The 114,979-nt window shown below is 70.6% G+C and carries 100 protein-coding genes, 1 tRNA gene and 4 pseudogenes (2 of these 105 running past the window's edge); 73 read left to right on the plus strand and 32 right to left on the minus strand.

Annotated elements, in window-relative coordinates; genetic code table 11:
* The 9 genes from pyrF to C1A17_RS01325 all read left to right on the plus strand — a co-directional run.
* On the plus strand, positions 1-428 hold the 3' portion of the coding sequence (gene pyrF, locus C1A17_RS01280; RefSeq protein ID WP_101649973.1) for an orotidine-5'-phosphate decarboxylase. Its footprint begins 421 nt before the window's first position; 428 of the gene's 849 nt are visible here — the last part of the coding sequence; its start codon lies off the left edge, out of view; the stop codon is at positions 426-428.
* A gap of 41 nt (positions 429-469) precedes the next feature.
* The gene (gene mihF, locus C1A17_RS01285) at positions 470-787 is read left to right on the plus strand and encodes an integration host factor, actinobacterial type (RefSeq protein WP_101649975.1); all 318 of its coding nucleotides are present in this window, start codon (positions 470-472) and stop codon (positions 785-787) included.
* Positions 784-1,404, plus strand: a complete 621-nt coding sequence (gmk, locus tag C1A17_RS01290; RefSeq protein ID WP_101649977.1) for a guanylate kinase — start codon at positions 784-786, stop codon at positions 1,402-1,404. Before mihF ends, gmk begins: the two co-directional genes overlap by 4 nt.
* Positions 1,405-1,722 carry a DNA-directed RNA polymerase subunit omega gene (rpoZ, locus tag C1A17_RS01295; protein ID WP_101649980.1) on the plus strand — a complete coding sequence of 106 codons (318 nt, stop codon included), beginning with the start codon at positions 1,405-1,407 and terminating at the stop codon, positions 1,720-1,722.
* Positions 1,719-2,957: a bifunctional phosphopantothenoylcysteine decarboxylase/phosphopantothenate--cysteine ligase CoaBC gene (coaBC, locus tag C1A17_RS01300; RefSeq protein WP_101649983.1), complete on the plus strand. Its 1,239-nt coding sequence runs from the start codon at positions 1,719-1,721 to the stop codon at positions 2,955-2,957. Before rpoZ ends, coaBC begins: the two co-directional genes overlap by 4 nt.
* Before the next feature lie 9 nt (positions 2,958-2,966).
* Positions 2,967-4,169, plus strand: coding sequence for a methionine adenosyltransferase (gene metK / locus C1A17_RS01305; RefSeq protein ID WP_101649985.1), 1,203 nt, complete (start codon positions 2,967-2,969; stop codon positions 4,167-4,169).
* A 7-nt stretch (positions 4,170-4,176) separates the two neighbouring features.
* Entirely contained in the window at positions 4,177-6,630 is a 2,454-nt protein-coding gene (locus tag C1A17_RS14130; RefSeq protein ID WP_219618231.1) for a primosomal protein N' family DNA-binding protein, read from the plus strand.
* 953 nt (positions 6,631-7,583) lie between these two features.
* Positions 7,584-10,280, plus strand: a complete 2,697-nt coding sequence (locus C1A17_RS01320; protein ID WP_146000565.1) for an HNH endonuclease signature motif containing protein — start codon at positions 7,584-7,586, stop codon at positions 10,278-10,280.
* A 260-nt stretch (positions 10,281-10,540) separates the two neighbouring features.
* On the plus strand, positions 10,541-11,173 hold the full coding sequence (locus C1A17_RS01325) for a M23 family metallopeptidase (protein WP_101649995.1): 633 nt from the start codon (positions 10,541-10,543) through the stop codon (positions 11,171-11,173).
* 160 nt (positions 11,174-11,333) lie between these two features.
* Here the strand turns inward: C1A17_RS01325 and C1A17_RS01330 are convergent, their stop codons facing one another.
* Complete coding sequence (locus tag C1A17_RS01330; protein WP_101649997.1) at positions 11,334-11,936, minus strand: TetR/AcrR family transcriptional regulator; 603 nt, start codon at positions 11,934-11,936, stop codon at positions 11,334-11,336.
* Between the two features lie 76 nt (positions 11,937-12,012).
* Here C1A17_RS01330 and C1A17_RS01335 point away from each other — a divergent pair, with 76 nt between their 5' ends.
* From C1A17_RS01335 to pyk, 22 genes and pseudogenes are all read left to right on the plus strand, one after another.
* Positions 12,013-12,372 carry a DsrE family protein gene (locus C1A17_RS01335; protein WP_180953181.1) on the plus strand — a complete coding sequence of 120 codons (360 nt, stop codon included), beginning with the start codon at positions 12,013-12,015 and terminating at the stop codon, positions 12,370-12,372.
* Positions 12,373-12,467: 95 nt separating this feature from the next.
* Positions 12,468-13,520: a methionyl-tRNA formyltransferase gene (locus C1A17_RS01340; protein ID WP_180953182.1), complete on the plus strand. Its 1,053-nt coding sequence runs from the start codon at positions 12,468-12,470 to the stop codon at positions 13,518-13,520.
* Positions 13,517-15,103 carry an RsmB/NOP family class I SAM-dependent RNA methyltransferase gene (locus tag C1A17_RS01345; RefSeq protein ID WP_342750287.1) on the plus strand — a complete coding sequence of 529 codons (1,587 nt, stop codon included), beginning with the start codon at positions 13,517-13,519 and terminating at the stop codon, positions 15,101-15,103. The genes C1A17_RS01340 and C1A17_RS01345 overlap by 4 nt, the downstream gene beginning before the upstream one ends.
* Before the next feature lie 9 nt (positions 15,104-15,112).
* Complete coding sequence (gene rpe, locus C1A17_RS01350; RefSeq protein ID WP_101650003.1) at positions 15,113-15,775, plus strand: ribulose-phosphate 3-epimerase; 663 nt, start codon at positions 15,113-15,115, stop codon at positions 15,773-15,775.
* A 14-nt stretch (positions 15,776-15,789) separates the two neighbouring features.
* On the plus strand, positions 15,790-16,452 hold the full coding sequence (locus tag C1A17_RS01355) for a nicotinamide mononucleotide transporter family protein (protein WP_101650006.1): 663 nt from the start codon (positions 15,790-15,792) through the stop codon (positions 16,450-16,452).
* A 73-nt stretch (positions 16,453-16,525) separates the two neighbouring features.
* A complete protein-coding gene (locus C1A17_RS01360) occupies positions 16,526-16,789 on the plus strand; it encodes a phosphoribosyl-ATP diphosphatase (protein ID WP_101651471.1) in 264 nt (87 codons plus the stop codon).
* A gap of 80 nt (positions 16,790-16,869) precedes the next feature.
* Complete coding sequence (hisG, locus tag C1A17_RS01365; protein WP_101650008.1) at positions 16,870-17,712, plus strand: ATP phosphoribosyltransferase; 843 nt, start codon at positions 16,870-16,872, stop codon at positions 17,710-17,712.
* Between the two features lies 1 nt (position 17,713).
* Positions 17,714-18,154, plus strand: coding sequence for a PH domain-containing protein (locus tag C1A17_RS01370; RefSeq protein ID WP_245873370.1), 441 nt, complete (start codon positions 17,714-17,716; stop codon positions 18,152-18,154).
* Between the two features lie 35 nt (positions 18,155-18,189).
* Positions 18,190-19,395 (plus strand): CaiB/BaiF CoA transferase family protein, encoded by a 1,206-nt coding sequence (locus tag C1A17_RS01375; protein WP_101650012.1) that lies wholly within the window; start codon positions 18,190-18,192, stop codon positions 19,393-19,395.
* A gap of 5 nt (positions 19,396-19,400) precedes the next feature.
* A pseudogene (locus C1A17_RS01380) lies at positions 19,401-20,893 on the plus strand (carboxyl transferase domain-containing protein).
* 8 nt (positions 20,894-20,901) lie between these two features.
* The gene (gene hisF, locus C1A17_RS01385; RefSeq protein ID WP_101650014.1) at positions 20,902-21,675 is read left to right on the plus strand and encodes an imidazole glycerol phosphate synthase subunit HisF; all 774 of its coding nucleotides are present in this window, start codon (positions 20,902-20,904) and stop codon (positions 21,673-21,675) included.
* Entirely contained in the window at positions 21,672-22,058 is a 387-nt protein-coding gene (hisI, locus tag C1A17_RS01390; protein ID WP_101650016.1) for a phosphoribosyl-AMP cyclohydrolase, read from the plus strand. The genes hisF and hisI overlap by 4 nt, the downstream gene beginning before the upstream one ends.
* Positions 22,036-23,553 (plus strand): anthranilate synthase component I, encoded by a 1,518-nt coding sequence (locus C1A17_RS01395; protein WP_101650018.1) that lies wholly within the window; start codon positions 22,036-22,038, stop codon positions 23,551-23,553. The genes hisI and C1A17_RS01395 overlap by 23 nt, the downstream gene beginning before the upstream one ends.
* 8 nt (positions 23,554-23,561) lie before the next feature.
* Complete coding sequence (locus tag C1A17_RS01400) at positions 23,562-24,062, plus strand: Trp biosynthesis-associated membrane protein (RefSeq protein ID WP_180953183.1); 501 nt, start codon at positions 23,562-23,564, stop codon at positions 24,060-24,062.
* 102 nt (positions 24,063-24,164) lie between these two features.
* Positions 24,165-24,443, plus strand: a complete 279-nt coding sequence (locus tag C1A17_RS01405) for an HGxxPAAW family protein (protein WP_101650022.1) — start codon at positions 24,165-24,167, stop codon at positions 24,441-24,443.
* Positions 24,440-25,240, plus strand: coding sequence for an indole-3-glycerol phosphate synthase TrpC (trpC, locus tag C1A17_RS01410; protein ID WP_101650024.1), 801 nt, complete (start codon positions 24,440-24,442; stop codon positions 25,238-25,240). Before C1A17_RS01405 ends, trpC begins: the two co-directional genes overlap by 4 nt.
* 48 nt (positions 25,241-25,288) lie before the next feature.
* Positions 25,289-26,518 carry a tryptophan synthase subunit beta gene (gene trpB / locus C1A17_RS01415; RefSeq protein WP_101650026.1) on the plus strand — a complete coding sequence of 410 codons (1,230 nt, stop codon included), beginning with the start codon at positions 25,289-25,291 and terminating at the stop codon, positions 26,516-26,518.
* Entirely contained in the window at positions 26,518-27,300 is a 783-nt protein-coding gene (trpA, locus tag C1A17_RS01420; protein WP_101650028.1) for a tryptophan synthase subunit alpha, read from the plus strand. The genes trpB and trpA overlap by 1 nt, the downstream gene beginning before the upstream one ends.
* Positions 27,293-28,438, plus strand: coding sequence for a prolipoprotein diacylglyceryl transferase (lgt, locus tag C1A17_RS01425; RefSeq protein ID WP_101650029.1), 1,146 nt, complete (start codon positions 27,293-27,295; stop codon positions 28,436-28,438). The genes trpA and lgt overlap by 8 nt, the downstream gene beginning before the upstream one ends.
* A gap of 136 nt (positions 28,439-28,574) precedes the next feature.
* On the plus strand, positions 28,575-33,221 hold the full coding sequence (gltB, locus tag C1A17_RS01430; protein ID WP_101650031.1) for a glutamate synthase large subunit: 4,647 nt from the start codon (positions 28,575-28,577) through the stop codon (positions 33,219-33,221).
* On the plus strand, positions 33,214-34,662 hold the full coding sequence (locus C1A17_RS01435) for a glutamate synthase subunit beta (RefSeq protein ID WP_101650033.1): 1,449 nt from the start codon (positions 33,214-33,216) through the stop codon (positions 34,660-34,662). Before gltB ends, C1A17_RS01435 begins: the two co-directional genes overlap by 8 nt.
* Positions 34,663-34,776: 114 nt before the next feature.
* Positions 34,777-36,285: a pyruvate kinase gene (pyk, locus tag C1A17_RS01440; protein ID WP_101650035.1), complete on the plus strand. Its 1,509-nt coding sequence runs from the start codon at positions 34,777-34,779 to the stop codon at positions 36,283-36,285.
* Positions 36,286-36,310: 25 nt separating this feature from the next.
* Here pyk and C1A17_RS01445 read toward each other — a convergent pair.
* Positions 36,311-36,392, minus strand: a tRNA-Leu gene (locus C1A17_RS01445).
* Positions 36,393-36,486: 94 nt separating this feature from the next.
* On the opposite strand from C1A17_RS01445, the gene C1A17_RS01450 reads away from it, so the two are divergent.
* On the plus strand, positions 36,487-37,098 hold the full coding sequence (locus C1A17_RS01450; protein ID WP_101650037.1) for an ANTAR domain-containing response regulator: 612 nt from the start codon (positions 36,487-36,489) through the stop codon (positions 37,096-37,098).
* A gap of 6 nt (positions 37,099-37,104) precedes the next feature.
* Here C1A17_RS01450 and C1A17_RS01455 read toward each other — a convergent pair whose 3' ends face one another.
* The gene (locus C1A17_RS01455; RefSeq protein ID WP_101650039.1) at positions 37,105-37,566 is read right to left on the minus strand and encodes a PaaI family thioesterase; all 462 of its coding nucleotides are present in this window, start codon (positions 37,564-37,566) and stop codon (positions 37,105-37,107) included.
* Between the two features lie 71 nt (positions 37,567-37,637).
* On the opposite strand from C1A17_RS01455, the gene polA reads away from it, so the two are divergent.
* Positions 37,638-40,319 (plus strand): DNA polymerase I, encoded by a 2,682-nt coding sequence (gene polA / locus C1A17_RS01460; protein WP_101650041.1) that lies wholly within the window; start codon positions 37,638-37,640, stop codon positions 40,317-40,319.
* A gap of 18 nt (positions 40,320-40,337) precedes the next feature.
* On the opposite strand, the gene C1A17_RS01465 is transcribed toward polA, so the two are convergent.
* The gene (locus C1A17_RS01465) at positions 40,338-41,186 is read right to left on the minus strand and encodes a class I SAM-dependent methyltransferase (protein WP_101650043.1); all 849 of its coding nucleotides are present in this window, start codon (positions 41,184-41,186) and stop codon (positions 40,338-40,340) included.
* A gap of 282 nt (positions 41,187-41,468) precedes the next feature.
* On the opposite strand from C1A17_RS01465, the gene rpsA reads away from it, so the two are divergent.
* The 3 genes from rpsA (at position 41,469) to coaE (ending at position 45,768) form a co-directional block, all read left to right on the plus strand.
* Positions 41,469-42,941, plus strand: a complete 1,473-nt coding sequence (gene rpsA / locus C1A17_RS01470; RefSeq protein WP_101650045.1) for a 30S ribosomal protein S1 — start codon at positions 41,469-41,471, stop codon at positions 42,939-42,941.
* Between the two features lie 167 nt (positions 42,942-43,108).
* Positions 43,109-44,770, plus strand: coding sequence for a hypothetical protein (locus C1A17_RS01475; RefSeq protein ID WP_101650047.1), 1,662 nt, complete (start codon positions 43,109-43,111; stop codon positions 44,768-44,770).
* Positions 44,771-44,790: 20 nt separating this feature from the next.
* Complete coding sequence (gene coaE, locus C1A17_RS01480) at positions 44,791-45,768, plus strand: dephospho-CoA kinase (RefSeq protein WP_101650049.1); 978 nt, start codon at positions 44,791-44,793, stop codon at positions 45,766-45,768.
* Here coaE and C1A17_RS01485 read toward each other — a convergent pair.
* Positions 45,749-46,192 carry an OsmC family peroxiredoxin gene (locus tag C1A17_RS01485; protein WP_101650052.1) on the minus strand — a complete coding sequence of 148 codons (444 nt, stop codon included), beginning with the start codon at positions 46,190-46,192 and terminating at the stop codon, positions 45,749-45,751. The two genes, coaE and C1A17_RS01485, sit on opposite strands and share 20 nt — an antisense overlap.
* Before the next feature lie 195 nt (positions 46,193-46,387).
* On the opposite strand from C1A17_RS01485, the gene C1A17_RS01490 reads away from it, so the two are divergent.
* Positions 46,388-47,662: an ABC transporter substrate-binding protein gene (locus C1A17_RS01490; RefSeq protein ID WP_180953184.1), complete on the plus strand. Its 1,275-nt coding sequence runs from the start codon at positions 46,388-46,390 to the stop codon at positions 47,660-47,662.
* A 91-nt stretch (positions 47,663-47,753) separates the two neighbouring features.
* Here C1A17_RS01490 and C1A17_RS01495 read toward each other — a convergent pair whose 3' ends face one another.
* A complete protein-coding gene (locus C1A17_RS01495) occupies positions 47,754-48,539 on the minus strand; it encodes an ABC transporter ATP-binding protein (protein ID WP_101650055.1) in 786 nt (261 codons plus the stop codon).
* A 67-nt stretch (positions 48,540-48,606) separates the two neighbouring features.
* Here C1A17_RS01495 and C1A17_RS14020 point away from each other — a divergent pair, with 67 nt between their 5' ends.
* On the plus strand, positions 48,607-48,792 hold the full coding sequence (locus tag C1A17_RS14020; protein ID WP_146000566.1) for a hypothetical protein: 186 nt from the start codon (positions 48,607-48,609) through the stop codon (positions 48,790-48,792).
* Here C1A17_RS14020 and C1A17_RS01505 read toward each other — a convergent pair.
* Positions 48,773-49,216 (minus strand): OsmC family peroxiredoxin, encoded by a 444-nt coding sequence (locus tag C1A17_RS01505; protein ID WP_101650052.1) that lies wholly within the window; start codon positions 49,214-49,216, stop codon positions 48,773-48,775. The genes C1A17_RS14020 and C1A17_RS01505 overlap by 20 nt on opposite strands.
* 195 nt (positions 49,217-49,411) lie before the next feature.
* On the opposite strand from C1A17_RS01505, the gene C1A17_RS01510 reads away from it, so the two are divergent.
* Complete coding sequence (locus C1A17_RS01510) at positions 49,412-50,686, plus strand: ABC transporter substrate-binding protein (protein WP_180953184.1); 1,275 nt, start codon at positions 49,412-49,414, stop codon at positions 50,684-50,686.
* Between the two features lie 91 nt (positions 50,687-50,777).
* Here the strand turns inward: C1A17_RS01510 and C1A17_RS01515 are convergent, their stop codons facing one another.
* From C1A17_RS01515 to C1A17_RS01530, 4 genes and pseudogenes are all read right to left on the minus strand, one after another.
* Entirely contained in the window at positions 50,778-51,563 is a 786-nt protein-coding gene (locus C1A17_RS01515; RefSeq protein WP_101650055.1) for an ABC transporter ATP-binding protein, read from the minus strand.
* Positions 51,560-52,552 carry an ABC transporter ATP-binding protein gene (locus C1A17_RS01520; protein ID WP_101651473.1) on the minus strand — a complete coding sequence of 331 codons (993 nt, stop codon included), beginning with the start codon at positions 52,550-52,552 and terminating at the stop codon, positions 51,560-51,562. The genes C1A17_RS01515 and C1A17_RS01520 overlap by 4 nt, the downstream gene beginning before the upstream one ends.
* Before the next feature lie 92 nt (positions 52,553-52,644).
* Positions 52,645-53,625 (minus strand): branched-chain amino acid ABC transporter permease, encoded by a 981-nt coding sequence (locus C1A17_RS01525; RefSeq protein WP_101650059.1) that lies wholly within the window; start codon positions 53,623-53,625, stop codon positions 52,645-52,647.
* A gap of 21 nt (positions 53,626-53,646) precedes the next feature.
* Positions 53,647-54,504: pseudogene (locus C1A17_RS01530) on the minus strand (branched-chain amino acid ABC transporter permease); the annotation flags it as partial.
* Between C1A17_RS01530 and C1A17_RS14405 the strand changes: the two are divergent.
* From C1A17_RS14405 to C1A17_RS01545, 4 genes and pseudogenes are all read left to right on the plus strand, one after another.
* Positions 54,499-55,356 (plus strand): annotated as a pseudogene (locus C1A17_RS14405) (branched-chain amino acid ABC transporter permease); the annotation flags it as partial. The pseudogenes C1A17_RS01530 and C1A17_RS14405 overlap by 6 nt on opposite strands.
* A 21-nt stretch (positions 55,357-55,377) precedes the next feature.
* Positions 55,378-56,358, plus strand: coding sequence for a branched-chain amino acid ABC transporter permease (locus tag C1A17_RS01535; RefSeq protein WP_101650059.1), 981 nt, complete (start codon positions 55,378-55,380; stop codon positions 56,356-56,358).
* A 92-nt stretch (positions 56,359-56,450) separates the two neighbouring features.
* Positions 56,451-57,443, plus strand: a complete 993-nt coding sequence (locus C1A17_RS01540; protein WP_101651473.1) for an ABC transporter ATP-binding protein — start codon at positions 56,451-56,453, stop codon at positions 57,441-57,443.
* A 61-nt stretch (positions 57,444-57,504) separates the two neighbouring features.
* Positions 57,505-58,761 carry a TerC family protein gene (locus C1A17_RS01545; RefSeq protein ID WP_101650061.1) on the plus strand — a complete coding sequence of 419 codons (1,257 nt, stop codon included), beginning with the start codon at positions 57,505-57,507 and terminating at the stop codon, positions 58,759-58,761.
* An 11-nt stretch (positions 58,762-58,772) separates the two neighbouring features.
* Here C1A17_RS01545 and C1A17_RS01550 read toward each other — a convergent pair whose 3' ends face one another.
* Positions 58,773-59,066 carry a YciI family protein gene (locus C1A17_RS01550; protein WP_101650063.1) on the minus strand — a complete coding sequence of 98 codons (294 nt, stop codon included), beginning with the start codon at positions 59,064-59,066 and terminating at the stop codon, positions 58,773-58,775.
* A 104-nt stretch (positions 59,067-59,170) separates the two neighbouring features.
* Here C1A17_RS01550 and C1A17_RS01555 point away from each other — a divergent pair, with 104 nt between their 5' ends.
* The 10 genes from C1A17_RS01555 (at position 59,171) to secG (ending at position 73,001) form a co-directional block, all read left to right on the plus strand.
* Positions 59,171-61,678 carry a DEAD/DEAH box helicase gene (locus C1A17_RS01555; protein WP_101650065.1) on the plus strand — a complete coding sequence of 836 codons (2,508 nt, stop codon included), beginning with the start codon at positions 59,171-59,173 and terminating at the stop codon, positions 61,676-61,678.
* A 77-nt stretch (positions 61,679-61,755) separates the two neighbouring features.
* On the plus strand, positions 61,756-64,656 hold the full coding sequence (gene uvrA / locus C1A17_RS01560) for an excinuclease ABC subunit UvrA (RefSeq protein WP_101650067.1): 2,901 nt from the start codon (positions 61,756-61,758) through the stop codon (positions 64,654-64,656).
* Positions 64,643-66,565: an excinuclease ABC subunit UvrC gene (uvrC, locus tag C1A17_RS01565; RefSeq protein WP_101650069.1), complete on the plus strand. Its 1,923-nt coding sequence runs from the start codon at positions 64,643-64,645 to the stop codon at positions 66,563-66,565. Before uvrA ends, uvrC begins: the two co-directional genes overlap by 14 nt.
* The gene (rapZ, locus tag C1A17_RS01570; RefSeq protein WP_101650071.1) at positions 66,562-67,458 is read left to right on the plus strand and encodes an RNase adapter RapZ; all 897 of its coding nucleotides are present in this window, start codon (positions 66,562-66,564) and stop codon (positions 67,456-67,458) included. Before uvrC ends, rapZ begins: the two co-directional genes overlap by 4 nt.
* A 1-nt stretch (position 67,459) precedes the next feature.
* A complete protein-coding gene (locus tag C1A17_RS01575; RefSeq protein ID WP_101650073.1) occupies positions 67,460-68,491 on the plus strand; it encodes a gluconeogenesis factor YvcK family protein in 1,032 nt (343 codons plus the stop codon).
* A gap of 13 nt (positions 68,492-68,504) precedes the next feature.
* Positions 68,505-69,488, plus strand: coding sequence for a DNA-binding protein WhiA (gene whiA, locus C1A17_RS01580; RefSeq protein WP_101650075.1), 984 nt, complete (start codon positions 68,505-68,507; stop codon positions 69,486-69,488).
* 151 nt (positions 69,489-69,639) lie between these two features.
* On the plus strand, positions 69,640-70,647 hold the full coding sequence (gene gap, locus C1A17_RS01585; RefSeq protein WP_101650077.1) for a type I glyceraldehyde-3-phosphate dehydrogenase: 1,008 nt from the start codon (positions 69,640-69,642) through the stop codon (positions 70,645-70,647).
* Between the two features lie 50 nt (positions 70,648-70,697).
* On the plus strand, positions 70,698-71,930 hold the full coding sequence (locus C1A17_RS01590) for a phosphoglycerate kinase (RefSeq protein WP_180953185.1): 1,233 nt from the start codon (positions 70,698-70,700) through the stop codon (positions 71,928-71,930).
* A gap of 1 nt (position 71,931) precedes the next feature.
* Positions 71,932-72,720: a triose-phosphate isomerase gene (gene tpiA / locus C1A17_RS01595; protein WP_101650079.1), complete on the plus strand. Its 789-nt coding sequence runs from the start codon at positions 71,932-71,934 to the stop codon at positions 72,718-72,720.
* 38 nt (positions 72,721-72,758) lie between these two features.
* A complete protein-coding gene (gene secG, locus C1A17_RS01600; protein ID WP_101650081.1) occupies positions 72,759-73,001 on the plus strand; it encodes a preprotein translocase subunit SecG in 243 nt (80 codons plus the stop codon).
* A 90-nt stretch (positions 73,002-73,091) separates the two neighbouring features.
* Here secG and C1A17_RS01605 read toward each other — a convergent pair whose 3' ends face one another.
* The 3 genes from C1A17_RS01605 to tkt are packed head-to-tail and all read right to left on the minus strand — an operon-like array spanning position 73,092 to position 77,898.
* Positions 73,092-74,711, minus strand: a complete 1,620-nt coding sequence (locus tag C1A17_RS01605) for a glucose-6-phosphate isomerase (RefSeq protein ID WP_101650084.1) — start codon at positions 74,709-74,711, stop codon at positions 73,092-73,094.
* A complete protein-coding gene (gene tal, locus C1A17_RS01610) occupies positions 74,708-75,817 on the minus strand; it encodes a transaldolase (protein WP_101650086.1) in 1,110 nt (369 codons plus the stop codon). The genes C1A17_RS01605 and tal overlap by 4 nt, the downstream gene beginning before the upstream one ends.
* A 2-nt stretch (positions 75,818-75,819) precedes the next feature.
* Positions 75,820-77,898, minus strand: a complete 2,079-nt coding sequence (gene tkt, locus C1A17_RS01615; protein ID WP_101650088.1) for a transketolase — start codon at positions 77,896-77,898, stop codon at positions 75,820-75,822.
* Between the two features lie 161 nt (positions 77,899-78,059).
* On the opposite strand from tkt, the gene C1A17_RS01620 reads away from it, so the two are divergent.
* Both C1A17_RS01620 and C1A17_RS01625 read left to right on the plus strand, forming a co-directional pair.
* On the plus strand, positions 78,060-79,040 hold the full coding sequence (locus tag C1A17_RS01620) for a heme o synthase (protein ID WP_101650090.1): 981 nt from the start codon (positions 78,060-78,062) through the stop codon (positions 79,038-79,040).
* A 41-nt stretch (positions 79,041-79,081) separates the two neighbouring features.
* Positions 79,082-79,879 (plus strand): class I SAM-dependent methyltransferase, encoded by a 798-nt coding sequence (locus tag C1A17_RS01625; protein ID WP_219618232.1) that lies wholly within the window; start codon positions 79,082-79,084, stop codon positions 79,877-79,879.
* On the opposite strand, the gene C1A17_RS01630 is transcribed toward C1A17_RS01625, so the two are convergent.
* From C1A17_RS01630 to C1A17_RS01650, 5 genes are all read right to left on the minus strand, one after another.
* Positions 79,876-81,789: an ABC transporter ATP-binding protein gene (locus C1A17_RS01630; protein ID WP_245873371.1), complete on the minus strand. Its 1,914-nt coding sequence runs from the start codon at positions 81,787-81,789 to the stop codon at positions 79,876-79,878. The two genes, C1A17_RS01625 and C1A17_RS01630, sit on opposite strands and share 4 nt — an antisense overlap.
* A gap of 1 nt (position 81,790) precedes the next feature.
* Positions 81,791-83,524, minus strand: a complete 1,734-nt coding sequence (locus tag C1A17_RS01635; RefSeq protein ID WP_101650104.1) for an ABC transporter ATP-binding protein — start codon at positions 83,522-83,524, stop codon at positions 81,791-81,793.
* Positions 83,525-83,591: 67 nt separating this feature from the next.
* Positions 83,592-84,569, minus strand: a complete 978-nt coding sequence (locus C1A17_RS01640; protein WP_101650106.1) for a COX15/CtaA family protein — start codon at positions 84,567-84,569, stop codon at positions 83,592-83,594.
* 13 nt (positions 84,570-84,582) lie between these two features.
* A complete protein-coding gene (locus tag C1A17_RS01645; protein WP_101650108.1) occupies positions 84,583-85,365 on the minus strand; it encodes an ABC transporter permease in 783 nt (260 codons plus the stop codon).
* Positions 85,362-86,291 carry an ABC transporter ATP-binding protein gene (locus tag C1A17_RS01650; protein ID WP_101650110.1) on the minus strand — a complete coding sequence of 310 codons (930 nt, stop codon included), beginning with the start codon at positions 86,289-86,291 and terminating at the stop codon, positions 85,362-85,364. Before C1A17_RS01650 ends, C1A17_RS01645 begins: the two co-directional genes overlap by 4 nt.
* A gap of 120 nt (positions 86,292-86,411) precedes the next feature.
* Between C1A17_RS01650 and C1A17_RS01655 the strand changes: the two genes are divergently transcribed.
* Genes C1A17_RS01655 through C1A17_RS01690 form a run of 8 tightly spaced genes read left to right on the plus strand, consistent with a single transcriptional unit; the run spans position 86,412 to position 92,936 of the window.
* Positions 86,412-87,137 (plus strand): helix-turn-helix transcriptional regulator, encoded by a 726-nt coding sequence (locus C1A17_RS01655; RefSeq protein ID WP_101650112.1) that lies wholly within the window; start codon positions 86,412-86,414, stop codon positions 87,135-87,137.
* Positions 87,134-88,570, plus strand: a complete 1,437-nt coding sequence (sufB, locus tag C1A17_RS01660) for a Fe-S cluster assembly protein SufB (RefSeq protein ID WP_281258654.1) — start codon at positions 87,134-87,136, stop codon at positions 88,568-88,570. Before C1A17_RS01655 ends, sufB begins: the two co-directional genes overlap by 4 nt.
* Before the next feature lie 49 nt (positions 88,571-88,619).
* The gene (gene sufD / locus C1A17_RS01665) at positions 88,620-89,771 is read left to right on the plus strand and encodes a Fe-S cluster assembly protein SufD (protein WP_101650114.1); all 1,152 of its coding nucleotides are present in this window, start codon (positions 88,620-88,622) and stop codon (positions 89,769-89,771) included.
* Complete coding sequence (locus C1A17_RS01670) at positions 89,768-90,091, plus strand: non-heme iron oxygenase ferredoxin subunit (protein WP_101650116.1); 324 nt, start codon at positions 89,768-89,770, stop codon at positions 90,089-90,091. The genes sufD and C1A17_RS01670 overlap by 4 nt, the downstream gene beginning before the upstream one ends.
* 8 nt (positions 90,092-90,099) lie before the next feature.
* Positions 90,100-90,858, plus strand: a complete 759-nt coding sequence (gene sufC / locus C1A17_RS01675; protein WP_101650117.1) for a Fe-S cluster assembly ATPase SufC — start codon at positions 90,100-90,102, stop codon at positions 90,856-90,858.
* Entirely contained in the window at positions 90,858-92,129 is a 1,272-nt protein-coding gene (locus tag C1A17_RS01680; protein ID WP_101650119.1) for a SufS family cysteine desulfurase, read from the plus strand. The genes sufC and C1A17_RS01680 overlap by 1 nt, the downstream gene beginning before the upstream one ends.
* Positions 92,126-92,608 (plus strand): Fe-S cluster assembly sulfur transfer protein SufU, encoded by a 483-nt coding sequence (sufU, locus tag C1A17_RS01685; RefSeq protein WP_101650121.1) that lies wholly within the window; start codon positions 92,126-92,128, stop codon positions 92,606-92,608. Before C1A17_RS01680 ends, sufU begins: the two co-directional genes overlap by 4 nt.
* On the plus strand, positions 92,601-92,936 hold the full coding sequence (locus tag C1A17_RS01690) for a metal-sulfur cluster assembly factor (protein ID WP_101650123.1): 336 nt from the start codon (positions 92,601-92,603) through the stop codon (positions 92,934-92,936). The genes sufU and C1A17_RS01690 overlap by 8 nt, the downstream gene beginning before the upstream one ends.
* 28 nt (positions 92,937-92,964) lie before the next feature.
* Here the strand turns inward: C1A17_RS01690 and ypfJ are convergent, their stop codons facing one another.
* Positions 92,965-93,885, minus strand: a complete 921-nt coding sequence (gene ypfJ / locus C1A17_RS01695; RefSeq protein WP_101651481.1) for a KPN_02809 family neutral zinc metallopeptidase — start codon at positions 93,883-93,885, stop codon at positions 92,965-92,967.
* A gap of 58 nt (positions 93,886-93,943) precedes the next feature.
* Between ypfJ and C1A17_RS01700 the strand changes: the two genes are divergently transcribed.
* Together C1A17_RS01700 and abc-f are read left to right on the plus strand one after the other, a co-directional pair.
* A complete protein-coding gene (locus C1A17_RS01700; RefSeq protein ID WP_101650125.1) occupies positions 93,944-94,588 on the plus strand; it encodes a ribonuclease H family protein in 645 nt (214 codons plus the stop codon).
* A complete protein-coding gene (gene abc-f / locus C1A17_RS01705; protein WP_101650126.1) occupies positions 94,585-96,183 on the plus strand; it encodes a ribosomal protection-like ABC-F family protein in 1,599 nt (532 codons plus the stop codon). The genes C1A17_RS01700 and abc-f overlap by 4 nt, the downstream gene beginning before the upstream one ends.
* Before the next feature lie 16 nt (positions 96,184-96,199).
* Here abc-f and C1A17_RS01710 read toward each other — a convergent pair whose 3' ends face one another.
* Genes C1A17_RS01710 through C1A17_RS01720 form a run of 3 tightly spaced genes read right to left on the minus strand, consistent with a single transcriptional unit; the run spans position 96,200 to position 97,841 of the window.
* A complete protein-coding gene (locus tag C1A17_RS01710) occupies positions 96,200-97,153 on the minus strand; it encodes an SURF1 family cytochrome oxidase biogenesis protein (RefSeq protein WP_101650128.1) in 954 nt (317 codons plus the stop codon).
* Positions 97,153-97,362, minus strand: coding sequence for a hypothetical protein (locus C1A17_RS01715; protein ID WP_101650130.1), 210 nt, complete (start codon positions 97,360-97,362; stop codon positions 97,153-97,155). Before C1A17_RS01715 ends, C1A17_RS01710 begins: the two co-directional genes overlap by 1 nt.
* Entirely contained in the window at positions 97,359-97,841 is a 483-nt protein-coding gene (locus tag C1A17_RS01720) for a DUF3099 domain-containing protein (RefSeq protein ID WP_245873372.1), read from the minus strand. The genes C1A17_RS01715 and C1A17_RS01720 overlap by 4 nt, the downstream gene beginning before the upstream one ends.
* A 133-nt stretch (positions 97,842-97,974) precedes the next feature.
* Here C1A17_RS01720 and fabG point away from each other — a divergent pair, with 133 nt between their 5' ends.
* The 3 genes from fabG to C1A17_RS01735 are packed head-to-tail and all read left to right on the plus strand — an operon-like array spanning position 97,975 to position 99,989.
* Complete coding sequence (gene fabG, locus C1A17_RS01725) at positions 97,975-98,685, plus strand: 3-oxoacyl-ACP reductase FabG (protein ID WP_101650132.1); 711 nt, start codon at positions 97,975-97,977, stop codon at positions 98,683-98,685.
* A 31-nt stretch (positions 98,686-98,716) separates the two neighbouring features.
* Complete coding sequence (fabI, locus tag C1A17_RS01730; protein ID WP_101650134.1) at positions 98,717-99,475, plus strand: enoyl-ACP reductase FabI; 759 nt, start codon at positions 98,717-98,719, stop codon at positions 99,473-99,475.
* 4 nt (positions 99,476-99,479) lie between these two features.
* Complete coding sequence (locus C1A17_RS01735) at positions 99,480-99,989, plus strand: SixA phosphatase family protein (RefSeq protein WP_101650136.1); 510 nt, start codon at positions 99,480-99,482, stop codon at positions 99,987-99,989.
* Here C1A17_RS01735 and serB read toward each other — a convergent pair whose 3' ends face one another.
* Together serB and C1A17_RS01745 are read right to left on the minus strand one after the other, a co-directional pair.
* Positions 99,990-100,781, minus strand: a complete 792-nt coding sequence (gene serB / locus C1A17_RS01740; RefSeq protein ID WP_101650139.1) for a phosphoserine phosphatase SerB — start codon at positions 100,779-100,781, stop codon at positions 99,990-99,992.
* A gap of 34 nt (positions 100,782-100,815) precedes the next feature.
* Positions 100,816-101,571, minus strand: a complete 756-nt coding sequence (locus C1A17_RS01745; RefSeq protein ID WP_101650141.1) for a hypothetical protein — start codon at positions 101,569-101,571, stop codon at positions 100,816-100,818.
* A gap of 109 nt (positions 101,572-101,680) precedes the next feature.
* On the opposite strand from C1A17_RS01745, the gene C1A17_RS01750 reads away from it, so the two are divergent.
* From C1A17_RS01750 to C1A17_RS01760, 3 genes are read left to right on the plus strand one after another with little or no spacing between them, the layout of a single operon-like run.
* Positions 101,681-102,466 (plus strand): ABC transporter ATP-binding protein, encoded by a 786-nt coding sequence (locus tag C1A17_RS01750; RefSeq protein WP_101650142.1) that lies wholly within the window; start codon positions 101,681-101,683, stop codon positions 102,464-102,466.
* Complete coding sequence (locus C1A17_RS01755) at positions 102,467-103,273, plus strand: sulfite exporter TauE/SafE family protein (protein ID WP_101650144.1); 807 nt, start codon at positions 102,467-102,469, stop codon at positions 103,271-103,273.
* Positions 103,274-103,280: 7 nt separating this feature from the next.
* Positions 103,281-104,252 (plus strand): TrmH family RNA methyltransferase, encoded by a 972-nt coding sequence (locus C1A17_RS01760; RefSeq protein ID WP_101650146.1) that lies wholly within the window; start codon positions 103,281-103,283, stop codon positions 104,250-104,252.
* A 70-nt stretch (positions 104,253-104,322) separates the two neighbouring features.
* Here C1A17_RS01760 and C1A17_RS01765 read toward each other — a convergent pair whose 3' ends face one another.
* The 6 genes from C1A17_RS01765 to C1A17_RS01790 all read right to left on the minus strand — a co-directional run bounded on the left by C1A17_RS01765 (position 104,323) and on the right by C1A17_RS01790 (position 113,822).
* Positions 104,323-105,960 carry an AAA family ATPase gene (locus tag C1A17_RS01765; RefSeq protein ID WP_180953186.1) on the minus strand — a complete coding sequence of 546 codons (1,638 nt, stop codon included), beginning with the start codon at positions 105,958-105,960 and terminating at the stop codon, positions 104,323-104,325.
* Between the two features lie 71 nt (positions 105,961-106,031).
* Positions 106,032-108,968: a type I restriction endonuclease subunit R gene (locus C1A17_RS01770; RefSeq protein ID WP_101650150.1), complete on the minus strand. Its 2,937-nt coding sequence runs from the start codon at positions 108,966-108,968 to the stop codon at positions 106,032-106,034.
* Positions 108,968-110,146, minus strand: coding sequence for a restriction endonuclease subunit S (locus C1A17_RS01775; protein ID WP_101650152.1), 1,179 nt, complete (start codon positions 110,144-110,146; stop codon positions 108,968-108,970). The genes C1A17_RS01770 and C1A17_RS01775 overlap by 1 nt, the downstream gene beginning before the upstream one ends.
* A complete protein-coding gene (locus tag C1A17_RS01780; RefSeq protein WP_101650154.1) occupies positions 110,143-111,636 on the minus strand; it encodes a type I restriction-modification system subunit M in 1,494 nt (497 codons plus the stop codon). Before C1A17_RS01780 ends, C1A17_RS01775 begins: the two co-directional genes overlap by 4 nt.
* Positions 111,633-113,183, minus strand: coding sequence for a type I restriction-modification system subunit M (locus C1A17_RS01785; RefSeq protein ID WP_101650156.1), 1,551 nt, complete (start codon positions 113,181-113,183; stop codon positions 111,633-111,635). Before C1A17_RS01785 ends, C1A17_RS01780 begins: the two co-directional genes overlap by 4 nt.
* Positions 113,184-113,234: 51 nt before the next feature.
* Positions 113,235-113,822, minus strand: a complete 588-nt coding sequence (locus tag C1A17_RS01790) for a recombinase family protein (RefSeq protein ID WP_101650158.1) — start codon at positions 113,820-113,822, stop codon at positions 113,235-113,237.
* 222 nt (positions 113,823-114,044) lie between these two features.
* On the opposite strand from C1A17_RS01790, the pseudogene C1A17_RS01795 reads away from it, so the two are divergent.
* Both C1A17_RS01795 and C1A17_RS01800 read left to right on the plus strand, forming a co-directional pair.
* Positions 114,045-114,527: pseudogene (locus C1A17_RS01795) on the plus strand (TrmH family RNA methyltransferase); the annotation flags it as partial.
* Positions 114,508-114,979 carry the 5' portion of a phosphatase gene (locus tag C1A17_RS01800; protein WP_101650161.1) on the plus strand. It continues 356 nt past the right edge of the window, so the window shows 472 of its 828 coding nt (coding positions 1-472); it begins with the start codon at positions 114,508-114,510; its stop codon lies off the right edge, out of view. The pseudogene C1A17_RS01795 and the gene C1A17_RS01800, both read left to right, overlap by 20 nt.

Here is a 114,979-nt window from a genome sequence, read left to right on the forward strand (position 1 = left end):
GCGCGTTCGGCACCGGGGTGTTCGTCCTCGCGCTCACATCGAACCCCGACGGCCCGCAGGTCCAGCACGCGATCACGGCGGCCGGGCGCCCGGTCGCCGCCGAGGTGCTCGACGGCATCGCGGAGTTCAACGCCGCGGTCGGCTCGCCGCGGGCCGGGGCGGTCATCGGCGCGACGATCGGCACCGCCCTCACCGACCTCGGGATCGATCCCGACGCCCTGCGCTGCCCGGTCCTCGCTCCGGGCTACGGCGCCCAGGGCGGCACCGCGGACGATCTCGTCGCGGTGTTCGGGGAGAGCTTCACCACGGGCCGGGTGCTCGTCAACGCCTCGCGCTCGGTGCTCGCCGCCGGGCCCGCGCACAGCGCCCTGGCCGGGGCGATGGACGAGATCACCCGTGTGCTCAGCGGCCGGATGCGTCTAGACTGAGGGGACTTCCCTCCTAGGAACAGTCTCGACGAGGAGTAGACGTGGCACTGGAACCATTGACGCCCGAACAGCGCGCGGCGGCCCTGGACAAGGCCTTCAAGGCACGGCAGGCCCGCGCGGAGGTCAAGGCCGATCTCAAGTCGGGCCGCACCTCGCTCGCGGCGGTGCTCGACCGCACCGGTGACGACGAGGCCCTGAGCAAGATGAAGGTCCACGATCTGCTCCGCTCGCTGCCCGGCGTCGGCGACCGCCGTGCGACCTCGCTCATGGAGGAGATCGGCATCGCCGCCTCGCGCCGCCTCAAGGGACTCGGCGTCCACCAGCGCGCTGCGCTGCTGGAGAAGTTCGGCACTCCGTGAACACACTCACCGTCCTCGCCGGGCCCACCGCGGTCGGCAAGGGAACCGTCAGCGCCTACATCCGCGAGCACTTCCCCCAGGTGTGGTTCTCGGTGTCCGCGACCACCCGTCCGGCCCGCCCCGGTGAGATCGACGGCGTGCACTACCTCTTCCGCACGGAGGAGGAGTTCGACGCGATGATCGACGCCGGCGAGCTGCTCGAGCACGCGACCGTCCACGGCCGCTACCGCTACGGCACCCCGGCCGGACCGGTCCGCGAGGCCCTCGACGCCGGGCACGCCCCGCTGCTCGAGATCGATCTCCAGGGCGCCCGCCAGGTCAAGGAGGCGCTGCCGGACGCGCGGTTCGTGTTCCTCGCCCCGCCGAGCTGGTCGGAGCTCGTCCGGCGGCTCATCGGCCGCGGCACGGAGAGCCCGGAGGAGCAGGCCCGCCGGCTCGAGACCGCGCAGGCGGAGCTCGCCGCGGAATCGGAGTTCGACCACACCGTGGTCAATCACGACGTTCGAACTGCCGCGCAAGACCTAGTAGGATTGATGGGGCTGTCGGTCGACGATCAGGTCGACCCCGCCGACGATCCCGTCGGCCAGGTCGGCAGCCCCGAGTCGAATGGAGTCTGAGTGTCCGGAGAACCCGAAGGTATCACCAACCCGCCGATCGACGAGCTGCTGGCGGTGACCGATTCGAAGTACGAGCTCGTCATCGAGGCCTCGCGCCGCGCCCGGCAGATCAACGCGTACTACGCGCAGCTCCAGGAGGGCCTGCTCGAGAACGTCGGTCCGCTGGTGACGCCCGAGCCCAATGAGAAGCCCCTCTCGATCGCCCTGCGCGAGATCAACGAGGGCAAGATCCTCATCCGCGAGCCCCGCGAGTCCGACTTCGCCCCGCCGGTCGTCGAGGACTTCGGCATGCCGGTCGAGGACCTCACCGAGCAGTGAGGATCGTCCTCGGCGTCGCCGGCGGCATCGCGGCCTACAAGGCCTGCCATGTCGTGCGCGAGCTCAGGGAGCGCGGTCATGCGGTGCGGGTCGTGCCCACCCGGGCGGCGCTCGAGTTCGTCGGCGCCGCGACCTGGGAGGCCCTGAGCGGTCAGCCCGTGGCGACCGGCGTCTTCACCCGCGTCGACGAGGTCGAGCACGTCCGCATCGGACAGGACGCCGACCTCGTCGTCATCGCACCGGCCACCGCCGACCTCCTCGCCCGGGTGCGCGCCGGGATCGCCGACGACCTCCTCACCGCCACCGTGCTCACCACCACTGCACCGGTCGTGGTCGCCCCGGCGATGCACACCGAGATGTGGTTCAACGCCGCCACCGTCGACAACGTCGCCGCTCTCCGGGCGCGCGGCGTCACCGTCATCGAGCCCGCGAGCGGCCGCCTCACCGGCGCCGACTCCGGACCCGGCCGACTGCCCGAGCCCGGCGACATCGTTGCCGCGGCGCTCGCGGTCCATGCGGAGCACGCGCGTGCCGGCGGCGACGCCTCCGGCGCGCTCGCCGGGCGCACCGTGCTCGTGTCCGCTGGGGGCACCCGCGAGCCCCTCGATCCCGTCCGCTTCCTCGGCAACCGCTCCTCGGGCAAGCAGGGCGTCGCGCTGGCCGCCGCGGCCGCTCAGGCCGGAGCGCAAGTCCGCCTCGTCGCCGCGAACGTCTCCGCGGACATCCTCGCCGGGCTGCCCGCGGGGGTCGACGTCGAGCACGTCGAGACCACCGCCGAGCTCGAGGCCGCCTGCCGCGCCGCCCAGCCGACGGCCGATGTCGTCATCATGTGCGCCGCGGTGTCGGACTACCGTCCGGCGGAGGTCGCCGCGCACAAGATGAAGAAGTCCCGTGATGCCGGGATGCGGCTCGAGCTCGTCCAGAACCCCGACATCCTCCGCGGACTCGTCGACTCGCGCACTCCCGGCCAGCTCATCGTCGGCTTCGCCGCCGAGACCGGCTCCCCGGACGCCGGGATCGAGGAGCTCGCCCGCGCCAAGCTGCTCCGCAAGGGGTGCGACCTCCTCGTCCTCAACGACGTGTCCGCGGGGCAGGCGTTCGGGACCGAGACGAACACCGTCGTGCTCTTCCACCGCGACGGGGACTCGGTCACCGAGGTCGCCCGCGCCTCGGGCACCAAGGCCGAGGTGTCACGGGACGTCATCGCGGGGCTCGTGTCCGTACTCTCTCGTTAGGATGGCACCGTGACTTCTTCGACCCTGCGCCAGTTCACCTCCGAATCCGTGACCGAGGGCCATCCCGACAAGATCTGCGACCAGATCAGCGATGCGGTCCTCGACTCCCTGCTGTCCCAGGACCCGCAGGCGCGCGTCGCGGTGGAGACCCTCGTCACCACCGGTCTCGTCCACGTCGCCGGCGAGGTGACGACGAGCGGCTACGCCGACGTCGCGAACATCGTCCGCCGGGTCATCACCGACATCGGCTACGACTCCTCGGACAAGGGGTTCGACGGCCACTCGTGCGGCGTCTCGGTGTCGATCGGCTCGCAGTCGGCGGACATCAGCTCCGGCGTGTCGACCTCGCTCGAGCACCGCTCGGGCACCCATAATCCCGCCGACGAGGGCTCGCTGCTCGGCGCGGGTGACCAGGGTCTGATGTTCGGCTACGCCGACAGCTCGACCGACGTCCTCATGCCGCTCCCGATCCACCTCGCCCACCGCCTGTCCGAGCGCCTCACCGAGGTCCGGAAGTCCGGCGAGCTCGACTACCTGCGGCCCGACGGCAAGACCCAGGTGACGATCGGCTACGACGGCGACACCCCGGTGAGCGTCAAGGCGATCGTCGTGTCCTCGCAGCATGACGCCGCGGTCGGTGCACGCCAGCTCGAGAGCGATCTGCGCGCGGCCGTCATCGACCCGGTGCTCGCCGAGCGCGGGCTCGACACGACCGGCACCGAATACTTCATCAATCCCGCCGGGCCGTTCGTCGTCGGCGGTCCGATGGGCGACGCCGGGCTCACCGGCCGCAAGATCATCGTCGACACCTACGGCGGCTTCTCCCGCCACGGCGGCGGCGCCTTCTCCGGCAAGGACCCCTCGAAGGTCGACCGCTCGGGCGCCTACGCGATGCGCTGGGTGGCGAAGAACGTCGTCGCCGCCGGCCTCGCCGAGCGCGCCGAGGTCCAGGTCGCCTACGCCATCGGCTCGAGCCGCCCGGTGGGCCTCTACGTCGAGACCTTCGGCACGGAGACCGTGGCCCCGGAGAAGATCGCCGCGGCCATCCGCACGGTGTTCGACCTCCGCCCGGCGAAGATCATCGAGGCGCTTGACCTGCGGCGCCCGATCTACTCCGCGACCGCGACCTACGGCCACTTCGGCCGCACCGAGGACACCTTCACCTGGGAGAGGACCGACCGGGCCGAGGCGCTGCGCCGCGAGGTGAGCTGATCTCCCGATGACCGGCGATCCGCACCCGCCCGGGCTGTTCGACGAGCTCCCCGCGACGAGCCCGGACGGCACCGGGGGAGTGCCGGGTGCCGGGGGAGCGGGCGGCGCCGCGGGAGAGCATGGTGCCGCGGGTGAATCCGGTGCCGGAGCGGGCCGCGGTGCCGGCCTCGAGCCGGAGCTCGGCGGCCCCCTGCGGGTGCGCGGCGGAATCACACCGGCGGAGCGCCTGCCCGTCGCCGCGGTGCTCGTCGAGACCCAGCTGCCGCACCTCGCGCGCCCCTTCGACTACGCCGTGCCCGCGCAGCTCGATGCCGCCGCGCAGCCCGGGGTGCGCGTGCGCGTGCGCTTCGCCGGCCGGCTGACCTCGGGCTTCGTCCTCGAGCGGCGCGAGGTCACCGAGCACGTCGGCGAACTCGCGGCACTCGAACGCGTGACCTCCCCGCTGCCCGTGCTCACCCCCGCGCTGCTCGCGCTGTGCCGCGCGATCGCGGACCGGTACGCCGGCACCCTGCCCGATGTGCTGCGCCTCGCGATCCCGCCGCGCCACGCCCGCGCCGAGAAGCGGGCCCTCGCGCGGCCCGCCCGGCTGCTCTCGGCACCCGCGCTGGTCCAGGTCGCCGGGGAGATCACCCCGCGCGCCGACGAGCCGCCCGCCTTCCACGCCTACCTCGCCGCGCTCGAGGCCTGGGTCGCGGATGCGAGTGCGGGTGCGGATGAGTCTGCTGATGGCGACGCGGGTGCGGGTGCGGATCTCAGTGCGGGTGCGGAGACGGGTGCGGATGAGCCTGTGGATTCAGGCACGAATGCGCATGGTGAGGTTGGCGGCGCTGGGGCGGATCCGGGTGTGGCCGCGGAGACGGGTGCCGGTGCGGACGAGGCAGCGCGCACGGGCGCGGTCACGGCCGCGGTTGCCGGTCCGGGAGAGGGCACGACTGCGGTTGCCCGTCCCGGCCAGGGTGCGGCTGCGGGTGCCGGCGCGGTGCGCGGCCCGCGCGCGGCGTGTGCGGTGCTGCCCGGCGAGGACCCCGGCACCGGCTGGATCCACCTCGGCCTGCGGGCCGCCGCCCCCGTCCTCGCTGCCGGGCGCAGCGTGCTGTGGCTCGTGCCCGACCACCGCGAGCTCGCCGCGCTCGAGGCGCGCCTCGGCGATCTCGCCCCGGTGACGGTCCGGCTCTCGGCGGACCAGGGTCAGGAGGAGCGCTGGGACGCGTGGGTGTCCGCGCTCACCGGGCGCGCGCGCCTCGTCATCGGCACCCGGGCCGCGGCCTTCGCGCCGCTGCCGGACCCGGGCCTCATCATCTGCTCCGACGACGCCGACGACTCCTACCTCGAGCAGCGCGCACCCTATCCGCACGCCCGCGAGGTGCTCCTCACCCGGGTGCAGCTCGAGGGTTCCGCGCTGCTCCTCCTCGACTACGGGCGGAGCACGGAGACCCAGCACCTCGTCGACTCCGGCTGGGTGGGGGACATCCTGGCCCCGCGCGAGCTCCGCCGGCAGGCCGCCCCGCTCGTGTTCGTCCCCGATCCCGACGGCGACCCGGGGTCCGCCGGCCGCCTCCCGCCGCGCGCCTTCGAGCTCGTCCGCGATGCGCTCGGCCGCTCGCGCCGGGCACCGGCCCCGCCGGGCGCGGTGCTCGTCCAGGTGCCGCGCGCGGGCTACCTGCCGGTCATCGCGTGCGCCCGCTGCCGGACGGTGACCCGCTGCCCGCAGTGCGAGTCGAAGCTCACCGCCGCCTCGATCCTCGGCCCCTTCGCCTGCCGGCAGTGCGGGTACCGGGCCGACTCGGTGACGTGCCGCGAATGCTCGGCGACCGCCGTGCGCTCGGTGGTGAGCGGGCTCGACAAGGTGTACGAGGAGCTTGGCCGGGCGTTCCCCGGGGCGCTCATCGTGCGCTCGGGCGGCGATCGGGTGCTCGCCCAGGTGGAGCCGGAGCCGAGCATCGTCGTCGCGACGACCGGCGCGGAGCCCTATGTCGAGGGCGGATACGCCTCGGTGCTGCTGCTCGACACCTTGTGGCCGGGGCCGGGCCTGCGCTCGACGGAGGAGGCGATCGCCCGGCGCCTGCGCGGTGCCTCGCTCGTGCGCTCGCGCGCGGCCGGCGGGCGGGTGCTGCTGCTCGACGAGGACGAGGCGGTGCAGCGCGTGGTGAGCCGGTTCGAGCCGATCCCGTGGGCGGCGGAGCAGTGCGCGGACCGGGCGGCGCTCGGACTGCCGCCGGCGGCGCGGACCGTGACGCTCACCGGCGGGCGCGAGGCCGTGGGCGAGGTCATCGCGGTCCTCCGCGAGACCGCCGAGGTGCGCGAGCTCATCGCCGAGGACGATCCCTGTGCGGTGGTGCTCGGCTTCGCGATCGCCGACGGCCGCGCGGTGACGACGCGCCTCGCCGCCGAGGTCGCCTCCCGCTCCATGCGCGGCGCCGAGATCGTCTCGGTCCGCGTCGACGACCCCGACGCGCTGTAGGCGATTCGCACCCGCGCTGGGTCCGAGACGTCGGCTTGTGGCGCCGGCTCGAGTTGCCATCTGGAGTCGCCAGCTCGAGGCGCGCGGCTCGAGTTGCCGGCAAAAGGATGCAGCTTGAGGCGTCTGGTCGAGGAGCCATCTCGAGGCGCCAGGTCCGGAGACTGACCGAATGCGCGCGCCGGTGCCGGTCGGCGGTGTCGGCCGGGTGACGCGTCGGGGAACCGTGAAGCCGAGGAACGATGCGCCGGGCCGGGGCGTCATCGGATCAGGGGAGTCGTCAGGGACTGTGTCCGGGGCGGCCGGAGCGTCGGCCGGCGGTCGGCCCGCGGTTTCGAGAAGCCGGGGAGCCGTGAGTCTTTTCTGGATGTCTCCGGTCATGGGGACTCGTGCGCAGGGTCGGGATGACGTGAAGCCGGGGGAGCCGTGAGCCGGGCGGGGGCGCCCTCGTAGCGGGGAGTCGTCCGGGGCTGTGTCCGGGGACCGATCCGGACAGTCGGATGCGGCAGGGGCCGACTGGGACTGTCGGAACGCACGGTCCGCAATCCGTATGGCGGATCTCTCCGCGGTTTCCACAATTGATGATGCAGACGAAAGAATATTCAAAGAAATATCGAACACCCTGTGGACAACACCGATTTCAGGCGTTTTCGAGTCATCCCGTGTCCGTGGGTCCCGATAGCCTGAAACCACTCGCACAGCACCCCCGAACCAGTCCCCAGCACACCAGAAACCAGGAACTCAGGACCCACGATCGGCGACCGAGGGAGGTGACCCCTGATGACCGCACCCACCATCCACCCCGACAGCAGCGACCCCCGCGACTCCGACCCCCGCGACTCCGACCCCCGCGACTCCACCGAGCACCCCTTCGGTGAGCGTCCCGCTCTCCTGCGGCTGCGGGACTCGGTGGCCTCCCATGATCGCGTCCCGCTCTCCTGCGGCTGCGGGACTCGGTGGCCTCCCATGATCGGGTGCTGCTCGCCCGGATGCAGCTCATCGCCGAGACCATCATCGAGGAATGCCTCGACCTCACCCCCGAACCCGACTGCACGACGTGGGCTGGATCGTCCGGGCCTTTCGCCTCCTCGACCCCGGAACCTCCCGTCGCGGACTCCGCAACCGGCAGCGCAGACTCCGCAGCCACCGGTCCTGCCGCGGGCTGTGCGGAGTGCGGGCGCGACCGCTACGGCCTGCCCGCCGACCGGTCACTCGCCCACTGGGTCCTCGAACGGATGACCGGGGAGCACCTCACCTGCCTCGCCGCGGTCCTCGACACCACCATCACGCGGGCCTACACCGCCGCCCGCGAAGCACTCATCGCGACCTTCAGCCTGCGTGCCTGCCACGACCGCGCCACCACCGGAATCCTGCGATACGAGCGCCTGCAGTACGCCGCGCGCCGCGCCCACCGACTCGGGGATGCGAAACTCGCCGCGCTCGATGCGGGGATCACCGCACTGCGCCCCGATCTGTCGTGGGAAGCCTATTGCCGGGCGGTCAACGAGCTCATCCGCATGCTCACCGATGACGAGGAGCAGGAGGAGCAGGTGCGGGAGAACCGGCGGGTCGATTTCTGGCGCAGCGATGCCCGGGAAGGCCGTCTCCTCCTCACCGGACCCCTCGAGCCCCTGCACGCCCTGCACCGCCGCCTCGAGGCCACCGCCCGCGCGATCCGGGCCGCCCATGCCTCGACGTTCGGTGAGCAGCTGCCGGCCGGGGCGCAGATCGCAGATGATCGCACCATCCCGCAGCTGATGTTCGACCTCCTCTCCGCCACCGCACCGAGCACCCACATCGCAATCACCACCCCGAACAATGACACCGGTGCCGACGACGACGGAGCTCAGGACACAGGCGCGTCCACCGCTGAGCGGAGTACCGCAGACCCGAATCCAGGACTCTTCCCCTTCCTCGGAGTCACCGGAGTCAGCCGCCCCGTCGACAGCTGTGATACCGGCAGCTCTGGTGCCGGCGCTGCAGGTGCAGGCACTCCTGCGGCCGGTGATCCATCCGTCGGCGACTCCGGGGCAGGTGGAGCGGATGCGGACGGTCGAGTGCGACGGCAGGTCAGGGTGACGTGTCCGTCGAACCAGGACTGGCTGCGCCGGCAGGCCACCGTCGTCATCACCGTCCCCTACCTCACCCTCACCGGACACGCCGAGCTGCCCGGCACCTGGTCCGACGGCACCCCGATCCCCGCCGACCTCGCCGCCAGACTCGCCGCCGGGTCGGAGAAATTCACCCGGATCCTCACCGACCCCACCACCGGCGCCGTCTGCCCCGAGATCGCGCAGTCCTACACGCTGCCGGTCGGGATGCGCACGACACTGAATCAGACCTGGGCGTGGTGCACCGCACCCGGATGCACACGGCGGGCCGAGACGAGCGAGGCCGACCACATCATCCCCTTCGACCACACCGCTCCTGCTCGGGGCGGGCGGACGGACTTCGACAACCTCCACCCCCTGTGCAAACAGCACCACCAGATGAAGACCGAACGGACCCTGCGTCTGCACCGCACCACCGACGGGCTCATCTGCTGGCAGTTCGCCCACGGCATCACCCACACCACCACACCGGCTGACCGGCCCATCGATCGCGAGGCCGCCCGCATCACCCGCCGCCTCCTCGGCCTGACCGACCCCGACGACCACGACCCACCACCGAGCGCACCCGACGAAGCGCCACCCGACGACCCAAGCGCCGGACCGCCGGACGACGCCGATGCCGACCGCCCAGATCGTCCTGACGATGGGCCACCGCATGACTCTGATGACAACCCACCGGGTTTTCCCGACGGCGGGCTGCCGCGTAGTCCTGAAAGCGACGACCTACCGGGTATTCCCGATGGCGAGCTACCGCCAGACCGCAATGACGACGAGCCGCCGGACCTTCCCGATGGCGGACTACCGCGTGCCCCGGGTGACGGCCCTCCGGGTAGTCCGAGTACCGGTCGACTGCTCGACCCTGACTGCACCCCGCCAGGCACTCCGAGTGCCAGACGTCCACGCGTTCCGGACAGCCCGCCGCCTCTCACGTCGAGCGCCAGCCGACCGGGTGTGCCGGGCAGCGACCCGACGACCGGTGCCATCGTCGGCCCATCGGGCGACCCGTTCGGGAGCCCACCCGGCAGCGGACCGGACGCCGATGACCCGGACGGGAATGCTCCAGGCAGCCCTCGCACCTCCGCTGTCATCGATCCCTGGGAGTGCTGGGAAAAGATCCCCAGGCCGGAGCCCGATGGCACCGAGGGGGACGACCCCCGACCGGATTCCACCCGGCAGCACCCCGCCGCGTCCGTCGACAGCACAACTGCGAACAGGAGCAAGAGCGATCGCCTCGGGCACGTCGACATCGCGGTGGACCGCCCGGACGACCGCAGGAGCACCGGCACTGTGAACGCTGACCTCGGCTCCGGAGCAGCTGTCCTGGGTGTGCCTGTCTCCGGAGAGGCAGCCGCCGGAGGAGCAGCCACTGGACGATCGGACACCGCAGATCGGGCCGCTGGGGGATCGGCGATCAGAACGCCTGCAGCCAGGCCACTCGCAGGCGATGCCGACAACGGGTGTGCGGCCGAGGCCTCGACCGCACCTCCTGCCGACAGCAGCGACCCCTGGTGGCACGCTGATGACGACCCGCCGCCCTTCTGAAGCCCGCCTCCCGCCCGAGGTGTATCGGGCGCCGGCCGTACTCAGTGCCTGACCCCCCCTGGAACCGGAGCGCCGACGATGAAAGAATCCGAGTGCGGGCCTGCCCAGTGCGACTCCCGAGGTCCCGCACACGATTGCCGCTGTCGAAGCATGGGGGACCCGCCGACGCACGTGGGCCTGACGAAGCACGTCGATCCGTCGACGAACGTGGATCTGTCAACGCACGTGGACCGGTCGCGGCGCACGGGGAGGAGCCCTGCATGTCATCCGGCATCGATCTCGACTATCCGTTCTCCGGCCGCTGGCTCGTGCAGAACAGCCCGGCCGACCGGATTCCCAGTCATGGCACCCCTCGGTTCGCCACATCGCATGCGATCGATTTCGTGCCCGTCGGAGATGATGCGCGCACCGCGCCGATCACTCTCGGCGGACTCCTCCGACCGGAACCCCCGGAGCGGTTCCCGGGGTTCGGGCGGCCGATCCTCGCTCCGGTGGACGGCGTCGTGGTCGCGGTGCACGATCCGATTCGCGATCATCCGGCTCACCGCGGCCTGCCGTCGATCGGCTATGCACTCACCCAGCCGCGGCGCGTCGCGGCAGGGTGGACAGCACTCGCGGGGAACCACGTCTTCATCGACCACGACGGCATCGTCATCGCGCTCTGCCATCTGCAGCGGGGGAGCGCGGCGGTCCGGACAGGGCAGCACGTGCGTGCGGGCGACGTCCTCGGCCGGTGCGGCAACTCGGGCAACAGCACCGAACCCCATCTGCACATCCAGGCGATCGACGGCAGAGAGGTCGAGGATGCTCGGGCGGTGCCGATGACCTTCCGCGGCTCACTGCCCCGCAACGGTGAAGTCGTCGTCGTATCGCCGATGAACAGCAGCACGTGACGCAGTGCTGCACGTGACGCAGTGCTGCAGGTGACCCAGTGCCGCACATGATGCAGTGCCGACCGGACTGACGCGTTCCGGAGCGTCGGGGTGCTCACGCGTCCGAGCGGCCGGCCCGTGCCCCCTGCGCGGCGGTTGCCGCACGTGGGCTCGAACCGGTTCAGCCCAGGCGACGGTGGAGGGTGGTGCGGGCGAGCGCGAGCACCTCGGGGTCGTCGGTGAGGGTGTAGGCCGCGCTCGCGGCGAGGAACTGGCCGGTGACCTCGAAGACGAGGCCGCGGGGATCCTCCCCGGCCAGCCGCCCCTCGGCCTGCGATTCCATGACGAGCCGGGCGAGCCGGGCGGAGAGCTCGCGCTGGAACCGGGACAGCCGGTCGCGCACGGGACCGGGCCGCGGTCCCATCTCCATCACGGCGGCGGAGAAGAAGCACCCGCCGGAGAACACCCGGTCGTCGAGGTGGTCGAGGTAGCGATCGCACAGCCCGAGCAGCTGCGCATGCGGACCCGGCAGCGCGAGGGCGGGCTCGATGACATGGGCGCGGAAGATCCTGTCGGCCTCGTCGATCGTCGCGAGCTGGAGCTCGAGCTTCGACCCGAAGTGGGCGTAGATCCCGCTCTTGCTCATCCCCGCCGCGGTCGCCAGGGCGCCGATCGACAGTCCGTCGAGTCCGACGACCGTCGACAGCTCGGTCGCCTGGCGCAGGACGGTCGAACGGGTGCGGGCTCCGTCGGCGCGGACACGGCGGGCGTTCTCGATGGTCATCTTGACATAATAGCACGACCGGTCGTACTATTAGGGTCCGGAGCCAGCAGGTCCCGGATCAGCAGGGAGGGCACTGATGCCCAAGGCAGCGATTTCACTCACCACCGGCCTCGAAGACGCGGAGAAGGTGACGGTGGCGTTCCTCGTCGCTGTCGGCGCCGCGGAGAGCGGCCGGGAGACCATGATGTTCCTCACCAAGGAGTCCGTCCGCCTCGCGACCGACGGATTCGTCCATGCCGTCGCGTGCGACGGCTGTCCACCGCTCACCACGCTTCTCGACCGCTACGCCGCCGCCGGAGGGACCTACCTCGTCTGCGGCATCTGCGTGCAGTCCAAGGTCCTCGACCCCGCCGGCTTCCTCGGCAACGCGAAGGTCGGCGGCACGGTCCAGCTCTGGGAATGGATCGACGAGGGGACGGCGACGTTCAGCTTCTGACGCGGCGGCGCGACGCGCACGACGACACCGGGCGGTGGGGCAGGAGGCCTCGCCGCCCGACACCTGCCGCACCCCGCGCCGTAGACTGGTCCCTCGTGAGACTGATCTTCGCCGGAACGCCCCAGGCCGCCGTCCCCTCGCTCGAGGCGTTGCTCGAATCCGAGCACGAGGTGGTCGCCGTTCTCACGCGCCCGGACGCCCCGGTGGGGCGCAAGCGGGTGCTCACCCCGAGCCCGGTCAAGGTCCGCGCTCAGGACGCCGGGATCCCGGTGCTCGAGGCGGATCGCCTGCGGGGTGAGATCCTCACCGAGATCGAGGCACTCGCGCCCGACGCCGTCGCCGTCGTCGCCTACGGGGCCGTCGCCGGTCCGCGCGCGCTCTCCGCCGCCCGCCACGGCTGGTTCAATCTCCACTTCTCGAGGCTTCCCGCCTGGCGCGGGGCAGCTCCCGTCCAGCGAGCGATCATGGCGGGTGAGACCGTCTCCGGGGTCACCGTGTTCCGCCTCGACACCGGGGTCGACACCGGGGACGTCGTCGCCGGTGCCGAGCTCCCGCTTCCCGAGATCGACGCCGGTGCTGTCCTCGAGGACTACGCCGTGCGCGGATCCGCCGTTCTCGTCGAGGCGCTCGACGCGGTCGCGGCCGGCACCGCGGAGTTCCGGGCCCAGTCGGGAGAGGCCTCGCACGCGGCGAAGATCACCCCGGACGAGGCGCAGCTCGACTTCACCCGGTCGGCGACCGCAGTGTCCGCGCTCGCCCGCGGAGTGACCCCGCAGCCCGGCGCGTGGGCGCTCCTCGACGGGGCGCGGACGAAGCTCTTCGGCATCCGCGCCTTCCGCAGTGCGGCTCCGAGCGCCCCCACGCGCCCGGAGGGCTCCGACGCCGCCGGGCACCCGCGGGACTCCGTGGCCCCGCTGGACGCGTCCGACGCACCTGAGCACCACGACGACTCCGACGCCGCACCGGCCGCGACCGCTGTCCCGCCGCCCGGCCGGCTCACCCGGATCGGCGACACCATCGTCGTCGGCACCGGCGACGGAGCGATCTCGATCACCGAGATCCAGCCCTTCGGCAAGCCACGGATGCCCGCCCTCGACTTCCATCGCGGGCGCGGCGACATCGACTTCGATCTCGAGGAGAACGCGTGACCCCCGACGACACGACTGCCGGCGGCCGCCCCGACGGCACGACCGCAGGCGGCCGCGACGGCCGCCCCGACGACCGGTCGACCGCCGCAGGCCGCCGCGACGACCGCTCCGGCCGACGACCCTTCTCCGACCGGCATGCGCGCCACGACCGGGCGCCACGACGTGACCGCGGCCAGCGCGGCGACCGCCGGGGACCGCGCCCGCCGCGCGCGAACATGCCCCGCACGCTCGCGTGGGAGGTGCTCCGCGACGTCGAACTCAACGACGCCTACGCCAACCTGCTCCTGCCCGGCAAGATCGCCCGCACCCGCCTCGAGGGCCCCGATGCCGCGCTCGCGACCGAGCTCACCTACGGCACGCTCCGCGGGATCGGCTTCTACGACGCCGTCATCACCGTCGCCGCCGGCCGCCCGGCCGCCGACATCGACCCGCCCGTGCGCGCCGCGATGCGGATGGGCGCCCACCAGCTGCTGAACATGCGGGTCGCCGACCACGCCGCGGTCTCGGAGACCGTCGGCGTCGTCAAGGCCCACCACGATCCGCGCGCCGGCGGCTTCGTCAACGCCGTGCTCCGCCGCGTCTCCGAGCGCACCCGCGAGGAGTGGATCGAGGCGGTCACCGAGGGCGTCGATCCCACCCGCGCCCTCGAGATCACCACCTCGCACCCCGGCTGGATCGTCCGGGCGCTGCGCCAGGCGCTCGTCGCCCACGGCCGCGACGCTGCCGATCTCGAAGCACTGCTCGCGGCGGACAACACGCCGGCCGCCGTGTGCCTGAGCGTGCTCCCCGGCCTCGCCGACCGGGATGCCGTGACCCGCGACTTCGGCACCCCGACGCCGCTGTCGCCACTCGGCGTCCACCTCGACCACGGTGCGCCGCTCGACGTTCCCGAGGTCCGGGCCGGCACCGCGCGCGTACAGGACGAGGGCTCCCAGCTCGTCGCCCTCGCACTCACCCGACCCGAGGCGCCCTCCGGGGCCTGGCTCGACCTGTGCGCCGGGCCCGGAGGCAAGACCGCGGTCCTCGGCGCGGTCGCCGCTGGCACGGGGGACCGGGTCATCGCGGTGGACACCTCCGATCATCGCGCCGACCTCGTCGAGGACTCGACCCGGGCGCTCGCCGACGTCGTCGAGGTGTTCGCCGCCGACGGCCGCGAGTTCGGCGTCGATCACGCCGAGCAGTTCACCCGGGTGCTCATCGACGCCCCGTGCTCCGGCCTCGGCGCCCTCCGCCGCCGCCCCGAGGCGCGCTGGCGCCGCACGCCGAAGGACGTCAACACCCTCGGCCCGATCCAGCGCGAGCTGCTCCGCGCGGCGATCAGCGCCGCGATGCCCGGCGGGATCATCGCCTACACCACGTGCTCGCCCCACCACGTCGAGACCGTGCTCGTCGTCGAGGAGATCGCGGGCGGGGCAAGCGCGCCGGTCGAGGTGCTCGACGCCGCCGCCGTCCTCGCCGAGGTCACCGGCCGGCCGGCCGCGGAGTTCGCCTCCGCCGCGGTCGCCGACGGTCGCTGCGCCCAGCTGTGGCCCGACGTCCACGGCACCGACGGCATGTTCCTCGCCCTGCTGCGGAAGAAGTAGGATTCCCCCGTGACCATCCACATCAATCCGAGCATCCTGTCCTGCGACTTCGCCGACCTCCGCGGCGAGCTCGCCGCGATCGCCGGTGCCGACATGGCCCATGTCGACGTCATGGACAACCACTTCGTCCCCAACCTCACCTTCGGCCCGCCCGTCGTCGAGCGCATCCGCGCGGTCTCCCCGGTGCCGATCGACGCGCACCTGATGATCGCCGACGCCGACCGCCACGCCCCGGTGTACGCCGAGATCGGCTGCGCCTCGGTGTCGTTCCACGCCGAGGCCTCCGCCGCCCCCGTCCGGCTGGCCCGCGAGATCCGCCGGCTCGGCGCGAAGGCGAGCCTCGCCCTCAAGCCCGCGACCCCGATCGAGCCCTACGTCGACCTGCTCGGCGAGTTCGACCAGATCCTCATCATGACCGTGGAGCCCGGATTCGGCGGTCAGTCGTTCCTCGACGTGTGCCTGCCGAAGATCCGCCGCACCCGCGAGGCGATCAGCGCGTCCGGGCTCGACATCCTGCTCCAGGTCGACGGGGGAGTGTCGACCTCGACGGTCGAGCGCGTCGTCGACGCCGGGGCGAACGTCCTCGTCGCCGGATCCGCGGTCTACGGTGCGGAGAACCCGGGTACTGCGATCGAGGACCTCCGGGCTCTCGCCGCGCAGCACGCCCACTGATCGACGGGATCGCGATGGACTTCCTCAGCTGGCTCAACGCACCGATCTTCGAGCTCTTCGGCAATCCCGTCCCATGGTCGGACTTCCTCGGCAACGTCTGCGCGCTCGCCACGGTGTTCCTCGCGCTGCGCCGGAACATCCTGTCCTGGCCGGTGCAGATCCTCGGCTCGATCCTCCTGTTCTCCGCGAGCGTCTCCGCCGGCCTCGGCGGAAACGCCTCCCGGCAGGTCGTCATCGTCGTCGCAGCGATCTGGGGCTGGAGCCAGTGGAAGCGGTCCCGCGAGCAGACCGGGGAGATCCGGATCCGCTGGGCGACGTGGAAGGAGCGGATCCTCCTCATCCTCGCGCTCCTCGTCGGCACCGTGGGCTTCGGCGCGATCCTGTCCGCCGGCGGCTGGTCGTGGAACCCGTACCCGGACGCCTACATCTTCATCGGGTCCCTCGTCGCGATGTACGCGCAGGGCCGTGCGATCGTCGAGTTCTGGTTCGTCTGGCTCGCCGTCGACCTCGTCGGCATCCCGCTCGCGATCATGGGCGGTCTCGCGTTCTCCGGCATCGTCTACTTCATCTTCCTCATCATGGTCGTCGTCGGCATCGTCGACTGGGCCAAGCGCTCGCGGCAGACGATCTCCTCGCCGATCGCCGGGACCCAGACGGTCACCGGCCGCACCGAGTGAGCGACCGAGGTCACGTTCCCGAGGTGCGGACGCCGCCCGGGATGCGCGCTCCCATGCACTACGCTTGGGCACCGTGAAGACCTTCGACGAGCTGTTCGCAGAACTCACCGACAAGGCCGCCTCACGGCCGACCGGATCCTCGACCGTCGCCGAGCTCGATGCCGGCGTCCACGCCATCGGGAAGAAGGTCGTCGAGGAGGCCGCCGAGGTGTGGATGGCGGCCGAGTACCAGTCCGACGAGGAGCTCGCCGAGGAGATCTCGCAGGCCCTCTACCACCTCCAGGTGATGATGATCGCGCGCGGGCTCACCCTCGACGACATCTACCGGAAGCTCTGAACCCGCTCCGCCGCCCGGGTCCGCCCCGCCCCTGAACCTGCCCCGCCGCCCGGAGGACCGCCGGGCACCGAAAGGACGCCATGCTCCGTGTCGCAGTGCCCAACAAGGGCGCACTGTCGGAATCGGCCACGACGATGCTCCGCGAGGCCGGCTACTCGCTGCGCCTCAACTCGAAGCGGCTCGTCCACCGCGACGTCGAGAACGACATCGAGTTCTTCTACCTCCGGCCGCGCGACATCGCGACGTACATCGGCCGCGGCATCCTCGACATCGGCATCACCGGCCGTGACCTGCTCCTCGAGTCCGAGTCCGAGGCCGAGGAGATCCTGCAGCTCGGGTTCGGCCGCTCGGCCTTCCACTACGCCGGCGAGGCCGGGGTCTACTCCGACCCCGCCGAGCTCGCCGGGAAGACCATCGCGACGAGCTATCCCGTGCTCGTCGAGCAGGACCTCGCCCGCCGCGGCATCGACGCGACCACCGTCAAGCTCGACGGCGCCGTCGAGGTGTCGATCGAGCTCGGCGTGGCCGACGCGATCGCCGACGTCGTCGAGACCGGCACCACCCTGCGGATGGCGGGCCTCGAGACCTTCGGCGACCCGATCCTCGTCTCCGAGGGCGTGCTCGTCGCCCGCAGCGGCTTCGACAAGCCGGGAGCCGACGTGTTCCTCCGCCGCGTGCAGAGCGTCATGGTCGCACGCTCCTACGTCCTCATCGACTACGACATCCACCGCGATCACCTCGCCGAGGCGATGGCCGTGACCCCGGGCTACGAGAGCCCGACCGTTTCCCAGCTCAACGACCCCGAGTGGTGCGCGGTGCGCTCCATGGTCGAGGCGAAGGACTCGCACCGCATCATGGACCGGCTGTACTCCGCAGGCGCCCGCGCGATCCTCGTCACCGCGATCGATGCCTGCCGCATGTGAGGTGTTCCGCCCCTCCGTGCTGCGGCCCCTGACGATGGTGGCCGCGGCGGCGGTCCTCGTGTCCTTCGCGGTCCTGTCCTACGCCCTCGGCGCGATCGGCTGGGACGCCTGGAAGCCGGTCGACGTCGTGTGGATGAACGGCATCGGCATCCTCTTCGCCGCCGTCCTGTGGCGGCTCGGCGCGGTCCGTGCCGTCGCCACCCCGCAGTCGCTCACCGTGCGCAACATCGTCCGCACCCGGACCTTCGCCTGGCCGGAGATCTTCGGGGTGAGCTACCGGGCCGCCAGCGGTCAGCCGTGGCCGGTGCTCGACCTCGCCGACGGCACCACCTACGCGGTCATGGCGATCCAGACGGCGGACGGTGCGCGCGGGGCCGCGGCCGCGGAGCGATTGCGTAGACTCGTGGACACCTACGGCACCCACGACGGCAGCGACAACTGAGGTCCGCCCGCGGACCCGTACCCAGGAAGGCAGACATGTCACGTCCCACGCCCAATCCCCGCTCGGTCGGAGCCCTCGCCGGGTACACCGTCGTCGACCTCTCGCGCGCGCTCGCCGGCCCCCACGCCGGCCAGCTCCTCGGCGACCTGGGCGCCCGCGTCATCAAGGTCGAGAACCCGGAGTCCGGCGACGACTCGCGCTCGTGGGGCCCGCCCTTCGTCGGGCCGGCCGACGACCCGCAGGCCACGTACTTCTTCTCGTGCAACCGGAACAAGGAGTCGATCGCGCTCGACCTCAAGAGCGAGGACGGCACCGACACCCTGCGTGCGCTCATCGCCCGCGCCGACGTCCTCATCGAGAACTTCCGCGGCGGCGTGCTCGCCCGCCTCGGCTTCCCGACCTCGACGTGCCTCGAGATCAACCCGCGCCTCGTCATCCTCTCGATCACCGGGTTCGGCCACGACGGGCCCGAGGCGCAGCGCGCCGGCTACGACCAGATCGCCCAGGGCGAGGCCGGGCTCATGTCCCTCACCGGCTCCGGACCCGATGACATGCAGAAGGTCGGCGTCCCGATCGCCGACCTTCTCGCCGGCATCCACGGCGCCTACGGCGTGCTCGCCGCGCTCCTCGAGCGTGAGCGGACCGGACGCGGTAAGGTCGTGCGCACCTCGCTGATCTCCGGCATGGTGGGCGTCCACGCCTTCCAGGGCACCCGGGCCACCGTCGCCGGCGAGGACCCCCGCCCCGGCGGGAACCACCACCCCTCGCTCTCGCCCTACGGGCTGTTCCGCTGCGCCGGCGGGGCGGTGCAGATCTCCGTGGGCAACGAGGGGCTGTGGCAGCGGTTCTGCGTCGCCTTCGGCCTCGATCCGGCGACCCCGGGGAGGGCGACGAACGCCGACCGCGTGGCCAACCGGCCTGCCGTCCCCGCCGCCATCGAGGACGTGTTCGCCGCCGACGATCCCGAGACCCTGCTCGAGAAGCTCGCCGCCGCGGGGATCCCCGCCGGCATCGTCCGCACCCTGCCCGAGGTGTACGAGTGGGAGCAGGCGCTCTCGCAGGGGCTCAAGATCACCGTCGACCATCCCGTCGTCGGGGAGATGGACCTGCCCGGTCCGCCCGTCCGGTTCTTCGACGCCGATGCCGCCGGGGAGACGGAGACCACCGTCACCGAGCACCTCGCCCCGCCGCTGCTCGGCGAGCACGGGGCGGCCATCCGCGCCTGGCTCGAGGAGGACTGATCAGCGTGGCAGCACGACTCGACGTCCGCGGGCTCATCGACCTCGTCGTCGACCCGGGCACCTTCACGAGCTGGGACACCACCCCGGTCACCCCGGCGGCGGGCATCGACGAGGACTACGCCGCCGAGCTCGGGCGCGCGGCGGAGAAGTCCGGGGTCGACGAGGCCGTCGTCACCGGCGAGGGACTCGTGCGCGGCCGCCGCGTCGCCGTCGTCGCCTGCGAGTTCCGGTTCCTCGCCGGGTCGATCGGCGTCGCCGCCGCCGAGCGCCTCGTGTCGGCGATCGAGCGCGCCACCGCCGAGGGCCTGCCGCTGCTCGCCGGACCCGCCTCCGGCGGCACCCGGATGCAGGAGGGCACGGTCGCCTTCCTCTCGATGGTCAAGATCACCGCCGCCGTCATGGACCACAAGCAGTCCGGGCTGCCCTTCCTCGTCTACCTCCGCCACCCCACCACCGGGGGCGTGTTCGCCTCGTGGGGATCGCTCGGCCACTTCACCGTCGCCGAACCCGGCGCGCTCATCGGCTTCCTCGGCCCGCGCGTCTTCGAGCAGCTCTACGGTCGGGAGTTCCCCGCGGGCGTGCAGACTGGGGAGAACCTCCATCGGCACGGCATCATCGACGCCGTCATCGGTCCCGAGCGGATCGCCGACACCGTGGCCAAGGTCCTCGACGTGCTCATGGGCAGCCGCGAGGTGCCCGCGCCCGTCCCGGACCCGCCCACCGCGCCGGGGGCACCCGCGCCTGGGACATCATCACCGCCTCCCGGAACCCCGCGCGCCCCGGTGTCCGCGAGCTCCTGCGCCACGGCGCCACGCACGTCCTGCCGCTCAACGGCACCGGACAGGGGGAGAAGGATCCCGGACTGCTGCTCGCCACCGCGAAGTTCGGCACCGCCCCGTGCATCGTGCTCGGGCAGGACCGCTACCGGCAGCGCTCCCACGAGCCGATGGGCCCGGCCGCCCTGCGGGAGGCCCGTCGCGGCATGGCGCTCGCCCGCGAGCTCGGCGTGCCGCTCGTCACCGTCATCGACACCCCCGGGGCTGCACTCTCGCAGTCGGCCGAGGAGGGCGGGCTCGCCGGCGAGATCGCCCGCTCGCTCGCCGACCTCATCACCCTCGAGGCGCCCACGGTGTCGCTCATCATGGGGGAGGGCACCGGCGGCGGCGCGCTCGCGCTCGTCCCGGCCGACCGGGTGCTCACCGCGCAGAACGGCTGGCTGTCCCCGCTCCCGCCCGAGGGCGCCTCGGCGATCGTCCACCGCGATGTCGACCATGCCCCCGAGATGGCGCAGGCCCAGGGCGTGCAGGCCGAACGGCTGCTCGCCGACGGCGTGGCGGACCGGATCATCGCGGAGACCCCCGACGCCGCGGTCGAGCCCGCGGCGTTCGTCGACCGGGTGTCGGCTACCCTCGAATACGAGATCATCGCGCTCATGCGGCAGCCGGCGGACCGCCGGTGGCACCGCCGCATCGAGCGCTACCGCAACCTCGGACTGTGAGGAGTTCCATGGCCGTGTCGGTACGGGTCATCCCCTGCCTCGACGTCGACGCCGGACGCGTCGTCAAGGGGGTGAACTTCACCGGCCTGCGCGATGCGGGGGACCCGGTCGAGCTCGCCCGCCGCTACGGCGCCGAGGGGGCCGACGAGCTGACGTTCCTCGACGTCACCGCCTCGAGCGGCGACCGCGAGACGACCTTCGAGATGGTCGGCCAGTGCGCCGAGCAGGTCTTCATCCCGCTCACCGTCGGCGGGGGAGTGCGCTCGGCCTCCGACGTCGACCGGCTGCTCCGAGCGGGAGCGGACAAGGTCGGGGTCAACACCGCCGCCGTCGCGCGCCCCGAACTCCTCGCCGAGATCGCCGACCGGTTCGGCAACCAGGTCCTCGTCCTCTCCCTCGACGCCCGCCGGGTGCCGGCCGGCGGCCGGCCCACCCCGTCGGGCTTCGAGGTCACCACCCACGGCGGGCGGCAGGGGACCGGGATCGACGCGATCGAGTGGACGGCCCGGGCCGCCGAGCTCGGCGCCGGGGAGATCCTCCTCAACAGCATGGACGCCGACGGCACGAAGGCCGGGTTCGACCTCGAGCTCATCTCGGCCGCGCGCGCCGTCGTCGATGTCCCGCTCATCGCCTCCGGCGGCGCCGGTGCCGTCGAGCACTTCGCGCCGGCCGTGCGGGCCGGGGCCGACGCCGTGCTCGCGGCGAGCGTGTTCCACTTCGGGGAGTTCACCGTCGGCGAGGTCAAGGGCGCCCTGCGCGCGGACGGGATCGAGGTCCGATGACCGCCCCCGGATCCTCCCCGTCCGCCCGTCCGACGATCGAGGACGTGCTCGCCTCCGGTATCGCCTTCAACGCCGACGGGCTCGTGCCGGTCGTCGTGCAGGAGCACACCACCCGCGCCGTCCTCATGCTCGCCTGGATGGACGCCGAGGCGCTGCGACGCACCGCGCGCACCGGGCGCGCGACCTACTGGTCCCGCTCCCGCGGCGAGTACTGGGTCAAGGGCGAGACGTCCGGTCACGTCCAGCACGTCCGCGTGCTGGCGCTCGACTGCGACGCCGACACGGTGCTCCTCGAGGTCGACCAGACCGGTCCGGCCTGCCACACGAACACCGCCACCTGCTTCACCGGGAGGGAGATCGATGTCCGTCACACCGAGCCGTGAGGAGTTCCGAGCGCTCGGCGCCGGCCGCCGTCTCGTCCCGCTGTACACCACCGTCCTCGCCGACTCCGAGACGCCGCTGAGCATCTACCGCCGACTCGCCGGCGGCCGGCCCGGCGGGTTCCTCCTCGAGTCCGCGACGAGCGGGGTGTGGAACCGCTACTCGTTCATCGGCCGGAACCCCGTCGCCACCCTCACCGAGGTCGACGGCGAGGTCGCCTGGCTCGGCACCCCGCCCGCGGGCGTCCCGACGACCGGCGACCCGCTCGCCGCTCTCCGCGCCACCCTCGCGCTCCTCTCCATCGACGTCCCGCACCCGGACCTGCCGCCGATGATCTCCTCCCTCGTCGGCTACCTCGGCTGGGACGTCGTGCGCCGCTTCGAGCGGCTCGGCCACGGCCCGCTGCCCGAGGACGCGGTGCCCGAGCTCAGCCTCTCGATCCCCGGCGACGTCGCGATCTTCGACCACTCGACCGCCCGGGTCACCCTCGTGGCGAACGTCGTCAACGTCGACGGGCGCGACTCCGGGATCGACGCCGCCTACGACTCCGGGTGCGCCCGGCTCGCGGCGATGATCGACGACCTGCTCGCCCCCGCCGCCTCGACCGTCGCCGTCCACACCCCGCTCGAACCCGAGGTCAAGCCGCGCACCCCGCGCGAGGAGTACCTCGAGTCGGTGCTCACCGCGAAGCAGGAGATCGTCGACGGGGAGATCTTCCAGGTCGTCCTCGGCCAGCGCTTCGACTCGCCCTGCGACGCGGACCCGCTCGACGTCTACCGGATGCTCCGGACGACGAACCCGAGCCCGTACATGTACCTCCTCGACATCCCGACCCCCGACGGGCGGCCGCTGAGCATCGTCGGCTCCTCGCCGGAGGCGCTCGTCACCGTCAAGTCCGGTCACGTCGTCACCCACCCGATCGCCGGCTCCCGCCCGCGCGGCGCTACGCCGGAGGAGGACCACGAGCACGCCCGGGACCTCCTCGCCGACGAGAAGGAGCGCGCCGAGCACCTCATGCTCGTCGACCTCGCCCGCAACGACCTCTCCAAGGTGTGCGTGCCGGGCACGGTCGACGTCGTCGAGTTCATGGAGATCGAGCGCTACAGCCACATCATGCACATCGTCTCGACGGTCACCGGCACGCTCGATGCGGACCGCGGCGGGGTGGACGTGCTCGCCGCGACGTTCCCCGCCGGCACCCTGTCCGGCGCGCCGAAGCCGCGCGCGCTCGAGATCATCGACCGGCTCGAGCCCACCGCCCGCGGCGTCTACGGCGGCGTCGTCGGCTACCTGTCGTTCACCGGGGACCTCGACGTCGCGATCGCGATCCGCACCGGCATCATCCGGCCGGGCACGATCAGCGTGTCCGCCGGCGCCGGGATCGTCGCCGACTCCGTGCCGGAGACCGAGTACATCGAGACGCAGAACAAGGCCGCCGCCGTGCTGCGCGCCGCGGCTGCCGCCCACACGCTGCGCACCCCCGGCGGCACAGGATGACGCACGGGATGACGAAGGCGCGCGGCGTCCTCCTCCTGCTCGCCGCGGCGGCGCTGCTGTGGATCGTCGCCTCGCAGACGTGGATCGCGGCCGCCCCCGAGGCGACGGGCACCGTCCCCGGGGTCGCGCAGGCGGCGGCGGAGTCCCCGGAGAACTCCCCGGTGCTCGTCGCGTGCGCCGCGATCGTCGCGGTCGCCGCCCTCCTGCTCGCGCTCCTCGAACGGATCGGCCGGCGGGTCGTCGGGATGCTCGCCGTCCTCGCGGCGCTCGGCTACGCCGCGACGGCCCTGGCGGTCGTGCTCGGCCCCGCCGCCCACACCGGCTGGGCCGCCGCCGGACTCGTGCTCGGCGGCGCGGTCGCAGCGGCCGCGGCATGGGTGACGTGGACGAGCGGGCGCTGGCAGGCATCGGCCCGCTACGACCGCAGCGCCGCCGGCGCCGACCCGGACGATCCCGGCGACGATCCGGCGCGCACATGGGATGCGCTGTCCCGCGGCGAGGACCTCTGAACCGCACCCGGCGCAGACCCCCCGTCCGCTCCGCGGGTCGGGGAGCGCAGTGTCCCGCGCCCATGAGACAATGACGGCACGCAGTCCCAGAGAAGGAGAACCATGACAGAGATCATCGCGCGCGACGGCACCGGAGACCTCGACCGGTCGACCATCGACTACACCGCGGTCCAGGATCCCGGACACGGCAACACCGTCGCCAGCTGGACCGGCGTCCTCATCATCTTCCTCGGTGCGGTCATCGCCACCTTCGGCAGCGTCACCGGGAACTCGATGATCTTCTGGGGCGGCCTCATCGTCTGCGCCATCGGCCCGATCGTCGGCCTCGTGCTGCGCGCCGCCGGCAAGGGCGGGAAGAACACGGCGGGCCACCACCGGTGACCGTGCTCGACGCGATCGTGGCCGGGGTCCGGGAGGACCTCGCGCCGCGGGAGTCCGCGGTGCCGCTGGCCGAGATCCGCGCCCGGGCGGCCGCCGCCGCCCCCGTGCGGCCGCTGCTGCCCCGGGCGCCCGGTGACTTCGGCATCATCGCCGAGGTCAAGCGGTCCTCGCCCTCGAAGGGCGCACTGTCGGACATCGCGGACCCCGCCGCCCTCGCCTCCGCGTACGCCGCCGGGGGCGCGGCCGCGATCAGCGTGCTCACCGAGGCCCGCCGGTTCGGCGGCAGCCTCGCCGACCTCGACGCGGTGCGCGCCGCCGTCGACGTCCCGCTGCTCCGCAAGGACTTCGTCGTCACCGAGTACCAGATCCAGGAGGCGCGGGCGCACGGCGCCGACATCGTCCTCCTCATCGTCGCGGCGCTGAGCGCCGGGGAGCTCGCGGAGTTCCACGGACTCGCCGCCGAACTCGGGATGGCCGTGCTCGTCGAGGCCCACACGCCGGACGAGGTCGCCGCGGCAGCCGCGATCGACGCCCCGCTCATCGGCGTCAACACCCGCAACCTCAAGGACCTGTCGGTCGATCTCGGCCGCTTCGCCCCGCTCGCCGCCGACTGCCCGCCCGGCGCAGTGCTCGTCGGCGAATCAGGCGTCGCGACGGCCGAGGACGTCGCCGCGTTCGCCGACGCCGGCGCCGACCTCGCCCTCGTCGGCGAGGCGCTCGTCACCGGGGGACGGCCCCGGGAGGCCGTCGCGGAATTCACCGCCGCCGGCCGCGCCGCCCGGACCCCACGCGCCTGAATCGGCACGGCCGTCCGCCGCCTGCTGCATCCCGATCCGAAGGACTCCATGGAACACGAGCTGTTCTCCGCACCCGACTCCACGCTCCCGCAGGGGCCGTACTTCGGCGCCTTCGGCGGACGCTTCATCCCCGAGGCGCTCATCCGGGCCCTCGACGAGATCACCGACGCCTTCGCCAAGGCGACCGTCGATCCCGCGTTCGTCGACGAGCTCCAGCGCCTCCATCGGGACTACTCCGGCCGGCCGAGCCTGCTCACCGAGGCCCCCCGCTTCGCCGAGCACGCGGGCGGGGCGCGGATCCTCCTCAAGCGCGAGGACCTCAACCACACCGGCAGCCACAAGATCAACAACGTCCTCGGCCAGGCGCTGCTCGCCCAGCGGATGGGCAAGACCCGGCTCATCGCGGAGACCGGTGCCGGCCAGCACGGCGTCGCGACCGCGACCGCCGCCGCCTTCCTCGGACTCGAGTGCCGGATCTACATGGGCGCGCAGGACACCGAGCGGCAGGCCCTCAACGTCGCCCGGATGCGGCTCCTCGGCGCCGAGGTCATCGCGGTCGAGGCCGGCTCCCGCACCCTCAAGGACGCGATCAACGCGACGTTCCGCGACTGGGTCGCGAGCGTCGACACCACCCACTACGTGTTCGGGACCGTCGCCGGACCCCACCCCTTCCCGATGCTCGTGCGCGAGTTCCAGCGGATCATCGGGATCGAGGCGCGGGCGCAGATCGAGGCGCTCGTCGGCCGGCTGCCCGATGCCGTCACCGCCTGCGTGGGCGGCGGATCGAACGCGATGGGGATGTTCCACGCCTTCATCCCCGACACCGGGGTCCGACTCATCGGCTGCGAGCCCGGCGGGGACGGGGGCGACCTCCACGCGGCCTCGCTCACCCGGGGCTCCGAGGGCGTCCTCCACGGCGCCCGCTCGATGATGCTCCAGGACGAGGACGGCCAGACGATCGAGAGCCACTCGATCTCCGCCGGACTTGACTATCCCGGGGTCGGGCCGGAGCACGCCTGGCTCCACGACTCCGGCCGCGGGGAGTACCGCGCGATCACCGACGCCGAGGCGATGGAGGCCTTCCGGCTGCTCGCCCGCACCGAGGGGATCATCCCCGCGATCGAGAGCGCCCACGCGCTCGCCGGTGCGCTCCAGGTCGGCCGCGAGCTCGGCCCGGGATCCGTCGTCGCCGTGTGCCTGTCGGGCCGCGGGGACAAGGACGTCGACACCGCGGGAAAGTACTTCGGGTACTTCGACGCGAACAACGAGGAGGACTGATGAGCACCGCGCCCGTGCTGGAGGCCTGCGCCCAGGAGAACCGCGCCGCCTTCATCGGCTACCTGCCGGTCGGCTACCCCGACGTACCCGGCTCGCTCGACGCGATGCGCGCCCTCGTCGCCGGCGGGGTCGACATCATCGAGGTCGGCATGCCCTACAGCGATCCCGGCATGGACGGCCCGGTCATCGAGGCCGCCGGCGTGCAGGCGCTCGCGAACGGGGTCCGCACACGCGACGTCTTCACCGCCATCGAGGCGGTGCGCGAGGCCGGCGCCGCCGCGGTGACGATGACCTACTGGAACATCGTCGAGCGCTACGGCGTCGAGGCCTTCGCACGGGATCTCGCCGCGGCCGGCGGCAGCGGCATCGTCACCCCGGACCTCGTCCCCGACGAGGCGGGGGAGTGGATCGCCGCCTCTGACGCCCACGACCTCGACCGGATCTTCCTCGTCGCCCCCTCATCGACGCCCGAGCGCCTCGCCTACGTGGCCGGCAGCTCGCGCGGCTTCGTCTACGCCGCCTCGACCATGGGCGTGACCGGCACCCGCGCCGAGGTGGGCTCCGCCGCCGCGCAGCTCGTCGCCGACACGCGGTCCGCCGGCGCGAAGCACGTGTGCGTCGGACTCGGGGTGTCGACCCGCGAGCAGGCCGCGCAGGTCGCGGCCTACGCCGACGGGGTCATCGTCGGATCCGCCCTCGTCAAGGCGCTCGACTCCGGTGGGACGGCCGGGCTCGAGCAGATCGCCGGCGAGTTCGCCGCCGGGGTGCGCGACCGTGGCTGAGCCGCTCACCGACATCCTCGCCGCGATCCCGTCGCCGAGCTGGAGCGGGTTCTCGCTCGGGCCTCTGACGATCCACGCCTACGCGCTGTGCATCCTGCTCGGGATCGTCCTCGCCCTGTGGGTGACGAACCGGCGCTGGCAGGCCCGCGGCGGCTCCGAGGACGACCTGTGGAACATCGCCGTGTGGGCGATCCCCGCCGGGATCATCGGCGGCCGGATCTACCACGTGATCTCCACCCCGGACCCGTACTTCGGTCCGGGAGGGAATCCGGTCGCTGCGCTCTACATCTGGAACGGCGGACTCGGGATCTGGGGCGCCGTGGCGCTCGGGGTGCTCACCGTGTACTTCGTGTGCCGCCACTACGGGATTCGATTTACCGCCTTTCTCGACGCCGCCGCGCCCGGGCTCATCCTCGCGCAAGCCGTGGGCCGCTGGGGCAACTGGTTCAACCAGGAGCTGTTCGGCGCCCCGACGACCGTGCCCTGGGGGCTCGAGATCGACCGCGAGATCAACGGCGCGCCCAACCCCAACTGGCCCGACGCCGCGCTGCCCGCCGACACCCTCTTCCACCCGACCTTCCTCTACGAGTCGATCTGGAACCTCGCGGGCTTCGTCCTCCTCCTGTGGGCGGGCCGCCGGTTCGCACTCGGCCACGGACAGGTCTTCTTCCTCTACATCTGCTACTACACCGCAGGCCGGGTGTGGATCGAGGCGCTCCGCATCGACACCGCGGAGCTCATCCTCGGCGTCCGCCTCAACGTCTGGGTCTCGATCCTCGTGTTCGCGCTCGGCGCGGTCCTCTTCGTCCTCTCCCGGCGGCGGCACCGCACGCCGGAGGAGAGCGTCTACACCCCGGAGCGCGCTCAGCGCGAGGCCGCACAGGCCGGCGACGACCACGACGACCGCGCCGACGACGGACCGACGGGCGGGACCTCCGCGGACGGCGACGGCGCCCGGCCCGCCGGGGAGACTGGGGAGCGCGGTCAGCAGACCGCCCGCGGTGCCGACGACGAGGGTACGGGATCGTCGATGTCGAAGCGGAGCTTCGGCTTCTTCGGCGCAGTGACCTCCGCGATCTCGATCGTCCCCCAGGTGGGCGGTCGGACACGATCCGAACGGCCGCCGCAGCCCGACTGAGCGATCATGTACACTGCAAACCCGCGCACGGTGACCGAGGTCACCGGCCGCGGTCGCTGCGCGATCATGCGTCGCAGCGCGATGCTGACAGCGCCGTCCGCAGAACCGTGTCCGCCGAGGTGAGAAGGACGGTGCCATGAGCCCCTCCCGCACGACAACGCCAGCACCGCGCTTCAGCGCGCTCCCGCCCGCCCAGGGGCTCTACGACCCCGAGGCCGAGCGGGACTCCTGCGGCCTGGCGATGATCGTGCGGTACCGCGGCGAGGCCGACCACGAGGTCGTCGTCCAGGCGCTCACCGCCCTGCGCAACATGGAGCACCGCGGCGCGGTCGGCGGCGACGAAGGGACCGGCGACGGCGCCGGCATCACCGTCCAGGTGCCGCACCGCTTCTTCGCCGACGTCCTCGACTTCACCCTGCCGGAGGCCGGCGAGTACGCCGTCGGCACCGCGTTCCTCGATCCGGCCGACCCCGGCGCCGGCCGTGCCGTCGTCGAGCGGTTCGCCGCCGAGGAGGGCCTGCGCGTCCTCGGCTGGCGCGAGGTCCCGATCATCGCCGACGTCGTCGGTCGCGCCTCGCGTGCGGTGATGCCGCAGTTCTCCCAGGTGTTCCTCGCTCTCGACCCGCAGATCCCGGTGAGCACCGACGCCACGGGCCGCCCGCTGCAGGAGGAGCTCGAGCGCCGCTGCTTCGCCACCCGCAAGCGGAGCGAGCACGAGGGCGTCTACTTCCCGTCGCTGTCCTCGAAGACCCTGACCTACAAGGGCATGCTCACCACCGCGCAGGTCGAGAAGTTCTACCCCGACCTCCAGGACGACCGCTTCACCTCGCGGATCGCGCTCGTCCACTCGCGCTTCTCGACGAACACCTTCCCGTCGTGGCCGCTCGCCCAGCCCTTCCGGATGATCGCCCACAACGGCGAGATCAACACCGTGCGCGGCAACCGCAACTGGATGCGCGCCCGCGAGAGCCAGCTCACCGCCGAGGTGCTCGCCTCGCCGTGGTCCGACGGCTCGACCCGCGATCTCAGCCGCTTCTTCCCCGTCGTCACCGAGGGCGCCTCGGACTCCGCCTCCTTCGACGAGGTGCTCGAGCTCCTCGTCATGGGCGGGCGCTCGCTGCCGCACGCGGTGATGATGATGATCCCCGAGGCGTGGCAGAACGACACCTTCATGGACGAGGAGCGCCGCGCCTTCTACGAGTACCACTCGCTCCTCATGGAGCCGTGGGACGGACCGGCGTGCGTGTCCTTCACCGACGGCACCCTTGCCGGCGCCGTGCTCGACCGCAACGGCCTGCGCCCGGCCCGCTACGTCGTCACCGACGACACCGTCGTGCTCGCGAGCGAGGTCGGGGTCATCGACCTGCCGAACGACCGGATCATCAAGCGCGGCCGCCTCAAGCCCGGCCGGATGTTCCTCGTCGACACCGCCGCCGGCCGGATCATCTCCGACTCGGAGATCAAGAGCGAGCTCGCCGCCGCGCACCCCTACGCGGAGTGGCTCGACGCGGAGAGCTCGCGGCTCGGCGACCTGCCCGACCGCGAGCACGTCGTCCACCCGCAGTCCTCGGTGGACCGCCGGCAGCGGACCTTCGGCTACAACGACGAGGACCTGATGTTCCTCATCGGGCCGATGGCCGAGACCGGCGCGGAGCCGATCGGCGCGATGGGCTCCGACACCGCGATCGCGGCGTTCGCGCAGCGCCCGCGGATGCTCTTCGACTACTTCGTCCAGAGCTTCGCGCAGGTGACGAACCCGCCGCTCGACGCGATCCGCGAGGAGCTCGTCACGAGCCTCGCGACCGGCCTCGGCCGGGAGCACAACCTGCTCGCCGCCGGACCCGAGCACGCCCGGCAGGTCCTCCTGCCGTACCCGGTGATCGACAACGACGCGCTCGCGAAGTTCCTCCACCTCACCCGGCGTCGGCGGCGCGGCACGGACGAGCACCCGTCCTCGCACGTGCTCAGCGGCCTCTACGCGCCGGCCGGCGGGGGAGTGAGCATGGCCCGCCGGATCGAGGAGCTGTGCACCGAGGCGAGCAGCGCGATCGCCCGCGGCGTGCGCTTCCTCATCGTGTCCGACCGGAACTCGAACGCCGAGCTCGCCCCGATCCCCTCGCTGCTCCTGACCTCGGCGATCCACCACCACCTCATCCGCGAGAAGACCCGCACCCGGGCCTCGCTGCTCGTCGAGGCCGGTGACGTGCGCGAGGTCCACCACGTCGCCACCCTCATGGCGTACGGCGCCTCCGCGGTCAACCCCTACCTCGCGATGGAGACCGCCGAGCTCCTCGTCCGGGAGGGACGGATCACCGGCGTCGACGAGAAGCAGGCGGTCGGGAACCTCCTCACCGCGCTCAACAAGGGTCTGCTCAAGATCATGTCGAAGATGGGGATCTCGACCGTCCAGTCGTACCAGGGCGCGCAGACCTTCGAGGCGATCGGGCTCGCGAAGTCGTTCGTCGACCGGTACTTCACCGGCACGGTGTCCCGGCTCGAGGGGATGAGCATCGACGGCGTCGCCGCCGAGGTCGACGCCCGCCACACCATGGCCTACCCCGCCCAGCACCCGCCGCTGCCGCACCGCCGCCTCGAGATCGGCGGCGAGTACCAGTGGCGCCGCGAGGGACCGACCCACCTCTTCAGCCCGGAGACGGTGTTCAAGCTCCAGCACTCCACCCGCACCCGGCGCTTCGACATCTTCCGCGAGTACACGAAGCTCATCGACGACCAGTCGGCCGAGCTCATGACGCTGCGCGGGCTGTTCGACCTCCGCCCCCTCGACTCGGGACCGATCCCGCTCGAGGAGGTCGAGCCGGTGAGCGCGATCGTCAAGCGGTTCTCCACCGGCGCGATGAGCTACGGCTCGCTGTCGCAGGAGGCGCACGAGACGCTCGCGATCGCGATGAACCGGATCGGCGGCAAGTCGAACACCGGTGAGGGCGGCGAGGACGTCGAGCGGCTCCTCGACCCCGAGCGGCGCTCGGCGATCAAGCAGGTGGCGAGCGGGCGCTTCGGCGTCACCAGCCTCTACCTCACCCACGCCGACGACATCCAGATCAAGATGGCGCAGGGCGCCAAGCCCGGCGAGGGCGGTCAGCTCCCGCCGTCGAAGGTGTACCCGTGGGTGGCGCGGACCCGCCACGCGACCCCGGGCGTCGGGCTGATCTCCCCGCCGCCGCACCACGACATCTACTCGATCGAGGATCTCGCCCAGCTCATCCACGACCTCAAGCGGGCCAATCCCGCGGCCCGGATCCACGTCAAGCTCGTGGCCGGGATGGGCATCGGGACTGTGGCCTCGGGCGTGGCGAAGGCGAGCGCGGACGTCGTGCTCGTGTCCGGCCACGACGGCGGCACCGGTGCGAGCCCCCTCAACTCGCTCAAGCACGCCGGCGCCCCGTGGGAGCTCGGCCTCGCAGAGGCGCAGCAGACGCTCCTGCTCAACGATCTCCGCGAGCGCATCAGCGTCCAGGTCGACGGCCAGCTCAAGACCGGCCGCGACGTCGTCATCGCCGCGCTGCTCGGTGCCGAGGAGTTCGGCTTCGCGACCGCGCCCCTCGTCGTCTCCGGCTGCGTGATGATGCGGGTGTGCCACAAGGACACGTGCCCCGTCGGCGTCGCCACCCAGAACCCGGTGCTGCGGAGCCGGTTCACCGGCAAGCCGGAGTTCGTCGTCAACTTCTTCGAGTTCATCGCCGAGGAGGTCCGCGAGTACCTCGCCGAGCTCGGCTTCCGCAGCCTCGACGAGGCGATCGGGCAGGTCGAGCGGATCGACATGCAGCGCGCGATCGGCCACTGGAAGGCACAGGGCCTCGATCTCTCGCCGATCCTCGCGGTGCCCACGCTCATCGACGGGTCGACGGCCACGGTGCGCAAGCAGACCACCGTCCAGAACCACCGCATCGAGGAGCACTTCGACCAGCGCCTCATCACCGCCGCCGCCCCCGCCCTGCGCGAGCGGGAGGCGGTCGAGATCGACGCCGAGGTGACGAACGTCGACCGCAGCGTCGGCACCCTGCTCGGCCACACGGTGACGCGGACCTTCGGCGTCGACGTGCTGCCCGACGACACGATCACCGTGCGCCTCACCGGCAACGCCGGCCAGTCGCTCGGCGCGTTCCTCCCGGCCGGGGTGAGCATCCACCTCACCGGGGACGCGAACGACTACGTCGGCAAGGGCCTGTCCGGCGGCCGGATCGCCGTGCGCACCGCCCCGGGCGTGTCCGGCCGGCCGGAGGACAACGTCATCGCCGGCAACGTCATCGGCTATGGCGCGACGAGCGGCGAGCTCTTCGTGTCCGGCCAGGTGGGCGAGCGGTTCCTCGTCCGCAACTCCGGTGCGCGGGCGGTCGTCGAGGGCATCGGCGACCACGGCCTCGAGTACATGACCGGCGGCACCGCGGTGGTGCTCGGCGCGATCGGGCGGAACTTCGGGGCCGGGATGTCCGGCGGCACCGCGTACATGCTCGATCTCGACGTCGACCGCATCAACCAGGCCGACATGGCCGCCGGCCGGTTCCGGCTCGAACCGGTCGCCGCCGAGCAGGCCGGGGAGCTCCTCGAGCTCCTCGCCTCGCACGTCCACCACACCGGCTCGCCGCTCGCCGCGGAGCTCCTCGCGGCGCACGACGCGGGGGAGGACATGCTCGGGCGCTTCACGCGCATCGTCCCCGCCGACTACGCGGCGGTGCTCGAGATCCAGGCGCTGTGCGCCGACTCCGGCCTCGACCCCGAGGGCGACGAGGCCTGGACCAAGATACTGGAGGCAACTTATGGCTGATCCGCGCGGATTCCTCAAGGTCACCGAGCGCGAGCTCCCGCCCAAGCGTCCGGTGCCGGTCCGGCTCATGGACTACCGGGAGATCAACACGACGATGGACAAGCAGGCGTTCATCGCGCAGGCCGGACGCTGCATGGACTGCGGCATCCCGTTCTGCCACCAGGGCTGCCCGCTCGGCAACTACATCCCCGAGTGGAACGACGCGATGTGGCGCGACGAGCTCGAGCGCGCCGTCGGGCTGCTCCACAGCACGAACAACTTCCCGGAGTTCACCGGTCGCGCCTGCCCCGCCCCGTGCGAGAACGCGTGCGTGCTCGGCATCAACCAGCCGGCGGTGACGATCAAGAACATCGAGGTCACCATCGTCGACCGGGGATTCGAGGAGGGGCTCATCACCCCGTTCGTGCCGGAGCGGATCTCCGGCCGGCGGGTCGCCGTCGTCGGCTCCGGCCCCGCCGGGCTCGCCGCCGCCCAGCAGCTCACGCGTGCCGGTCACACCGTCGTCGTGTACGAGCGCGACGACCGGATCGGCGGTCTGCTGCGCTACGGGATCCCCGACTTCAAGCTCGAGAAGCACCACATCGACCGACGTCTGACGCAGATGCGCGCCGAGGGCACCCGGTTCCGCACCGGCGTCGAGATCGGCGTCGACATCACCTGGGACGACCTCCACGACCGCTTCGACGCGATCGTCGTGTGCACCGGGGCGCTCGCTCCCCGCGACCTCCCGCTGCCCGGCCGCGAGGCCCCCGGCGTCGAGTTCGCGATGGACTACCTCGTGCCGGTGAACCGGCAGCAGGCCGGGGACGACGTCGAGATCATCGACGCGCACGGCAAGGACGTCGTCATCATCGGCGGCGGCGACACCGGTTCGGACTGCCTCGGAACCGCCCTGCGCCAGCAGGCCGCCTCGGTGACGACGCTCGCGATCGGCAAGCGCCCGCCGACCGACCGCCCCGCCGACGGCCCCTGGCCCACGACGCCGCGGATCTTCGAGGTCTCGACGAGCCACGAGGAGGGCGGCGAGCGCTCGTTCCTCGCCTCGACCGTCGAGTTCCTCCGCGACGAGGAGGGGCGCCTGCGCGCCCTCTCGGTCGCCGAGACCGGGTTCGTCGACGGCCGCCGGGAGCCCCTGCCGGGCACGGAGAAGGAGATCCCGGCCGACCTCGTCCTCATCGCGATGGGCTTCACCGGACCGGAGACCGAGGCGCTCGCCGACTGGGGACTCGCCGTCGAGCGCGGCCGGTTCGTCCGGGAGCGCGACTACTCGACCGCGGTGCCCGGCGTCTACGTCGCCGGCGACGCCGGTCGCGGCCAGTCGCTCATCGTGTGGGCGATCGCCGAGGGGCGCGCCGCCGCCGCCGAGGTCGACGCCTACCTCATGGGATCGACGCTGCTGCCCAAGCCGGTCGCCCCGACCGAGGCCGCGCTCGCCGTCTGAGGCGCGCCGCCGGGCGCGCCTCAGACGGCGCGCTGGGGTCGGGCGTGTGACGGATGGGAGAATTCCTCGTTGCGCGTGCGACGTCGCACGGTTCGGGTGACTAGGGTGGATGCCATGAGGCATGCAAAGATCGTCGCCACTCTCGGCCCCGCCCAATCGACCTACGAGGACATCCGCGCCCTGATCGAGGAGGGCGTCGACGTCGCCCGGTTCAACCTCAGCCACGGCACGCGCGAGGACCACGAGCAGCGGTACCGGTGGGTCCGCCAGGCCGCGACCGACACCGCGCGCACCGTCGGCGTCCTCATCGACCTCCAGGGACCCAAGATCCGGGTCGGCCGCTTCGCCGAGGGACAGCGCCCGGCGCTGTCGAAGGGCGACGTCTTCACCATCACCACCCGCGACGTCGACGGCTCCGACACCGAGGTCTCGACGAGCTACTCCGGTCTCCCCGGCGACGTCGAGGTCGGCGATCCGCTCCTCGTCGACGACGGCCGGATCCGGCTGCGGGCGATCGAGGTGGACGACACCGACGTCCGCTGCGAGGTCGAGGTCGGCGGCACGATCTCCGACCACAAGGGCATCAACCTGCCCGGGGTCGCGGTGTCCGTGCCGGCGATGTCGGAGAAGGACGTCGCGGACCTCCGCTGGGGCCTGCACCTCGGCGCCGACTGGGTCGCCCTGTCCTTCGTCCGCTCGCCCGCCGACGCCGAGCTCGTGCGCGACGTCATGCGGGAGGAGGACATCCTCATCCCCGTCATCGCGAAGCTCGAGAAGCCGCAGGCCGTCGAGGTGCTGCCGGACATCGTCCAGGCCTTCGACGGGATCATGGTCGCCCGCGGCGACCTCGGCGTCGAGCTGCCGCTCGAGCAGGTGCCGATCGTGCAGAAGCGCACCGTCGAGCTGTGCCGCCGCCAGGCGAAGCCGGTCATCGTCGCCACCCAGATGCTCGAGTCGATGATCGAGGAGCCGCGGCCCACCCGCGCGGAGGCGTCCGACTGCGCGAACGCGGTGCTCGACGGCGCCGACGCCCTCATGCTCTCCGGCGAGACCTCCGTCGGCACGCACTGGCTCGAGGCGGTGCGCACGATGGGCCGGATCATCACCTCGACGGAGGAGCACGGGCTCGATCGCATCCCCGCGCTCGGCACCGAGCCGCACACCCGCGGCGGCGCGATCACCGCTGCCGCGGTGCGGATCGCCGCGCAGCTCGACATCGATCTGCTCTGCACCTTCACCCAGTCCGGCGACTCCGTGCGGCGGATGTCCCGGCTGCGCTCGCCCCACCCCATCCTCGCCTTCACGCCCGACGTCCGGGTGCGGCACCAGCTCGCCCTGACCTGGGGCGCGCAGGTGTACCTCGTCAAGGAGGTCCGGCACACCGACCAGATGGCCCGTCAGGTCGACGCGGTGCTGCTCGGGAACGGGCGCGCGGAGGAGGGTGCGCTGTGCGTCATCGTCGCCGGCTCCCCACCCGGGATCGCCGGGTCGACGAATGCGCTGCGCGTCCACCGGATCGGCGACGCCTCGAAGGGGCTGGCCGCCGCCTACCGCGACGAGTCGGACAACGGGGAGAACCCGCTTGAGGGATACGGGGAGATCCGCGAGGGCACGGGGGCCTGAGGCCCGCCCGCGCCGGCGGTGGGAGTACCGGATGCGGGACTCGAACCCGCACGTCTTGCGACAGCGCATTTTGAGTGCGCCGCGTCTACCAATTCCGCCAATCCGGCATACCCGACCATCGTAGAGCACGCGGGCCGGCGGGCGCGTCCCCGGCCCGGGGCGGGTGGCAGTCCGCCCGGCCGGGGGACTAGGATTGGGCGCGTGCCTACTTCAGACAACGCTCCCGCCCCCGATCAGGGCCCGGTCCGCCGTATCGTCGTCGCTGAGGACGAGGCCGTCATCCGCCTCGACATCGTCGAGATGCTCCGCGAGATCGGGTACGACGTGGTCGGCGAGGCCGCCGACGGCGAGTCCGCGATCCGGCTCGCCGAGGAGCTGCGGCCGGATCTCGTGGTGATGGACATCAAGATGCCGATCCTCGACGGCATCTCCGCCGCCGAGCGCATCGCCCGGGCGCGCATCGCCCCTGTCGTGCTGCTCACCGCGTTCTCGCAGAAGGAGCTCGTCGAGCGTGCCCGCGACGCCGGCGCGATGGCCTACGTCGTCAAGCCGTTCACCACCGCCGACCTCGCTCCGGCGCTCGAGATCGCGCTGTCCCGGCACGCCGAGATCGGCGCTCTCGAATCGGAGATTGCCGATCTCACCGACCGGTTCGAGACCCGTAAGCTCGTCGACCGCGCGAAGAGCCTCCTCATGTCCTCGATGGGGCTGAGCGAGCCCGAGGCGTTCCGCTGGATCCAGAAGACCTCGATGGACCGCCGCCTCACCATGCGCGAGGTCGCCGAGACCGTCCTCAGCCAGATCGGCGGCTGAGCCGCCTCAGCTCCGCGAGCGCTGGGCGAGGACGAAGTTCGTGATCCGCACGATCGACAGCAGCCTGCCGTCCTCGTCGGTCATCTTCACCTCGTGGCTGATGAGCGTGCGCCCGTGGTGGAGGACCTCGGCCCGGCCGTGGACCCAGCCCTCGCGGATCGGCCGCAGATGGGTCGCGTTGAGATCGACGCCGACGACGTCGTGGCCGTTCGCGAGCAGGTACGAGTGCATCGAGCCGAGCGTCTCCGCGAGGACGACGTGGGCGCCGCCGTGGAACAGTCCGGCCGGCTGCCGGTTGCCGTCGACCGGCATCCGCGCCTCGAACCAGTCGTAGCCCATGTCGAGGAACTCGATGCCGCAGCGCTCGACGAGCGTCCCGGGGGTGCGCCCCCGGTTGTACTCCATGAGGCGGCGGTAGTCCTCGGGGGTGAGGCCCGGCTCCATGCGCGGTCGGTCCTGTGCGGTCATCGTGTCTCCTTCATGTGCGGATGTCGGCGCGGACCCGATGTCGGCGGCGCTCGAGACGCTAGGCTGGCAGGGTGACTACGGATACCCGGAGACTGCTGCTCATCGACGGCCATTCCCTGGCCTACCGCGCCTTCTACGCGCTCCCGGTGGAGAACTTCTCCACCACGACGGGTCAGTCCACGAACGCCGTCTACGGCTTCGTGTCCATGCTCATCAATGTACTCGCCTCCGAGGAGCCGACCCACATCGCGGTCGCCTTCGACCTCGGGCGCGGGACCTTCCGGCTCGCCGAGTACCCGGAGTACAAGGCCGGACGGGCGAAGACCCCGCCGGAGTTCCACGGCCAGGTCGAGCTCATCCAGGACCTGCTGCGGGCGCTCGCGATCCCGGTCGTGACGAAGGAGGGCTTCGAGGCCGACGACGTCCTCGCCACCCTCGCCGCGCAGGGGACGGCCGCCGGCATGGAGACCGGGATCGTCACCGGCGACAAGGACTCGTTCCAGCTCGCCTCGGACGCGGTGACGATCCTCTACCCCAAGCGCGGGGTGAGCGAGCTCGCGCGGATGACGCCCGCCGCGATCGAGGAGAAGTACGGCGTGACGCCGGAGAACTACCGCGGCCTCGCCGCGCTCGTCGGCGAGAAGGCCGACAACCTCCCGGGCGTGCCCGGGGTGGGTGACAAGACCGCCGCGAAGTGGCTGACGAAGCACGGCGACCTGCCCGGCGTCCTCGCCGCGGCCGAGGACATCGGCGGGAAGGCCGGGGAGAACCTCCGCGCGCACCGGGGCGATGTCGAGCGCAACCACCGTCTCAACCGCCTCGTCACCGATCTCGAGCTCGGGATCGAGGCGCCCGACGCCGTCCGCGGCGAGGCCGACCGGGAGGCCGTCGACGCGCTCCTCGACCAGCTCGAGTTCCAGGTGCTCGGCCGCAGGCTCGAACCGCTCCTCGGCACGGCGCCGGTCGCGCCGGTCGCCGACGACCTGCCCGCCGTCGAGCTCCTCGACGCCGCGGGATTCGCCGCGCTGCTCGCCGACCTCGATCCCGCCGACCCGGTGGGGATCGCGACCGACGCGCGGTTCGAGGTCGGGCTCGGCACCGTCGACGTCCTCGGCATCGCGCAGGGCGAGCGGGCGGCGGCGATCGACCTCTCGACGCTCGACGGGCCTGCGGGCGAGGCGCTCTCGACGCTCCTCGGATCCCACCCGGGCCTCGTCCTCCACGGCGCCAAGCCGCAGCTCAAGGCGCTCGTCCACGCCGGTCACCCGCTCGCCCGGCCCGCCGTCGACACCGAGATCGCCGCCTACCTCCTCGTCCCCGACCAGCGGTCCTACGACCTCGCCGATCTGTGCCTGCGCCACTGCGGGATCACGCTGGGCGAGGAGACGGAGGAGACCGAGCCCGGCACCCTCGACCTCGGCTCCGGGGACGCGGAGGCCGAGCGGCGCGGACTCGGACGGAGCGCGGCGGCGGTGCTCCGGCTCGCTGAGGCGCTGCGCCCGGCCGTCGAGGCCGCCGACATGACCCGGATCCTCGACGAGATCGAGATGCCGCTCGTGACGATCCTCGCCCGGATGGAGCTCGCCGGCATCGCCGTCGACCGGTCGCAGCTCGCGGCGCTCATCGACGAGTTCGGCCGGCAGGCGGAGACGAGCGCCGAGTCCGCGTACGCCGCGATCGGCCACGAGGTCAACCTCGGCTCGCCCAAGCAGCTCCAGGTCGTGCTCTTCGAGGAGCTCGGGATGCCGAAGACCAAGCGCACGAAGACCGGGTACACGACGGACGCCGACGCGCTCGCCGAGCTCTTCGTCAAGACGGGCCACCCGTTCCTCGAGCACCTGCTCGGCCACCGCGACACGACGAAGCTCAAGCAGACGGTCGTCGGCCTCGAGCGGATGGTCGCCGACGACGGCCGGATCCACACGACCTACCAGCAGACCGTCGCGGCCACCGGCCGCCTGTCCTCGATCGATCCCAACCTCCAGAACATCCCGGTCCGCACCGACGCCGGGCGCCGCATCCGCGAGGTGTTCGTGCCCGACACCGACGCCGGCTTCACCGACCTCGTCACCGCCGACTACTCGCAGATCGAGATGCGGATCATGGCCCACCTGTCCGGCGACGCCGGGCTCATCGACGCCTTCCGCGCCGGCGAGGACCTCCACTCCTTCGTCGGCGCCCGAGTGTTCGGCGTCGAGACCTCCGCGGTCACCCCGGCCATGCGCTCGAAGGTCAAGGCGATGTCCTACGGCCTCGTCTACGGGCTGTCCGCCTACGGGCTCTCGAAGCAGCTCCGGATCGGGGTCGACGAGGCGCGGGGGCTCATGGACGAGTACTTCGAGCGCTTCGGCGCGGTGCGCGACTACCTCGACTCCGTCGTCGAGGACGCGCGCGCGGTCGGGTACACCGAGACGATGTACGGCCGGCGGCGCTACCTCCCGCAGCTCGCGAGCGACCGGCGCCAGGTCCGCGAGATGGCCGAGCGCGCCGCGCTCAACGCCCCGATCCAGGGCTCGGCGGCCGACATCATGAAGATCGCGATGCTCCGGGTCGACGCCGCGCTGCGGGAGGCCGAGGTGCGCAGCCGGGTGCTCCTCCAGGTGCACGACGAGATCGTCGTCGAGCTCGCCGACGGCGAGTTCGACCGGGTGTCGGAGCTCATCGCCGCGACGATGGGCGCGGCCGCCGAGCTCGACGTGCCGCTCGAGGTCAACATCGGGCGCGGCGCGAGCTGGCAGCAGGCGGCCCACTGACCCGGCCGGCCCGCGGACTCACCCCTCCGGACGGTCGGCGAGCCGGGTGGAGAAGATCGCGGTGCCGGGCATGACCTCACCGCGCAGCGGCGACCAGCCGCCCCACGCGGTCGTGTTGTGGGCCGGCCATTCGGGCTCGGTGAGCCCGGTGAGGACGAACCCGGACTCGACGAGGAGCGAGATCCAGTCGCCCATCGTCCGGTGGTGCTCGGCATAGACCGGGCGGCCCTCGGCGTCGAGCTCGACGTAGGGCGTGCGGTCGAAGTACGAGTACTCGACGGTGAGCCCCGCCTCGCCGGGGACGTCGGGGAACATCCAGCGCACCGGATGGGTGACGGAGAACACCCAGGTGCCGCCGGGGCGGAGGACGCGGGCGACCTCGCCGAGGACGACCTCGGCGTCCTTGACGAAGGGCAGTGCGCCATACGAGGAGAAGGCGATGTCGAAGCTGCCCGAGGGGAACGGCAGGCTGCGGGCGTCGGCCTGAAGGAACGTCGGCGGGACGGCGTCCGGGGCGAGCGGCTGCTCGCGCTGGAGGCGGGAGGCCTGCTCGAGCATGCCGGAGGACAGGTCGACGCCGGTGGCGAGCGCGCCCTGCTCGGCGAGCCAGCGCGAGCACTGCCCGGCGCCGCACCCGACCTCGAGGATCTGCCGACGCGCGACGTCGCCGAGCAGGCCGACCTCGGACTCGTGGATGCCCTCGGGGCACCAGATGAACTCGCTCGCGCCGAGGAAGCTGCCGTGCTCGGCGAGGTAGTCGGCGGCGGAGCCGTCCCAGTAGGTGCGGTTGGCGCGGACCGAGGCCTCCTCGTCGATCGCGAGGTACCCGCCGCTGATGATCTCGGGGGAGTAGTCGCTGTCGGTCATGCCGTCTCCGTCTCCTTCGCCCGGCCGCCCGGCCGGATGCGGCCGCCCGGTTCACGGGAGCGCAGTCAGGTGCTACGATTAGTTGCTGTATGCGCTGTGTTCGTGCGCGGTGGTCGAAACCCTATCGTGTCACATCCGGTCGGCATCCGGCTCCGTCATCCGATGACGCATCCCGGCTCCCCGGTCGACGAGCACGTGCATGTGAGCATCATCAGTCCAGTCCACACCGAGACCGGCGGCCCCGGTCGCCGGGCATCAGTCCATTACGGAGTCCCTACCTTTATGACCACCACCACGCCGGGCACGGCGCAGAACGAGCAGATCGCAGTCAACGACATCGGGTCTGCAGAAGATTTCCTCGCGGCTGTCGACGAGACCATCAAGTACTTCAACGACGGCGACATCGTCGAGGGTACGGTCGTCAAGGTCGACCGCGACGAAGTCCTGGTCGACATCGGCTACAAGACGGAAGGCGTCATCCTTTCGCGCGAGCTGTCGATCAAGCACGACGTCGATCCCGCTGAGGTGGTCGAGGTCGGCGACGACATCGAAGCCCTGGTCCTCACCAAGGAGGACAAGGACGGGCGTCTGATGCTGTCGAAGAAGCGGGCGCAGTACGAGCGTGCGTGGGGCGACATCGAGAAGGTCAAGGACGAGGAGGGTGTCGTCACCGGCACCGTCATCGAGGTCGTCAAGGGCGGCCTCATCGTCGACATCGGACTCCGCGGATTCCTCCCGGCCTCCCTCGTCGAGATGCGCCGCGTGCGCGATCTCGCGCCGTACATCGGCCAGCAGGTCGAGGCCAAGATCATCGAACTCGACAAGAACCGCAACAACGTCGTCCTCTCGCGCCGCGCATGGCTCGAGGAGACCCAGTCGGCGGTCCGCCACGACTTCCTCCAGACCCTGCAGAGGGGCCAGGTCCGTCCGGGCGTCGTGTCCTCGATCGTCAACTTCGGCGCCTTCGTCGACCTCGGCGGGGTCGACGGACTCGTCCACGTCTCCGAGCTCTCGTGGAAGCACATCGACCACCCGAGCGAGGTCGTCACCGTGGGCGACGAGGTCACCGTCGAGGTCCTCGACGTCGACATGGACCGCGAGCGCGTCTCCCTGTCGCTCAAGGCGACCCAGGAGGATCCGTGGCAGCACTTCGCCCGGACCCACGTCATCGGCCAGATCGTGCCGGGCAAGGTCACCAAGCTCGTTCCGTTCGGCGCGTTCGTGCGCGTCGAGGACGGCATCGAGGGCCTCGTGCACATCTCCGAGCTCGCCGTCCGCCACATCGATCTGCCCGAGCAGGTCGTCAACGTCGACGAGACGATCTACGTCAAGGTCATCGACATCGATCTCGACCGCCGTCGCATCTCGCTCTCGCTCAAACAGGCCAACGAGGGCGTCGACCCGGAGGCCGAGGAGTTCCTCGATCCCGCGCTCTACGGCATGACCCAGGAGTACGACGAGGACGGCAACTACAAGTACCCCGAGGGCTTCGATCCGGAGACCCAGGAGTGGATGGAGGGCTTCGAGACCCAGCGCGAGGAGTGGGAGCAGCAGTACGCCGCCGCCCAGTCGCGCTGGGAGGAGCACAAGAAGCAGGTCGCGAAGGCCATCGCGGCCGACGCCGAGGCCGGCTCCGAGTCGACCCCCGAGTCCGCGCCCCAGGCCTCCTACAGCTCGGACGACCGCGCTGACGAGGGCACCCTGGCCAGCGACGAGGCGCTCGCGGCGCTCCGCGAGAAGCTCGCGGGCAACTGAGCTCGACCACCGCTGCGCCGAAGGGCTCCCGGACTCCGGTCCGGGGGCCCTTCGGCCGTCCCCGCCCGGCACGCGGTCCGCTGCGCTCCTGGTTTCTCTATCTCCTCCTCCTCGTCCTCACGAGCCTCACCGTCTACGGCGGCGTCATCGCCCACCCCGGCAGCACGGTGTTCGCCGACAACGACGACACCTCGCTCTTCATCTGGTGGTTCGCCCACGCCGCGGACGTCGTCGCCGGGTGGTTCGGCCAGGGCTCGGGGGAGCGGCACCTCCTCTACAGCACCTCGATGCACCATCCGGCCGGGGTCAACGGGGGATGGAACACCTCGGTCCTCGGCCTCTCGCTCCCGCTCGTCCCGGTGACCTGGATCGCCGGCCCGATCGTCGCATTCAACCTCGCGATCATCGCCGCCCCGGTCGCCTCCGCGCTCGCGGCCGCAGCGCTCGCCCACCGGTTCGTCCCCCGCCTCCCCGCCTTCGTCGGCGGCTTCGCCTACGGCTTCTCGACGTACCTCGTGTCGCAGTCCTCGGGCCATCTCAACCTCGCCTTCGCCGTCCTCCCGCCGCTCGTCGCGCTCGGCATCGTGGACCTCCTCCGGCCCGGCCCGCGCGCCCGGCCGCTCCTCACCGCGGGGTGGCTCGGATGCGCGATCGGCTGGCAGTTCTACCTCTCGACCGAGCTCCTCGCCGGCACGTTCCTCGCCGCGCTGTGCCTGCTGCTCGCGCTCGCGCTGTTCGCCCGTCCCGTCCTCGTGCGCGGCGGGCTGCGGCTCCTCGGCGGCGGGCTCCTCGCCTCCGGCATCGCCGTCCTGATCGGCACGCCGCTGCTCCTCGCGATGTTCACCCTGCCGGGCGCGCCCGGGCAGGCGATCCGCCCGCACGGGGTGTGGAACAACGATCTCCTCGATCCGGTCGTCCCCGGCCGCTACACGCTCCTCGGCGGGGGCGAGACGCCGATCCCCCGGCAGGTCCCGCTCGACCCGTCCGAGATCGGCGGCTACGTGGGGATCGTGTGGCTCGGCTTCGCGCTCGTCACCGTCATCGCGCTGTGGTCCTCGCCCCGGTGGGCCCGGGCCGTGCGGGTCACCGCCGTCGCGGGGCTCCTCGCCTGGCTCCTCTCGATGGGTGCGCCGTGGTACGCCGCCGGGCGGACCTTCTGGGAGGTCACGCCGTTCCGCGCCGTCGAGCTCCTGCCGGTGCTCGGGAACGTCCTGCCGATGCGGCTCGCCGTCCATTCGACGCTCGCCCTCGCGGTGCTCCTCGCCATCGGCCTCCATGCCGGGCTGCGGAGCCGACGGCGGCGGGTCCGCGTGCTCGCCCCGGTCGCTGTCCTCGCCTCCCTGCTGCTCATCGCACCCGGCGCGGTGCCGGCCCGTCCGGTCATCGTGCCCGCCTTCTACCAGGAGGCCTACGCCGCGGTGATCCCCGAGGGCTCGGTGGTCAAGACGCTGCCGCGGCCGCTCGCGATGGCCACGCCCCATGCGGACGAGGCGATGGTGTGGCAGGCCGTCACCGGCATGCACTACCGGGAGACCGGGGGCTACTTCATCGGCTCGACCCCCGAGCAGCCGATCATCTACTCCGCACCCCCGGACCCCCTCGACGCGATCCTCGAGGAGGAGAGCGGGGAACCGCTGCCCGACGGCGCCGAGGCGCGCGGGCGCGAGGCGATCGACGCGCTCCGGGCCGACGGGGTGGAGTTCGTCGTCGTCGCCGTCGACGGCCGCTTCCTGCCCCGCAGCGCCCTCGACATCGCCTCCTACACCTCGCGCGCGGCCGGCTCGCCGTACCTCGAGGTCGGCGGCGTCTACGTCATCGACCTGCGCTGACGGCGCGCTAGGGTGGAGCCATGCTGCTCATCGGACTCACCGGCGGGATCGGCGCCGGGGAATCGACGGTCGCCCGGGTGCTCGAGCGTGCCGGCGCCGCGATCGTCGACGCGGATGCGATCGCTCGCGAGGTCGTCGCCCCCGGGGCCCCGGCCCTCGCCCGCCTCGTCGAGGCGTTCGGCGCGGACATCCTCGATGCCGAGGGGCGACTCGACCGTCCCGCGCTCGCCGCCGTCGCCTTCGCCGACGCGGACTCGACCGCGCGGCTCAACGGGATCATGCACCCGGCGATCGCCGAGCGCGCCGCGGAGCTGTTCGCCCTCCACGCCGACCGCGACCTCGTCGTCCACGACGTGCCGCTCCTCGTCGAGAACGCGATGAGCCCCCGCTACCACCTCGCCCTCCTCGTCGACGTCCCCGCACCGGTGCGCCTGACGCGTCTCGTCGAATCCCGCGGGATGGACCGTGCCGACGCCGAGCGCCGGATCGCCGCTCAGGCCGGTGACCCCGAGCGCTATCGGGCGTGCGATGTCGTCGTCGACAACACCGGTGACCCGGCGGACACCGCCGCCCGGGTCGAACGGCTCGTCGCCGAGCGCCTGCTGCCGTTCTCCCGCAACCTCGCCGCGGAACGCCCCGCGGAGCGGAGACCCGCGGCCGCCGGTTCCGCTGCGCCGGCCCCGGAGCACCCGGGGGAGCGGGCGTGGGTCTCCGAGCGCGTCGTCGCGCGGCTGCGCCATGCGCTCGACGAGGCCGGCCTCGGCTCCGTGGAGCTCGCCGCCGTCGACGACCCCGCGGCCGATCTCGTCACAGTGACCCTCGACCTGGGCGCCGGGACGGACAGCGCGGCCCTCGCCGCGGCGCTCACCGCGGCCGGCTACCCGGCGGCGGAGGGCTCGGACCCGGATGCCACGGGACAGCAGAGCGCCCGGGGCCTGCATCGGAATGCGGACCCCGGGCGGCCGGTCGACGTGCGGATCAGCCCAGCGACGCGGTGAGGTGGATGTCGACGCCCTTGAGGGCCTTCGACACCGGGCAGTCCTTCTTCGCCTTCTGCGCGATCGTCTCGAAATCGGCGACGGACATCCCCGGCACCCGGCCGACGACGACGAGGTGGATGTCGGTGATCCCCTTCTCCGCGGTGAATGAGACGTCGGCACCGGTGGTGATCTCCTCGGGAGGCGTGCCGTTCTGGGTCAGGGCGTTCGACAGGGCCATCGAGTAGCACGCGGAGTGCGCCGCGCCGATGAGCTCCTCGGGGTTCGTCACCCCGGTGATCGCCGTCTCTGCGCGGCCGGCCCACGACAGGGTCATCGTCGTCGCCTGCGAGGTGTCGAGCGAGACCGTGCCGGTGCCCTCGGCGAGGGTGCCCTGCCAGGTGGTGTGGGCCTTCGAGACGATCGGGTGCGCTGCGGGTGCCATGGATTCCTCGTTCCTCGGATCGGGTGGGTGAGGGCCCTGCGGGCCCGCTTCCACTCTACTGCCCGCCCCGAATGTAACGGGTGGGAAAATTTCCTTCGCGCCGTCCGCCTTTCGGAGCGAATCTGTGGTGATATTCATCACATCCCCCCAGGGGCTGGCATGGGCACGGAGCCCATGATCGACAGGAGGCTGAACATGGCTGTGACACAGTGGGCGAGGCGCGGTTCGCGTCTCTCGGCATCGGTGGCGATGGGTGCGGCGATCGTGCTCGTCGCCTCGGCGTGCGCGACGGGCGGCGGCGAGGAGTCCGGCGGCGGCGAGACCGGCGGCGGCGAGGGCGGCGGCGGTGCGCTCTCGATCGGGACGCTCCTCCCGCAGACGGGCGCTCTCGCATTCCTCGGTCCCCCCGAGATCGCCGGCGTCGATCTCGCGATCAAGGAGATCAACGAAGCCGGCGGCGTCAACGGGGAGGACGTCACCGTCCTCCACCGCGACTCCGGCGACACGACGACGAACCTCGCGACCCAGTCGACGACGGAGCTGCTCAACGAGGGCGTCGCGGCGGTCGTCGGCCCGGCCTCCTCGGGCGTGGCGAAGACCGTCATCAACCAGATCACCGGTGCCGGCGTCATCCAGTTCTCGCCGGCGAACACCACTCCGGACTTCACCGACTGGGACGACGACGGCTTCTACTGGCGCACCGCTCCCTCGGACGTCCTCCAGGGCCAGGTCCTCGGCAACTTCATGGTGTCCCAGGGCGCCTCGAACGTCGGCATGATCGTCCTCAACGACGCCTACGGCACCGGCCTCGCCGCGAACATCCGCGAGACCGTCGAGGGCGCCGGCGGCACGATCGTCGCGGAATCGATGTTCAACGAGGGCGACTCCCAGTTCACCTCCCAGGTGGACGAGGTCGTCGGCGCGGACCCCGACGCGATCGCCGTCATCACCTTCGACCAGGCGAAGTCGATCGTCCCGCTGCTGACCTCACGCGGGATCAGCGCCGATCAGCTGTACTTCGTCGACGGCAACGTCGCGGACTACAGCGAGGACTTCGATCCCGGCACGCTCGAGGGCGCCTACGGCACGCAGCCCGGCTCCTTCGCCGCCGACGACTTCAAGGAGCGGCTGGCGGAGGTCGACGACTCGCTCACCGTGTGGAACTACGCGGGCGAGTCCTACGACGCCACCGTCCTCCTCGCGCTCGCCGCCGCGCAGGCGGGCTCGACCGACCCCGCCGCGATCCGCGACGAGCTCCAGGCGGTGTCGCGCGACGGCGAGAAGTGCACCGAGGTCGCCGAGTGCTTCGAACTCATCGAGGCCGGGACGGACATCGACTACGACGGCATCTCCGGACCCGTGACGATGTCGGAGAACGGCGACGTCACCGAGGCGACGATGGGCATCTACAAGTTCGACGGCGACAATGTGCCGCAGCCGGACATGGAGGAGCAGGGCTCGCTCGAGTGATCCGAGCTCCACAGCCCGAAGGGGGCGGCCACCGTACGGTGGCCGCCCCCTTCGTCGTCCCGCCCTCAGCGCTCGCCGGGCGGGAGCCCGGTCACTCCCGGTGGTCGACCTTCTCCGCGAGGTCGCCGAGGTAGAGCTCGATGACCTTCGGATCATTGAGGAGATCGCGGCCGGTCCCGGTGTGGGAGTCGCGGCCCTGGTCGAGGACGTACCCGCGGTCGCAGATCTGCAGGCAACGGCGAGCGTTCTGCTCGACCATGATGACGCACACCCCGGCGCGGTTGATCTCGTGGACGCGGAGGAACGCCTCGTCCTGCTTGACCGGCGACAGGCCGGCCGAGGGCTCGTCGAGGAGGAGCACGGCCGGATCCATCATGAGCGCGCGCGACATCGCGACCATCTGCCGCTCGCCCCCGGACAGGGAGCCGGCCCGCTGCGAGCGCCGCTTCGCGAGCTCGGGGAACATCGACGTGACGTACTCGAAGCGCTCCGCGAAGAGCTTGGGGCGGAGGAAGAGGCCCATCTGGAGGTTCTCCTCCACGGTGAGCGTGGTGAACACGTTCTCCGTCTGCGGGACGAAGCCGAGCCCGCGGGACACGAGGACGTTCGCCTTGAGCCCGGTGAGATCCTCGCCGCGCACCCGCACGGTGCCGGAGTGGACCTTGACGAGCCCGAACATCGCCTTGAGGAGCGTCGACTTGCCCGCGCCGTTCGGCCCGATGATGCCGATGAGCTCGCCCGGCCGGGCCTCGATGCTGCAGCCGTTGAGGATGTTCACCCCCGGGAGGTAGCCGGCGACGAGGTCGGTGACGGTGACGACCGGCTCCCCGGCGGCGCCCGGATCGGGGGCGGGTGCGGCGTGCGGGGCGGCGGTCATGGGACGTCCTTCCGGTCGGCGGGCGGTGCATCGGCGGCNCGACGACCCCGCGGCCGATCTCGTCACAGTGACCCTCGACCTGGGCGCCGGGACGGACAGCGCGGCCCTCGCCGCGGCGCTCACCGCGGCCGGCTACCCGGCGGCGGAGGGCTCGGACCCGGATGCCACGGGACAGCAGAGCGCCCGGGGCCTGCATCGGAATGCGGACCCCGGGCGGCCGGTCGACGTGCGGATCAGCCCAGCGACGCGGTGAGGTGGATGTCGACGCCCTTGAGGGCCTTCGACACCGGGCAGTCCTTCTTCGCCTTCTGCGCGATCGTCTCGAAATCGGCGACGGACATCCCCGGCACCCGGCCGACGACGACGAGGTGGATGTCGGTGATCCCCTTCTCCGCGGTGAATGAGACGTCGGCACCGGTGGTGATCTCCTCGGGAGGCGTGCCGTTCTGGGTCAGGGCGTTCGACAGGGCCATCGAGTAGCACGCGGAGTGCGCCGCGCCGATGAGCTCCTCGGGGTTCGTCACCCCGGTGATCGCCGTCTCTGCGCGGCCGGCCCACGACAGGGTCATCGTCGTCGCCTGCGAGGTGTCGAGCGAGACCGTGCCGGTGCCCTCGGCGAGGGTGCCCTGCCAGGTGGTGTGGGCCTTCGAGACGATCGGGTGCGCTGCGGGTGCCATGGATTCCTCGTTCCTCGGATCGGGTGGGTGAGGGCCCTGCGGGCCCGCTTCCACTCTACTGCCCGCCCCGAATGTAACGGGTGGGAAAATTTCCTTCGCGCCGTCCGCCTTTCGGAGCGAATCTGTGGTGATATTCATCACATCCCCCCAGGGGCTGGCATGGGCACGGAGCCCATGATCGACAGGAGGCTGAACATGGCTGTGACACAGTGGGCGAGGCGCGGTTCGCGTCTCTCGGCATCGGTGGCGATGGGTGCGGCGATCGTGCTCGTCGCCTCGGCGTGCGCGACGGGCGGCGGCGAGGAGTCCGGCGGCGGCGAGACCGGCGGCGGCGAGGGCGGCGGCGGTGCGCTCTCGATCGGGACGCTCCTCCCGCAGACGGGCGCTCTCGCATTCCTCGGTCCCCCCGAGATCGCCGGCGTCGATCTCGCGATCAAGGAGATCAACGAAGCCGGCGGCGTCAACGGGGAGGACGTCACCGTCCTCCACCGCGACTCCGGCGACACGACGACGAACCTCGCGACCCAGTCGACGACGGAGCTGCTCAACGAGGGCGTCGCGGCGGTCGTCGGCCCGGCCTCCTCGGGCGTGGCGAAGACCGTCATCAACCAGATCACCGGTGCCGGCGTCATCCAGTTCTCGCCGGCGAACACCACTCCGGACTTCACCGACTGGGACGACGACGGCTTCTACTGGCGCACCGCTCCCTCGGACGTCCTCCAGGGCCAGGTCCTCGGCAACTTCATGGTGTCCCAGGGCGCCTCGAACGTCGGCATGATCGTCCTCAACGACGCCTACGGCACCGGCCTCGCCGCGAACATCCGCGAGACCGTCGAGGGCGCCGGCGGCACGATCGTCGCGGAATCGATGTTCAACGAGGGCGACTCCCAGTTCACCTCCCAGGTGGACGAGGTCGTCGGCGCGGACCCCGACGCGATCGCCGTCATCACCTTCGACCAGGCGAAGTCGATCGTCCCGCTGCTGACCTCACGCGGGATCAGCGCCGATCAGCTGTACTTCGTCGACGGCAACGTCGCGGACTACAGCGAGGACTTCGATCCCGGCACGCTCGAGGGCGCCTACGGCACGCAGCCCGGCTCCTTCGCCGCCGACGACTTCAAGGAGCGGCTGGCGGAGGTCGACGACTCGCTCACCGTGTGGAACTACGCGGGCGAGTCCTACGACGCCACCGTCCTCCTCGCGCTCGCCGCCGCGCAGGCGGGCTCGACCGACCCCGCCGCGATCCGCGACGAGCTCCAGGCGGTGTCGCGCGACGGCGAGAAGTGCACCGAGGTCGCCGAGTGCTTCGAACTCATCGAGGCCGGGACGGACATCGACTACGACGGCATCTCCGGACCCGTGACGATGTCGGAGAACGGCGACGTCACCGAGGCGACGATGGGCATCTACAAGTTCGACGGCGACAATGTGCCGCAGCCGGACATGGAGGAGCAGGGCTCGCTCGAGTGATCCGAGCTCCACAGCCCGAAGGGGGCGGCCACCGTACGGTGGCCGCCCCCTTCGTCGTCCCGCCCTCAGCGCTCGCCGGGCGGGAGCCCGGTCACTCCCGGTGGTCGACCTTCTCCGCGAGGTCGCCGAGGTAGAGCTCGATGACCTTCGGATCATTGAGGAGATCGCGGCCGGTCCCGGTGTGGGAGTCGCGGCCCTGGTCGAGGACGTACCCGCGGTCGCAGATCTGCAGGCAACGGCGAGCGTTCTGCTCGACCATGATGACGCACACCCCGGCGCGGTTGATCTCGTGGACGCGGAGGAACGCCTCGTCCTGCTTGACCGGCGACAGGCCGGCCGAGGGCTCGTCGAGGAGGAGCACGGCCGGATCCATCATGAGCGCGCGCGACATCGCGACCATCTGCCGCTCGCCCCCGGACAGGGAGCCGGCCCGCTGCGAGCGCCGCTTCGCGAGCTCGGGGAACATCGACGTGACGTACTCGAAGCGCTCCGCGAAGAGCTTGGGGCGGAGGAAGAGGCCCATCTGGAGGTTCTCCTCCACGGTGAGCGTGGTGAACACGTTCTCCGTCTGCGGGACGAAGCCGAGCCCGCGGGACACGAGGACGTTCGCCTTGAGCCCGGTGAGATCCTCGCCGCGCACCCGCACGGTGCCGGAGTGGACCTTGACGAGCCCGAACATCGCCTTGAGGAGCGTCGACTTGCCCGCGCCGTTCGGCCCGATGATGCCGATGAGCTCGCCCGGCCGGGCCTCGATGCTGCAGCCGTTGAGGATGTTCACCCCCGGGAGGTAGCCGGCGACGAGGTCGGTGACGGTGACGACCGGCTCCCCGGCGGCGCCCGGATCGGGGGCGGGTGCGGCGTGCGGGGCGGCGGTCATGGGACGTCCTTCCGGTCGGCGGGCGGTGCATCGGCGGCGGGCGCCCCGGGGGGCGCGGCGTCCGCCTCGGGAGCGAGCACACCGGCATCGGCGGTGCCGACGACGGACTCCTCGTCCTCGGCGAGATCCTGCTCGAGCTGGGCGATCCCGGTCTGGTCGCCGAGGTCGACATCGTGGTGCGCCCCGAGGTAGGCGTCGATGACGGCCTGGTCCTGCATGACCGCGTCGGGCGGGCCCTCGGCGACGATGCGTCCCTCCGCCATGACGATGACCCAGTCGGCGATGTGGCGGACCATGTGCATGTCGTGCTCGACGAAGAGGACGGTCATCCCCTCCGATTTGAGATTGATGATGTGATCGAGGAGGGACTGCTTGAGAGCGGGGTTGACGCCGGCCATCGGTTCGTCGAGCATGACGAGCACCGGATCGGTCATGAGCGACCGCGCCATCTCGAGGAGCTTGCGCTGGCCGCCGGACATGCTCGCGGCGTAGTCCTCGCGCTTGGCGTCGAGCTTGAATCGCCGGAGCAGGTCGTCGGCCCGCTCGGTGATCTCGGCCTCCCGCTTCCGCCACAACCACGGCAGGAGCGCGGTGTGGATCCGCTCCCCGGACTGCTTCGATCCGCCCAGGCGCATGTTCTCGATGACCGAGAGCTTCCCGAGGACCTTGGTGAGCTGGAAGGTGCGCACCATGCCGAGCCGGGCGACGCGATGGGGGCGCATCCCGGCGATCTGGTGCCCGTCGAACGACCACTTCCCCGACTGCGGGGTGTCGAACCCGGTGAGGAGGTTGAACAGGGTGGTCTTGCCCGCGCCGTTGGGCCCGATGAGGGCGGTGATCTTGTGCCGGGGGATCTCGACGTGGTCGACGTCGACGGCGGTGATCGCGCCGAACTGCCGGGTGATCGAATCGCCGACGATGATCGGGTCGCGCTTGGCGCAGCCGGGTCCGGTGTCCTCGCCGGCGGCGATCGGGCGCTCGTCGAGCATGTACTCGCTCGTCGCCCAGTGCGCGTACTCGTCGTGGGGGGCGGTCCCGTCCGCGGCGTGCGAGCCGGTCGCGGAGGTGGGGGTCGGGGCGTTCACGAGAACACCAGCTCCTTCCGGTTGCCGAGGATGCCCTGCGGCCTGAAGATCATGAGCATCATGAGCGCGACGCCCACGAGGATGTAGCGCAGCTGCCCGGCCTGCACGGTGGTGATGAACGTCACCGTGCCGGATTCGACGAGGCCGGTGAGCACGCCCTGGGTGAGGGAGAGCACCACCCAGAAGATCATCGCGCCGAGGATCGGGCCGAGCACCGTGGTCATGCCGCCGAGCAGGAGGCAGGTCCAGAGGAAGAACGTAAGCTCCGTGCCGAAGTTCGCCGGCTGCACCGAGCCGGTGTTGAGGACGAAGATCATGCCGGCGAGGCTGCCGAGCACGCCGCCGAGCATGAGCGCCTGCATCTTGTAGGAGAAGACGTTCTTGCCGAGCGAGCGGACCGCGTCCTCGTCCTCTCGGATGCCCTTGAGGACCCGGCCCCAGGGCGAGCGCATGAGGAGCCACACGAGGACCGCGCAGATCACGACGACCGCCCACGCGACGATGAGCATCCACAGTGTCCGCGAGGAGATCACCGTGAAGCCGATCGAATAGCTGCCGGACGGGATCGGGCTGAGCGCGTAGAACCCGCTCTCGAAGGCCGCGAGACCGTTCGCCGAGCCGGTGACATCGGTGAGCTCGTTCGTCGTCACGACATAGCGGATGATCTCCGCCGAGGCGATGGTGACGATCGCGAGGTAGTCCGCGCGCAGCCGCAGGGTCGGGATGCCGAGCAGCGCGGCGAGCGCGAGCGAGGCGAGGAGGGCGATGAGGAACGCGAGCCAGAGCGGGGCGCCGAACGTCAGCGTCGCGATGGCGAAGCCGTACGCGCCGACCGCCATGAAGCCCGCCTGGCCGAAGTTGAGCAGGCCGGCGTAGCCGAAGTGGACCGCGAGGCCGAGCGCGCCGAGCGCATAGGCCGCGGTGATGGGGTTGAAGAACTCCCACAGGGCGTTGGTGACAATGCTGGAGAAATCCATGATTCTGACCTCGGACCGGCGTCAGCCGATCCTCTCCTTTCGTCCCAGGATCCCCTGGGGTCGGAACACCAGGACGATGATCATGATGAAGAGCGCTCCGACGTACTTGAGGTCCGCGGGCAGCCAGATCGTCGACACCTCGACGAAGATCCCGACGATGATCGAGCCGACGAGGGCGCCGAACACCGTGCCCAGACCGCCGAGCGTGACGGCCGCGAATATCATGAGGAGGATCTGCTGGCCCATGTTGAAGGTGACGCCGGGCCGGTAGTACGCGTAGAGGATCCCGCCGAGCGCGGCGAGCGCGGCGCCGGTGACCCAGATGATGCGGATCACCCGGTCGACGTCGATGCCCGAGGCCGAGGCGAGAGCCGGGTTGTCGGCCACCGCGCGGGTGGCCTTGCCGATCCGGGACTTCATGAGGAGGAGCGACACGACGACGACGACCGCGAGCGCGATGAGCATCGAGACGAGGTTGTTCCGCGTGATCGCGAACGGTCCGATGTCGAACACCGGCCCCTGCGCGAGCGGGAGCTGCCGGGTGGCGCCGCCGAAGAAGAACTGGAGGACGTAGCGCATCGTCAGCGCGAAGCCGATCGACACGATCATCATCGGCACGAGCCCGGCGCCGCGCTTGCGCAGCGGTCGCCAGAGGAGCGTGTCGTTGAGATAGCCGTAGAGGCCGCCGCCGAGGACCGCGGCGATGATCGCCAGCCACATCGGGAGGCCGACGGCCGCGCCGGCGAAGGCGAGGACCGCACCGAGCGTCACCGTCTCGCCGTGGGAGAAGTTGTTGAGTCCGGTGGTGCCGAGGACGAGGTTGAGGCCCACCGCGCAGAGCGCGAGGATGAGGCCGAAGGTCAGTCCGGCGAGCGCGCGCTCGCCGGACTGACCTTCGGCCTCATCCTCGCGCTCTGCGCGGTGGGCCTCAACCTCGTCCTCGGCACCACCGGACTCAACAACTTCTCCCACGGCGAGACGGTGACGCTCGGTGCGGTCCTCGCCTTCGCCGGCGCGGCCGTCGGCCTCCCGATGTGGCTGGCGATCATCGCCGCGGTCCTCGGCGGCGGCCTCTACGGCTATCTCAACGACACGCTCCTCTGGCGACCGCTGCGCAAGCGCGGCGCCGGGCTCGTGCCGATGATGATCGTGTCGATCGGCTTCGCGCTGACGATGCGCTACGTCCTCCAGTTCTTCTTCGGCGGCGCCACCCGGCAGCTCCCGCTCGCGCAGGGGCCGGTGTTCGACATCGGACCGTTCGCGATCACGCGGAACAACCTCGTCTCGATGCTCATCGCGCTCGCGGTCGTCGTCGTCGTGTCGCTCCTCCTCATGAAGTCCCGGATCGGCAAGGCCACCCGCGCGGTGGCCGACAACCCGGCTCTCGCCTCGGCCTCGGGCATCGACGTCGACCGGGTGATCCGCATCATCTGGGTCACCGGCGCCGCGCTCGCCGCGCTCGGCGGGATCCTCTACGCGTACTACCGGCCCGGCGTCACCTTCAACATGGGCCAGCAGATCCTCCTCATGATATTCGCGGCCGTCACGCTCGGCGGTCTGGGCACGGTGTTCGGCGCCCTCGTCGGCTCGATCATCGTCGGGATCTTCGTCGAGGTGTCGACGATCTGGCTGCCCGCGGACCTCAAGTACGTCGGAGCGCTCTTCATCATGATCATCGTCCTGGTGTTCCGACCCCAGGGGATCCTGGGACGAAAGGAGAGGATCGGCTGACGCCGGTCCGAGGTCAGAATCATGGATTTCTCCAGCATTGTCACCAACGCCCTGTGGGAGTTCTTCAACCCCATCACCGCGGCCTATGCGCTCGGCGCGCTCGGCCTCGCGGTCCACTTCGGCTACGCCGGCCTGCTCAACTTCGGCCAGGCGGGCTTCATGGCGGTCGGCGCGTACGGCTTCGCCATCGCGACGCTGACGTTCGGCGCCCCGCTCTGGCTCGCGTTCCTCATCGCCCTCCTCGCCTCGCTCGCGCTCGCCGCGCTGCTCGGCATCCCGACCCTGCGGCTGCGCGCGGACTACCTCGCGATCGTCACCATCGCCTCGGCGGAGATCATCCGCTATGTCGTGACGACGAACGAGCTCACCGATGTCACCGGCTCGGCGAACGGTCTCGCGGCCTTCGAGAGCGGGTTCTACGCGCTCAGCCCGATCCCGTCCGGCAGCTATTCGATCGGCTTCACGGTGATCTCCTCGCGGACACTGTGGATGCTCATCGTCGCGTGGGCGGTCGTCGTGATCTGCGCGGTCCTCGTGTGGCTCCTCATGCGCTCGCCCTGGGGCCGGGTCCTCAAGGGCATCCGAGAGGACGAGGACGCGGTCCGCTCGCTCGGCAAGAACGTCTTCTCCTACAAGATGCAGGCGCTCATGCTCGGCGGCGTGCTCGGCAGCCTCGCCGGCATGATCTTCGTCCTCAACACCGGCTCGGTGCAGCCGGCGAACTTCGGCACGGAGCTTACGTTCTTCCTCTGGACCTGCCTCCTGCTCGGCGGCATGACCACGGTGCTCGGCCCGATCCTCGGCGCGATGATCTTCTGGGTGGTGCTCTCCCTCACCCAGGGCGTGCTCACCGGCCTCGTCGAATCCGGCACGGTGACGTTCATCACCACCGTGCAGGCCGGGCAGCTGCGCTACATCCTCGTGGGCGTCGCGCTCATGATGCTCATGATCTTCAGGCCGCAGGGCATCCTCGGCAACCGGAAGGAGCTGGTGTTCTCGTGAACGCCCCGACCCCCACCTCCGCGACCGGCTCGCACGCCGCGGACGGGACCGCCCCCCACGACGAGTACGCGCACTGGGCGACGAGCGAGTACATGCTCGACGAGCGCCCGATCGCCGCCGGCGAGGACACCGGACCCGGCTGCGCCAAGCGCGACCCGATCATCGTCGGCGATTCGATCACCCGGCAGTTCGGCGCGATCACCGCCGTCGACGTCGACCACGTCGAGATCCCCCGGCACAAGATCACCGCCCTCATCGGGCCCAACGGCGCGGGCAAGACCACCCTGTTCAACCTCCTCACCGGGTTCGACACCCCGCAGTCGGGGAAGTGGTCGTTCGACGGGCACCAGATCGCCGGGATGCGCCCCCATCGCGTCGCCCGGCTCGGCATGGTGCGCACCTTCCAGCTCACCAAGGTCCTCGGGAAGCTCTCGGTCATCGAGAACATGCGCCTGGGCGGATCGAAGCAGTCCGGGGAGCGGATCCACACCGCGCTCCTGCCGTGGTTGTGGCGGAAGCGGGAGGCCGAGATCACCGAGCGGGCCGACGACCTGCTCCGGCGATTCAAGCTCGACGCCAAGCGCGAGGACTACGCCGCGAGCATGTCCGGCGGCCAGCGCAAGCTCCTCGAGATGGCGCGGTCGCTCATGACCGATCCGGTGCTCGTCATGCTCGACGAACCGATGGCCGGCGTCAACCCCGCTCTCAAGCAGTCCCTCCTCGATCACATCATCAATCTCAAATCGGAGGGGATGACCGTCCTCTTCGTCGAGCACGACATGCACATGGTCCGCCACATCGCCGACTGGGTCATCGTCATGGCGGAGGGACGCATCGTCGCCGAGGGCCCGCCCGACGCGGTCATGCAGGACCAGGCCGTCATCGACGCCTACCTCGGGGCGCACCACGATGTCGACCTCGGCGACCAGACCGGGATCGCCCAGCTCGAGCAGGATCTCGCCGAGGACGAGGAGTCCGTCGTCGGCACCGCCGATGCCGGTGTGCTCGCTCCCGAGGCGGACGCCGCGCCCCCCGGGGCGCCCGCCGCCGATGCACCGCCCGCCGACCGGAAGGACGTCCCATGACCGCCGCCCCGCACGCCGCACCCGCGGGTGCCGACCTGTGACGGAAAGGCATACTCCCAGCATGGAGATCACCTGGCTCACGTGGACCGTGACGATCATCGTCATCATCGCGCTCCTCGCCTTCGACTACATCTTCCACGTGCGCAAGGCGCACACCCCGACGATCCGCGAGGCCGCCGTGTGGTCCGCGATCTACGTCGGACTCGCGCTGATCTTCGGACTCGTGTTCTTCCTCGTCGGCGACACCGCGCACGCGATCGAGTACTACGCCGGCTACCTCACCGAGAAGGCGCTGAGCGTCGACAACCTCTTCGTGTTCCTCGTCATCATGGCGAGCTTCCAGGTGCCGCGCGACTACCAGCAGAAGGTCCTCCTCTTCGGCATCACCTTCGCCCTGATCTCGCGCACCGTCTTCATCCTCATCGGTGCCGTCGCGATCGAGATGTGGTCCGACGTGTTCTACCTGTTCGGACTCTTCCTCATCCTCATCGCCGGGCAGCAGCTCAAGGGCGAGCTCACCGGTGACAAGGAGGAGGACGAGGCCGACAACATCATGGTCCGCCTCGCCCGGAAGTTCCTCCCCGCCTCGGACACCTACGACGGGGACAAGCTCTTCACGGTGGAGAACGGCAAGAGGGTCCTCACCCCGATGCTCCTCGTCATGGTCGCGATCGGGGCGACCGACATCCTCTTCGCCTTCGACTCGATCCCCGCGATCTTCGGCCTCACGCAGGAGCCGTACATCGTCTTCACTGCGACCGCCTTCTCGCTCATGGGGCTGCGCCAGCTCTACTTCCTCATCGACGGGCTGCTCGACCGCCTCGTCTACCTCGCCTACGGCCTCGCCGCGATCCTCGGGTTCATCGGCGTCAAGCTCATCCTCCACGCGCTCCACGAGAACAACCTCCCGTTCATCAACGGAGGCGAGAACGTGCCGGTGGCCGAGGTGCCGACGACGACCTCGCTCCTCGTCATCGTCGTCATCCTCGCCATCACCGTCGCCGCCTCGCTCCTCAGCCCCAAGGGACGGGCGCTGCGAGCGCTGCAGAACGCCGAGCGCTACTCGTACCGCTACAGCGTGCTGCCCGAGGACGCGCCGGCCGAGGACCGGAGGAAGGCCGAGGCGCTCATGGACACGTGGACGGCGAAGGCCGAGCGCGTCGACCAGAAGTGGCGCGACTCGCTCATCGATCACAAGGACAGCTACTCGCGCATCATCCGCACCGCCCACGAGGCGCGCCTCGCCGAGGCCGCGCGGACGGGCGAGGACGCCGCGATGTCGCGGCAGATCGTCGACCAGGACGGCCCGACGATCTGAGTCGCTGCGGGTCAGTCCGCGTCGTCGAACGGACCGAACACCGGGTTCCACCGGCGGATCGTCGTCGCCGCGATGACCCCCTCCCCGGCGTAGGGGTCCTGCGTGAGGATGTCGACGATGTTCGCCCGGTCGTCGGCGCGGAGGATGAGCAGACCACCCGGGGTCTGGTCATCCTCGAGCGGCCCGGAGGCGAGCAGCACGCCGGAGTCGAAGAGGTGCCCCTGCCACGTCCGGTGGGCCGGGCGGGCCGCCATCCGGCGGTCGATGTCGGGGCCGTACTCGTAGGTGACAGCGAAGATCGCCATGGGGTTCTCCAGTCCGGGGTGGGGAATAATCGGCAGGTGGGGCCCGGTTGTACCCACCGGTGCTCGCACCGCCAGTCTAGACGCCGTCGACGGAAGGAACCCGCGTGCCACGCCTGCCCGAGATCCCCGAGGAGTTCGCGGATCCGGACACCGTGTTCGAAGCCTTCGTCGACCACTGCACGACGCTCGGCATCACCCTGTACCCGGCCCAGGAGGAGGCGATCCTCGCGGCCGTCACCGGGGACACCACGATCGTCTCCACCCCGACCGGCTCCGGCAAGAGCATGGTCGCCCTCGCCGCGCTGTTCTCCGGTCTGAGCACCGGCCGGCGGAGCTACTACACCGCCCCCATCAAGGCCCTCGTGAGCGAGAAGTTCTTCCAGCTCACCGAGGCCTTCGGGCCCGAGAACGTCGGCATGGTGACCGGCGACTCGAGCGTCAACCCCGAGGCCCCGATCATCTGCGCGACGGCGGAGATCCTCGCCAACCAGGCGCTGCGCGAGGGCGCGCTGCTCGACGTCGGCATGGTCGTCATGGACGAGTTCCACTACTTCGCCGACCCCCAGCGCGGCTGGGCCTGGCAGGTGCCGCTCCTGCTCATGCCGCAGGCGCAGTTCGTCCTCATGTCCGCCACGCTCGGCGACGTCTCGCGGATCGCCGACGACCTCGAGGAGCGCACGGGCCGGCCCACGACGCTCGTCACCTCCGTCGAGCGGCCCGTGCCGCTCGAGTTCGAGTACTCCGTCGAGCCGCTCCACGAGGCGCTCCACGCGCTCGTCCGGCGCGGCCGGGCGCCGGTCTACGTCGTGTCGTTCGCTCAGGCCCAGGCGATCGAGCTCGCGAGCTCGATCGTCAGCGCCAACCTCACCACCCGCGAGGAGCGCGCGGCGATCACCGCGGAGATCGCGGGGTTCCGGTTCGGGGCCGGGTTCGGGACCGTTCTCAAGCGGCTGCTCCAGCACGGCATCGGCGTCCATCACGCCGGCATGCTCCCGAAGTACCGGAGGCTCGTCGAGCAGCTCGCCTCCGCCGGACTCCTCGCGGTGATCTCCGGCACCGACACCCTCGGCGTCGGCATCAACGTGCCGATCCGCACCGTCCTCTTCACGGGGCTCACGAAGTTCGACGGCCGCCGGATGCGCCGGCTCCACGTCCGCGAGTTCCAGCAGATCGCCGGGCGCGCCGGGCGTGCGGGGTTCGACTCGGTCGGGTACGTCGTCGTCCAGGCCCCCGAGCACGTCATCGAGAACACGAAGGCGCTCGCCAAGGCCGGGGACGATCCGAAGAAGCGCCGCAAGGTGACGAAGAAGCAGCCCCCGGCGGGCTTCGTCTCGTGGTCGGAGAAGACCTTCGAGCACCTGACGACGGGACGGCCCGAGGAGCTGACCTCGCGGATGCGCATCACCCACGCGACGATCATCAACCTCCTGTCCCGTCCCGGCGCGGGAGTGCACACCGTGCGGGACTTCATCGCCTCGACCCACGATTCCGCCGAGGCCCGGCTCGACATGCGGCTGCGCGCCCTCCACATCGGCCGCGCGCTCCTCACCGCCGGCGTCATCGAACGGCAGGTCGCCGACGACGGCGCGGTGACGTACCGGCCCAAGACCGACCTCGGTCCGCACTTCGCGCTCAACCAGCCGCTCTCGCCGTTCGCGCTCGCCGCGCTCGACCTCTTCGACCGGGAGTCGCCCGGATACGCCGCCGACGTGCTCAGCGTCGTCGAGGCGACGACCGAGATCCAGTACGCGATCCTCCGCGGGCAGCTCGACCGCATCAAGCGCGACGAGCTCGGTGCGCTCAAGGCCGAGGGGGTCGAGTACGAGGAGCGGATGGCGGTGCTCGACGAGCTCACCTACCCGCAGCCGAACGCGGAGATCCTCACCGAGGCCTTCGACGCCTACGCCTCCGGCGCCCCGTGGGTCCGCGAGATCGGGATCGAGCCGAAGTCGATCGTCGGCGACATGCTCGATCAGGCGATGAACTTCAGCCAGTTCGTCGCGTACTACGGGCTCGCGCGGGTCGAGGGCGGGCTGCTGCGCTACCTCACCGATGTGTTCCGGGCGCTCGTGCAGACCGTCCCCACCGAGGCGCTCACCCCCGAGCTCGAGGAGATCATCGCGTGGCTCGGCGACCTCATCGGTCGCGTCGACTCGAGCCTGCTCGAGGAGTGGGAGGCGCTGCGGAACCCCGCGGAGGACGAGGAGCGGCTGCTCCCGCCGGTCGACACCCGGCTGTCCGCCGACGTCCCCCGCTTCACCCGGCTCATCCGGAACACGATGTTCCACCGGGTGCTCCTCGCCGAGCGCGCCGACTATGCCCGGCTCGGCGAGCTCGACGGGGCCGCGGGCTGGAACCAGCGGGCCTGGGAGGACGCGATCGAGGACTTCTACGAGGAGTACGGCGAGATGGGGGTCGGCGCGGATGCGCGCGGCTCCGGGTTCATCCGGATCACGCCGGGGCCCGAGCACTGGGAAGTGCGGCAGGTGTTCGACGACCCGCGCGGCGACCGGGACTGGGCGATCAGCGCGCGGGTCGACGTGGCCGCGAGCGACGAGGCCGACGAGGTCGTCCTCGAGGTGCTCGACGTCGGACCCCTTAAGCCGGCGTGAGCCGTCCCGGTACGACGAGACAGCCGGATCCGGGTGGGGAACCCGTGTCCGCGGAGAGGATTAGAGTGGCGGATGTGATGGCAGAGCAGACTGTGAGGACCGAACCCGGACGGGGAGTGTCGCACCTCGACACGCTCCGCGTCGAGGGTGCCCGTGCGCACAACCTCAAGAACGTCGACATCGGGATCCCGCGGGACTCGCTCGTCGTGTTCACCGGGCTGTCGGGCTCCGGGAAGTCCTCGCTCGCCTTCGACACGATCTTCGCCGAGGGCCAGCGGCGCTACGTCGAGTCGCTCTCGTCCTACGCCCGGATGTTCCTCGGGCAGATGGACAAGCCCGACGTCGACCTCATCGAGGGGCTGTCCCCGGCGGTGTCGATCGACCAGAAGGCGACCTCGCGCAATCCGCGCTCGACGGTCGGGACGATCACCGAGGTCTACGACTTCCTCCGCCTCCTGTGGGCGCGGATCGGCGTCCCGCACTGTCCGACCTGCGGCGAGCGGATCACCCGCCAGACCCCGCAGCAGATCGTCGACCAGCTCCTCGAGCTGTCCGCGGGCACGAAGTTCATCGTCCGCGCACCGCTCGTGCGGGGCCGCAAGGGCGAGTTCGTCGACCTCTTCGCCGAGCTCCGGTCCAAGGGCTTCTCCCGCGCGGTCGTCGACGGCGAGCAGATCCGGCTGAGCGAGCCGCCCGCGCTCGCCAAGCAGGTCAAGCACCACATCGCCGCGGTCGTCGACCGTCTCGTCATCAAGGACGGGATGCGCCAGCGCCTCACCGACTCCGTCGAGACCGCGCTCGCGCTCGCCGACGGTCGGATCGACATCGAGCTCGTCGACGACGGGACGATCCGCACCTTCTCCGAGCACATGTCGTGCCCGAACGAGCACCCGCTCACCATCGACGAGATCGAGCCGCGCACTTTCTCCTTCAACTCGCCGTTCGGCGCGTGCCCCACCTGCGACGGCATCGGCACGAAGCTCCAGGTCGACGAGGACCTCGTCGTCCCCGACGAGGACCTGCCGCTCGGCGAGGGCGCGATCGCCCCGTGGTCGGTCGGCAAGAGCACGTCGAAGTACTTCAACCGGCTGCTCGCCGGGCTCGGCGCCGAGCTCGGCTTCACCATGGACACCCCGTGGGCCGATCTCGAGCCGGCGCACCGCCGGGCGGTCCTCGAGGGCAAGGACTACCAGGTCCACGTCAAGTACCGGAACCGGTTCGGCCGCGAGCGGACGTACTCGACCGGCTTCGAGGGCGTGTTCCAGTACATCCTCCGCAAGCACGGCGAGACCGAATCGGACCATGCGCGGGACCGCTACGAGTCGTACATGCGCGAGGTCCCCTGCAAGGCGTGCCGCGGCACCCGGCTCAAGCCCGAGGCGCTGAGCGTCCGGGTGGCCGGCCGCTCGATCGCCGAGGTGTCGGCGCTCGCCCTCGACCAGGCCGCGGAGTTCCTCGGCGGCCTCGAGCTCAGCGACCGGGACGCCGCCGTCGCCGCGCAGGTGATGAAGGAGATCCGGGCCCGCATCGGATTCCTCCTCGACGTCGGGCTCGAATACCTCAGCCTCGACCGGACCGCCGGCACGCTGTCGGGCGGGGAGGCGCAGCGGATCCGGCTCGCCACCCAGATCGGGTCCGGCCTCGTCGGCGTGCTCTACGTCCTCGACGAGCCGTCGATCGGCCTCCACCAGCGCGACAACCGGCGACTCATCGAGACGCTCGTGCGGCTCCGCGACCTCGGCAACACCCTCATCGTCGTCGAGCACGACGAGGAGACGATCGAGGCCGCCGACTGGATCGTCGACATCGGACCCGGTGCCGGCGAGCACGGCGGCGAGGTCATCTACTCCGGCCCGGTGGCCGGGCTCACCGACGCCGACCGCTCGATCACCGGGGACTTCCTCGCCGGTCGCCGCATCATCGAACTGCCCACCCGCCGCCGGGAGATCGATCCGGAGCGGACCGTCACCGTCGAGCGGGCCCGGGAGAACAACCTCCGCGACGTCACCGTCGAGTTCCCGCTCGGGGTGCTCACCGCGGTCACCGGGGTGTCGGGCTCCGGCAAGTCGACTCTCGTCAACGACATCCTCTTCACCCAGATGGCGAACACCCTCAACAACGCCAAGCGGGTGCCCGGACGGCACAAGCGGGTGCTCGGCCTCGAGCACCTCGACAAGGTCATCCATGTCGACCAGGGACCGATCGGCCGCACCCCGCGCTCGAACCCGGCGACCTACACCGGCGTGTTCGACCACGTGCGGCGCCTGTTCTCCGAGACGGAGATGTCGCGGATCCGGGGCTACCAGCCCGGGCGTTTCTCCTTCAACGTCAAGGGCGGCCGCTGCGAGGCGTGCCACGGCGACGGCACGATCAAGATCGAGATGAACTTCCTGCCCGACGTCTACGTCCCGTGCGAGGTGTGCGAGGGCGCCCGGTACAACCGGGAGACGCTCGAGGCGCGCTTCAAGGGGAAGAACATCGCCGAGGTCCTCGACATGCCGATCGAGGAGGCGGCGGAGTTCTTCTCCGCGGTGCCCGCGATCGCCCGGCACCTGCGGACCCTCGTCGAGGTCGGGCTCGGCTACGTCCGCCTCGGCCAGCCGGCGACGACGCTGTCCGGGGGAGAGGCGCAGCGCGTCAAGCTCGCCGCCGAGCTCCAGAAGCGCACCCGGGGGCGCACGGTGTACGTCCTCGACGAGCCGACGACCGGTCTCCACTTCGAGGACATCCGCAAGCTCCTCGCGGTCCTCCAGGGCCTCGTCGACAAGGGCAACACCGTCATCGTCATCGAGCACAACCTCGACGTCATCGCCTCGGCCGACCACATCATCGACATGGGTCCGGAGGGCGGCCGCGGCGGCGGTCTCGTCATCGCCGAGGGCACTCCGGAGCACGTCGCGACGGTGAGCGGCTCCTACACCGGGGAGTACCTCGCAGCGCTGCTCGAGCGGCGGGCGGACGGCCGTGGATCCGAGTGAGTACCGACCGGCGCCGGGGGAGATCCCCACGGGGCCGGGCGTCTACAAGTTCCGCGACGCGGACCGCCGGGTCGTCTACGTCGGCAAGGCGAAGAACCTCCGGGCGCGCCTGAACTCGTACTTCGCCAACCCCACCGGCCTCCACCCGAGGACCTTCGCGATGGTCCACACCGCGGCCGCCGTCGAGTGGACCGTGGTCGACACCGAGGTCGAGGCGCTCCAGCTCGAATGGACCTGGATCAACGAGTTCGAGCCGCGGTTCAATGTGATGTTCCGCGACGACAAGTCGTACCCGTACCTCGCGCTCACCATGCGCGAGGAGGTGCCCCGCGCGTTCATCACCCGCGGGAAGCGCAGGCCCGGCATCCGGTACTTCGGGCCCTTCGCTCAGGTGTGGGCGATCCGCGAGACCCTCGATCTGCTCCTCAAGGCGTTCCCCGTCCGCACCTGCACGTCCGGCGTATTCAAGCGGGCGCAGCAGTCCGGGCGCCCGTGCCTGCTCGGCTACATCGACAAGTGCTCCGCCCCGTGCGTCGGCCGGATCACCCCGGACGAGCACCGCAGGCTCGCGCAGAGCATCGTCGACTTCATGAGCGGGAGCACCGGGAGGTTCATCTCCTCGCGCAAGGGGGAGATGCGCTCGGCGGCCGCGGAGCTCGACTACGAGCGCGCGGCCCGGCTGCGCGACGAGATCGTCGCCCTCGAGAAGGTGCTCGACAAGAGCGCTGTCGTCCTCTCGATGAACGCCGACGCGGACGTCTTCGCCCTCGTCGTCGAGGAGCTCGAGGCCTCCGTCCAGGTGTTCCACGTGCGCGGCGGCCGGATCCGCGGACAGCGCGGCTGGATCATCGAGCGGATGGAGGAGCTCGACGGAGCGCAGCTCATCGCCGACTCCCTGCGCCAGGCCTACACCGATGTCGACGCCGCCGCGGTGCCCCGCGAGGTGCTCGTCGACACGCTGCCCGCGGACCTCGAGACCGTCACCGCCTGGCTGACCGAGCTGCGCGGCGGGACGGTGACGATCCGCGTCCCGCAGCGCGGGGAGAAGCGCGCGGTGCTCGAGACCGTCGCGAAGAACGCCGAGCAGGCGCTCGACCTCCACAAGACCCGCCGCGCCTCCGACCTCACGACGCGCAGCGCCGCCCTCACCGAGATCCAGGAGGCGCTCGACCTCGCGGAGCCGCCGCTGCGCATCGAGTGCATCGACAACTCGCACACCGGCGGACAGGACGTCGTCGGCTCCCTCGTCGTCTTCGAGGACGGGCTGCCGAAGAAGCGCGACTACCGGCACTTCGCCGTCACCGGCGACGCCGCGCGCGACGACACCTCCGCGATGTACGACGTCGTGTCCCGCCGGTTCTCGCGCTACCTCGAGAGCCTCGTGTCCGAGGAGCCCGATGCGCGCTTCGGCTACCGGCCCTCGCTCCTCGTCGTCGACGGCGCCCTGCCCCAGGTGCACGCGGCCGTCGCCGCGCTCGAGGACCTCGGGATCACCGACATCGCGGTCGTCGGGCTCGCGAAGCGCCTCGAGGAGGTCTGGGTGCCCGGGGACGAGTTCCCCGTCGTCCTGCCGCGCAACTCCGAGGGCCTCTTCATGCTCCAGCGGATCCGCGACGAGGCCCACCGGTTCGCGATCTCCTACCACCGGCGGCGGCGGGGGAGGAGCATGCAGTCCTCGGCGCTCGACGGCATCCCCGGGCTCGGGCCAGCCAAGCGTAAAGCCCTCCTCAGCCGGTTCGGCTCCGTGCGCCGGCTGCGCGGCGCCGACCCCGCCGAGCTCGCTGCGGTGCCCGGCATCGGACCGGCGCTCGCCGAGCGGATCCGCACCGCCCTCGACCCGGCCGCGGACGATCCGCCATCGGATACCGTAGGGAGCGAAGCCGAATCAGCGGAAGGAACCACCCCATGACGCAGCCGCCGAGCGCCGCCGGTCCTTCGACCGCCCTCGAGGTCCTCGTGCTCACCGGGATGTCCGGAGCAGGCCGCTCGACCGCGGCGAACGCGCTCGAGGACATGGACTGGTACGTCGTCGACAACCTCCCGCCGCAGATGATCGCCCCGCTCGTCGAGCTCGTCGCCCGCGCCGACGGCGCGCTCCCCAAGGTCGCCGTCGTCGCCGACGTGCGCGCCCGTTCGATGTTCTCCGAGCTCGAGCAGGTCCTCGTCGACTACGTCGACCAGGGGATCGGCATCAAGGTGCTCTTCCTCGACGCGAGCGACGAGGTGCTCGTGCGCCGCTTCGAGTCGGTCCGCCGGCCCCATCCGCTCCAGGGCGACGGCACCCTCATCGACGGGATCGAGGCCGAGCGGCGCGAGCTCGCCCCGCTGCGCAACCGCTCCGACATCACCATCGACACCTCCGATCTCAACGTCCACCAGCTCCGCGCCGAGGTCCGCGCGGCGTTCGGGGAGGAGGGCGCCTCGGCCCTCAAGCTCACGGTGATGAGCTTCGGCTTCAAGTACGGCATCCCCAAGGACGCCGACCACGTCGTCGACGTCCGGTTCCTCCCCAACCCGTACTGGATCCCGCACCTCCGCGGGCTCAACGGGCAGGACGCCCCGGTGTCGGACTACGTGCTCTCGCAGCCCGGCGCCCTGAGCTTCGTCGACCGGTACCTCGCCCTCCTCGACATCATCGTCGAGGGCTACCTCAGCGAGAACCGCTCCTTCGCGACCGTGGCGATCGGGTGCACCGGGGGCAAGCACCGCTCCGTCGCGATCACCGAGCAGCTCGCCCGCCGTCTCGCGGACCGGACCGAGGCCACTGTCAACGTCCGCCACCGCGATCTGGGGCGGGAGTGACATGACCGCACGACCCGGGGGCATCGACACCGAGGAGCTGCCCCTCTACCTCGCCCAGCGGGATCGGCAGCGGTCCGGCGGCCCCGCGATCGTGTCGTTCGGCGGCGGCCACGGGCTCTACGCCGCGCTCCGCGCCTTCCGGCTGCTCACCGAGAGCCTCACCGCGGTCGTCACCGTCGCCGACGACGGCGGCTCCTCGGGCCGTCTCCGCGAGGAGCTCGGCGGACTGCCGCCCGGCGACCTCCGGATGGCGCTCGCCGCGCTGTGCGACGACGGGGAGTGGGGTCGGACCTGGCGCGACGTCATCCAGCACCGTTTCCAGTCGGCCGGGCCGCTCGACGAGCACTCGGTCGGCAACCTTCTCATCTCCGCCCTGTGGCAGCTCCTCGGCGACCACGTCGAGGGCCTCGACTGGATGGCCCGGCTGCTGCGCACGCACGGCCGCGTACTCCCGATGTCCTCCGTCCCGCTCGTCATCGAGGCCGATGTCGAGCTCCGGTCCGGCGGTCCGACCTCGGTGATCCGCGGCCAGTCGCTCCTCGCGGCGACGTCCGGCCGCGTCGATCAGGTGCGGCTCGACCCGGTGGACCCGCCCGCGCGGCAGGAGACGGTCGAGGCGGTCGGCCGGGCCCAGGTGCTCAACCTCGGTCCAGGCTCCTGGTACACCTCGGTCATGCCGCACCTCCTCGTCCCCGAGCTCGAACGGGCGATCGTCGAGTCGCACGCCCTCAAGTGCCTCACCCTCAACCTCCCCGGCGCGCAGGCGGAGACCGCCGATCTCACCCTCGTCGACCACCTCGAATCCCTCCACGCCCACGCACCCCGGCTGCGCTTCGACCACGTGCTCGTCGACAGCACCGCCGCGGCGGACGAGCCCGGCCTCGAGCAGACCGCGCTGCGGCTGTTCGGCGCCCGTCTGTGGAGCCGTCCGGTGGCCGCGCGCAGACCTCGTGCGCACGACAGCCTCAAGCTCGCCGCGTGCTACCGTGACATGCTGATCGACGCCGGAATCACTGTGGACGAGCAGTGGTGAGGAAGGAACACCCATGGCATTGACCGCGCAGGTCAAGGACGAGCTCGCTCGCCTGCAGATCACCCGCACCTCGGCACGCAAGGCCGAGGTGTCCGCCGTGCTGCGGTTCGCCGGGGCGCTCCACATCGTCGCCGGCTCGATCGTCGTCGAGGCCGAGCTCGACACCGGTGCCGTCGCCCGCCGCCTGCGGAGCGAGATCAAGGACCTCTACGGGCACGTCGCCGAGGTCGTCGTCGTCGGCGCCTCCGGCATCCGGAAGGGCAACCGGTACCTCGTGCGGGTGAGCCGGGACGGTCCCGCGCTCGCGCGCCAGACCGGACTCATCGACGGCCGCGGACGTCCCGTCCGCGGGCTGCCCTCGGCGATCGTCAACGGCTCCCTCATGGATGCCCGGGCCGCGTGGCGCGGCGCGTTCGCCGCGCACGGCTCGCTCACCGAGCCGGGACGCTCGGCGGCCCTCGAGATCACGTGCCCCGGCCCGGAGGCGGCGCTCGCGCTCGTCGGCGCCGCCCGCCGGCTCGGCATCGGGGCGAAGGCGCGTGAGGTGCGCGGCGTCGACCGCGTCGTCATCCGCGACGGCGAGGCGATCGGCGACATGCTCACGAACATGGGCGCGGAGGGCACCCGACTCGTGTGGGAGGAGCGCCGCATGCGCCGCGAGGTGCGGGCCACCGCGAACCGCCTCGCGAACTTCGACGACGCCAACCTCCGCCGCTCGGCGCGCGCCGCTGTCGCCGCCGGGGCGCGCGTCGAGCGCGCCCTCGAGATCCTCGGCGACGAGGTGCCCGAGCACCTCCGCTACGCGGGGATGCTCCGGCTCCAGCACAAGCAGGCCTCCCTCGAGGAGCTCGGCCAGCTCGCCGATCCGCCGATGACGAAGGACGCGATCGCCGGGCGGATCCGGCGGCTGCTCGCCACCGCGGACAAGAAGGCCGAGGACCTCGACGTCCCCGGCACCGAGGCGAGCCTGACCCAGGAGATGCTCGAGGACGGCTGAGCACCCGCCGCTCCCTGGCAGCGGCCTGTGGATCCGCGGCTGTTCATGCGATCTTCACACGGTTTCGCCGCCCTCCGGGCACCCGTGTCCGCGAGTCTGACTAGGATGATTCGTGGAATCGCCACCGAAACCCCTTCCAGGAGGCACAGGCATGACCATCCGCGTAGGCATCAACGGCTTCGGCCGCATCGGCCGCTCGTTCTTCCGCCAGGTCGACGAGGCCGAGAGCACGAATGTCGAGATCGTCGCGATCAACGACCTCACCGACAACGAGCACCTCGCCCACCTGCTCAAGTACGACTCCGTGTGGCGCACCTTCCCGGGGGAGATCTCCTTCGACGACGAGTCCCTCACCGTCAAGGGCCAGCGGATCCGGGCCACGGCCATCAAGGATCCCAAGGACATCGACTGGGCCGGGCTCGGCGTCGACGTCGTCATCGAGGCCACCGGCAAGTTCAAGACCGGCGAGGCCGCCGGCGCCCACCGCGAGGCAGGTGCGAAGAAGGTCATCCTGTCGGCGCCCGGCAAGGGCATCGACGGCTCGTTCGTCATGGGCGTCAACGACCACACGTACGACCCGGAGACCCAGCACATCATCTCCAACGCCTCGTGCACGACGAACTGCCTGGCCCCGCTCGCCAAGGTCCTCGACGAGGCCTTCGGGATCGAGGCCGGCCTCATGACGACCGTCCACGCCTACACCGGCGACCAGAACATCGTCGACGGCCCGCACAAGGACCTGCGGCGCGCGCGCGCCGCGGCGATCAACATCGTGCCGACGACCACCGGAGCGGCCAAGGCCGTCGCGGAGGTGCTGCCGAACCTCAAGGGCAAGCTCGACGGCTTCGCCGTCCGCGTCCCGGTGCCCACCGGCTCGCTCGTCGACCTCACCTTCACCCCCTCGCGGTCGGTCACCGTCGAGGAGGTCAACGCCGCGGTCAAGGCCGCGACGACCGGTGAGCTCGAGGGCATCCTCGACTACACCGAGGACCCGATCGTGTCCTCCGACATCGTCATGAGCGACTTCTCCTCGATCTTCGATGCCGGACTCACCCGGGTGCTCGGCAACCAGGTCAAGGTCGTCTCGTGGTACGACAACGAGTGGGGATACTCGCAGCGTCTGCTCGACATGGTCGAGTTCGTCGGCGAATCCCTCTGACCCGCACCGACGCACGCACCCGCCGGCACCGGCACGACGAAAGGCTGACCATGAAGACCCTCGACACCCCCTCGCAGTTCGCAGGACAGCGCGTCCTCGTCCGCAGCGACCTCAACGTCCCGATGGACGGCTCGACGATCACCGACACCGGTCGCATCGTCGCCTCCGCCCCGACGCTGAGAGCCCTCGCCGAGGCCGGTGCCAAGGTCATCGTCATGGCGCACCTGGGCCGCCCCAAGGGCGTCCCGGAGGAGAAGTACTCCCTCGCCCCCGTCGTGCCGGTGCTCGCCGAGGCCGTCGGCCGCGCCGTCGAGTTCGCCTCCGACACCGTCGGCGAGGACGCCCGGCAGAAGGCCGCCGCGCTGTCCGACGGTGAGATCCTCCTCCTCGAGAACCTCCGATTCAATCCGGGGGAGACCTCGAAGGACGAGACCGAGCGCCGGGAGTTCGCCGAGCAGCTCGCCGGCCTCGCCGACGCCTACGTGTCCGACGGGTTCGGCGTCGTCCACCGCAAGCAGGCGAGCGTCTACGACATCGCCACCCTGCTCCCGCACTTCGCCGGCGGCCTCGTCGCCGCGGAGGTCGAGGTGTGCGACCGGCTCCTCACCGATCCCGCCCGGCCCTATGCCGTCGTCCTCGGCGGCTCGAAGGTCTCCGACAAGCTCGGCGTCATCGCCCACCTCATCGAGCGCGCGGACTCGCTCATCATCGGCGGCGGCATGGTCTACACGTTCCTCGCCGCGCAGGGGAAGGCCGTCGGCGCCAGCCTCCTCGAGGAGGACCAGATCGACACGGTGAAGACCTACCTCTCCGATGCCGCCGAGCGCGGTGTGGAGATCGTCCTGCCCACCGACATCGTCGTTGCGGAGTCGTTCGCGGCCGACGCCGAGCACTGGGTGCAGCCGGTCGACGCGCTCGAGGACACCCCGGCCGGGGCGCAGGCGATGGGCCTCGACATCGGACCGGACTCCGCCGCCGCGTACGCCGAGCGCATCGCCGCAGCGCGCACGGTGTTCTGGAACGGCCCCATGGGCGTGTTCGAGTTCCCGGCCTTCGCCGGAGGAACCCGCGCCGTCGCCGAAGCGCTCACCGACGCCCACGGGGGAACGGCCGACGGCCGGCTCACCGTCGTCGGCGGCGGCGACTCCGCGTCCGCGGTGCGCAATCTCGGCTTCGCCGACGAGCAGTTCGGCCACATCTCCACCGGCGGCGGAGCGAGCCTCGAGTACCTCGAGGGCAAGACCCTGCCGGGCCTCGCCGTCCTCTCCGACGAGGAGGCCTGACATGAGCACCGCCCGCACCCTCCTGCTCGCCGGCAACTGGAAGATGAACCTCGACCACCTCGAGGCGATCTCCACCGTGCAGAAGCTCGCCTGGGCCCTGCGCGACGCCAAGGTCGACCTCACGGCCGTCGACGTCGTCGTCCTCCCGCCCTTCACCGACATCCGCTCGGTGCAGACGCTCATCCAGGGCGACTCCCTCGACATGGCCTACGGCGGTCAGGACCTGTCGGCCCACGACGAGGGCGCGTACACCGGTGAGGTGTCCGGTCGATTCCTCCAGCGGCTCGGCTGCTCCTACGTCGTCATCGGCCACAGCGAGCGCCGCGAGCACCACGCCGAATCGGACGCCCTCGTCCGCTCGAAGGTCGAGGCGGCCCTCCGCCACGAGCTCACGCCGATCCTGTGCGTCGGGGAGCCGCTCGAGGTCCGCGAGGCCGGCGAGCACGTCGCGCACACCCTCGCGCAGCTCACCGCCGCCCTCGACGGGCTGCCGGCGGCCGACCTCGGGGGACTCGTCGTCGCGTACGAGCCGGTGTGGGCGATCGGCACGGGGAAGACCGCCACCGCGGACGACGCCGCGGAGATGTGCAGCGCCCTCCGCGGCCGGCTCGCGGAGCTCCTCGGGGAGCAGACCGCGCAGTCGATCCGGCTGCTCTACGGCGGCAGCGTCAAGGCCGACAACGTCGCGGAGATCACCGCGCACGCGGACGTCGACGGCGCGCTCGTCGGCGGCGCGAGCCTCGACCCGGACGGCTTCGCTGCGCTGTGCCGGGCGGCGACCGCCGCGTAGCCCCGTCCCGTCCTCCGATCTCTGTTAGGCTGTCCGACGTGAATGTTCTGACCTGGTCCCTCACGGGCGTCCTCATCCTCACGAGCCTGTTCCTCATCCTGCTCATCCTGCTCCACAAGGGCAAGGGCGGCGGCATGTCGGACATGTTCGGCGGCGGCATGAGCTCGAACCTCGGCTCCTCCGGCGTGGCCGAGCGCAACCTCAACCGCTTCACCACCCTCGTCGCGATCATCTGGGGCGCCTCGATCGTCCTGCTCGGGCTCATCGTGCGCTTCGAGTGAGCCGCGCCGGCTCCCGCCGGCCGCAGCCCGATACGCGAATCCCCGGACCTCACGGTCCGGGGATTCTGCTGTGCGGGGGACGAATCCGCCTCAGCTCTCGAAGCCGAAGGCCTCGAGGATGCGCTCGATCCCGCTCGCCCGCTCACGGAGGTGGAGGCGCAGCAGCGGGCGCCCGCGCGAGAGGAGGACCTGGGCATCGCCGGCGGCCTGCGCGCGCTGGAGCTGGCCGAAGGTGAACTCGCGTCCGGGGATGAGGAGATCGGCCCGCGCATCCGCGGTGATCTGGAGGAATACCCCGTTGGGGTGCCCGCCCTTGTGGTACTGGCCCGTCGAGTGGAGATAGCGGGGTCCGAAGCCGAAGGTCGTCTGCAGCCCGGTGCGGAGCGCGGCCGCCTGCCGGATGAGCTCCGCGCGGGCGTCGCCGGTCCGGTCGAGATAGGCCTGGATCGCGAAGTACCCGTACTCGTCGGCACTGTCGGCGAGAGCCCGCAGCGCGTCCTCGAGCGAGTCCGCGCCGTCGAGGAGCTCGGCGGTGCCGAAGACGGCGATGTCGCCGTCGAGGAAGGCCGGCTCCTCGGCCTCGCCGCCGAGCCCGCTCTCGAGCATGTCCCGGGCACCGGCCTTCGCGGCCTCGACGTCGGGCTGGTTGAAGGGGTTGATCCCGATGCTGTAGCCGGCGATCGCGGTCGCGTACTCCCACAGGAGGAACTGCGCGCCGAGCGGCTCGTCCACCGCGCACGCGAATCCGGAGATCGGCTGGTGGGTGCCGACCGCCTGCCCGATGAAGAGGAGCATTGCGTCGGCCCGGGCATCGGCGAAGCCGGGGGCGTCGACCGACTCGACGACGACGGGGAGGATCCCCTCGCCGTCCTTGCCGGTCGATTCCGCGATGAGCTGCTCGAGCCAGGCCCCGAGCCCGATGATCGGGGTCGAGGTCGGGGCGACGACGAGCTTCTCGGTGTCGCGCGCATGGGCGACGCCGAGGAAGGCGCCGAGCTGGAGCGCGGGGTTCGTCGGCTCGTCGGCGCCGAGCGCCGGCGCGATCGCCTGCGCCTCGGCGAGCAGTGAGGCGACGTCGGCCCCGGCGAGACCCGCCGGGACGAGGCCGAAGGCGCTGAGCGCACTGTACCGGCCGCCGACCTCGGGGTTCGCGAGGAAGACCTTCCGATAGCCGAGCTCGCGTGCGAGGTCGTGGAGCGGGGACCCGGGATCGGTGACGACGACGATGCGGGAGGCGGGATCGATGCCGGCCGCCTCGAAGGCGGCGGAGAAGGCCCGCCGGTGCGAATCGGTCTCGACGGTCGACCCCGACTTCGAGGACACGACGAGCACGGTGCGCGACAGGTCGGTGCCGATCGCCTCGGCGATCTGGCCCGAATCGGTCGTGTCGAGGACCTCGAGCTCGACGCCGGCGGTGGCGCAGATGACCTCGGGGGCGAGCGAGGACCCGCCCATGCCGGCGAGGGTGACGATGTCGACGCCCTCGGCGAGCAGCTCGCTGCGGAGCTCGGCGATCTCCGCGACGAGACCGGCCGAGGCGGTGGGCAGGTCGACCCAGCCGAGGCGCCGGGAGGCCTCCGGTGCGGCCGCGTCGCCCCACAGGGTGCCGTCGCCGACGGTGATGCGGGAGGCGACGTGGGCGGCGATGAGGTCGCGGACCTCGTCGTCGAACTCCGCGGGGGAGGGGTAGCCGAAATCGATGGGGCTCATGAGCGGACTCCTTCCAGCTGGGTGCGGACCGTGGCGAGGAGCTCGTCCCAGCTCGCATCGAACTTCTCCAGGCCCTCGGCCTCGAGCTGCGCCATGACTTCGGCGTAGTCGATGCCGAGCGCGGCGAGGCGGTCGAAGAGCTCGTTCGCGGCACCGTAGCCCGTGCTCGCGGTCTCGCCGTCGACGACGCCGTGATCGGCGAACGCGTCGAGGGTGGCCTGCGGCATGGTGTTGACGGTGCCGGCGGCGACGAGCTCGCTGACGTAGAGGGTGTCCGGGTACTCCGGGTTCTTCGTCCCGGTGGACGCCCACAGCGGGCGCTGGGCATTCGCCCCGGCGGCCTCGAGGACCTCGAAGCGCTCGCTCGTGAAGAGCTGGCCGGCGATCTGATGCGCGAGCCGGCAGTTCGCGATCCCGGCCCGCCCGCGGAGTGCGAGCGCCTCGGGGGTGCCGAGCGCGGTGAGCCGGGAATCGATCTCGGTGTCGACGCGGGAGACGAAGATCGAGGCGACGGAGTGGATCCCGGCGAGGTCGATGCCGGCCTCGCGCGCCCGCTCGAGGCCGCTGATGTAGGCCTCGACGACCTTGCGGTAGCGGTCGAGGGCGAAGACGAGGGTGACGTTGACGCTGATGCCGCGGGCGACGACGTGGGTGATCGCCGGGAGCCCCTCGAGCGTGGCCGGGATCTTGATCATGACGTTCGGCCGGTTGATCGTCTCCCACAGCCGCACCGCGTGCTCGACCGTGGCGTCGGAGTCGCGCGCCGCCGAGGGCGGGACCTCGATCGACACCCGCCCGTCGACCCCGCCGGAGGCGCGGTAGACCGGCTCGAGGATGTCGGCGGCCTTGGCGACGTCATCGCTCGTCAGCGCCTCGACGGTGTCCTCGAGAGAGGTGTGCGCGCGGGCGAGCGGCTCGAGCTGCGCGGCGTAGGCCTCGCTGTCGGCGAGGGCGGCGGCGAAGATCGTCGGATTGGTCGTCACCCCCACGACGTTCCGGTCCTCGACGAGCGCGGCCAGGCTGCCCGAGGTGATCCGCGACCGGGACAGGTCGTCGAGCCAGATCGAGACGCCGGCGCGGGAGAGCTGGGCCAGGGGGGAGGTCATGGTCATCCTTTCGCAACGGTGAGCGCCTCGTCCGCGGCCGCCACGACCGCGTCCGCGGTGATGCCGAACTCGGTGTAGAGGCGCTGGTAGTCGGCGGAGGCGCCGAAGTGCTCGAGGGACACTGCGCGCCCGTGCGAGCCGAGGTAGCGGTGCCAGCTCATCGCGGTCGCGGCCTCGATGCTCACGCGGGCGGTGACGGCCGTGGGCAGGACGGACTCGCGGTACTCCGCGGGCTCGGCGTCGAACCACTCGTGGCTCGGCATCGACACGACCCGCACGCGGGTGCCGCGCTCGGTGAGCGTCGCCGCCGCCTCGAGGGCGATGGCGACCTCGGAGCCCGACGCCATGACGATGACCTCGGGCTCGCCCGCGCAGTCCTGGAGGACGTACCCGCCGCGCGCCGCCTCGGCGGCCGGGGCGAGGGTCTCGCGATCGAGGACCGGGACCGCCTGCCGGGTGAGGATGAGGCCGGTGGGGCCGTCGGTGCGGTCGAGGATCCGGCGCCAGGCCACCGCGGTCTCGTTCGCGTCGGCCGGGCGGACCACGTCGAGCCCGGGGATCGCGCGGAGCGCACTCAGGTGCTCGACGGGCTGGTGGGTCGGTCCGTCCTCTCCGAGCCCGATCGAGTCGTGGGTCCACACGAACACCGTCGGCAGCTGCTGGAGGGCGGCGAGCCGCACCGCAGGGCGCTGGTAGTCGCTGAACACGAGGAAGGTCCCGTTGTACGGACGGGTCGGGCCGTGGAGGGCGATGCCGTTGCACACGAGTCCGGCGGCGAACTCGCGGATGCCGAAGTGGATGTTCCGTCCGTACGGGGTGCCGGAGAACATCTCCGAGCTCCGGTCGGTCGGGAGGAAGGACGGCTCGCCCTTGATGAGGGTGTTGTTCGATCCTGCGAGGTCGGCGGACCCGCCCCACAGCTCCGGCAGGAGCGGGGCGAGCGCATTGATGACCTGGCCGGAGGCGGCGCGGGTGGCGATGCCCGTGGCGGACGCCTCGAACACCGGCAGCGCCTCGTCGAGGCCCGCGGGCAGCTCCCCCGCCTGCAGGCGGTCGAGGAGTGCGGCGCGCTCGGGCTGCGCGGTGCGCCAGGCGGCGAAGCGCTCCTCCCAGTCGGCGTGCGCGCGGGCACCCCGCTCGCGGACTCCGCGGGCGTGCTCGAGGACGGCGGGGTCGACGAAGAACTGCTCGGCCGGATCGAAGCCGAGGAGCTCCTTCGTCGCCGCGATCTCCGTCTCGCCGAGGGCGGCGCCGTGCGAGGCACCGGTGCCCTGGGCGGTGGGGGCGGGCCACGCGATGATCGTCGAGAGGCGGATGAACGAGGGACGGGGGTCCCGCTGGGCGGCGTCGAGCGCGGCGGCGAGCGCGTCGATGTCCTCCCGGTACTCCGTGCGCCCTTGGGTGAAGTCGACGTGCTCGACGTGCCAGCCGTAGGTGGCGTAGCGGGCGCTCGTGTCCTCGGTGAAGGCGATCGAGGTGTCGTCCTCGATCGAGATCCGGTTGTCGTCCCAGATGACGATGAGGTTGCCGAGCTCCTGGGTGCCGGCGAGCGAGGACGCCTCGGAGGACACGCCCTCCTGGAGGTCGCCGTCGGAGGCGAGCACGTAGATGCGGTGGTCGAACACCGATTCGCCCGCCGGGGCGTCGGGGTCGAGGAGGCCGCGCTCGCGCCGGGCGGCCATCGCCATGCCGACGGCCGAGGCGAGGCCCGAGCCGAGGGGGCCGGTGGTGATCTCCACCCCGGCGGTGTGCCCGACCTCCGGGTGCCCGGGGGTGAGCGATCCCCACTGGCGCAGCTCCCGGAGATCATCGAGCTCGAGGCCGTAGCCGGAGAGGAAGAGCTGGACGTACTGCGTGAGGCTCGAGTGCCCGGCGGAGAGCACGAAGCGGTCGCGGCCGATCCACGTCGGATCGGCCGGATCGTGGACCATGGTGTGCTGGTACAGCGTGTAGGCGACGGGCGCGAGGCTCATCGCGGTGCCCGGGTGACCGTTGCCGGCCTTCTGAACGGCGTCCGCAGCGAGCAGACGTGCGGTATCGACAGCCGTGGTGTCCTTCGCGGACCAGGTCACAGGGCTCATGGCAGGGCATCTGTCCTTCAGCTCGGGGGTCGTCGTCACCGACTCTACCGGGTGGTCCGCAGTGTGCGGAACCGCGGCGGCGGAAGTGGAAATAAACCTGGTGAGCGGTAGGATGGTGGGAATCCTTCGCACAGGTGTCCAGAGGAAGAGATCGCCCCGACGTGAGCAGTGAACAGCAGCATGCGACCGGATCCGTCGAGCGGCCGCTGCAGCGGACCATCGACGAATCCCGGATCCAGTCCCGCGCCGGCGGCCGCAGCCGGTTCATGGCCTTCGTCGCGCTCACCAAGCCCCGGGTGATCGAGCTCCTCCTCGTCACCACCGCGCCGGTGATGTTCCTCGCCGCGCAGGGCATGCCGAACCTCGGCCTCGTCCTCGCCACCCTCGTCGGCGGCTCGGCGGCCGCCGCCTCGGCCTCGGTCTTCAACTGCATCCTCGACCGCGACATCGACGCGAAGATGCGGCGCACCGAGAACCGTCCGCTCGTCACGGGCGAGGTCACGCTCCGCGAAGCGGTGATCTTCGCGTTCGCGCTCGGCATCGGCTCGATCTTCTGGATGGGCGGCTTCACCAACTGGGTCGCCGCCGGCCTCACCGCCGTCGCGATCCTCCTCTACGTCGTGTTCTACACGATCATGCTCAAGCGCCACACCGCGCAGAACATCGTGTGGGGCGGGGCCGCGGGCTGCATGCCGGTGCTCATCGGCTGGTCGGCGGTCACGGGCTCGCTCGCTTGGGAGCCGCTCATCCTGTTCCTCGTCGTGTTCTTCTGGACGCCCCCGCACTACTGGCCGCTCGCCATCAAGTACAAGGCGGACTACGACGCCGCCGGGGTGCCGATGCTCCCCTCGAAGGTGCCGCCCACGACGGTCGGCCGGCAGATCCTCGTCTACGGCTGGCTGATGGTCGCCGCGAGCCTCGCCCTCATCCCCGTCGCCCCCATGGGCCCGCTCTACATCGCCGTCGCCGTGCTCTCCGGCGCGTGGTTCATGTACCTCTGCTACGGGCTGACCTCCCGCGCGAAGCAGGGCTTCCAGGGCACCCAGCTGCGGGCCATGAAGGTCTTCCACGGCTCGATCACCTACCTGTCGGTCCTCTTCCTCGCGATCGCGATCGACCCCTTCGTCAACCCGTTCGTCTGAGGCTCCTTCCGGCTCTCCCGCCGTCCCGATAGCATCGGGGGATGGAGATGTCGACGAAGGATTTCTGGGAAGACCGGCTCGCCTCCGACTGGACGGAGACCGGAGTCGGCTATCGCGCCCTCGGCAAGGCCTTCAACGTCTGGATGTACCGCGTGCGGCGCGAGGTGTTCCTCGCGGAGATGGAGCGCGCACCGCTCGACATCCCCGCCTCCGCGGTGTTCGACATCGGCTCCGGAACCGGCTTCTACGTCGATCTGTGGCGCGAGCTCGGCGCTCCCTCGGTGACCGGCTCGGACATCACGTCGTCAGCCGTGCGGAACCTCCGCGAGCGCTTCCCGGACGAGGAGTTCCACGTCTTCGACGCCGCGTCCCCCGAGCTCCCGGTGGCGGCCGGATCGTACGACATCGTGTCCGCGATGGACATGCTCTTCCACATCACCGATGACGCCGGGCACGCGCAGGCGCTCCGCAACGCCGCGGCACTGCTCCGCCCCGGCGGCCACTTCGTCTTCAGCGAGAACTTCCTCTTCGGTCCCGAGCAGCGCGGACCGCGCCAGGTCAACCGCTCGATGCACACGATCGAGCGGGAGCTCGCCGCGGCCGGCCTCGAACCGATCCGGCACACCCCGATGTTCGTCCTCATGAACGCCCAGGTCGACGCCCAATGCCTGCGGCGCCGCGCGTGGGCGGTCGTCATGCGCTCCCTCGTCGCCGCGGGCCTCGGGGGACTCGCCGGACGGCTCCTCCACCCGCTCGAGCTCAGGCTCGTGCGCTCGCGCACCGAGGGACCGAGCACCGAGCTCATGATCTGCCGGAAGGTCGGGGAGCCGCAGGGCTAGTCGTCGAGGTCGTCGAGCGAGCCCCCGGCGGCGAGCTGGGCGGCATGGAGCTCGGCGTAGGCGCCGCCCCGGGCGAGGAGCTCGGAGTGGGAGCCCTGCTCGACGATGTCGCCGTGGGCCATGACGAGGATCGTGTCGGCGTCGCGAATCGTCGACAGCCGGTGCGCGATGACGAAGCTCGTCCGCCCCGCGCGCAGCGACTGCATCGCCTGCTGGAGGAGGAGCTCGGTCCGGGTGTCGACCGAGGACGTCGCCTCGTCGAGGATGAGCACGGCGGGCTTCGTGAGGAAGGCCCGCGCGATGGTGATGAGCTGGCGCTCTCCCTGCGACAGGTTCCCGCCGTCGTCATCGATGACGGTGTCGTAGCCCTCGGGCAGGGTGCGCACGACGTGATCGACGTAGCACGCCTCGGCCGCCGCCACGACCTCCTCCCGGGTGGCCCCGGGCTTGCCGTAGGCGATGTTCTCCTCGATCGTCCCGCCGAACAGCCACGTGTCCTGGAGCACCATGCCCATGTGGGAGCGGAGCTCGGAGCGGCGCAGGTCCGCGATGTCCACGCCGTCGAAGGTGATCCGGCCGGAGTCCACCTCGTAGAACCGCATGAGGAGGTTGACGAGCGTCGTCTTCCCCGCCCCGGTGTGGCCGACGATCGCCGTCGTCGTGCCCGGTGCGGCGCGCAGGCCGAGGTCGGTGATGAGGGGTGCGTCGCGGGAGTAGCCGAAGGCGACGTGCTCGAAGGCGATCTCCCCGCGCGGGCGCTCGGGCAGGGTCGCGGTGCCGGTGTCCGGGGTCTCCTCCGGATAGCCGAGGAGCTCGAACACGCGCTCCGCGCAGGCCGCCGCGGACTGGAGCTGCGCCGCCATGCCGCCGAGCTGCGCGAGCGGCTGGGAGAACTGGCGGGAGTACTGGATGAATGCCTGCACGGTCCCGAGCCGGAGCTGGCCCGAGGCGACCTGGAGGGCGCCGACGACCGCGATCCCGACGTAGACGAGGTTCCCGATGAACTGCATCGCCGGCATCATGAGCCCGGAGAGCATCTGGGCGGAGAAGGAGGCCCGATAGACGTCGTCGTTCTCCGCGTCGAAGCGCTCCTTGGTCACCCGGTCGCGGCCGTACACGGTGATGAGGTCGTGACCGGTGATCGACTCCTCGACGCGGGAGTTGAGGACGCCGGTGGCCTTCCACTGCGCCTGGAACTGGCGCTGCGAGCGGATCCCGAGGAGGCCGATGACGAGCGCGGTGAGCGGCACGGTGATGAGGGTGACGAGCGTGAGCTGCCACGACAGCGCGAACATCATCCCGAGGACGCCGACGACGGTGAGCAGGCTCATGACGATCTGCCCGAGCGACTCGCTGAGCACCTGGTTGAGGTTGTCGAGGTCGTTCGTCAGCCGGGAGAGCACGTCGCCGCGCTTCATCCGGTCGAAGTGCGACAGCGGGAGCGCATGGATCTTCGACTCGACGTCCTCGCGGAGGCGGTACATCACGCGCTGGACGACGGAGTTGAGGATCCGGCTCGCGACGAACATCACCAGAGAGCCGAGCAGGTACACCGCGAGGGTGAGCAGGAGCGTCCGGCCGAGCGCGGCGAAGTCGATCCCGCCACCGGGCACGATCTCCATCGCGGCGACCATGTCGGCCATCGTCGTGTCGCCGGCGGCGCGGAGGTCGGCGACGACCTCGGCCTGGGACCGGCCGCCCTCCATCCGGCCGGACACCCAGCCCTCGTAGACGAGGTTCGTCGCCTGTCCGAGGACGAGCGGGCCGAGCACGGTGAAGACCATGCCGACAGCGTTGAGGACGATGGCGCCGACGACAGCGAGGGTGAAGGGCCGGAAGCGTCCGAGCAGGCGCCTCATCGTCGGCCCGAAGGCGCGGGCCTTGGCACCCGGTGCATCCTCCATCGACATCTCAGACCTCCTCTCCGGTCGCCGCGGCGGCCTGCGAGTCGATGATCTCCCGGTAGACCGGGTTCGACTCCGCGAGCTCCGCATGGGTGCCGAGGCCGACGATCCGGCCCTCGTCGAGCACGAGGATGGCGTCGGCGTCGCGCGCGGTCGCGATCCGCTGGGCGACGATGATCATCGTCGCGTCGACGTCCCGGGCGAGGGCGGCGCGCAGCGCCTTGTCGGTCGCGGTGTCGAGGGCGGAGAACGAGTCGTCGAAGACGAGGATCCGCGGACGTCCGACGAGTGCGCGGGCGATCGCGATGCGCTGCCGCTGGCCGCCGGACAGATTGGTGCCGCCCTGGGTGAGCTCGTGGTCGAGCCCGTCGGGGAGTTCGCGGACGAAGGTCGCCTGCGCGGTGTCGAGAGCGGCCCACATCGCGGCCTCGTCGGCGTCGGGGGCGGCGAACCGCAGGGTGTCGGCGATGGTCCCGGAGAACAGGTACGCCTGCTGCGGGACGAAGCCGGTCTGTGCGTGGAGCACCGCGGGATCGAGGTCGCGGACGTCCGCGCCGCCGACCCGCACCGTTCCGGTGTCGGCGTCGATGAGCCGCACGATGAGCGCGGCGAGGGTGGTCTTGCCCGATCCGGTGGCCCCGACGATCGCGAGCGTCGAACCGGCGGGGACCCGCACGTCGATGTCGCGCAGCACCGTCTCCTCGGCCCCCGGATAGCGGTACCCGACCCCGGAGAGCTCGACCTCGCCGGGTGCAGGGGTCTCCGTCCGGGTGCCGGAGAAGTCGATCGTCACCGGGGAGTCGACGACCGCGAGGATGCGACCAGCGGAGACCGCGGCGCGCGGGATCATCATCGCCATGAAGGAGGCGATCATCACGCCCATGAGGATCATGAGGAGGTACTGGATGAAGGCCATGAGAGTGCCGACCCCGAGCGTGCCGGCCTCCACCTCGAAGGCGCCGAACCAGACGACGGCGGCCGACGCCGCGCCGATGATGAACATCACGAGCGGGAACATCAGGGCGAACAGCCGGCCGACCCGGAGATTCGCGTCGGTGACCGCGCGGTTGGCGTCCCCGAAGCGCGCGGCCTCGGCGGGTTCGCGGACGAAGGCGCGGATGACGCGGATCCCGGTGAGCTGCTGGCGGGTGACCGAGTTGAGGGCGTCGATGCGCTCCTGCATGACGGCGAAGGACGGGACCATGCGGGAGACGAGGAACGCCATGACGACGCCGAGCACGACGACGGTGACGACGACGATCCACGACAGCCGGAAGCTCTCCGCGAGCGCCATGACGATCCCGCCGAGCGCCATGAGCGGGGCCATGACGAGCATCGTGGCGCTGAGCACGACGAACTGCTGGACCTGTCGGATGTCGTTGGTGTTGCGCGTGATGAGACCCGCGGCGGAGAAGCGGGACACGTCCTGGTGGCCCATGTCGACGACGTGGTGGAAGACGTCGCGGCGGAGGTCGCGGGCGGCGGACATCGCGCACTTCGCCCCGCAGTAGATCGCGATCCCGTTGCACACGAGCTGAGCGACGGCGACGACGACCATCCAGCCGCCGTAGGCCCACACCGTCGGGACGTCGCCGCGGGCGACGCCCTCGTCGATCATCCGTGCGTTGAGCGTCGGGATGAGGAGCAGACCGAAGGACTGGAGGGCCTGGAAGACGACGACGCCGACGATGAGCCCGCGGTAGTCGAGGAGGTAGCGGCGGAGGAGCGCGAGAAGAGGCACCCGGACATTCAAGCAGACGGGGGCGCCGTGCGCTCACCGGTGACGCTCAGGAGGGGCGTGGAACGCCTCACACCGTCTGATGGACCGCCCGCGGGGAGTCCGGGACGGCGGTCGCCGGCAGCGGATCGCGGCGGTAGCAGGCGTCGACGACGACGACGGCCCCGGCGATGACGAGGCAGGCGCCCGCGAGGTGGAGCGCGACGGCGGCGACCGGCAGACCGGTGAAGTACTGGAAGTAGCCGATCGCCCCCTGCGCGGCCTCGACGAGGAGGAGGACGGTGAGCGCACGGGAGAGCTCGGGAAGCCCCTGCCGGGCGGACAGGATGCGGGCGAGGATCGTGGCGCCGATGAGCAGCCACACCGGGATCGCATGGAGGCGGGAGATCATCACGGTGTCGAGGCCGTTGCGGGCGCTGATGACGTCGCCGGCGTGCGGGCCGGCCCCGGTGACGAGGACCCCGAGGAGCACGACGACGACCATGAGACCGCCGATCGTCCAGCACAGGCCGCGGAGCAGCGGCGAGCCGAGCGGCCGGGGGTTCCGACCGGAGTCCGCGGTGCGGCGCACGAAGTAGGCGGCCGCGCCGACGGCGACGGCCGAGGGGATGAAGTGGGCGGCGACGATCCACGGGTTGAGCTGGGTGCGCACGGTGAGACCGCCGAGGAGCGCCTGGAACGGGACCACCGCGGTGAGCCAGAACGTCAGCCGGAAGAGGTCGGGGCGGGACTTCCGGAGCCGCCACAGGAGCACGAGGATCGCGACGCCGAGGAGCCCGAGCGCGACACCGAGGAGCCGGTTGCCGAACTCGATGTAGCCGTGGATCCCCATCTCCGGGGTATTGACGAGCGAGTCGTCGGTGCACATCGGCCAGGTCGGGCACCCGAGCCCGGACCCGGTGAGCCGCACGAGGGCGCCGGTGACGATGATCGCGGACTGGGCGAAGAGCATGACCCAGGCGGCGATGCGGACGAGCCGGGTGACGGTGGCGGGCTGCCAGCGGGAGCCGGCGGGCGGTGCGGAGGGTCCGGAGGCGGTGGTCGTCATGTCTCCCAGTGTCTCATCTTCCGTCGAAGTCGAACCAGCGGCGGGCCGCCAGCAGCCCGAGCACCGTCCAGGCGAGGAGGACCGCGAGGGCGCGGAGGTCGACCGCGCCGTCGAGCACGGCGGCGCGCATCGCATCGCCGAGGGCGCCGGAGGGCGTGAAGCGCACGAACGCGCCCCAGAGGCCGGCCTGGGCGACGACGAGTCCGCCGACCGCAGCCATGAGCACCCAGAGGAGATTGGCGAGGGCGAGGGTCGCCTCGGCGCGCAGCGCACCGCCGAGGACGAGGCCCCAGGTGAGCATGACGGCGGTGCCGAGCAGGCCGGCGAGGCCGACCGCGAACGGGTCGACCGGGGCGTCGAGGCCGAGCACGAGGGCGATGACGGCGATGAGCGCGAACTGGACGAGCACGACCGCGAGGACGGCGAGCAGCTTGCCCCAGATGAGCCCGGAGGTTCCCAGCGGCGTGGTGGCGAGCTGGCGGAGCACGCCGTAGCGGCGGTCGAAGCCGGTCGCGATGGCCTGACCGGTGAAGGCGGACGAGGCGATCGCGAGGCCGAGCACCCCGGCGGCGGCGACGGCGACGGGGGAGCGGCCCCCGGTTCCGATGCCGAGGACGTCGAGGATGCCGGTGAGCGAGAGCCCGAGGAGCACGATGATCGGGAGGACGAGCGAGAGGAGCAGCTGCTCGCCGTTGCGGAGGATCCCGCTGGCCTCGAACCGGGCCTGGGCGAGGATCCGGCGGTGCGCGGGCGCCGCGCGGACCGGGCCGCGTGCGGCGTGGTCGGGCGTGCTCATCGCAGGCTCCTCCCGGTGAGCTCGAGGAAGACGTCGGCGAGCGTCCGGCCGTGGAGCGAGAGATCGGTCACGCGCACGCCGTGCTCGGCGAGCACGGCGGTGAGGCCGGCGAGCTCCGCAGGGCCGAAGTCGCCCGACACCGTGAGCACCTCCCCGCCGCCGGCGCCGTGCTCGCGCACCGCTCCGAACCGTGCGAGGGCGGCCGCGAGGCCGGCGGGAGCAGGCGCGGCGAGCCGCATCCGGACGCTGTGCGCACCGTCGGAGGCGGCGGTGAGCTCGGCCGGGGAGCCCGCGGCGATGACGCGGCCGTGGTCGATGATCGTCACGGTGTCCGCGAGCTGCTGGGCGTCGGCCATGTCGTGCGTGGTGAGGACCACGGCGACGCCGTCGGCCCGGAGCTCGCCGACGACCTCGCGGACGACGAGGGAGGCCTGGGGGTCGAGTCCCGCGGTCGGCTCGTCGAGGAACACGAGGCGGGGGCGCCCGATGAGAGCGGCGGCGAGGCCGACGCGCTGGCGCTGTCCACCGGACAGCCGGCGGATGGTCCGGTCGGCGTACGCGGTGATGCCGAGCCTCTCCGCGATCGCGTCGACGTCGAGCGGGTCGGCGTACATCCGGGACAGGTGGCGGAGGGCGGCGAGCGGGCGCGCCGACATCGGCAGGCCCCCGTCCTGGAGCATGACCCCGGTGAGCCCGGCGGTCGCGGTGTGCTCGGCGACCGGATCCCGCCCGAAGATCCGGGCGGTCCCGCGGGTGGGGCGGAGGAGCCCGACGGCGCACGCGATCGTCGTCGACTTGCCCGCGCCGTTGGGTCCGAGGACGGCGTGGACGCGACCGGGCTGAGCGATGAGCGAGATCGACTCGAGGGCCGGCACGGACCGGTAGTCGAAGCCGAGCGCTGAGAGCTCGAGGGGTGCTGTCGTCACGGTCGTCCATCCTAGCCGGGCTGAGGCTCGCCTTCGTTGACAGCGGAATAGATTACGCAACAATCGTCTTGTAGAAGTCACGGGCACATCGCCGCGAAGCCGAGCACGAGGAGGAGCACCATGACGTCGCGCGCCATCGCACGCTCCGAGGACGCCCGCACGCGCCAGCGCGTGCTCGCCGCCGTGCTCGACATCGGTCCGGTGAGCGCCTCCGGCGTCGCGAAGGTCATGGACCTCACCGCCGCCGCGATCCGGCGTCACTTCGACGCCCTCGAGGCCGACGGCCTCATCGAGGTCCGGAAGCTCGCCGGGACGCGGACCGGCCGCGGCCGCCCCGCCCGGCAGTACGTCGTGACCGCGGCCGGGCACGAGGCGATCAGCCACACCTACGACGACCTCGCCGTCGACGTCCTCGGCTTCGTCCAGCGCCGGGCCGGTCGCGGTGCGGTCGCCGAGTTCGCGGCCGAGCACGCCGCGGAGCTCGGCGAGCGCCTGCGCGGCCGGATCGAGCGCCGCGGGACCACCGTCGTCGGGCGCGCCCGGGAGCTCGCCGGCGCGCTGTCGGCGGAGGGCTTCGCCGCCTCGGCCTCGCCGGTCGCGGTGGGCACCCCGCTCGAGGCGATCCAGCTGTGCCAGGGGCACTGCCCGATCCAGCACGTCGCCCAGGAGTACCCGGAGTTCTGCGAGGCGGAGCTCCAGATGTTCGCCGACTACCTCGACGTCGACGTGCGCCGGCTGTCCACGCTGGCGCACGGCGACCACGTCTGCACCACGCACATCCCGACCTCGGTCCTCAACCGTCCGTTGATCGACCAGACCGACCGCAACCAAGGAGGCTCACGGTGACCGACACCACCGAGACCAACCCGATCCTCGAGGCCAATCCCGAGCTCAAGGACATCGGGAACTACGCCTACGGCTGGCACGACGCCACCGATGCCGGGGCCGCCGCGCAGCGCGGACTCAACGAGGACGTCGTGCGCAACATCTCCGCCCTCAAGGAGGAGCCGGAGTGGATGCTCCAGCGCCGCCTCAAGGCCCTCCGCCTGTTCGAGAAGAAGCCGATGCCCACCTGGGGAGCGGACCTCACCGGGATCGACTTCGCCGACATCAAGTACTTCGTGCGCTCGACCGAGGGTCAGGCGCAGTCCTGGGAGGACCTCCCCGAGGACATCAAGAACACCTACGACCGGCTCGGCATCCCGGAGGCGGAGAAGCAGCGCCTGGTGGCCGGCGTCGCCGCGCAGTACGAATCCGAGGTCGTCTACCACAAGATCAACGAGGAGCTCGAGCGCCAGGGCGTGATCTTCCTCGATACGGACACCGCGCTCAAGGAGCACCCGGAGCTGTTCGAGGAGTACTTCGGCACGGTGATCCCGTCCGGCGACAACAAGTTCTCCGCGCTCAACACCGCCGTGTGGTCGGGCGGATCCTTCATCTACGTCCCCAAGGGCGTCCACGTCGAGATCCCGCTCCAGGCGTACTTCCGGATCAACACCGAGAACATGGGGCAGTTCGAGCGCACGCTCATCATCGCCGACGAGGGCTCGTACGTGCACTACGTCGAGGGCTGCACGGCGCCGATCTACAAATCGGACTCGCTCCACTCGGCCGTCGTCGAGATCATCGCGAAGAAGGACGCCCGCGTCCGCTACACGACGATCCAGAACTGGTCGAACAACGTGTACAACCTCGTGACCAAGCGCGCGATCGCCGAATCCGGCGCCACCATGGAGTGGGTCGACGGCAACATCGGCTCGAAGGTCACGATGAAGTACCCCGCGATCTGGCTGACCGGCGAGCACGCCCGCGGCGAGACCCTGTCCGTGGCCTTCGCCGGCACCGGCCAGCACCAGGACACCGGAGCCAAGATGGTCCACGCGGCCCCGAACACCCATTCGTCGATCGTGTCGAAGTCGGTGGCGCGCAACGGGGGACGGGCCGGCTACCGCGGACTCGTCCACGTCCATCCGGGCGCCAAGGGCGCCTCGAACACCGTGCTGTGCGACGCCCTGCTCGTCGACAACGTGTCGCGCTCGGACACCTACCCCTACATCGACATCCGCGAGGACGACGTGTCGCTCGGCCACGAGGCGACGGTGTCGAAGGTCAGCGCCGATCAGCTCTTCTACCTCATGAGCCGCGGCCTCGAGGAGACCGAGGCGATGGCGATGATCGTGCGCGGCTTCATCGAGCCGATCGCCCGCGAGCTCCCGATGGAGTACGCCCTCGAGCTCAACCGGCTCATCGAGCTGCAGATGGAGGGCGCGGTCGGCTGATCCGCGCCGCCCCGCCCCCTACCGCCCCCGACCAGGAGAGAACCCTTCCATGACAGACACCGTGCAGGCCGCTGCCGAGGTCCAGGTGCCCATCGCATCCCGCAGCGAGCGCACCCGGAGCTTCGCAGTCGCCGATTTCCCGCAGGTCACCGGCCGCGAGGAGGAGTGGCGCTTCACCCCCACCGCGCAGCTGAGCGATCTGCTCGACGACGCCGCGGGCTCCGCCCGCCTGAGCTACACCCAGGACCTGCCCGAGGGCGTGACCGTCGAGACCATCGACGCCGACACCGCCCGCGGAATGGGCATCATGGCCCCCGAGGACCGGCCCGCCGCGATCGCCGCGGCCCGCGCCCCGGAGGTGCTCCACTACGCGATCGCCCCCGGCGCCGAGCTGTCCGAGGCCGTCATCGTGCACGCCGACGGCACCGGCACCGGTGCGGCGCACGGCCACGTGCTCCTCACCGTGGGAGACAACGCCCGTGCGACCGTCGTCGTCGAGCACGAGGGCGCCGCCCGGTACTCCGAGCTCGTGTCGATCGTCGTCGGTGCCGGCGCCCAGCTCACCTTCGTGTCGCTGCAGCTGTGGGAGGACGGCTCCGCCCACCTCGGCCAGCACGACGCGATCGTCGGCAAGGACGCGCAGTACACCCACATCGCGATCTCGCTCGGCGGCGACGTCGTGCGGCTCAACTCGAACGTCCGCTACGACGGGCCGGGCGGCGACGCGCGCCTCCTCGGGCTGTACTTCGCCGACGCCGATCAGCACCTCGAGCACCGCACCTACGTCGACCACAACACCCCGCAGGCGGTGTCCGACGTCATGTACAAGGGTGCGCTCCAGGGCACCGATGCGCGCAGCGTGTGGATCGGCGACGTCCTCATCCGTCCCGAGGCGATCGGCATCAACACCTACGAGCTCAACCGCAACCTCGTCCTCACCGAGGGCGCCCGCGCGGACTCCGTGCCGAACCTCGAGATCGAGACCGGCGACATCGAGGGTGCGGGCCACGCCTCCTCGACCGGCCGCTTCGACGAAGAGCACCTGTTCTACCTCATGAGCCGCGGCATCGACGAGGTCGAGGCCCGGCGGCTCGTCGTGCGCGGGTTCTTCAACGAGGTCATCCAGCAGATCCGCGTGCCCGAGATCGAGTCGGTGCTCGCCGAGCGGATCGAGGACGAGCTCGCCCGGAGCATGATGTGACCGAGCTCGCCGCCTGCGCCGCCGACGCCGTGGCCCCCGGCGAGGCGATCCGCGTCGTGCTCGACGGCCGCGAGATCTGCATCGCCCGGACCGACGACGGCGCCGTGCACGCGATCGACGACCTGTGCACCCACGGCGAGGTCTCCCTCGCCGAGGGGGAGGTGTCCGGCTGCTCGATCGAGTGCTGGCTCCACGGCTCCGCCTTCGACCTCCGCTCCGGCCGACCACTCACCCCGCCGGCCTTCGAGCCGGTCGCCGTCCACCCGTGTGCGGAGCGCGACGGCATGATCTACGTCGACCCCACCAGCCCTGAACAGTAAGGAATTCCATGTCCACTCTCTCCATCCGCGACCTCCACGTCAGCGTCGAGACCGACGCCGGTGCCAAGGAGATCCTGCGCGGCGTCGACCTCGACATCCGCTCGAGCGAGACCCACGCGATCATGGGTCCCAACGGATCCGGCAAGTCGACCCTCGCCTACGCCCTCGCCGGCCACCCCGGCTACACCGTGACCTCCGGCACCGTCGAGCTCGACGGTGAGGACATCCTCGGGATGAGCGTCGACGAGCGCGCGAAGGCGGGCCTGTTCCTCGCCATGCAGTACCCGGTCGAGGTGCCCGGCGTCACGGTGACGAACTTCCTCCGCACCGCGAAGACCGCGATCGACGGCGAGGCGCCCAAGCTCCGCACCTGGACGAAGGACCTGTCGGCGGCGATGAAGAACCTCCGCGTCGATCCCGAGTTCGCCTCCCGCAACGTCAACGAGGGCTTCTCCGGCGGCGAGAAGAAGCGCCACGAGATCCTCCAGATGGAGCTGCTCGCACCGCGCTTCGCGATCCTCGACGAGACCGACTCCGGACTCGACGTCGACGCGCTCCGGATCGTCTCCGAGGGCGTCAACCGGGTCAAGGAGAACACCGACGTCGGCGTCCTCCTCATCACCCACTACACCCGCATCCTGCGCTACATCCAGCCCGACCACGTCCACGTCATGGTAGCCGGCCGGATCGCGGAGGAGGGCGGCGCCGAGCTCGCCGACCGGCTCGAGAACGAGGGCTACGACCGCTTCCTCGGCGTGGGAGCCTGATGCTGCCCGTCACCGAGGTCCAGCGCATCCGCAACGACTTCCCGATCCTCGCCACCGAGGTCGGGGGATCGCCGCTGACGTACCTGGACTCCGGTGCCACCGCGCAGAAGCCGCAGTGCGTCATCGACGCCGAGCTCGACTTCTACGCGCACCGGAACGCCGCCGTCCACCGCGGGGCGCACAGCCTCGCGGTAGCGGCGACGGACGCCTTCGAAGCCGGCCGCCGGGCGACCGCGGACTTCGTCGGCGCCGGGATCCGGGAGATCGTGTGGACGAAGAACGCCACCGAGGCCCTCAACGTCATCGCGCTCGGCATGTCCCACGCCTCCGCCGGGCTCGGCGGGCCTGAGGCGCAGCGGTTCCGGATCGGTCCCGGCGACGCGATCGTCGTCACCGAGATGGAGCACCACGCGAACCTCATCCCGTGGCAGCAGCTCGCGCGCCTCACCGGCGCCGAGCTCCGTCACCTCCCGCTCACCGAGGAAGGGCACCTCGACCTCGCCGACCTCGAGTCGATCGTCGACTCCCGGTGCGCGGTCCTCGCGTTCACGCACGCCTCGAACGTGCTCGGCACGATCAACCCGGTCGAGCGGCTCGTCGAGCGCGCGGCGCAGGTCGGAGCGCTCACCGTGCTCGACGCCTGCCAGTCCGTGCCCCACCTGCCCGTCGACCTCCCTGCCCTCGGGGTCGACTTCGCGGCGTTCTCCGGTCACAAGATGCTCGGGCCCACGGGGATCGGCGTCCTCTACGGCCGCGCCGAGCTGCTCGACGCGCTGCCGCCGGTGCTCACCGGCGGCTCGATGATCACCACGGTGGACATGGAGCACGCGGAGTTCATGCCGGCCCCGCAGCGCTTCGAGGCCGGCACCCAGCCCGTCGCCCAGGTCGCCGGGCTCGGCGCCGCGGTCGGCTACCTCAGCGCGCTCGGGATGGCCGAGGTCGCCGCCCACGAGGCCGAGATCGCCGCCCTCCTCGTCGAGGCCGTCGACCGGGTCCCGGGCGTGCGCCGGATCGGCCCCGACGCCGGCGGCGACCGGATCGCCTCGGTCGCCTTCGACGTCGCCGGGGTCCACGCGCACGACGTCGGCCAGTACCTCGACGCCCAGGGCGTGGCGGTGCGGGTCGGCCACCACTGCGCCCAGCCGCTCCACCGGCGCTACGGCCTCACCGCCACCACCCGGGCGAGCGCCTCGGTGTACACCACCCCGGAGGACTGCGCGCGATTCCTCGACGCGCTCGCCGGGGTCCGACCGTTCTTCGGGGAGTCATGAGCGATCTCGAGCAGCTCTACCAGCAGGTCATCCTCGACCACGCCAAGCAGCGCCACGGGAACCGTCCCCTCATCGGGGGGACCGGGATCGAGCACGCCGCGGCGTTCGGCTCCTCGCACCAGATCAACCCGACGTGCGGCGACGAGATCACCGTCGAGGCGGAGATCGACCCCGACACCGGTGCGCTCTCCGTCCGCTGGGACGGGCAGGGGTGCTCGATCTCGATGGCCTCGGCCTCGGTGCTCACCGAGATCGCCGAGGACACCGGCCCCGCCGGCTTCGCCGCCGCCGAATCGGCGTTCCACGCGCTCATGCACTCCCGCGGACAGGGGGAGGCGGACGAGGAGGTCCTCGGCGACGCCGCCGCCTTCCAGGGGGTCTCGCGCTTCCCCGCCCGGATCAAGTGCGCCCTCCTGTCATGGATGGCGCTCAAAGACGCACTCGCACAGGCCCACGCAGCAGGAGGAGACCATGCCTGAAGTCATCGACCAGCCCACCAACGCCGTCCCGGAGGAGGTCCTCGAGGCCCTCATGGACGTCGTCGATCCCGAGCTCGGGGTCAACATCGTCGATCTCGGACTCGTCTACGGCGTCGCCGTCGAGGAGGACGGCACCGCCGTCATCGAGATGACCCTGACGTCCGCGGCGTGCCCGCTCACCGACGTCATCGAGGACCAGACCGCGCAGAGCCTCGAGGGCATCGTGCCGGCCTATCGCCTCAACTGGGTGTGGATGCCGCCGTGGGGTCCGGAGAAGATCACCGAGGACGGCCGCGAGCAGATGCGGGCGCTCGGCTTCAACATCTGAGCAGGCCGCGACAGCCGCGCCGGCCGGGTCACACCCGGTCGACGGCGAAGGTGTCGCACGCGGTCGGTCGGCCGTCGCGGTACCCGCGGAGGAACCACGTCATCCGCTGCTCCGAGGAGCCGTGGGTGAAGTTCTCCGGGATCACGCGCCCGCCCGAGGTCTCCATGATCGCGTCGTCGCCGATCGCCTCGGCGGCCGACAGCGCATCGGAGATGTCCTCCGTGGTGAGCGGCTGGAGGTAGGGTTCGCCGGTCGCCGGATCGGGGGTCACCGCGGCGTTCGCGGCCCACACCCCGGCGTAGCAGTCCGCCTGGAGCTCGAGGCGCACGGCGTTCGACTGCGGACCGGTCTGCCCGTCGCGGGTCCGCTGGAGGTCCCCGGTGAGGTACTGGATGTGGTGCCCCCACTCGTGGGCGACGACGTACTCCTCGGGCAGCGGGCCCTGCTCGGCGCCGAACCGCTCGCGCAGCTGGGCGAAGAAGGAGACGTCGAAGTACGCGGTCTCGTCCCCGGAGCAGTAGAACGGGCCCATGCTCGAGCTGCCGACGCCGCAGGCCGTCTGCCACTGACCGCTCGTGAGCACCGCGCTCGGCGCGCGGTAGGCGACGCCGAGATCGTAGGCGCCCTGCTCCCAGTACGCGTTGAGGCTGTTGACGGTGCCGACGACCCGGCACTCGACGTCGGCGTTGGCGTCCTCACCGGTGCGGCACTTCGTCGCGAGATCCTCGCCGGCCGACTGCTGCTCGATCTGCGAGGTGTCGTTGAACCCCTGCTGGCCGGTGAGCACCTCGGGCCCGAAGACGAGCGCCATGATCACCATGATGACGAGTCCGCCGAGCCCGCCGCCGATCTTGATGCCGGGGCCGCCGAGTCCGCCGCCGCGGCCTCCGCCGCCGCGTCGCTTGGACACCTGGGAGGTGTCGAGTCTGGTGCCGGGATTGAAGGTCATGCCCATAGCATAGGGTGGTCCGGGTGCGAACGACTCCCATCCGGAGGAAGGACATCCTGTGACGATCACGGTCGCCGTCGACGGCTCGGCGCTCGGCAACCCCGGACCGGCCGGCTGGGCATGGTACATCGACGACGCCCGGTGGGCCTCGGGAGGGTGGCCGGAGTCGACGAACAACCGCGTCGAGCTCCAGGCGCTCATCGAGGCGCTGCGGGCGACCGCGGACACCGATGAGCGGCTGCACGTGCTGTGCGATTCGAAGTACGTCATCAACTCGGTGACGAAATGGATGCCGGTGTGGAAGCTCAAGGGCTGGAAGAAGTCCAACGGCGGCGACGTGCTCAACCGGGACCAGATGGAGGAGCTCGACGCCGCGCTCGTCGGGCGCGACATCCGGCTCGAATGGGTCAAGGGCCACAGCAGCCACCCTCTCAACGACGCCGCCGACGCCCGCGCCCGCGCGGCGGCCGAGGCGCATCGGAGCGGACAGCCGGTGGACTCCGGTCCGGGCTTCAGCGGCGGATCCGCAGGTGCCCGCGCCGAGGAGCGGGGCCTCGAAGAGCGCCCGCCGGTGACGGTCGCCTGCAGCCTCGACGCGGACCGGGCCGACCGGATCGTCGAGCGGGCCCGCGCCGCGGGTCGCCGCCCCCAGGACGAGCTCGCCGAGCTCATCGCCCTCGGCATGGAACGGAAGTACGCATGATCGCCGTGACGGACCTCGAGGTCCTCGTCGGGTCCCGCACCCTCATGACCGACGTGTCCTTCCGCGTCGACACCGGCGACCGCGTGGGTCTCGTCGGACGCAACGGCGCCGGCAAGACCACCCTGACGAAGGTCCTCATGGACGAGGTCGTGCCCGCGAGCGGCACCGTCACCCGCTCGGGCACCGTCGGCTACCTCCCGCAGGACCCGCGCTCGGGGGATCCCTCCGCGACGGGCCGGGAGCGGATCCTCGCCGCCCGCGAGCTCGACGTCCTCGTGCGCCGCCTGCGGCGGGCCGAGGAGCAGATGTCCGATCCCGATCCCGACGTCATGGCGAAGGCGATCGACCGCTATCCGCGCATCGAGGCGGAGTTCATGGCCGCCGGGGGATACGCGGCGGAGTCCGAGGCGTTCGCGATCGCGGCGAACCTCGGCCTCGACGAGGAGATCCTCGGCCGCGAGCTGCAGACCCTGTCGGGCGGCCAGCGCCGGCGCGTCGAGCTCGCCCGGATCCTGTTCGCCGCCCCGGACACGATGATCCTCGACGAGCCGACGAACCACCTCGACGCGGAGTCGGTGCTGTGGCTGCGGGACTACCTCAAGACCTACGCCGGCGGCCTCGTCATCATCTCCCACGACCTCGATCTCATCGACGAGGTCGTCAACCGGGTGTTCTTCCTCGACGCGAACCGCCAGTGCATCGACATCTACGCGATGAACTACCGGCAGTACCTCAAGCAGCGCGAGGCCGATGAGCGGCGTCGGCGGCGCGAGCGGGCGAACGTCGAGAAGAAGGCCGCCGCGCTCAGCGCCCAGGCCGACAAGATGCGGGCCAAGGCGACGAAGACCGTCGCCGCCCAGAACATGGCGAAGCGGGCCGAGCGGATGCTCTCCGGGCTCGAGGCGGAGCGGGCCGCGGACAAGGTGGCCCACCTGCGGTTCCCCGCCCCGGCGGCCTGCGGACGGGTGCCGCTCACCGCGGAGGGCCTGAGCAAGTCCTACGGCTCGACCGAGGTCTTCACCGGGGTCGACCTCGCGATCGACAAGGGCACCCGCGTCGTCGTGCTCGGCTTCAACGGCGCCGGGAAGACGACCCTGCTCAAGATCCTCGCCGGGCTCGAGGCCCCCGACTCCGGCGAGGTGGTCCCCGGACACGGCCTCAAGCTCGGCTACTACGCGCAGGAGCACGAGACGCTCGATCACGACCGCTCGGTGCTCGAGAACATGCAGCGCAGCTCCCCGCACCTCGACGACACCGCCGCGCGCTCGGTGCTCGGCTCGTTCCTGTTCTCCGGGGACGACGTCCACAAGCCGGCCGGCGTGCTGTCCGGCGGGGAGAAGACGCGGCTCGCCCTCGCCACGCTCGTCGTGTCGAGCGCGAACGTCCTGCTCCTCGACGAGCCGACGAACAACCTCGACCCGGCCAGCCGGGAGGAGATCCTCTCGGCGATCCGCCGCTACGAGGGCGCGATCGTCCTCGTCACCCACGACGAGGGAGCGGTGTCGGCCCTCGACCCCGACCGGGTGCTCCTGCTGCCCGACGGCGACGAGGACCTGTGGGGCGAGACCTACCTCGACCTCGTCACCCTCGCCTGAGCGCCGCGCGGCGCCGTCAGTAGCCCTGCGAGTCGAGGAGCGCGTCCTCGAGCTCCTCCTCCGAGGTGCGGTTCCGCCGGCGCGTGGGACGGGGCACGGGACGGCGCGCCGGACGGGACGCGGGGCGACGGGTGAGCGCGTCCTTGTCGACGACGACGTACTCCGGGGCCGGGGCCTCTCCGGTCCGTTCGGCGCGGGCGGCCTCGAGCGCGCGCTTCTCCCGGCGGGCGGCATAGATCACGCCGATGAGGATCATCACCGCGAACGCGAGCCATTGGAAGGTGTAGGACAGGTGCGATCCCGGGTCGGTGCTCGGCGGCGGGAGCTCGGTGAGCGCCGCGTCGGCCGGGGGCGGGGACTCTGCGGCGAGCTGCCCGTACGTCCCGGTGTAGGGCGCGTCCATGCCGGGGATGACCGCGGGATCGATCGCCCGGATGAGCCCGGGCGGATTGGTGTCCTCGCTGGAGTCCTGCGCCGGCCGCAGCCACATCTCGACCTCGACCTCGCCCGCCGGCGGAGCGGGGAGCGCATCGATGGCCGGCGGACCGCCCTCGCTCGTCGTCGGCACCCAGCCGCGGACCACCGCGATCGACCCGCCGGAGGCGAGATCGAATGGCACGACGACGTAGAAGCCGGCCTGGTTCTGCAGGCTCCGGTTGCGGGCGAGGACCGTCGAGCCGGTGTCGTAGGTGCCGACGGCGCGCACCCGGGCCCACTCCGCGGACTCCGGCAGCGGCGCGGCGGGATCGTCGACCACGGCGGCGAGGTCGCGCACCTCGCCGTGGTAGTTCGCCTCGATGCGCTCGATCTCGGCGTCGCGGGCCGCGCGCCGGTGGTCCTGCCAGTTCGCGAGGAACACGCACACGATCGCGGCGACGATGGCGAGCGCGATGTAGCCCAGCCAGCGGCGCGAGAGGATGAAGCGGTAGCCGCCGGAGGATCCGCCGGATGTTGCGGGTGCACCGCTCATCAGCCGGCTCCTTCCGGGATCTCGGACACCGGGACGTCGTCGCGGAGCAGGCCGCGCGAGGCGAGGTAGTCGTGGAGGTGGGCGCGATGCGCCGGGCACGCGAGCCACACCTTGCGCCGCTCGGGGGAGTGGATGCGCGGGTTGTTCCACAGCATGGCGAACGCGGCGTCGGCGGCACAGGCCTTCGCCGAACACGTCATCGCGGTCATCCCTCGTCCTCCTTCGCAGCCGATCCGTCGCTCGCAGCCGCCGCGTCATCGATGATCTCACCCTCGTACACGCCGTCGGCAGACGGCGGACGGCGCGGTTCACGGTCACCGGCGGCCTCCGCGGTCCCTCCGCCGGGGTCGGGCTCTGCGGTGTCGGCGGAGCGACGTGGGCCGGAGCCGAGCGCGGCGGCGGGGGCGCCGTCGATGACCGCGCTGCCCGGCTCGACGCCCCGGGTGCGGACCGCGTTCGCGAGGAGCACGGCGATCCACGGGAGCACGATCGCGCCGGCGGCGAACAGCCACCGCCACGGGCTCGGGGTGACGACCGCGAGGATGAAGCACACCATGCGCAGCCCCATCGAGAAGAGGTAGCGCACGGTCCGGTCGTGGAGATCCTGCTCCTGGGACACCTCGGCCTCGGTGATCCGCGTGACGTGGGTCCTCTGCGCCATGGCCTTCCCGGTCTCGAGATGGGGCACGCGGGTGCGTGCTCCCGGCTACAAAAGCATACTCCTCCATTGTGAGCGGCGTACTCAACGAGCACGGAGGTGCGTTAGGTTGGGAAGCGGCCCCTGCGGCCCCCGCAGCAGTTCGAGAGCAAGGAGAACGTCCGTGTCGGATCCGCGCGTAGTACTCGTCACCGGTGGCAACCGGGGCATCGGTCGGAAGATCGCCGAGGCGTTCCTCGCCGCCGGCGACCAGGTCGCCGTCACCTCCCGGAACGGGGACGCGCCCGAGGGCGCCCTCGCGGTGGCCGCCGACGTCACCGATGCGGACTCCCTCGACGCGGCGTTCGCCGAGATCGAGGAGAAGCTCGGTCCGGTCGAGGTCGTCGTCGCGAACGCCGGCATCACCCGCGACACCCTCCTCATGCGGATGTCCGACGAGGACTTCGAGGCCGTCGTCGACACCAACCTCGGCGGCGCCTTCCGCACCGTCAAGCGCGCCGTCACCGGCATGATCCGGGCGAAGAAGGGCCGGATCATCCTCATCTCCTCGGTCTCGGGCCTCTACGGCGTGGCAGGCCAGGCGAACTACTCGTCGTCGAAGGCGGGCCTGGTCGGGCTCGCCCGCGCGATCACCCGGGAGGTCGGCGCGCGCGGGATCACCGCGAACGTCGTCGCCCCGGGCTTCGTCCGCACCGAGATGACCGACGAGCTGCCGGAGAAGCAGCAGAAGGAGTACCTCGCGACGATCCCGGCGAAGCGCTTCGCCGAGGCCGAGGAGGTCGCGGCGGTCGTCCGCTGGATCGCCTCGGACGAGGCCTCGTACATCTCCGGCGCCGTGATCCCGGTCGACGGCGGCCTGGGCATGGGACACTGACACCACACATCGAGAGGAAGACGGACACACCATGGGAATTCTCGACGGAAAGCGCATCCTCGTCACCGGCGTGCTCACCGAGGCGTCGATCGCCTTCGCCGCCGCCCGGCTGGCCCAGGAGCAGGGGGCCGAGGTCATCCTGTCCTCGTTCGGCCGCCAGATGAAGATCACCTCGATCATCGCCGAGCGCCTGCCGCAGACCGCGCAGGTCATCGAGCTCGACGCGACGAACGAGGACGACCTCGCGGCGCTGCCCGAGCGGCTCGGCGGGAACATCGACGGGATCGTCCACGCGATCGCCTTCGCTCCGAAGGACGCGCTCGGCGGAGTGTTCCTCGACACCCCCTTCGAATCGGTGTCGAACGCCGTCCACGTCTCGGCGTACTCGCTCAAGGCGATCACCGTCGCGGCCCGCTCGGTGCTCAACCCCGGTGCCGGGGTCGTCGGCCTGACCTTCGACGCGACTGTCGCGTGGCCGGCCTACGACTGGATGGGCGTCGCGAAGGCGGCCCTCGAATCCACCTCGCGCTACCTCGCGAAGTACCTCGGCGCCGACGGGATCCGCGTGAACCTCGTGTCCGCCGGACCGCTCAAGACGACCGCCGCGAAGTCGATCCCCGGCTTCGACGCCTTCGAGGACGTGTGGGGCGTGCGCGCACCGCTCGGCTGGGACCAGACGAACACCGAGCCCGCGGGCAAGGCCATCGTCGCCCTGCTGTCCGACTGGTTCCCGGCGACGACCGGCGAGATGGTCCACGTCGACGGCGGGCTCCACGCGACCGGCGCCTGATCCCGTGCCGGTCCTCGTTCTCGCCCGCCACGCGAAGGCGGCCCGCCCGCCGGTCGCGGACGTCGACCGCCCGCTGACGGAGGCGGGCGAGATCGAGGCCGCCCGGGCCGGCGAGCACCTCGCCGGCCTGCCGCTCACCCACCTCGTCGCCTCGGCCGCGCTGCGCACCGTGCAGACCGGCGAGGCGGTCGTAGCGGCGCTCGGCCGGGCCGCCGGTCCCGCCGGTCGGGAGGCGCCGCGGCTGCTCACCGACCGGGCGCTCTACGAGAGCGGCATCGAGTACTGGCTCGAAGTCATCCGCACGATCCCCGCCGAAGCGCCCGGTGCGTACATCGTCGGCCACGAGCCCACGGTGAGCGCGGTCATCGGGCACCTGTGCCCGGGATTCGGGGTCCCCGAGCGATTCCGGCCGAGCTCCATCGCGGTGTTCGACCTCCCGTCCTGGGACGTCGAGCCGGGCGACTACCCGACTCCGGAGATCCGCTGCTTCAGGGACGCGTCGCGCGCCGGATGATCAGCGCTCCCCGGTGAGCGCGGACCACACCGCGTCCATCCGCCGGATGGTCAGCGCGGCGTCGGCGACCTCGACGAGGGCGGGCTTGGCGCAGAAGGCGATCCCGAATCCCGCCGCGCGGACCATGTCCGCGTCATTGGCGCCGTCGCCGATCGCCACCGTGCGCTCCGGATCGATGTCGAGCTGCTCGCACAGCACGCGGAGCTGATCGGCCTTCGCCTGCCGGTCGACGATCGGACCGTCGACCTCACCGGTGAGCCGACCGTCGGCGACGGCGAGGCGGTTCGCGCGCACCTCACCGATCCCGAGCTCGGCCGCCACCGGGACGACGACCTCGGCGAATCCGCCGGACACGAGCGCGACGACGCCGCCCGCGGACTGCACCGCCCGCACGAACTCCGGCACGCCCGCGGTGAGCGTGACCTGGCCGCGGACCTCAGTGAGCACGGTGTCCGGGAGACCGGCGAGCGCAGCGACCCGGGCCCGGAGGCTCGCCGCGAAGTCGAGCTCGCCGCGCATCGCCTCGTCGGTGATCCGGGCGACCTCGTCGCGGACCCCGGCGTGATCGGCGATGAGCTCGATGACCTCCTCGTTGAGGAACGTCGAGTCGACGTCCATGAGGACGAGCTGCGGCGGCTCCGCGGCGAGCGGTTCGGGGACGACGACGACATCGGCGTCGGGGTGAGCGGCTCGCAGCCGGTCGAGGGTGCCGTCGAGGTCGGCGGGGGCGACGAGCTCGCTCGTCACCGAGTAGTCGGCGCCGGCGGGGTGGAGGAGGCTGATCCTGTGCATGGGGCGATTCTACGGGCGTCCCCGGGTGTGCGTCTCAGCCGATCCCGTTGTCGCGGGTCACCGCGGTGACGACGGCCGCGGCCGCGGCATGGAGCCGGGCGAGGACCGCCCCGAACTCCGGGGGCTCGACCGTGGCCGGAGCGAGCACCGGGGACATCGCGTGGTGGATGTCGAGCGCTGCGTGGAGGACCGGGGCGTGCTCGGGTCGGCGGAGCAGGGCCGACAGCGCGGCGCGCGGAGCATCGCCGCTCATGTCCGCCTGCCAGTCGCGCCACTGGAGATTGCGGAGGTGCGCGGGCGCCGCATCGCCGACGGCCTCGACGACCGCGAGGCCCTCCATGACGACCTCGCGCAGGGTGCGGGCGGCCTCGGGCACGGAGAGTGCGTCGAGCGGCGCGTAGGTCACCGGGGCGCACGCGAGCACGCGGAGGTTCGCCTCGCCGTCGAGGACGAGGACGGCATGGGCGGTTCCGCGCACCTCGCTCACCGCGACCGCGGTCGCCCGCGCGAGGGTTCTGCGATCGGCCCGGTCCACCCGCGGCACGGGGGAGGGGAACGTCGGGTGGAGGAGCGAGAGGCGCAGCCGGTCGACGCCGGCGGCGCGGAGCGCGGGGAGCAGGAGCAGCAGACCGGTCGGCGGATCGGAGGCGTACACGGCGTCCTCGAGGACGAGGGGGACCGGGAAACCGGAGTCGAGGAGCGCCTGTGCGCAGTCGTCGGGGGACAGCCTGCCGGCGAGGGCGGCATCGAGCGCGACCGTGGTGAGCAGCGTCGCGAGGGCGGTGTCCATGGCGGACAATCTAGCCCATCCGGGGACCTCGGCCCACTCGTCCTGACACCCCGGGCGCGTGCCCCTCCGATGCCCCGGGGCGGGGGTCCGGTGCGCTAGAGTCGGGTCTATGAGCGATGTGCTGGAGTTTGTAGACGTCCACGTCCGGAGGGGCACGAACTTCCTGCTCAGCGGGTTGTCCCTCGAGGTCTCCGAGGGCCAGCACTGGGTGGTCCTCGGCCCCAACGGCGCCGGCAAGACGACGTTCCTCGAGATCGCCTCGGGCCGGATGCATCCGACCTCGGGCCGCGTGCGGATCCTCGGCGAGCAGCTCGGCCGGGTCGACGTGTTCGAGCTCCGACCGCGCATCGGCTACACCTCGTCGGCGCTCGCCGCGCGCATCCCCGCCTCGGAGACCGTCACCGACATCATCCTCACCGCCGCCTACGGCGTGCTCGGCCGCTGGACCGAGGAGTACGACGAGCTCGACGTCGAGCGCGCCCACGACCTCCTCGCGGTGTTCGACGTCGAGCGCTTCGCCGACCGCCCCTTCGGCAGCCTGTCGGAGGGCGAGCGCAAGCGCGTGCAGATCGCCCGCTCGCTCATGACCGACCCCGAGCTCCTGCTCCTCGACGAGCCCGCCTCCGGGCTCGACCTCGGGGGGCGCGAGGAGCTCCTCCAGGCACTCAGCGAGATCATCTCCGGCCGGTTCGCGCCGACGACGATCATGGTCACCCACCATGTCGAGGAGATCCCGCAGGGCATCACCCACGCGCTGCTCCTCAAGGACGGTGCGGCGGTCGCCGCCGGCGAGGTCTCCTCGACGCTCACCGCGGAGACCCTCAACCGGACCTTCGGCACCGACATCGAGCTCACGGTCGAGGCGGGTCGCTACTCCGCCCGGGCCCGCAGCTGAATGACGCTCCTCGAAGCCGCCCTTATCCTGCTCGCAGGGCTCGGGGCGGGCACGATCAACGCGATCGTCGGCTCCGGCACGCTCATCACGTTCCCCGCCCTCGTCGCCTTCGGTGTGCCGCCGGTGACGGCGACGATGAGCAATGCCGTGGGTCTCATCCCGGGGAACATCGCGTCCTCGTTCGGGTACCGGGAGGAGCTGCGCGGCCAGGGGAAGCGGCTGCTCCAGCTCGCTCCCGCCTCGATCGCCGGTGCGCTGCTCGGCGCCTACCTCCTCCTCACCCTGCCCGAGGACGCCTTCATCACCATCGTCCCGGTGCTCCTCGTGTTCGCCCTCGTCCTCGTCGTCGGCCAGCCCGCGCTCCAGCGCGCGCTCAAGGCGCGCAAGGCGAAGCGCGCGGACGCGGTGGGGGAGCAGCCGGAGCCCGGCCCGACCGGGCTCTCCGCCGGCAGGCTCGCCGCGGTCGTCCTCGCGGTGTTCCTCACCGCGGTGTACGGCGGCTACTTCGCCGCCGCACAGGGGATCATCCTCATCGCGCTCCTCGGCCTCCTGCTGCCCGAACCGCTGCAGCGGCTCAACGGCGCGAAGAACGTCCTCGTCCTCGTCGTCAACTCGGTGGCCGCGGCGGTGTACATCATCGTCGGCTTCGACCGCATCGACTGGCTCGCCGTGCTCCTCATCGCCATCGGCTCGCTCATCGGCGGATACGTCGGAGCGCGCGTGGGCCGGCGATTCAGCCCCGTGCTCCTGCGGTCGGTCATCGTCGTGCTCGGCCTCGTCGCGCTGTGGCGCATCCTGCAGATGTGAGCGGCGCATGAACACCCCGCGCACGCAGGCGCCCACCGATGCCGAGGTGCTCGACCTCGCCGCAGCGGCCGGGATCGACACCGGCCGGATCCGCTTCCTCGACTCCGCCGACGACCCGGCGGTCGCCGACTACACCCGGCTCACCGACGTCCGGCTCCGCACCCTGCAGGAGCCGGAGCGCGGGCTGTTCATCGCGGAGAGCTCGAAGATCATCGATCGCGCGATCGCCGCCGGGCACGTCCCGCGGTCGTTCCTCATGACCCGCAAGTGGTTCGCCGCGCTCACCGGGATCATCGCCGGGACCCACGCGCCGGTGTTCATCGGCGAGGACGCCGTCGTCGAGCAGCTCACCGGCTACCACCTCCACCGGGGCGCGCTCGCCGCGATGCACCGCCCGGTGCTCCCCGCGCTCGCCGAGGTGCTCGCGGATGCCCGGCGGGTCGTCGTGGTCGAGGACATCGTCGACCACACGAACGTGGGTGGTCGTAAACCTCCGCAGCAGCAGGGAGGGGAGTCAGGGCCGAAGCATCGCTCGCGGATCGCGATCTTCGAGAACATCGTCGATCATACGAATCTTGGAGCCGCGTTTAGATCAGCCGCGGCGATCGGCGTGGACGCCGTCCTCGTCACCCCGAGCTGCGCGGACCCGCTGTACCGCCGGTCGATCCGCGTCTCGATGGGTACGGTCTTCCAGGTCCCCTGGGCGCGCATCGAGTCCTGGCCGGCCGACATCGACCTCATCAAGGAGCACGGCTACGTCGTGGCCGGGATGACGCTGGGGGAGGGCGCGATCACGCTTGACGAGCTGGTCGCGGAGGACCACCCGCATCTCGCGCTGGTGTTCGGGACAGAAGGCCACGGCCTGACGCGCCAGGCCGACCGCCGGCTCGACCGACGAGTGACGATCCCGATGATGCACGGGGTGGACTCGTTGAACGTGGCAGCGTCGGCGGCGGTGGCGTTCTACGCGACGCGGTAGTCACAGGAAACTTACGTGGCGGTGGCCGCCCCAATGCCCATTGGGCAGGGAATCGGGTCGTTGCGGACGCTCACGACCCTTCTAGCTTGGATTCAATTTCGCGAACGAGGGCATCGAGAGGCCCTCTTCGATCGGCTCGAAGGGCGGCGACGGGATCGCGCTCGACGGCATCGGCAACGAGGGTCTTGAGGTCGTTCTCGATCGCCTTAGTCCAACCTTGACCCGAGCCTGCGAAGTAGTCTTGCATTCGCAGCTTGAACTTCTTTTGCGGGTGAGTGTGAGCAGGATCCAGGGTCACGTTGAATCGAGCGAGGATGTCCGGTCCCAGAAATGCTTCGTCGAGCAGATCTTCCACCTCCGAGTCGTTCATGTCGACGACCCTCACCATGGTCGCGTCAAGATGGCTGAAGCCGTGCTCCTTCTCGAGAGCTTCGAGTGCCTTGCGCCCAGCAGCGTCGGAGTCTAGTAGTACGTGAACGCGGCAGACACTGTCGTAGAAGTGACGGAACTGGTAAGCGACATTGCTCGCGCCGGTTGTAATCTCTGTCCGGAGTGCGCCGTCAGTCAACGCGGACTGGATTATCGGGCTCTCGCCAGCCAGAAGCGTCTGGATGATCCTTTTGTCACTGAGGCCTTCAACTAGCAGGGCGACGCTCGCCGACTGAAGGTTATCCTCGATCCGTACCCCGAGGATGTCCCGGATCTGGCCGAGTGAACCCGCTTGGACCGCACGGTTCTGCCTGATGATGACGTTGCCCGCGACATCACCACGACTCACGAGGAGAGGGCTGTGAGTTGTAATGACCACCTGCTGGTCATGGGCAATCTCATCCAGAACTGCGCGAAGCTCGTGAACCGCTGAGGGGTGAAGATGGGCCTCAGGCTCTTCGACTGCGAGGATTAGGTCCGACTTATTGTTCGCCTGCGCCAATGAGTGCGCCAAAGAGATCGCGGCAAGGCTCTGCACCCCGTCACCCTTTGACGCCAGAGGCGTCTTCACTCCGTCGTCGACCATGAAGTCGAACTCTGTCCAGGCCCACGGATTCACTCCAAAGTAGTCCCGCCCAGACGGCTCGATCTCGACTGACTCCACGTTTGGGAGGAAGCGGCGAAGGGCATCAGTGACTGACGTGCCGAGCGGTGATAGGGCATCCTTGCGGCGCTCGAGCACGACCTCCAGCGCCTTTCGGTATTCTTGATCGCTTTCCAGCGCCGCGAGACGAGAACCCACCTCGGCGCGCATCAACGAGACCGATTCAAACGCTGGGCGAGACGCAGGGATGTACTGCACGCGAACTTGCTTCGAGATGAACTTCGCAATGGCGACCTTCTTCTCGTTGATCTTCTTGCTGCCGGGTCCCTGTTTGATGATTTGCATCTCGCGCCGTCCTCGGTACAGGCGCAGACGAACTTTCAATGTGCCGTTATTGGCGCTCTTCGTTCGTTCCTTGAATTCTTCAATCTCGTCGTCGTTGAGCTCGAAGTCGAACTCGAGGACCGTTGCCGAGTTCGGTTTTGCTGACCTGACGGAATCGGGGATGTCTGATTCCCACGTGTACGTCTCGAAGTCCCAGTCATCCCGCCGTCCGCGACCGCGCGCGGGATAGGGTGCGCCCTTGCCGATGTCGGATATTGCACGTAGGCCAACGACGAGACCACGCAGGATGTTCGACTTTCCTTCGTTGTTTGGACCGACGAGAACCGTCATAGTTCGAAGGTCCATGCCCTCACTCTTGAGGATGGATCGATACCTCTCCAGGCGGAACTGTCGCACTCTCATCAGTAGTACTCCCGGACGTAGCCGAGGGCTTTCTCGAAGACGTCGTTGTCGCGGATCTTGAACTGGACGTAGAGCGTCTTCCGCAGAGCTTGGCGGACCTCTTGGTCGCCGCGGATCGTGGACTGCCACCCCTCGAAGCGGACCCCACGGACGACCTCGTCGATCCGGTTGACGACGTTCTCGACGATGATCGGGGTCTGATCGCCTTTGAGGGCGTCGAACAGCTCGGTCAGTGCCGCCTTGCCCTGCTCTTCGCGGGGCACCTCGTCGGCTGCCTTCTCGGCAGCAACGGTGTCGCGGGCGAGTTCGAGAAGCTCGCGGAGGAAGTCGAGGCTGGACTGTTGGATGTCGGCGTAGCGCTCGCGTAGGTCGTTGAGGCGCTGGCCGAGTTCGACGAAGACCGGGTTATGCAGGTGCTGGGCGATGCGTGCGGTGATCTGACGCTCGATCTCTTCGGTGGGGATGTCGGTGCGCCGACCGGTCATGAGGTCTTCGATCGTCTGAGCGTCGAGCACGATCGTCTCGGTGTTCTGCGGGATCTCGACGGCGACGTGCTCGTTGATCAGGTCGATTGTCTTGGCTCCGAGCGCGTGCCACACGAGTCGGCCCGTGATGTCTGAGGGGCGCACCGATTCGTAGACATCCGTGAGCCAGCGGTAGTCGTCGCGATGCTCGCCCAGCATGGGGTCAGGACTGAGTGCCTCCCATAGTTGTGACACCACGCTGTAGGCGGCTCCGAAGGCGTCCTTCGTGACGTCGTCAGCGATCGCGGATTGTGCCTGGACGAGGCCTTCGTACCCGCCGACCGTGCGGTCGACACCGGGGAAGAATGCGAGTGCGGCAGCCATCGCCGGCGCGAGCTGAGCCTTCAGTTCTTCGATGTTGGAGACGACCTCTCGGACAGCCTGCTCGTCGAAGGAGAGGGATCGGGCGACGTCGTCGAAGATGCCGAGGTAGTCGACGATCAGGCCGTGGGTCTTGTCCGGCGGGTACACGCGATTGGTGCGAGTGATCGCTTGGAGTAGCGTGTGCTCCTTCAGTGGCTTGTCGAGGTACTGGCAGTAGAGGATCGGAGCGTCGAACCCGGTCAGCAGCTTCGCCGTCACGATGATGATCTTGAGCGGGTCGGTCGGGTCATTGAACCGCGCGACGACCTGCTCAAGCTCCTCGGCACCTGGGGTCCACTTGGCCCAGTCGGGCGAGTCACCTCGGGTCTTCGACATGACGATGGTCGATGCCTCGGGCCCGAGGTGCTTGTCGAGCTCATTCTTGTACGCGACGCAGGAGGCTTTGTCGTACGCGACGACCTGCGCCTTGAAACCCTGGGGCTCCACTTTGGATTGGAAGTGGGCGGCGATGTCGGCGGAGATCTTCGCGATGCGTGAGGGCGTCTTGATGAGCACCTCGATCGAGGCCGCCTTCTTCGAAAGCGTGATCTTGTCGCTCTCGGACAGATCGCGATCCGTGGCGAGTTCCTCGAACGCCGCGTCGATCGCCTCCTGGTCGATGTGGATTTCTGAGAGTCGTGGTTCGAAGTGCAACGGAAGGGTCGCACCGTCGCGGATGGAGTCCTGGAATGAGTACCGCGACAGGTAGCCGCCCTCGTCCTCGGGTGCACCGAACCACTTGAACGTGTTGCGGTCGCGCCGGTTGATCGGCGTGCCCGTCAAGCCGAAGAGGTACGCGTTGGGCAAGGCCTCACGCATCTTCTGCCCGTAGTCACCCTCCTGCGAGCGATGAGCCTCGTCGACCATCGCGATGATGTTCTGCCGGGCATCGAGGACGCCAGGTGCCTCGCCGAACTTGTGGATCGTGGTGATGATGATCTTCCGCGCGCCCTGGCTGAGCAGATTCTGGAGTTGCGCTCGCGAGTCCGTCGACACCAAGCCCGGGACGTCCGAGGCGTTGAAGGTGCCCGTGATCTGGGTGTCCAGGTCGATGCGGTCGACCACGATCAGAATCGTCGGATTCGTGAGCTCCGCCATCGCGCGGAGCTTGAGCGCGGTGAAGACCATCAGCAGCGACTTGCCCGAACCCTGGAAGTGCCAGATCAGACCCTGCTTGACCTTGCCGAGCAGCACACGATCGACGATCAGGTTGGTCGCCTGGAACTGCTGGAAGCGAGCGATGATCTTGATCTTGCGGTGCGTTTTATCGGTCGCGTAGAGCGTAAAGAATCGTAGGAAGTCGAGCACCGCACGGGGAGTGAGGACGCCTTCGACTGCTTCTTGGACCGCGACGAGACCGATCTTCGCGGGAGCATCCTCATCGGTCGGGTCCTCGCGCCAGGGGCCCCACAGCTCGACCGGCATTCCGATGGTGCCGTAGCGGAAGTCCTTGCCCTCGGTGGCGAAGGAGAACACGTTCGGCACGAAGAATTGCGGGACGCTCTGCTCGTAGTCATCGTGGATCTGCGCGGCCCCATCGATCCAGGTGTACGCCGGACGGATCGGCGTCTTCGCCTCGCCGACAACCAGCGGCACTCCGTTGCACCACAGGACCAGGTCGAATCGCTTCTCCAACCGACCCTGCTTGAAAGTCACCTCGGTCGAGACGATCCACTGGTTCGACGAGTCCTCCTCGAGGTGTTCGAAGTCGATCAGCCGGACCGTAGTGTGCTCGCCATTCGGTCCGAAGGGCATCGACTTCTGGCCAGTCAGCCACCCCATGAACTCCTCGTTGGCCACCACTGGATGCGGGCTGTTCCGGGCAGCGATCAGGATCGCACGGAGGTTGTAGATGACTTCGTCCGCCTTCGCGGGGTCCGCCTCGATCTCCGGATTCAGCCGGACAAGCGCTCCCTCCAGCACACCTTCGAGCATCACCTCGTCGGTACGACGCGGAAGCTCGTTGCCCGGCAAAAACTGGACGTCGTCGGATTTCACTAGGTCCCGGATGAGGTCGCGCACAGAATTCGCTTCGTTGAACTGGGCCATCAGCTGCCTCCAAGCATCTCTCCGAGAACCACTTTGCCGACGGCGGTGACAGCAGCGACTTCGGCACGAAGGCGTGCGAGACCGTCCCTCAGCGTGCCGAGGGTCTCGACAAATGCTCTTCTCTCTTCGGGGAGTTCCGTCCAGGGAATTTCAAGCTCGTTGAGCCAGCGAACGGCGAGGTTGCCCAAGCCGACAGTCCCCGAGGCTGCGTCACTCATGCGGTGCTGCATCCCCGCCTCGCTCAGGACCCAGAAGAGATAATCCCTGTCGGACATGTCGTTCGCCCGCATAAGGAACTGGAACGCGGACACCGCATGCCCGTGCGCCGCTTCGGGCGGGATGTATACGTTCCCGATCCGCTGTCGGTTTCCATTAGTGCGAATCAGGATGAGGCTCGACTCGTCGATTGTGCTAACACTGGCGGGAAGTCCAGTCACATGGCCGACGCCTTCGAGATCGATCGTTCCGTCAGGCTTCGTGTTAGGGATACCAATGACAGGCACCGATCCTTCGACGGATTCACCGTGAACATCCGATGCTGGAAACGAAGGCCCGGACCGCGTCGTCGTGAGATCCCCCAGTCGCGCTGTAGTGGGTAGGGCGCTGAGCCGTGTAGCCGCGACGCGCGCAAGGACACCTTGGACCGATTCGACCTCGTCCGCAAGGGTGCGTTTATGACGCTCGATGGCCCAGAGGAGGTCGGCGATTCGCTTCTGCTCGTCGAGTGGAGGGATGTCAATTTCAAGCGCCGCGAGCGGTTTCCAGTTGAGGAACTTGTTTACGGAGCCGGTGAGGTTGTCCTTCATGTGAGCCTGCGCTTGGGGACTCAAAAGCAGCCAAATCAGGTACTCCTGTAGCAGAACGGTCTCATCCACCGAACGCAAAACGAACAGCTTCTCGCCCGTCACACCTGAGCGATCTGCCGCGGCCAACTTGTCGATGCCCCGCGAGTGTAGTAGCACGTCTCCGGAACGGAACATTCGCTTGAATGTAGGAGGGAACTCGTCGTCGTCGGTCGCGCCGTACGAAGCGACCGAAGGCTCGCCAGGATTTATGTTCGGTCCTGCCACATAAGGGAGGACGCCGTCTCGGTCGGCATCGAAGTAGTCGTTCACGTTACGGACAACGTCGCCGAAGGCGACCCGGTTCCAGTGCGACTTGTCGAGGTTAAGGCTCACGCGGACACCTCCGCTCTCAGCCGCGCGAGGACGTCAGTAATCGCCTGGTCCGAAACCTGCGCGGCAGTTCGCCACTGCGCCACTGCATCGCTGACATCGATGTGCTCGCCGACTTCCTTCGCCGAGTCGCCCGCGACGTACAACGGAATCGCGAGACTGTGGCTCTTCTCTGCGATCTGGTCGAGGGTGGCAACTGCAGCGAACCCGTCCTGTGGCTCGAAGGCGCGATAAGCGTCCAGGATCCTGTGCTGGTGCGCCTCGCGGAGGAACGACTGCGCCTGCTCGCGGGCGACTTCGTTGACCGCGTTGATGAACAGCACTTTGCCCTTGTGCTCGGCGGGCTTACTGGCGCGGAGCGTGACGACCACGGCCTCCATGGGGCTGTTGTAGAACAGTCCGGCACCGAGCCCGAGCACGCACTCGATGAGGTCGGACTTCACCAACGCTTCACGCAGGACTGCCTCTTCGCGGCGGAAGAGCACGCCGTGGGGGAACAGGATGGCTGCTCGTCCGGTCTTGGGGTCGAGACTCGTGGCGATGTGCTGGAAGAAGGCGTAGTCGGCGCGTCCCTGCGGCGGGATGCCCCAGACGTTACGGCCGTACGGGTCCTTGGCGAACGCGGTGCGGTTCCACGCCTTGATGGAGTAGGGCGGGTTGGCCAGCACGACGTCGAACGTCTGCAGACGGCCCTTGCCATCGAGGAACGCCGGTCGGCTGAGGGTGTCGCCGTGGGCGATGTGGCCGTCTGTGATTCCGTGCAGGAACAGGTTCATCCGCGCGATGGCGGATGTCCCGTAGTTGAGTTCCTGGCCGTAGAGGCGCAGGTTGCGCCACTCCTTGCCCTGCCGCCTCAGCTCGGCGGCGGTGGAGATGAGCATGCCGCCTGTGCCGCAGGTGGGGTCATACACCGACTCACCCGGCCGGGGCTCCAGCATCATCGTCATCAGGTGCACGAGGGTGCGATTGGTGTAGAACTCCTGCGCCGTGTGACCGGAGTCGTCGGCGAATTTCTTGATCAGGTACTCGTACCCGTTGCCGAGCTCGTCCTCGGGCAGGTTGGCGATCGAGAGTGTCTTGGTGGAGAAGTGCTCGATCAGGTCGGCCAGGGTCGAGTCCGGGAGCAGGTCCTTGTTGCCCCAGTCACCGTCGCCGAAGACTCCCGGAAGTGTGTCGGGGTTGGCGGTCTCGATGGAGCGCATGGCGTGCAAGAGTGCCGCACCGATGTTCTCAGTGACACCGCGGATGTCGTCCCAGTGGCAGCCGTGTGGGATGGCGAAGCGGTGATTCTCGGGGAGGTCGGCGAGCTCCTCGTCGTCGTACACCTCCATCGCGGCGGCGTGCTCTTCGTCGTAGACGTCGGAGATCCGCTTCAGGAAGACCAGCGGGAAGATGTACTGCTTGTAGTCGCCGGCGTCGATCAGGCCACGGAGAACGATCGCCGCGCCCCACAGGTAGTTCTCCAGCTCGCGCTGCGTGATCCTGGTGCTCATACGGACAGCCCCCACTTCGCCAGCTCGGCCTCCAGCGCAGCACGCGTCGTGGTCGCCTCGGCGTGCGCCGTTTCGAGATTCGCGAGAGCGTCTGCGAGCGTGAGCTTCTCGCCGGTGTCAGGTGGGGCGACGTACAGCGGGATGTTGAGGTTGTAGTCGTTGCTCTCGATCTCGGCCAGGTCGACGACACGGGAGCGGCCCTTGATGTCGGAGTAGAGCTCGTAGGCGTCAAGTAGCTTCTCAGCGTGCTCGGGCTCGAGGGTGTTCTGGTTGCGCCCGCGCTTGAACAGATCTTCACCGTTGATGAAGAGCACCTTGCGCTTCTCCTCCGGTTGCTTCTCCTGTCGAAGGATCAGTACACAGGCGGCGAGGCCCGTGCCGTAGAACAGGTTGGGAGCCAGCCCGATGACCGCGTCGACGACGTCTGACTTGAGCACGTGGGTGCGTATCCGCGCCTCAGCGCCCTGCCGGAAGAGTGCGCCCTGGGGCAGGACCACCGCCACACGTCCAGTCTTCGGTTTCGCGGAGGTGAGCATGTGCTGGACCCAGGCCCAGTCGGCGTATCCCTTTGGTGGGACACCACCAAGTGCGTTCCGGCCCCACTTGTCGGACGCCCACTCGGGCTCGCCCCAGTTTTTGAGCGAGAACGGCGGGTTGGCGACGACGCAGTCGAACTGCGCGAGGTTGTTTCCCGTGTAGAAAGCGGGGTTGCGCAGCGTGTCCTCGCGGACGATCTTGAAGTCTTCGACGCCGTGGAGCAGCAGGTTCATCCGCGCGATCGCCGAGGTCGCGAGCACCTTCTCCTGGCCGTATAGCTTGCCCCACAGGGTTTTGGGGCAGCCGCCGGCATCTTTCACGTGCTCGATGACCTCGATCAGCATGCCGCCGGTGCCGCAGGCCGGGTCGTAGACCGTCTCACCCTCGGTGGGATCGAGGATGTTGACGAGCAGGCCGACCACCGAACGCGGCGTGTAGTACTCACCGGCCTTCTTGTTCGACTGGTCGGCGAACCGCTTGATGAGGTACTCGTACGCGTTGCCGAACACGTCGGGCGGCACAGCGGCGTTGGTCAGCGCCTTGCTCGAGAAGTGCTCGATGAGATCGGCGAGCTTGCGATCGGGCAGCTTGTCCTTGTTGGTCCAGCTGGCGTTGCCGAAGATGCCGTACAGCGTCTCGGGGTTCGCTTTCTCGATTTCACGGAACGCAGTCTGCAAGGCGGTGCCGATGTTCGCTGTGTTGGTGCGCACGTCGTCCCAGAGGCTTCCGGGTGGGATCGCGAAGCGGTGGTTCTCCGCGAACAGGGCGAACTCGTGGTCGCCTCCGGACTCGTCGAGCGCTTGGGCGTACTCCTCGAGGTAGACGTCGCTGATCCGCTTGAAGAACATCAGCGGGAAAATGTACGCCTTGAAGTCGGCCTGGTCGATGCTGCCGCGCAGCAGGTCAGCCGCCGCGGCGAGGTACTGCTCGAGCTCCGCCAGCGTCAGCGGATCGCTCCCGCCGTTGGGGCGCAATGCCCGCGCTGCCGCGCGTGCCTCATCCTCGGTCATCCGTCTCCTAGCTATTGCTCCACCACGCGGCAATGGCGCTACCGACTCAGCTCACGGCCGAGGGGACAACGTCCCCTGACTAGGCCCTCGTTGCGTCAGCACGCGGTGGGCGGTTCCGATCGACACGCCAGCGCTTCCGGCGATGCTGCGCAACGACTCGCCTCGATCTCTCCGCATCCTAATCTCGCGCTGCGTCTCGTCGCTAATGGTGCGTGGTCGGCCGTGGCTGCCTCCGTGTTCCCGCGCCGTCTGGATGCCGGCCCGGATGCGGGAGCTTTGAAGCTCACGACGTAGTTGTCTGAGCTCGCGGATGTCAGCAAGAAGCTCCGAATCTCCGGTGTGCTCGCCCGCGGCGAGGCCCTTGAGGACCTTCACTGTGACTCCTCGATCAACGAGGTCCAGCAATGTCTCGAGCCCGTCGACCATGCTCGTGCTCAGGCTTCGTGCGTGGGTCACGGTGAGTGCATCGCCGTCGCCCACCTCCGTCACAGCAGCGAGGAGCCCGGGGCGGTTCTTGATCAGGCGTCGACGCGATGCTGTATCCTCGAAGAGACGCGAGCAGATCGGCTCGAGCACTTGCCGTTGCAATCTCGCGTCCTGGGGGTCTGCCCCGACCTGGATGAGTCCTATGAGCGCCATCAGCCCAAGCTCAGGTCGCTGCTGCGCAGTCGCAGCATGGCAGTGGGTGGGGGAGTGAGGTGCATAGGGTTTATTGAACACTCCTAGCCGGCCGGTAATGACGACCAAGTGGCCGTATTTACCTCCTGACCTGCGGAGACGTAATGCTCAGTTCATCGGTGCGTCGACCGGAAGGAACTGAGCTCACGGGTCCGAAACGCTCCAGAACACTCTGTGACCGCATCCAACCTCGGCGCGATCTTCCGCTCCGCGGCAGGCCTGGGCGTCGACGCGGTGCTCATCACCCCGCGCAGCGCCGACCCGCTCTACCGGCGGGCGATCCGCGTGTCGATGGGCACGGTGTTCCAGGTCCCGTGGACGCGCCTCGATTCCTGGCCGGCAGACATCGACCGGCTCCACGCACTCGGCTTCCACACCGCCGCACTCGCGCTCGAGGACGACTCGGTGCCGCTGCGGGAGTTCGCCGCGCGGGCTCCTGCGCGCACAGCGCTCATCATGGGCACCGAGGGCGACGGCCTGCAGCGCAGGACGATCACCGCGGCGAACTCAACCGTCCTCATCCCCATGGGCCACGGCGTCGACTCCCTCAATGTCGCCGCCGCGACCGCGGTCGCCTGCTACGCCCTGCAGCCGAGCGGGCCACAGCGATCGAGCGAGACCATCCGAGCGAATCCCGGAGACGACGATGCAGAATCGACCGACTGACCGCACCGCTCCGGCTGAGCAGACCGAGCCGGAGCTCGCCCGCGCCCTCGAGTCCGCCCGGATCACCGGGGACGTCGGCACCCTGCGCGAGGGCAACCTCTCCCACATCCAGCGGTTCCTCGACCAGGAGACGCACTTCCACTTCGGCGTGCCGCTCACCCGCGACTGGGACTACGCAGCGGTCTTCGACCTCATGGTCGAGCGCGTCGGGATCTCCGCCGATCCCGCGCACACCACCGGCCAGGACACGATCTCGACCGAGCGGTGCATCGCGGCGTCCGCGCGCTTCGCAGCGGTGCTCGGCGAGGTGGCGCGCGGCGGCGGGCGGATCCTCTTCGGCTCCGGCCATCCGGCCGGCATGGTGCCCGTCCACCAGGCCTTCGCACGGGCCGCGGAGGCCGCCGGGGCCGAGGTCGTCCGCGCGACCGGACCGATCACCGTCGACACCGACG

The organism is Brevibacterium ihuae (assembly GCF_900184225.1).
Classification (GTDB): Bacteria; Actinomycetota; Actinomycetes; order Actinomycetales; family Brevibacteriaceae; genus Brevibacterium; species Brevibacterium ihuae.

What these genes read in the sequence shown, in the direction of transcription:
- C1A17_RS14130 (WP_219618231.1), top strand. Translation starts at nt 4,177, where the DNA reads ATGACCGGCGATCCGCACCCGCCCGGGCTGTTCGACGAGCTCCCCGCG.
- C1A17_RS01325 (WP_101649995.1), top strand. Translation starts at nt 10,541, where the DNA reads ATGTCATCCGGCATCGATCTCGACTATCCGTTCTCCGGCCGCTGGCTC.
- C1A17_RS01330 (WP_101649997.1), bottom strand. Translation starts at nt 11,936, where the DNA reads ATGACCATCGAGAACGCCCGCCGTGTCCGCGCCGACGGAGCCCGCACC.
- C1A17_RS01335 (WP_180953181.1), top strand. Translation starts at nt 12,013, where the DNA reads ATGCCCAAGGCAGCGATTTCACTCACCACCGGCCTCGAAGACGCGGAG.
- C1A17_RS01355 (WP_101650006.1), top strand. Translation starts at nt 15,790, where the DNA reads ATGGACTTCCTCAGCTGGCTCAACGCACCGATCTTCGAGCTCTTCGGC.
- hisG (WP_101650008.1), top strand. Translation starts at nt 16,870, where the DNA reads ATGCTCCGTGTCGCAGTGCCCAACAAGGGCGCACTGTCGGAATCGGCC.
- C1A17_RS01375 (WP_101650012.1), top strand. Translation starts at nt 18,190, where the DNA reads ATGTCACGTCCCACGCCCAATCCCCGCTCGGTCGGAGCCCTCGCCGGG.
- hisF (WP_101650014.1), top strand. Translation starts at nt 20,902, where the DNA reads ATGGCCGTGTCGGTACGGGTCATCCCCTGCCTCGACGTCGACGCCGGA.
- hisI (WP_101650016.1), top strand. Translation starts at nt 21,672, where the DNA reads ATGACCGCCCCCGGATCCTCCCCGTCCGCCCGTCCGACGATCGAGGAC.
- C1A17_RS01395 (WP_101650018.1), top strand. Translation starts at nt 22,036, where the DNA reads ATGTCCGTCACACCGAGCCGTGAGGAGTTCCGAGCGCTCGGCGCCGGC.
- C1A17_RS01400 (WP_180953183.1), top strand. Translation starts at nt 23,562, where the DNA reads ATGACGAAGGCGCGCGGCGTCCTCCTCCTGCTCGCCGCGGCGGCGCTG.
- C1A17_RS01405 (WP_101650022.1), top strand. Translation starts at nt 24,165, where the DNA reads ATGACAGAGATCATCGCGCGCGACGGCACCGGAGACCTCGACCGGTCG.
- trpB (WP_101650026.1), top strand. Translation starts at nt 25,289, where the DNA reads ATGGAACACGAGCTGTTCTCCGCACCCGACTCCACGCTCCCGCAGGGG.
- trpA (WP_101650028.1), top strand. Translation starts at nt 26,518, where the DNA reads ATGAGCACCGCGCCCGTGCTGGAGGCCTGCGCCCAGGAGAACCGCGCC.
- gltB (WP_101650031.1), top strand. Translation starts at nt 28,575, where the DNA reads ATGAGCCCCTCCCGCACGACAACGCCAGCACCGCGCTTCAGCGCGCTC.
- C1A17_RS01435 (WP_101650033.1), top strand. Translation starts at nt 33,214, where the DNA reads ATGGCTGATCCGCGCGGATTCCTCAAGGTCACCGAGCGCGAGCTCCCG.
- pyk (WP_101650035.1), top strand. Translation starts at nt 34,777, where the DNA reads ATGAGGCATGCAAAGATCGTCGCCACTCTCGGCCCCGCCCAATCGACC.
- C1A17_RS01455 (WP_101650039.1), bottom strand. Translation starts at nt 37,566, where the DNA reads ATGACCGCACAGGACCGACCGCGCATGGAGCCGGGCCTCACCCCCGAG.
- C1A17_RS01465 (WP_101650043.1), bottom strand. Translation starts at nt 41,186, where the DNA reads ATGACCGACAGCGACTACTCCCCCGAGATCATCAGCGGCGGGTACCTC.
- rpsA (WP_101650045.1), top strand. Translation starts at nt 41,469, where the DNA reads ATGACCACCACCACGCCGGGCACGGCGCAGAACGAGCAGATCGCAGTC.
- coaE (WP_101650049.1), top strand. Translation starts at nt 44,791, where the DNA reads ATGCTGCTCATCGGACTCACCGGCGGGATCGGCGCCGGGGAATCGACG.
- C1A17_RS01485 (WP_101650052.1), bottom strand. Translation starts at nt 46,192, where the DNA reads ATGGCACCCGCAGCGCACCCGATCGTCTCGAAGGCCCACACCACCTGG.
- C1A17_RS01490 (WP_180953184.1), top strand. Translation starts at nt 46,388, where the DNA reads ATGGCTGTGACACAGTGGGCGAGGCGCGGTTCGCGTCTCTCGGCATCG.
- C1A17_RS01495 (WP_101650055.1), bottom strand. Translation starts at nt 48,539, where the DNA reads ATGACCGCCGCCCCGCACGCCGCACCCGCCCCCGATCCGGGCGCCGCC.
- C1A17_RS01505 (WP_101650052.1), bottom strand. Translation starts at nt 49,216, where the DNA reads ATGGCACCCGCAGCGCACCCGATCGTCTCGAAGGCCCACACCACCTGG.
- C1A17_RS01510 (WP_180953184.1), top strand. Translation starts at nt 49,412, where the DNA reads ATGGCTGTGACACAGTGGGCGAGGCGCGGTTCGCGTCTCTCGGCATCG.
- C1A17_RS01515 (WP_101650055.1), bottom strand. Translation starts at nt 51,563, where the DNA reads ATGACCGCCGCCCCGCACGCCGCACCCGCCCCCGATCCGGGCGCCGCC.
- C1A17_RS01520 (WP_101651473.1), bottom strand. Translation starts at nt 52,552, where the DNA reads ATGCTCGACGAGCGCCCGATCGCCGCCGGCGAGGACACCGGACCCGGC.
- C1A17_RS01525 (WP_101650059.1), bottom strand. Translation starts at nt 53,625, where the DNA reads ATGGATTTCTCCAGCATTGTCACCAACGCCCTGTGGGAGTTCTTCAAC.
- C1A17_RS01535 (WP_101650059.1), top strand. Translation starts at nt 55,378, where the DNA reads ATGGATTTCTCCAGCATTGTCACCAACGCCCTGTGGGAGTTCTTCAAC.
- C1A17_RS01540 (WP_101651473.1), top strand. Translation starts at nt 56,451, where the DNA reads ATGCTCGACGAGCGCCCGATCGCCGCCGGCGAGGACACCGGACCCGGC.
- C1A17_RS01545 (WP_101650061.1), top strand. Translation starts at nt 57,505, where the DNA reads ATGGAGATCACCTGGCTCACGTGGACCGTGACGATCATCGTCATCATC.
- C1A17_RS01550 (WP_101650063.1), bottom strand. Translation starts at nt 59,066, where the DNA reads ATGGCGATCTTCGCTGTCACCTACGAGTACGGCCCCGACATCGACCGC.
- uvrA (WP_101650067.1), top strand. Translation starts at nt 61,756, where the DNA reads ATGGCAGAGCAGACTGTGAGGACCGAACCCGGACGGGGAGTGTCGCAC.
- rapZ (WP_101650071.1), top strand. Translation starts at nt 66,562, where the DNA reads ATGACGCAGCCGCCGAGCGCCGCCGGTCCTTCGACCGCCCTCGAGGTC.
- C1A17_RS01575 (WP_101650073.1), top strand. Translation starts at nt 67,460, where the DNA reads ATGACCGCACGACCCGGGGGCATCGACACCGAGGAGCTGCCCCTCTAC.
- whiA (WP_101650075.1), top strand. Translation starts at nt 68,505, where the DNA reads ATGGCATTGACCGCGCAGGTCAAGGACGAGCTCGCTCGCCTGCAGATC.
- gap (WP_101650077.1), top strand. Translation starts at nt 69,640, where the DNA reads ATGACCATCCGCGTAGGCATCAACGGCTTCGGCCGCATCGGCCGCTCG.
- C1A17_RS01590 (WP_180953185.1), top strand. Translation starts at nt 70,698, where the DNA reads ATGAAGACCCTCGACACCCCCTCGCAGTTCGCAGGACAGCGCGTCCTC.
- tpiA (WP_101650079.1), top strand. Translation starts at nt 71,932, where the DNA reads ATGAGCACCGCCCGCACCCTCCTGCTCGCCGGCAACTGGAAGATGAAC.
- C1A17_RS01605 (WP_101650084.1), bottom strand. Translation starts at nt 74,711, where the DNA reads ATGAGCCCCATCGATTTCGGCTACCCCTCCCCCGCGGAGTTCGACGAC.
- tal (WP_101650086.1), bottom strand. Translation starts at nt 75,817, where the DNA reads ATGACCTCCCCCCTGGCCCAGCTCTCCCGCGCCGGCGTCTCGATCTGG.
- tkt (WP_101650088.1), bottom strand. Translation starts at nt 77,898, where the DNA reads ATGAGCCCTGTGACCTGGTCCGCGAAGGACACCACGGCTGTCGATACC.
- C1A17_RS01625 (WP_219618232.1), top strand. Translation starts at nt 79,082, where the DNA reads ATGGAGATGTCGACGAAGGATTTCTGGGAAGACCGGCTCGCCTCCGAC.
- C1A17_RS01630 (WP_245873371.1), bottom strand. Translation starts at nt 81,789, where the DNA reads ATGTCGATGGAGGATGCACCGGGTGCCAAGGCCCGCGCCTTCGGGCCG.
- C1A17_RS01640 (WP_101650106.1), bottom strand. Translation starts at nt 84,569, where the DNA reads ATGACGACCACCGCCTCCGGACCCTCCGCACCGCCCGCCGGCTCCCGC.
- C1A17_RS01645 (WP_101650108.1), bottom strand. Translation starts at nt 85,365, where the DNA reads ATGAGCACGCCCGACCACGCCGCACGCGGCCCGGTCCGCGCGGCGCCC.
- C1A17_RS01655 (WP_101650112.1), top strand. Translation starts at nt 86,412, where the DNA reads ATGACGTCGCGCGCCATCGCACGCTCCGAGGACGCCCGCACGCGCCAG.
- sufD (WP_101650114.1), top strand. Translation starts at nt 88,620, where the DNA reads ATGACAGACACCGTGCAGGCCGCTGCCGAGGTCCAGGTGCCCATCGCA.
- sufC (WP_101650117.1), top strand. Translation starts at nt 90,100, where the DNA reads ATGTCCACTCTCTCCATCCGCGACCTCCACGTCAGCGTCGAGACCGAC.
- C1A17_RS01680 (WP_101650119.1), top strand. Translation starts at nt 90,858, where the DNA reads ATGCTGCCCGTCACCGAGGTCCAGCGCATCCGCAACGACTTCCCGATC.
- sufU (WP_101650121.1), top strand. Translation starts at nt 92,126, where the DNA reads ATGAGCGATCTCGAGCAGCTCTACCAGCAGGTCATCCTCGACCACGCC.
- C1A17_RS01690 (WP_101650123.1), top strand. Translation starts at nt 92,601, where the DNA reads ATGCCTGAAGTCATCGACCAGCCCACCAACGCCGTCCCGGAGGAGGTC.
- ypfJ (WP_101651481.1), bottom strand. Translation starts at nt 93,885, where the DNA reads ATGACCTTCAATCCCGGCACCAGACTCGACACCTCCCAGGTGTCCAAG.
- abc-f (WP_101650126.1), top strand. Translation starts at nt 94,585, where the DNA reads ATGATCGCCGTGACGGACCTCGAGGTCCTCGTCGGGTCCCGCACCCTC.
- C1A17_RS01710 (WP_101650128.1), bottom strand. Translation starts at nt 97,153, where the DNA reads ATGAGCGGTGCACCCGCAACATCCGGCGGATCCTCCGGCGGCTACCGC.
- C1A17_RS01715 (WP_101650130.1), bottom strand. Translation starts at nt 97,362, where the DNA reads ATGACCGCGATGACGTGTTCGGCGAAGGCCTGTGCCGCCGACGCCGCG.
- fabI (WP_101650134.1), top strand. Translation starts at nt 98,717, where the DNA reads ATGGGAATTCTCGACGGAAAGCGCATCCTCGTCACCGGCGTGCTCACC.
- serB (WP_101650139.1), bottom strand. Translation starts at nt 100,781, where the DNA reads ATGCACAGGATCAGCCTCCTCCACCCCGCCGGCGCCGACTACTCGGTG.
- C1A17_RS01745 (WP_101650141.1), bottom strand. Translation starts at nt 101,571, where the DNA reads ATGGACACCGCCCTCGCGACGCTGCTCACCACGGTCGCGCTCGATGCC.
- C1A17_RS01750 (WP_101650142.1), top strand. Translation starts at nt 101,681, where the DNA reads ATGAGCGATGTGCTGGAGTTTGTAGACGTCCACGTCCGGAGGGGCACG.
- C1A17_RS01755 (WP_101650144.1), top strand. Translation starts at nt 102,467, where the DNA reads ATGACGCTCCTCGAAGCCGCCCTTATCCTGCTCGCAGGGCTCGGGGCG.
- C1A17_RS01760 (WP_101650146.1), top strand. Translation starts at nt 103,281, where the DNA reads ATGAACACCCCGCGCACGCAGGCGCCCACCGATGCCGAGGTGCTCGAC.
- C1A17_RS01765 (WP_180953186.1), bottom strand. Translation starts at nt 105,960, where the DNA reads ATGACGGTTCTCGTCGGTCCAAACAACGAAGGAAAGTCGAACATCCTG.
- C1A17_RS01770 (WP_101650150.1), bottom strand. Translation starts at nt 108,968, where the DNA reads ATGGCCCAGTTCAACGAAGCGAATTCTGTGCGCGACCTCATCCGGGAC.
- C1A17_RS01780 (WP_101650154.1), bottom strand. Translation starts at nt 111,636, where the DNA reads ATGAGCACCAGGATCACGCAGCGCGAGCTGGAGAACTACCTGTGGGGC.
- C1A17_RS01785 (WP_101650156.1), bottom strand. Translation starts at nt 113,183, where the DNA reads ATGACCGAGGATGAGGCACGCGCGGCAGCGCGGGCATTGCGCCCCAAC.
- C1A17_RS01790 (WP_101650158.1), bottom strand. Translation starts at nt 113,822, where the DNA reads ATGGCGCTCATAGGACTCATCCAGGTCGGGGCAGACCCCCAGGACGCG.